We start from the raw sequence: 115343 nt of genomic DNA, 5'->3' as shown, positions 1-115343 counted from the left end.
TATGTAAAAAATCCTGTTTTGTGGGACATTCAGCAACCTAATTTGTACAAAGCAGTTACAAAAATATATGAAAACGGAACGCTGAAAGACACCGAAACAACCACTTTTGGTATCCGAAAAATCGAAATCAAACCCAATGACGGATTGTATCTTAACGGAAGAAAAATCAAGTTTCAAGGCGTGTGTATGCACCACGATTTGGGAGCAATTGGGACTGCGGTCAATGAGGCGGCTATCCGTCGTCAGATACGAATTATGCAAGATATGGGCGTGAACGCCATTCGTACCGCTCATAATATGCCAGCTCCTGAATATGTGCGTATTGCAGATGAAATGGGAATGATGTTGGCTTTGGAAAGTTTTGACGAATGGGCAATTCCGAAGGTAGAAAATGGCTACAATCGTTATTTTAAAGATTGGGCAGAAAAGGATTTAACCAATTTGGTACGTCATTTTCGTAACAACCCGAGTGTGGTGATGTGGTTCATCGGTAACGAAGTAGAAGAACAAAGCGTGGAGGAAGGTGCCAAAGTAGCACGTTGGTTGCAGGATATTATCCACAAGCACGATGGAACGCGACCTGTTTCCAACGGAATGGACAGACCCGACCACGTTTTCAAAAACAATATGGCGGCAACTATGCAGGTGGCAGGTTTCAACTATCGTCCGTTCCGTTATCAAGAAGCCTACAAATTGTTGCCTCAACAGATTATTTTGGGAAGTGAAACCGCTTCAACTATCAGTTCAAGAGGCGTTTACAAATTCCCTATAGAAAGAAAATCAATGCCAAAATATGAAGACCAACAAACCTCTTCCTATGATGTAGAGCATTGCAGTTGGTCAAATCTTCCAGAAGATGATTGGATTCAGCACGAAGACTTGCCTTACACCATCGGCGAATTCATTTGGACAGGCTTTGATTATTTGGGCGAACCGACTCCGTATTATGTAGAATGGCCAGCTCACAGCTCATACTTTGGTGCGGTGGATTTGGCAGGACTTCCTAAAGATAGATTTTACCTTTACAGAAGCCATTGGAACAAAGAAGCCGAAACGCTACACGTTCTACCACATTGGAATTGGAAAGGGCGTGAAGGACAGGTAACTCCAATTTTTGTTTATACAAATTATCCTTCGGCAGAGGTTTTCATCAATGGAAAAAGTCAAGGAAAACGTAGCAAAGATTTGAATATTCCGCTTGACGGAAGTTACACCAAAGAAGCGCAGCAATCGTTTGAGCGTCAGAAACGTTATCGCCTAATGTGGCTCGACACCAAATACGAGGCAGGTGAAGTTAAAGTGATTGCTTATGACAAAAACGGAAAAGCCGTAGCTGAAAAAATTGTAAAAACCGCAGGAAAACCACATTCACTTCGCCTTACTGCTGACAGAAATGTAATTACTGCCGACGGAAAAGACCTTTCGTTCATTACCATAGAAGCGGTGGACAAAGACGGAAATCTATGTCCTAATGTAAATGATTTGGTTACTTTTAAATTGAGTGGAGCGGGAACATATCGTGCGGCATCCAATGGCGATGCCACCTCAACCGACCAATTCCATTTGCCAAAAATGCATCTTTTCAACGGAAAATTGGTAGCCATCGTACAATCAAGCGAAAAAGCAGGGGAAATCACTTTCGAAGCCAAAAGTAAAGGACTGAAAAGTAGTGTGATTAAAGTAAAAACAAAATGATATAAGTGATAAAAGCTAAAAAACACGTATTACTTGTTTAAATAATATATGTTCTTGTTTGTTTTAGTTAATATATATGTATTTAAAATTTTAATAGTTATTTTTATGAGAAGAACAATCTTTATTTTTTTATTGTTAATTGGGGTCATTTCTTGTGGTAAGAATGACAATAATGCAGATACATCTAATCCTCTTATTGGTATTTGGCAATTAGAGGAGGAAATAGAACAAGGTAAAGTAGTAGGAAAATTACAGCCTTGCTTCTATTTGAGAACTCTTACTTGCAGCGAAAACACGGTAACCCGACGTAGTTATTCAAGTAGTTGTGAGTTAAATACAGTAGTTTTTAACTATAAGTTTAAGAACAATACCATAGAGGTAGTTAATGAAAAAGGAGAAACTATTAAGGCAATGAATTTTATCCTTGAGGGTAACAAACTCACTTTTAACAATACTGTAAAGGGAGAAGATGGTAGTGATGTAATTCTTATCTCTGTGTATCGAAAAGTAGATAAGCTTCCTATTCCCTAAGTTAAAAGATATAACTTAGGGAAGATTCCTGAAAATTAAGTATTAGATAACTAAATAGAAATAAAGCTTTATTTGCTTAGCTTTAACCCTATTTTAACAACTTCAACCTTAAATAAAATTAGAGTGCTGAATCATTTATTTTAACAGCATTTTAAAGTTTTTTAAATTTAAAATTTATAAATTTGCCCAATAACTAAAATTAATATTCAATGACTAAAAAATTATTTTTGGCTGCAGCTGTTTGTTCAGCTATTGTATTGACAGGTTGTAAAAACAACAACACTAAGAAAGATAATTCAACAACTGAAGTTGAAAAAGTTGTAGAAAAAGGCGTTTCAGGAGAGTATAAAGTAGATACTGATAATGCTGTGGTAGAATGGGTGGGTTCAAAACCTGCAGGAAAACACAACGGAACAGTTAAAGTAAAAGAAGGTAAGGTTACTGTAAAAGATGGTGTAGTTACCTCAGGTGAGTTCGTGTTGGATATGAACACCATTACAGTACTTGACTTAACTTCAGAAGATGGAAAAGAAAATTTAGAAGACCACTTGAAAGGAACAGGAAAAGAAGATGCAGAAGATCACTTTTTCAACGTAAAACAATTCCCTACAGCTACTTTCGTTTTGAAATCATTTGACGGAACTAACGTTCACGGTGATTTGACTGTAAAAGGAAAAACCAAAACCATTGCCTTCCCTGCTTCAGTAAGTGTTTCTGAAAATGAGTTCTCTTTGGTTTCTGAGCCTTTCAAAATCAATCGTACAGACTTTGGAGTAAATTATGCTTCAAAATCTATCTTTGATAACTTAAAGGACAAATTCATTGATGATGAGATTGAACTTACCGTAAAAGCTAAAGCTACTAAATAAGGCAAAAGTTTCTATACTTAAAACACATTTGGTTTTTAGAGTTACTATGAAAAAACCGACTTCGTAAAAAAAGAAGTCGGTTTTTTTTATGGATAAGTCCTAAAAAAGCCAACTTCTTAAATAAAAAATAAAAATTTTACTCCTATATGAATGCCACGTTACTACTATGGGTTTTTGATAAATTTAAAGGGCAATGTGGTAAAAAATGGTGCTTTTTTAATTGATAGAAAATGCTTAAATTTGGTATAATAGACAAAAATTAAGCTGTTTTTTAGACGATCGTTTCTAATGGACATTTTTTAGGCTCTAATTTTTTACCAAATTTTGATTTGAATTTAAATAGCATTTTCTTTGTCTCATCTTTATAAACAGAAACAGGCTCTGCTGGAGAGCAACCTGTCAGGCCTACAATCTGAGGCGAAGTCCGAAGATGGAAATACTTCCTGCCTTTTAATGAAAAAAGGCTCAAAAAAAGGAGGATTTTGATTAAAATTATCCCGAAAAAGGGAGAAAAAACGATAAAAAAGAACATAATTTCGAATTTTCACAAACACATTTTCTAAAAAAATCATCCGAATATGAGAAAAAATAGAGGGTGAATGGTTCTTGCAAAAGTCTCTTTTAGCTTCCGTTTATGTGATTTTTTAAGGGTTTAGTCACCCTGATTGGTTCACAAAACGTAAAGAGAAGGGTATCCTATCCAAAGTCGCATTTCTGGGTACAAATTTCATCTCCGATAAAATTCACCCAAATTAGACAAACTATAAAATCATTCTATAAAATGGATTTTTATGCCCTTAGTATTTATTAAACATCAACTTAAAATTTAGTGTGCCTGAGCTAACCGCTAAATTCTCCATTTGGAAAACAAAATAAAACCACTTATATTTGTAGCTTAACAACTAAATGTTTTCTTATGTTTAAATTTGAAAAATCAGGGAATCCGGTACTAAAAGAAGAAACTTTTAGAAAATCGGCACTAATCAATGAAGGAGTAATGACCTTTAAAGGGGCTTTGAACAAAACCGCTTTGCTACTTTTGCTTACTATTGCTGCTGCCTACTTTACTTGGACACGTTCGCTAGATGTACTAACGGCTGAAACAATGAAATTGTATGTCATTGGAGGGGCTATCGGAGGTTTTATAGTATCGTTAATCATTATTTTCAGAAATAAAACTGCGCCATATTTAGCTCCCGCTTATGCCATTTTGGAAGGCTTTTTCTTGGGTGGAATTTCTGCAATGTTCGAAATGCAATACCCTGGGATTGCTTTTCAAGCCATTGCTGCTACCTTTAGCGTTTTCTTAGCGTTATTGCTCGTTTATCGTACTGGAATTATAAAAGTTACCCAAAAATTCCGTATGATTGTTGTTGGAGCAACCGCTGGAATTGCATTATTTTACTTATTAGGATTTGTACTTTCGTTTTTTTCAGTACAAATGCCTTTAATTCACGATAGTTCTATTTTTGGTATAGGATTTAGCGTTGTGGTAGTAATTATAGCCTCACTTAATTTGGTGCTTGACTTTGATTTTATCGAAAAAGCCTCAAATGGTGGAGCACCCAAATATATGGAATGGTATGCTGGTTTTTCATTGATGATAACCTTAGTTTGGTTGTATATTGAAATATTACGATTACTTTCTAAATTAAGAGACTAAATGATAAATTGGTCAAAAAATTAAAGTAGCATAAACTATTGGTTTAGTTTATGCTACTTTTTTATCTTAATCTTACTGCAGCTTTCCAGATTTTTGTCAAAGTAGAAAATCTCTGTTACTTTAGTGTTGAATTACTTACCTTTGTCTTGTTTAAAATACTGAAACTTAGTGCAACTCTATTATGCAACCTTCTGAAAATCCGTCTTTAAGAAAAATTATCCATATCGATATGGATGCTTTTTTTGCTTCGGTGGAGCAGTTGGACTTTCCCCATTTGAAAGGAAAACCCATAGCCGTTGGAGGCGGAAAGGAACGAGGCGTAATTGCAGCAGCAAGTTACGAAGCCCGAAAATTTGGAGTGAGAAGTGCAATGAGCGGAGTTATAGCAAAAAAACGATGCCCTGAACTGATTTTTATGCCTCCGCGTTTCGAACGATACCGTCAAATTTCCCAACAGATTCGAGAAATCTTTTATCAATATACCGATTTGGTAGAACCGCTTTCACTTGATGAAGCCTATTTAGATGTAACACATAACAAGAAAAATTGTCCTTCGGCTACCCTTATCGCTACTGAAATCCGTCAAAAGATATATGAAAAAACAGGATTAACGGCTTCGGCAGGAATTTCAATAAATAAATTTGTCGCTAAAATAGCTAGTGATTTTAACAAACCTAACGGACAAAAAACGGTTTCCTTCGATGAAGTTCAAGATTTCTTAGACGTTTTAGACGTGAAACGATTTTACGGCATTGGTAAAGTTACTACTGAAAAAATGTATTTAAAAGGAATTTTTACAGGTAAAGATTTACGCAATAAGTCATTATCTTTCTTAGAAGAACACTTTGGCAATCACGCAATTTACTATTATCAACTCGCACGAGGTATTCACCTAAGTGAGGTAAAACCCTTACGATTGCCTAAATCGGTCGGCGCCGAACGCACTTTTTCAAAAAACATTACTAGTGAAGTTTTTATGGAAAAAGATTTGTACGCCATCGCTCAAGAATTGCACGAACGTATGGCAAAAAAAGGGGTGTTAGGGAAAACAATCACCCTTAAAATTAAATACAGTGATTTTTCCGTGCAAACACGTAGCAAAACTTTTCCTTATCAAATCGCTCAAAAAGTGGAAATCTTTCACCTTTCAAAGGAATTATTATATCAGCAACCTTTGGAAAATTCGGTACGTTTGCTAGGTATTTCTATCTCTAACTTGAACAATAAATCCACAGAAAAAACAAAAAATAAGCAAAAATACATTCAGCTAGAAATAGAATTTCCGAAATGGTAATCCCATTATCAAACAAAAAAAGGCAGTAAAAATATTCTCTATTCTTACTGCTTTTTTTATAGTTTAGCAACATTTATAACAAATCTGTCGTTATGAGAACAATCTGTCGAAGAAGTTTTTACGTTTTTCGTTCATCGCTTCGTTTACGTGATAGATGTCGTCAGAAACAACCTCTGAAGAACTACTCATTGAAGCATCGGCTTTGAAGGTCATATCTTCATTACTTTCAGCCATTATACTGATAACAAAGTCAATGTAATCTTTTTTTTGCATTGTTAAGTAGTTTTTGAAAAATCGGCTACTTAAATCCATTCCTCCTACTTTTTCGAGTTTCAAAAGGGTTTCGTACAAAGGCGCTACGTAGTTGGTAATTACCTTTTCAGGCACAGCTTTTCTTCTTCCTAAATAATGGGTAATGTTGCCCATAGCATCTTTACGCATTTCAAAATCAGTGATTACCCAATAATATTCCCCGCTTTTTGAAAGGTTTTTAACCACACCCGCAAAATTGTTTCCTTGCTTGATATTGTCCCAAAGCATTTTAAAAACAATTTTAGGCATATCTGGATGACGAATTATGTTGTGAGGCTGCCCGATAAGCTCATTGGAGGAGTATCCAGAAACCGTACAAAAAGCTTCATTTACGTTAGTTATAGTCCCGAAACGGTCAGTTTCACTGATCAAAGTTTTTGATTTATCCCAACTAACTTCTCTATCAATAGGTGTTGGTTTGGCTATTGATGCTTGCGGTTGTTTAAATTCTTCAAACATAACTATTCCTTTATTTTTATATCCGAAACAAAAGTAAGAAAATAATTTCTACAAATACCTACTATTTATTCACAAAGTTTTTTAATTTGTGTATCTTTTATAAAATTATTAACTTTTTATTCGTAAGATGAGTTTATTATTGGCATTCCCAAGTGAAATTTTCAATTTTTGAATCTCGCTCAGGGCGAAATTCATAATGCCACCACTCGGAATAAATGGAGCGGAAATTGTGTTTATCCATCACCTCTTTGAGTAATTTTCGGTTTTTTATCACTTGCGAAGGAAGATTCTGATAATTATGATGCGCCTCCTTACCGAAATAATCAAACACAGTTCCCATATCAAGTTCGTTGCCATTGCTATCCACCAAAGTGATATCTACAGCCGCTCCCCGATTATGTTTTGAACCCTTTGCTGGATTAGCCACATAATGCGTTCCTGGTAGGATACTCCACATTTTTTGCTGTACCGAGAGCGGACGGTAACAATCAAAAATCTTGATGCGATATCCTAATTTTTTGAACGATTCATTAGCCGCTACCAAAGCCTTTGCTGTTTCTTTCCGCAAGAAACACTCCGCACAGTCGTAAACAGCTTGTTTTAAAAAATTATCGGTGGTGGCGTATTTCAAATCCAATATAAAATCATCAGAAAGTGCTTGTATATTCACGAAATCATCGTGATAAACCTCAATTTGTTTTGATTTTTTTTCATAAGAAACAAACTCTACTAAGGTATCCGTTTTACTTTCAATTGTAGCGGTAGAGAATTGCTCTTTTGCCTTATTTCTACAGCAAATAATAAAAAAAAGCAAGATTACTATGCTATTTTTAAACCAAAAATTCCGATTTTTTCCTTGCCTAAACCCCATTTGAACGCATTTTATAATTCACAAATGTAACGAAAATATGCCTTAATAGCGAATTGTGTGTAATTGTAAATCAACTCATAAAAAGTTTTTATCTTTGTCTTAGTTTACAGAAGATTTTTTTCGGATGAAAATAAATAAAAATTCGTGGCAGGTTAAATTTCTATTTTGGAGGGCACGATACCTTACCAATAGGCAATTTATTCTTATACTTTGTGCTTTGATTGGTTTTTTATCGGGTATTTTGGCAGTTTTGATGAAAAAGTTCACATTACTGATTCAAAGTTTGCTCCAAAATGGTTTGGTAATGCACTATCACAGAGCCTTCTATTTTGTTTTTCCTACTATTGGTTTTTTTATTGTTTATCTAATCATTAAATATGTGATTCGGCATCGGGTGGAGTCTGGTATTCCTTACACGCTGTACGCCATTTCCAAACTTAAAGGACTGATGCCTACCTATCAAATGTATGCCAGTTTACTTACCGCACCCATTACCGTTGGCTTCGGAGGGTCTGTAGGGCTTGAAGGACCTATGGTAGCATCAGGCTCAAGCATCAGTTCCAATTTAGGTAAACTCTTTCACGTAAATCAGTCAGAGCGAATGTTACTAATCGCTTGTGCTTGTGCAGGAACTATGGCAGCAATGTTTAAAGCTCCTGTAGCAGCCATTGTTTTTGCTATTGAAGTTTTTAGCTTGGATTTAACTCTAATGTCACTCATTCCGCTGATTTCCTCTTCTTTACTGGCAGTACTGACATCTTATTTTTTCTTTGGCAATGAGTTCCTTTTGCCTTTCTACACTCACGAAGATTATAAATTCGCAGATACGCCTTATTACATCGGATTAGGCATTTTATCAGGAATCGTTTCTATTTATTTCAGTATTGCCTATGAGAGAATTATCCAGTTTTATGAAAGTATCGATTCCTTATTAAAGCGACTATTTTTTGGCGGATTGATGATAGGAATCATCGTCTTTTTCATTCCGCCCTTATATGGAGAAGGTTTTGAATTGATGAATAACTTAATTAAAGGACAGCCCGAATTATCATTAAACAACAATGTTTTTGGATGGGATTTGAGTAATCAATGGCAGATTATTGCACTAATGGGCGGTTTAGTGCTTTTTAAAGTCATTGCCACGGCAACCACTGTGGGTGCAGGAGGAGTCGGAGGGGTTTTCGCTCCCGCTCTTTTTATGGGAAGTATGATGGGGCATTTTTTTGGAAGATTGGTCAATAAAATGGCTTTTTGGGGACAAACTGTACCTTTATCCAGTTTTACATTAGTAGGAATGGCAGGGCTTATGGCAGGAGTGTTACACGCTCCGCTTACTGCAATTTTCTTAATTGCTGAACTTACAGGCGGACATACATTATTCGTGCCCTTGATGATGACTGCAGCCATCTCTTTTTCCATATCAAAATATTATTTGAAACACTCTTTTTACTCAAAATCATTAGCTTTAAAAGGCGAACTCATTACTCACAATAAAGACCAAGCTATTCTTACACTGATGGATATCGAATCAGTTATTGAGAAAAACTTCATCCAACTAACGCCTCAAATGAATTTGGGAGAGGTTGTTTACCAAGGTATTGTAAAATCCAATCGGAATATTTTTCCGGTAGTACACCCTGAAACCCAGCATTTGGAAGGCGTGATTTCAATTGACGATATTCGTTCCATTATGTTTGAACACGCACTTTACAACGAGGTTACCGTGGCAGAAATGATGAAAAAATCAGTGGAAGTAATTCGGTTAGAAACCGATAAAATGGCAGATATTATGCGTAAATTTCAAGATACCGGAGCGTGGAATCTGCCAGTGGTTCGAGAAGGTGTTTACATAGGATTTATCTCAAAATCAAGGCTTTTAAGTACATATCGCCGAAAATTGATTTATTTTTCAAATTCGTAGGATTTTTGGTCGTTATATTGGTAAAATTTTACCTCAACATCAAAAAAACAGAGGATTGCCTTTGAAAAATCATCAGACAACCCTCTCTACTATGAAAAACAAAAAATTATACTATCTACAACTTGCTTTCAAATATTCACGATTCATACGTGCGATATTTTCCAAAGAAATACCTTTTGGACATTCTACCTCACAAGCTCCAGTGTTGGTACAGTTTCCGAAACCTTCCAAATCCATTTGGTGTACCATATTCATCACTCGGTCAGCAGCTTCTACACGTCCTTGTGGAAGCAATGCAAATTGCGACACTTTTGCCGCCACAAACAACATCGCAGATGAGTTTTTACACGTTGCCACACAAGCTCCACAACCGATACAAGAAGCAGCATCCATTGAGCGGTCAGCATCGTATTTCGGAATTGGAATCGCATTGGCATCTTGTGTGTTTCCAGAAGTATTTACCGAAATATATCCTCCTGCTTGTTGGATACGCTCGAAAGCGGTTCTGTCCACAATCAAGTCTTTAATTACTGGGAAAGCAGTTGCTCTCCAAGGCTCAATAGTGATAGTGTCGCCGTCGTTGAACATACGCATATGTAACTGACACGTCGTAATTCCTCGGTCAGGTCCGTGAGCTTCCCCATTGATGAAAAGCGAACACATACCACAAATTCCCTCACGACAATCGTGGTCAAACGCCACAGGTTCTTCACCTTTGGCTACCAAACTTTCATTAAGTACGTCCATCATTTCCAAAAACGACATATGTTCGGAAATATCGGTTACTTTATATTCTACCATACGACCCTTATCGTTGGCGTTCTTCTGTCTCCAAATTTTTAATGTTAAATTCATTGTGCTTAGGATTTAGGGAGATTAGGAAGTAAGAATGATTAGATATATAGAATTTTCAGTTTTTTGGGTCGCTTTGGATATTATCTCTGGATTTCATTTTGAAAATCATCGAACCTATCATTTTTCCTATTTCAGAAATGAGTTCTTCTATATGACTGTCCGATGAAAAACCCAATCCTTTTGCTATATATATTTGAGTTTCCAATTCAAAAAGAGAGCCTTGTGCTATTCTTAAAAAGTTTAAGCAACTTCTCAAAGAGGCTCGTCCCCAACCTTCTGCTATATTGGATGGTATCGACACTGCACTTCGGCGAATTTGGCTCGTTAACCCAAATTTTTCCTCCTCAGGAAATAAGCGAGTTACTTCATATACTTTCTTGACTAAATCCATTGATTTTTGCCAAACGACTAATTCTTTATATGACGTAACTTTATTTAACATTGTTAAAAACCTACTTCCTTTAATTCTTCTAATCTTTCTATTTTTCTATTCCTTCTTTCTCCTATTTATAACTACGTTGTACTAATTTAATATCTTTAAACTCCAATTGTTCTTTATGTACGATTTCTTCACTCGGATTGTACGTACATTTGATTTCGTTTGGATTTCCTGTGTACTGCCAAGCAGCTACATATGCATAGTTTTCGTCATCACGAAGTGCTTCTCCATCAGGAGTTTGATACTCTTCACGGAAATGTCCTCCACACGATTCGTTTCTTTCCAAAGCATCTTTAGCAAACAACTCACCAAGCTCCAAGAAATCGGCTACACGTCCCGCTTTTTCAAGTTCTACGTTCATTTCGTACATTTCTCCTGGAACTTTTACATTTTTCCAGAAATCTTCACGAATTTCACGAATTTCCTGAATAGCCTCTTTCAATCCTTGTGCATTACGTGCCATTCCTACCTTATCCCACATTACTTTTCCGAGTTTTTTGTGGAAATAATCTACTGAATGTGTACCTTTATTGTTGATAAAGAATTTCAATCGCTCAGTTACTACTCTTTCGGCTTCTTCAAATTCAGGCAAATCAGTTGAAATTTTTCCTGTGCGAATATCCGCCGCCAAGTAATCTCCAATAGTATAAGGAAGAACAAAATATCCATCTGCCAGACCTTGCATCAAAGCGGAAGCCCCCAAGCGGTTTGCTCCGTGGTCAGAGAAGTTCGCCTCACCGATACAGTAACAACCTGGAATTGTAGTCATTAAGTTGTAATCTACCCAAATTCCGCCCATTGTGTAGTGCGTTGCAGGGTAAATCATCATTGGAGTTTTATACGGATTTTCATCAACGATTTTTTCGTACATTTGGAAAAGGTTTCCATATTTAGCCTCAACAATTTTCTCTCCTCGTTTGATGATTTCTTCTTTGGAAGGATTTTCAATTCCGTGGATTTTACATTGCTCTCTTCCATAACGCTCAATAGCGGAAGAGAAATCCAAGTACACAGCCTCGCCTGTTGCATTTACGCCATAACCAGCGTCACAACGCTCTTTGGCAGCACGTGAAGCAATATCACGCGGTGCTAAGTTTCCATAAGCAGGATAACGTCTTTCCAAGTAGTAATCGCGGTCTTCCTCAGCAATTTCAGTTGGTTTTTTACGTCCTTCACGAATAGCATACACATCGTCCATTTTCTTCGGAACCCAAATACGTCCGTCGTTACGAAGTGATTCAGACATCAATGTCAATTTTGATTGATAATCTCCTGAACGCGGAATACAAGTCGGGTGAATTTGCGTAAAACAAGGATTTGCGAAAAATGCTCCTCGCTTGTGTGTTTTCCAAGCTGCCGTTCCGTTACAGCCCATCGCATTGGTAGAAAGGAAATATACGTTTCCGTAACCTCCTGTTGCAATTACCACAGCGTGAGCCGAATGACGCTCTATTTTTCCTGTTATCAAATCACGAGCGATAATCCCACGAGCTTTTCCGTCAACAATAACGATATCCAACATTTCGTGACGATTGTACATATCAATCTTTCCACGGGCGATTTGTCGATTCATTGCTGAATAGCAACCCAACAACAATTGTTGCCCTGTTTGACCTTTTGCGTAGAATGTACGAGAAACTTGCGTACCTCCAAACGAGCGGTTGTCTAACAATCCGCCGTAATCACGAGCCAATGGAACTCCTTGAGCCACACATTGATCAATAATATTTGCAGAAACTTCCGCCAAACGATACACATTTGCCTCTCTGGCACGGAAATCACCTCCTTTTACTGTATCGTAGAAAAGTCGGTAGTCAGAATCTCCATCACCCATATAGTTTTTAGCGGCGTTGATACCTCCTTGTGCTGCAATGGAGTGAGCTCGACGTGGTGAATCTTGATAAGCAAAAGCCTTCACGTTATAACCTAATTCTGCCAAAGTTGCCGCAGCCGAACCTCCCGCAAGTCCTGTTCCCACTACGATAACATCAATGTTACGTTTGTTAGCAGGATTTACAAGATTGATATGATTTTTATGTTTTGTCCACTTCTCTGCAATAGGACCTTCTGGAATTTTAGAATCTAATTTCTTCATAGTTATTTCCCTAATAAATGATTAAAATAATGGAACAAAGCAACGAAAACGAATCCGCCACAAATCACAAATGAATAAATACACCCTACTGTACTGATGAATTTTTTGCGTTTGTCATCTTTCCAGCCCATTGATTGGAATGACGACTGAAAGCCGTGAATTAAGTGGAGGAAAAGGAATACGAAACCAGCACAATACGCAATTACTCGCCAAGTTTCTGACATTTTTTCAACCAAATCGGCATAATAGCGGTACTCTCCGTTAATCATTCCGCTCATATCTCCTTCTACATACTTCACGGTCATTTCGTGAACCCAGAAATCTACCAAGTGAATTCCTAAGAAGATGAGGATGAACATTCCACTGTAAATCATATTACGTGACATCCAAGTGGAATTTGCCGCTCCGTTGTAACGGGCATAAGCGTTAGCTCCACGGGCTTTGCGGTTTTGCATTTCCAAAACAAAACCCATCACGAAGTGGAAAATAACTCCCAACATCAGAATGGGTTGCATTAAGCCTTGAACCAGTGGATTTGTTCCCATAAAATGTGATAACTCGTTGAATAAATCAGCGCTGAAAACCGACGTAAAATTCACAGCCAAGTGTATCACCAAAAAGACAATCAGGAAAAGTGCCGATAACGCCATCGCCACCTTTCGAGCAATAGATGTTTTAAATAATCTTGCCATATATTCTATTTTAAAAATGTATTAAAAAAATCGTAACAAATTTACGAGGTTTCAGCGGTTAAAACAACCTTAACCGACCAAAATATCCTTATTTATAATTAGTATAAAAAAGAATGGTTTTATGACAATATTAAGAAAATCGAGTGTTTTTGTGTGATTATTTTAATAACCAATGTATAAAGAAACCAAACCTTAGCTCACTTAATCCACCTCATCAGAAATATATTTGGTTCAACTTGGTAGTTTATATGTTATTTAACTGATTCAAAGATACACAAAATTACTTTGAATGAAAATCCTTTCAACGTGACTACGTGTATGAATTATAGAAAAAATTTTCCTAATACCACTGAAGGTAATTTCTATTCGTTTACGCATCTGTGTTTTCTTTTCGCTATATCCTTATTATCAACACGTTTGTTATTATTTTTGCGTTGTGTTCTTAGGCTGAATGTGTCATAGGATAAAATTTGTCTTAATTTTCTGTTTTGATAAAATTGTGCGTATTTTGTATTAAAAAAACTGTTGAAAAATTTTATATCAATTCAATATTTTGAATCTTATTTGTTTATAATCAATTTTTTACATATAACAAAATAAAGTCATCAAATTCATAAATAACTGACAATCAAAATTATTCATAATAACACCAAAAATCAAACCTTTTTAAAGATTTCAGGCTTCTTGAAGATAAGTAATCTAGGAAAACGAAGAAGAGCTATAAAGCTGATTCCAAAACAAAAAAAGCTGTCTAAACTTAGACAGCTTTTCTTATCAGTGGTACCTCCAGGAATCGAACCAGGGACACAAGGATTTTCAGTCCTTTGCTCTACCAACTGAGCTAAGGTACCAATTGGGTTTCAAATTCGGTTGCAAATATATGTTGTATTTTTGATATACGCAAATAAAACGATTAAAAAATTTTTATGTACATTTGCATCTTGTTTGCAAAGCATTCTATTTGAAATAAATGTGCGCTAAAAAAAATAAACATACTTTAATTATTGACCAAGGCAATACGGCTATAAAAATAGCTGTTTTTAGTGCCGATATTCAAATTTTTTATCAAAAACTCCTTAACGAGTCTTTTGAAGACGTCGTATTGGAACTATTGAAACAATACAATATTGAATATTGTGTGATTGCTTCGGTGGTTGAAAATGCGCAAAAACGATTCGATTTTGTCTGTAAAAAAATCTCAAAAACCATTTTTGTTAGTAATCGTACCCCAATGCCTTTTAGGAACGATTATGCTACGCCACTTACTCTAGGGGTTGATCGTTTGGCGCTTGTTGCTGCCGCAGTTACACGTTACCCTAATACCAACGTATTGGTTATTGATGCAGGTACTTGTATTACTTTTGATTTGGTTACTGAACAAAAAGTGTATTTAGGAGGTGCTATTGCTCCTGGCATCGGTATGCGTCTTGAAGCATTACATCATTTTACATCAAAATTGCCTTTGATTGCAGAACAAGATTTTGACCCCACACATTTTGTGGGCAATACAACACAAGGTTGTATTTTATCGGGCGTTTATCATAATGTAATTTGTGAAATAGAAGGGGTAATTGCCCAATATAAGGCACAATTTAAAAATTTAACAGTTGTTTTGACGGGTGGAAACCATCTTTATTTGGCTAAAAACATAAAAAGCCGCATATTTGCCAATCCGTTTTTCTTGTTTGAAGGATTATATGCAATTTTGCAACATCAAAACAAGCTATAACACATTTTTTAACGTATGAATAAAAAGTCTTTTATCACTATTTTAATCCTGTTTGTGAGCTTAATGTCGTTTGGGCAAAGAACCACCAACTCGCCTTATTCGTACTACGGCATCGGTGAATTGAATTTTGCAGGGAATGCCGAAGAACGATTTATGGGGCGCTTGGGGGTACACGCCGATAGTATCCGACTCAATATGCAAAATCCGGCATCATTAGCAAAACTGCAATACACTGCTTTTACTGCTGGTTTTTCATTAAAAAGCAATCAAATCACCTCTAAATCAGGTACAGAAAAAACACAATCATCAGCAGTTGATTATGTAGCTTTAGGATTTCCAATCTATAAAAACTTGGGGCTTTCGTTTGGTTTATTACCCTATTCTTCCGTAGGATATAAATTTTCATCGCTCTCAACAGGGAACAGTCCTAAAAAGTACAATCGTTTTGAGGGGTCAGGAGGCGTAAATCAGCTATTTACTTCGCTGGGATATACTCTTTATAAAGGACTTAGTGTGGGAGCTTCAGCAAAAATTTTCTTTGGAAATACCCAAATGACAACCTACGAATTGAAAGAAAATGTAGAGCTTTTTACCTCTGAAAATAATCAATCTACTCTACGTGGTGCCGCTCTGAGTTTAGGACTTTATTATGAAAAACCAGTTACTAAACACTTAGAAGTCAACGCAAGTTTGGTTTACACACCTCAAACAAAACTCAATTCAAACAATACCCGAAGCATCATTACTGGGAATTTTGCATCGAACGGTTCGGTAGTTATTCGTGATAATATTAACATTGATTTGAATGCTTTAAACTTAAGCTCTACTAAAATTACGTTGCCTTCACAACTTGAATTGGGCTTAGGCTTGGGGCAGAAACGCAAGTGGTTTGCAGGTATGGAATACACCCACATTAGTTCAGAAAAATTTTCAAATCCACTTATCACCTCAAGTAAAGTAACCTATGAAAACGGATATCAAGTAGCCATTGGCGGATTTTTTATTCCACAATACAATTCGTTTTCAAGTTATTGGAAACGAGTAGTTTATCGTGCGGGTGTACATTACGAAAAAACAGGAATTTTGTTAAATAACGAATCCATTACTGATTTTGGCATATCTTTTGGAGCTAGCCTACCCGTAAAAGGATTTTCAAATGCTACCATAGGGTTTGAAACCGGAAAAAGAGGAACGCTCAGCCAAAATCTGGTCAAAGAAAATTATTTTAATTTACGCATCGGATTTACCTTAAATGACAAGTGGTTCCAAAAAACGAAGTATCAATAATAACCAAAAAACAAAGAAAATGAAAGGAAAAAATTTAATCGTAGCTTTGGCTGTTGGTCTTTTTGGTGTAGTAAGCACCAAAGCTCAAAACGTTGAATGTAATCAAAATCTATCTATATTCAGCGAATACGCCAAGGTGCAAAATTATGATGAGGCGTACGAGCCTTGGAAAGCCGTTTACAAAAATTGTCCGCAATTGCATTATGCTACTTTTGCTTATGGGGAGCGTATTCTCAAGCATAAAATTAGTAAGGCAACGGCTGCAGAAAAAGCAAAATACGTAAAAGATTTGGAGCAATTGTATGATGATTATAACAAGTATTTTCCTCAAAGGTTATCGGTAACCGAAATGCGTATCCGTAAAGCACTTCTGATGTTTGATGAAAAAGCAGGAACTTCTGAAGATATTTACGCTTTACTTGATCAGGCTTTTAAAGAAGATAAAGCCAATTTCAAAAATGAAAAAGCATTGTACTTGTATTTTTCCGAATTGGTAAACTTACACGGAAAAAATGTGAAATCATTACAAAATGTTTTCGATACATACGATGATGTTTCTGAAAAAATTCAAGACGAGAAAAACGATTTGTCTCTAACCATAAACCAGTATATTGATAAAGAGGATGCTGGAACTTTAAACGACAAAGAGAAGAAGGCTCTTGAAAATGCACGTAAACGTATGGATAATTACGAAAAAATTAGTGAAAGTGTTGATGGTAAATTAGGGCAACTTGCTGACTGTCCGAATCTTATTCCGCTTTACACAAAAGGATTTGACGAAAACAAATCTAACGAAGAATGGCTTAGAAGAGCGGCGGGTAAGATGACTGATAAAGACTGTACTAGCGACCCATTATACGTAAAAATCGTAACAGCGCTTCATAACTTATCGCCTTCAGCTTCTTCGGCTTACTATTTAGGAGTTTTGACCGACAAAGGTGGAAATCCTTCAAAAGCGATACAGTACTATAACGAAGCTGTTTCTTTGGAAACGGATAACTTTAAAAAAGCTAAAATCTTAACCAAAATCGCTCAAAAAAGTAGCAAAGCTACTGCAGTGAGTTATGCTCAGAAAGCGTTGAATTACAACCCATCAAACTCTGATGCGTACCGAATTATAGCACAAGCCTACGCTAATAGTGCTAACGAATGCGGAAGTACTCCTTTTGAAAAAAGAGCTATTTATTGGTTAGCTGCCAACGTTGCAAGAAAAGGTGGTTTAGGAAGTTTGGCTACTTATTACGAAGGATTAGCGCCTTCAAAAGTAGACATTTTTGAGTCAGGAATGGCAGGTAAAACCATTACTTTCAAATGTTGGGTAGGGCAATCAGTAAAAGTTCCTTCATTGTAAGCAAATGGCAGACAAAAAATCAGCATATATTTTAAAAGGCATTGCCGTACTTTTGGGTATGGCAATGCTTTTTTCGTGTACTAACGATTTTAAAAACATTCAAAAACAAAGCATTACCCATAAATTTCCGCAGGGGCAAACCTATGATTTTCGTTTGGTTTATACCGATTCGGCAAGAATGGTGGCGGTTTTGACCAGTGCGCTAAACGATGATTTTTCTAATCAAAAATTTCCGTATTACGAATTCCCTAAGGGTGTTAAAGTTGATTTTTTTGATGAAAACGACAAAAAAAACACTATTGAGGCTAATTATGGTATCGTTTACACCAAATCACAAATGGTAGAATTGCGTGATAGTGTAGTGCTTACCACTTCCGATGGTAAAAAATTAAAAACATCACAACTTTTTTGGGATCAAAAGCTGGATTGGATATTTACAGAAAAAAGTTTTACCTTTACCGACTCGGTAAAAGGTACCTTAACCCGAGGTGTTGGTATGGATTTCGACAAGAAATTTAGCACCGTTCGGGCACATCGCACCACTGGAGTTTTGGCAATCCCAGAGCAGGAAAACAATGCTAATGAACCACAAACAACACAATAAAACATAAGTAATAATGAAAACATTAAAATTTTTTGAATACGCCTATCTTGGGGTATTTGTACTCTCTGTTATTGAGGTGGTTCGCTATTGGAATCACCCTGATAAGCAACGTTTCTATATTTTTTTAATTTTTGCTGTGGTATCATTAGGAATGTTCTTCTTCCGAAGGTATTACCGCAAACGCTTTGAAAAACGCAATCCGAATAAATAACAGAACCTATGGTTTCTTTTATAATTATTTTTGTTTCCTTGTTGCTTTCTGCCTTTTTTTCTGGTTTTGAAATTGCTTATATTTCATCGAACAAGGTACACGTTGAAATTGAAAAGAAACAAAGTGGAGTTTTAGCACGAGTACTTCGTAAAATCACCAAAAAACCCTCAAAGCTCATTGCTACAATGTTGGTGGGCAACAACATATCTTTAGTAGTATATGGTTTTGAAATGGGGCGTGTGATGACGCAATTCCTTCCTGATTTTTATCAAAACGTTTTTTGGCACACGCTTATCTCTACGCTTATCATTTTGGCTACAGCCGAATTTTTACCGAAAGTTATTTTTCAGATTTATGCCAATCAATTATTAAAAGCATTGGCCATTCCGGCCTATGTATTTTATCTTATTTTTTCGCCTATTTCCAACTTTGTAATTTGGATTTCTGATTTTGTTTTGAAAGTGTTTTTCAAAACAAAAGGCGACCACGTTCCCCTGTCGTTTACCAAATTGGAATTGGTGGATTATATCTCCGAGCAGATGGAACACGTACAACAAAAAGAGGAAGTAGATGCCGAAGTGCAAATCTTCCAAAATGCGTTAAGTTTTTCAGAAGTTAAAGCCCGTGATGTAATGATTCCGAGAACGGAAATCGTTGCCGTAGATATCAACATCAAAAACGAAGAGTTGATTAAAACCTTTGTGTCTTCTGGATACTCTAAAATATTGATTTACAAAGATAATATCGACGAAATTGTGGGTTATGTACATTCTTTTGATATGTTCAAAAAGCCCAAAGATTTGCAGAGTGTACTCATTCCTGTAATTTTCATTCCTGGAACGGTACTTATTAACGAGGTAATGCGTATTTTAACGCATAAACGCAAAAGTATGGCTGTAGTGTTAGATGAATATGGAGGTACAGCAGGTATTTTAACTTTGGAAGATATTGTTGAGGAGCTTTTTGGAGATATTGAAGACGAGCACGATGTGGTTTCACTTTTGGAAGAGCAAATTTCAGTCAATGAATATTTGTTTTCTGCTCGATTGGAAGTTGACTATCTCAATGAAACTTACAAACTTGACTTGCCCGAAAGCGAGGATTATGAAACCTTAGGCGGACTCATTGTAAGTTGTTATGAAGATATTCCTCAGAAAGGCGAACGTGTAAGTCTTCCCCCTTTTGAATTTTTAATTGAAGAAAGCTCTGAGGCTAAAATACAAACTGTTCGGCTATTTGTGACTAGGTCAAACACATGAAAAGTTTTGGATAATATTTTTTAAGCAATCTGTATTGTAGGCAGCTTTGAGTCTTCGTTTCTTTAAGCTTAATTTATCTTTTTGATTTTTAATCATTTGTAAAGCTAATTTCCGCAGAGCAGACAGGTTTTCAGCTGAAAACCTGTCTGCTCTGGCTCGGCACTAATCCTCCCGAAATGTTACATCCAAATGCCATGCAATTTATTCTCAATTCCCCAATGCCCACGAACTAATTCATTGAAATAATCTGCAGATAAGCCCTCTTCACTGCTGATATAATATCTCGTTTCTCTCTGCTGACAACCCATCGCATCAATGCTAACTACCGCATTTTCAATATCTAAACTATTGATGATTTCAGGAATAGCCGTTATTTCATTGGATTTATCTGCTACTTTTTTATGTCTGATACAAAGTTCGTTTTCGCTCACCCAAGCATTCACAATGTAAAGCCCTGTATTTCCACGACCTCTAGGATTTACACCTTTAATTTTCTTTCCATCGATACAAATTTGTTTTTCGCCAAGCGTGTCCAAAATGGCTTTACCACAATCCATTAAGCATTTGTTTAAAACATAGTATCCAGTGAACTAAAAACTCGATTAAAGGTATCGTGTGAGGGTACTCCGTTGGGAAGCTTACAATATTCACGCACAAAATCAGAGTGATTTTCAGCAAATAATACCATATCTTCGTAGTCTTCGCCGTTGCTCAAATAGGTGAAAAGCCCAATGAGAAGTATGTCAGAAAGAAGATGATTGTATTTGTTCACCATACGAAAATCCTCAATGTCAGAAAAATAACTCACTAAATCCATAAAAACAAAAATATTAAATTTCGTGCGTTTGATCTAAACTTCTTTTTAAATAAAGATATAATTCATTGAATTTTTGTAATTTCGCAACCTTACAGAATCTTTTAAAGGGATTAAAGAAGTATTAAATAACTGATTTTATTTCAATTTTCACGTTACTTATGAAATTCACAGAGCACAAAAACTTAGATTTATCAGTCATTGCCAAAGAGATACTTACATATTGGCAAGAAAATAATATTTTTGAAAAAAGTATTGAAACGCGTGAGGGCAAAGAGCCGTTTGTATTTTTTGAAGGTCCGCCTTCGGCAAATGGGCTTCCGGGCATTCATCACGTGATGGCACGTACGATTAAGGATATTTTCTGCCGTTATAAAACTCAAAAAGGATTTCAAGTAAAACGAAAAGCAGGTTGGGACACGCACGGACTTCCTGTGGAGCTTGGCGTGGAAAAAGAATTGGGCATCACCAAAGAAGACATCGGAAAGAAAATTTCCGTGGAAGATTACAATAAGGCTTGTAAAGAAGCCGTAATGCGTTACACTAACATTTGGAACGACCTTACCGAAAAAATGGGTTATTGGGTAGATATGGAAAATCCGTATATTACCTACAAATCCAAATATATGGAGTCGGTTTGGTGGCTTCTGAAACAGATTTACAACAAAGGATTGCTGTACAAAGGCTACACGATTCAGCCGTATTCGCCAAAGGCAGGAACAGGACTTTCTTCTCACGAACTCAACCAACCAGGTACGTATCGTGACGTTTCGGATACTACGATTGTGGCTCAATTCCGTGTAAAAAATTTCTCATATCAACTAATAAATCAATTCAAAGATTTAGGTGAGAATGTATTCATATTGGCTTGGACAACAACCCCTTGGACGCTTCCGTCAAACACGGCTTTGGCAGTGGGTAAAAATATTGATTATGTGCTGGTTAAAACTTTTAATCAATACACTTACGAGCCGATTTATGTAATTTTGGCAAAAGATTTAGTGTCAAAACTATTTGGAAGTAAATTTGCCGAAGGTGAAAATTCTGAAATATTTGACCGAATCGAGCAAAAATACAACGAAATTCCTAATAGAGACGATGCTTTGGATATTATCAATGTCGCAATTGTGCAAACCAGCGAGATGAAACACGCCAAAATTCCGTATCAAATCCTTGCCGAATTCAAAGGTTCAGATTTAGAATGGACTACTTATGAGCAACTCATTCCGTGGTTTAGTCCTGCGGAAAATGCCGACCAAGCCTTCCGAGTAATTACGGGAGATTTCGTAACTACGGAAGACGGAACAGGAATTGTACACATCGCTCCGACTTTTGGTGCTGATGACGCTCGCGTTGCCAAAGAAAACGGGATTCCGCCAATGCTCATCAAAGATGAAAACGATAATCTTGTTCCGCTTGTGGATTTGCAGGGCAGATTTGTAAAAGGCGAAAATGTTCCTGAATTATTTAGCGGAAAATACATTAAAAACGAATATTACGACCAAGATGCACCAGAAAAATCGTGGGACGTAGAGTTAGCAATTCTCTTAAAAACTGAAAATAAAGCTTTTAAGGTAGAAAAGTACGTCCACTCGTATCCGCACTGTTGGCGAACTGACAAACCCGTTTTGTACTATCCGCTCGATTCTTGGTTCATCAAAATTACGGACGTGAAAGACCGCCTTTTCGACCTAAATAAAGAAATCAATTGGAAACCCAAAGCCACAGGTGAAGGGCGTTTTGGAAATTGGTTACAAAACGCCAACGATTGGAATTTGTCGCGTTCGCGTTATTGGGGAATTCCGCTTCCGATTTGGCGAACTGAAGACAAAAAAGAAGAAATTATTATTGGTTCTGTGGAAGAGTTAAAGGCTGAAATTCAGAAGTCTATCGCTGCAGGATTGATGAAAGAAGATATTTTTGCTGATTTTCAGCTAGGAAATATGTCTGACGAGAATTACGAAAAAATCGACCTACATAAAAACGTAGTAGATAAAATCATTTTGGTTTCAGCATCGGGCAAACCGATGAAACGCGAAAGTGATTTGATTGACGTTTGGTTTGATTCGGGAGCGATGCCTTACGCACAATGGCACTATCCGTTCGAAAACAAAGAAATGGTTGAAAATACTTGGAAAACAGCCGATTTCATCGCCGAAGGAGTTGACCAAACACGTGGTTGGTTTTACACGCTTCACGCGATTGCAGGATTGGTTTTTGATGGAATTTCATACAAAAATGTAGTTTCCAACGGATTAGTTTTGGATAAAAACGGACAAAAAATGTCCAAACGTTTGGGCAATGCCATCGACCCGTTCACCACTTTGGAAGAATACGGAGCCGATGCCACACGTTGGTATATGATTTCCAATGCCAATCCGTGGGATAACTTAAAGTTTGATTTAGAGGGCGTTGCCGAGGTGCGTCGTAAGTTTTTCGGAACGCTTTACAACACCTATTCATTCTTTGCTTTATATGCTAATATTGACGGATTTACATACAAAGAAGAGGAAATTCCGTTAGAAAAACGCCCTGAAATCGACCGCTGGATTTTGTCGGAACTTCATACCCTTATCCAAAAGGTTGATGAGGCTTTTGCCGACTATGAGCCTACTCGTGCCACGCGTTTAATTTCGGATTTTGTACAAGAGAATTTAAGTAACTGGTATGTGCGTTTGTGCCGCAGACGTTTCTGGAAAGGTGAATATGAGGAAGATAAGATTTCGGCTTATCAGACTTTGTACACTTGTCTTCTGAATGTGGCAAAACTAATGGCTCCGGTAGCTCCGTTTTACGCAGAGGTATTGTACAGAGATTTGGTGTCAGGAACCCAAAAAGAAACGGCAGAAAGTGTACATTTGACTATTTTCCCAACGACAGATAAATCGTTTATTGACAAGTCATTGGAGAGTAAAATGGAGAAAGCTCAAAATATTTCATCTTTGGTGCTTTCACTTCGTAAAAAAGAGATGATAAAGGTGCGTCAGCCGTTGCAAAAAATTATGATTCCTGTATCAAACGAAGCTGAAAAAAGGGAAATTGAAGCCGTTGCCGATTTGATAAAATCAGAGGTAAACGTTAAAGAAATTGAACTTTTGGAAGATGCTTCGGGTATTTTAGTGAAGCAAATCAAACCGAATTTCAAGACTTTGGGACCTCGTTTCGGGAAAGATATGAAATTGGTAGTTGCTCAAATACAGAATTTTACGCAAGAAGATATTCACAATATCGAAAAAAATCGTGAAATTATTATAAAATTAGAAGAAAAAGATGTAACTTTAAGCATTGAAGATGTAGAAATCACCACGCAAGACATCGAGGGATGGCTTGTGGCAAGTTCAGGGAATTTGTTGGTAGCCTTGGATATTCATATCACTGACGAGTTGAGAAAAGAAGGAATCGCTCGTGAGCTGGTAAATCGTATTCAAAATATCCGAAAAGATAGCGGTTTTGATGTTACGGATAAAATCAATATCTGTATTCAAAAACAAAAAGCCGTTGAAGAGGCTGTTTCGGACAATTTGGAGTACATCAAAAGCGAAACCCTTACTAGTGAACTTACGTTTGCTGAAAATGTTTCAGGCGAACCCATCGAATTTGATGATATTGTAACGAAAATTTCCGTGGAGAAAGTGTGATAATCAGATTAGGGGAAATTGTATTTTTAGATGTAAACGGAAAAATTGTCAAAGTATTAAAAGAGTGATGTCTTGTAATTTCCCCTAATTGAAGTTTTATTTTATCAGTAAAAATAGATTATATGATGAAAAACAGAAATTTAAGCATTTTTGTAGGATCTATTCTTTTTGTGGTATCTGTACTTGTGGGGCTTTTTGTAGGAAGCCAAATTTGGGAGTAATACCATACAAAATTACACCACTTGTAGTAGGACGCAATTTAGGAAAATAAGAGAAACAACACGGTTATTATGAAAAATCATCTGAAATTTGCGATGACTTTGTTGGTCGGTTAGTTAGTTCTTCCAGTATTGCGAAATAATTACACGCTGACCAATTTTGCCTTAGGTTGGCTTCCTTTTCTGTGGATACTTTACAAAAATGAGACGTTTGTTCATCTTATTGACAAAGGCAACGGAAAGCCTACGATAAAAGAAGAACCTTTTGTAGTGTATTTTTTAGTGGGAATACTTATATTTTTCATCGTTTCTGCGTTTTTTCCGATAGTTTTAGATATTTTTCCTCCGCAGTGGCGATATATCCTTGGGCTGTTGCCTATTATAGGTATTTTCGTGTTGGGGATTTATCATTCGGTAAAGAAAAAATATTATTTGGCACTATCCACGTTCATTATTTTTCTATTGATTTTAAGTTTGCATATAGGTTACTTCCATCGATAGTAGCCAACACTTGTAAGCGTTCAAATTCATCAATAAATACAACAGTTTTTTAAAAAGGATAAGCAATAAAATATTAAAATTAACTTAAAAATATTGCTTTTTCAAAAAGAAAATTCTACCTTTGAGAGGTAAAAGAAGGTTTTACAGCAGTAAACATCTTTTTTGAAGCAGTAAGATTGTTTTTTACTGATAGGTTGTTGAAAGGAATAGATGTAAGATTTAATTTTACTGATTACTAATTTAATTTTACTGCAGTAAAACTAAATTTTTCATCAATAAAAAATAGTTTTATTGAAAAAATAAAATTTGTATTGAAATAAAGTATAAAAAGTGTTCTTTGCTTAGGTTATTAAGCTTACGAAAAATGAGTATATGGGGAAGTACTTAGTAGTCACAAGACTTCTGTTTTGCTCAACCTGACAAAAATACGTTCTTTTTAATATATTATACTTTTAAAATCAGCTCTTAAATAGATTATTAACATTTAAAACAACATTACTATGCCAGCACTAACGTATTCCAAACAGATTATCAGTGTTAAACTGATGGTTGATGGGCTTCGTAATCATTTGGGCGAAGTTACCAAGATTGATAAGGATTTCATTGATAAATTGGAAGCTCTTCGCACGGAGGTAGAAACCCTTAACAGTGAGCAAGAAAAGTTAAAAGCCGACTTAAAAGCCAAAACTAAGGCGTTGGACGATAAAATGAAAGCACTTACCGAAAGTCATTCGTTTGCTCGAACTCGTGTTAAGGTGGATATCCCGCGTGAGAATTGGAAAGAGTTTGGTATTTCGGCAAGTCGCTGAATATCCGTTAGGAGATAGTTATTTTGAGGTCAAAAAAAGAATTATGAAAATAGTAAAACTGATTGTAATCGCTTGTTTTTTGGGGATAACATCTGGTTATGCACAAACATTTGTTTCAGAAAGCGAAATTAAGGCACAGAAATTCGGTACGGAAACCCTTTATAAGTCCTACAGAACCGATGAACCTCTTGAGGGTGATTATAAAGTGGCTCTGGGGGCAGGGAGTTACTATGAGGTGCGTTTCAATAAAGGTCGGATGCACGGAAAATACAAGCGTTTTTCACCCCAAGGCGATTTGCTCGAAGAGCGTACCTATGTTAATGGAGAACTTGATGGGAAAAAAACGTTATATTTCGAGTTTGCAAAGAACACGGTTCATAAAGTGAGCTACTACAAGAAAGGAAAACCCGATGGTAAGTGGCAAGAATATGACACCAGAGGAACTTTAATTCAGGAAGATAATTTTTCTGATGGGCAACTTCACGGACAACACAAAAAATTTGATTCGCAAGGAGATTTGCGTCTTTTGGAAAGCTACAAAAATGGCGCTCCTCACGGAAAATGGTGGGGCAAGGTACGTTCAAATCGAGGGGATTACGAATATACCAATTTCTATAAAGAAGGTGAACCCACTGGAAAATGGACAGAAGTAAATGAAAATGGAACGCTCAAAAAAGAAGTAGAATATAGCAATAAAGATACTTACGTTAAGCGGGAGTATTATAGAAACGGCAAGTTACATAGAGAAGTACGTGTCAAAAACGGAAAATACAACGGAATAAGTAAGGAATTTAGTGATACGGGGGTAATTTCGGAGGAAAACGATTATAAAGATGACGAAATAATTTCCAAAAAAACGTATCACGACAATGGTCGCCCTAACCAAACGTGGCATTTGGTTAAGGACCAGCTTCACGGAAAGTATTTGTCGTTCAATTCCGATGGAGAAAAGCAGGTAGAAGGTAATTACACGTACGGACTTCGTGATGGCGTTTGGAAATATTACCATCAGGATAAAGACAATCTTTTACAACGAGAAGTTACCTACGTTGGCGGTAATAAAGAAGGCGTTTTTAAGTCGTATTACCGTAGTGGGAAAGTTGCCTCAGAGGGGTTTTACAAGAATGACCAAATGGACGGTCTGTGGAAGTATTACACCGAAGGAGGAAAGCTCAAAAAAGAGGAGGTTTACGATCAGCGAAACCTTGTAAAATCAACAGAGTATTAAACGAATAGTAAAAAGACAACAAATTCAATAATTTTTTAAATTATGGAGGCAGAAAATATCAGAGTTCGATATTCCGACAAAGAACTTGAGGAATTTAGAGTGCTTATTGAAGAAAAAATTCAAAAAGCTCAGGCAGATTTAGAGCTTTTGAAAAGCTCATATATGAATACGGGAACTAATGGCACAGACGATACCTCTCCTACCTTTAAAGCTTTTGAAGAGGGCTCGAAAACAATGAGCAAGGAATCGAATACAGCATTGGCAATCCGTCAGGAAAAATTCATTCGTGACTTGAAAAATGCTTTAATTCGTATCGAAAACAAAACCTATGGCGTATGCCGAGTTACTGGTAAGCTCATTGATAAAAGGAGACTGATGTTGGTGCCACACGCTACGCTAAGTATCGAAGCCAAAAATATGCAGCGGTAGCATTTGCATTTAAAAAATACGTATTTAAAAAATCAGTAAACGATTTTCCTCAGAGAATCGTATATTGATTTTTTGCTTTATTATCATTTGAAAATGAAAGCCAGTGAATTTTTGAAAGAAAACGGTTTTTCTCAAGATACTATTGAAAAAATCCTGCAATGTGGAAAAGTAATCTTGCTAAAAAAAGGCGAATTTTTCTTACGTGAAAACCAAGTTAGCCATAATATAGGATTTGTTTTGAATGGTTTGCTCTACAGCTATTATACTGATCGAGAAGCAGTCAAACGCATTTATCGGTTTTATTACCAACCAAGATACCATTTGATGCTTGATTACGAAAGCTTTCTGGAAAACACCCCTTCTTCCTTAAATATAGAAGTGTTGGAAGATGCTGAAGTTTTTTTATTGGAACGTGCCGTTTTTGATGAAATATGCCTTGAAGTTCCAGAGTTTGCCAGACTTTATCAGCAAGAAATTTCTCAAATGTTGGTTCGCACTTTAAGAATTATTCGTGTTTTTCAATCGGGAAGTACTCACGAAAGATTGCGGTTGCTTAAACAAACCTGTCCGGAGCTTTTTCTGAAAGTTCCGTATTCGTATTTAGCTTCTTATTTAGGGATTCATCGTAATACATTTACCGAACTCTTAAAGAAAGTATAAAGGTTTTTTAAAGAAATACATTTGCACAGTTTTGTGCATCGAAGTTGTGCTAAAAATGACTTACTTTGCAGTTAATTTTAATTCTGATTTGATATTAAGGATATGAAACGATTCTTTTTCATAAGTTTATCCCTTATTGCTGTTGGTGTTCAAGCTCAAAGTCTTTCTTTTTCAGAAGCTTTGGACAATATGTACAACGGCAATCAAAAGCGTAAGGGAATGGAAAAACAAAGCCAAGCCGCTGATTTTGGTGCAAAAGCTTTTCAAGGGCTGTATTTTCCGCAGATTAGTCTCAATGCAAGTTACGTTCATATGAGTGACCATTTGTATTTGGACTTTAATGAATACCGCAACCGTTTTGGGACACATTTCCAGCAAAGTCCACTTTTAAAACTGCCTGGTTTCAAAGAATTTCTGATGCCTTATTTTCAACAAGATTGGAAATATCAGTTTCAAAATCAGAATATTGGTAAATTTTCGTTGGATGTTAAATGGCCTATTTTTACTGGAGGAAAAATACGCGCTGCAGTTGCTGCGGGTAAAATTCAATCCGAAATTGCTCGAATAGAATCTCAAAAAACTGAAAGTAAACTTATTTCGGAATTGGCGGAACGTTATTTCCAAACGCAATTAGCTAATGCTGCCTTTCAGGTACGAAAACAAGCGTTGCAAACCGCTGAAAATCATTTGTACAACGCTCAAAAACTTGAAGCAAATGGTATGTTAGCCCCTGTTGAAGCAATGCAAGCACAAACTGCCGTTGCCGATGCTCAACGCGAAGTGATGGCAGCGGAAAAAGACATACAATTAGCAAAGACGGCTTTGTATGGCGTTATGGGAAATACAGAAGATGATTTTACCGAGCTTTCCACACCGCTCTTTGAGGTAACTCCGCTTGAATCTTTGGTGTATTATCAGAAGGCAGCTAAGGAGAATTTTCCTGAAATTGTACAAGCAAAGCTCAAAAAGGCGTTGGCACAACAAAACTTGAAAGTACAAAAGTCCAACTATCTACCCGATGTGGCTTTAATGGGGAAAAAATATTTGTGGAAAGAAAATTTACCCATAACTGAACCCGATAATTGGGTAGTAGGGGTTGGTCTGCAATGGGATATTTTTAAAGGATTACAAAATAAGCATCATACCCAACAGGCGAAAGCTTTGAGCGAAAGTGTCGATTTACTTACCGCTCAAGCCGAGAAAGATATTCAAACTTTGGTCAAAAAGTACTACACCGAAATTGAAAAACAACGCGAACAATTACAAAGTTTGGAGAAAAGCCTTGAGTTTGCTCAAGAGTTAATACGGGTTAGAAACAAAGCCTTTACCGAAGGATTTGGCACTTCTACCGATGTAGCTGATGCTAATTTATATCGGGCGGCGATTCAAATAAAACGCTATCAGGCTCTGTTTGAAATGGATAAAACTTTGGCACAATTATTAGAAATTTGTGGACTGAGCCATAAGTTTGTGCAATATATTCCTTAAAAGCACACTCAATGTTACAATAAAAACGATAATGCAACAAAAAATCTATAAAAAATGAGACAAAATATATTAAGTATTGTTATTGCCTTCTTGGTTTTTGGAACTGTAATTGGTTTATCTATTTGGTTTTTTGCAAGTTCCGAGCCTGATTATTTACAAGGACAAGTGGAAGCTCGGCAAATTAACGTTGCACCAAAAGTTCCTGGTAGGGTAAAAACTATTTACAAAAAGGAAGGGGAATATGTAAAGGCAGGAGAATTGCTATTGGAGTTGGAAAGCACTGAATTAGATGCCAAATTGGCTCAGGCACAAGCTGCAAAATCAGCGGCTTTAGCACAATCCAATAAAGCACAAAGAGGAGCGCGTTCCGAACAAATTCAAGGAGCGTATAACCTTTGGCAACAAGCTAAAGTTGCGGCCGAATTGGCAGAAAAAACCTATCAAAGAGTTAGTAATTTGTACCAAGACAAAGTGCTTCCAGCGCAGAAAAAAGATGAGGCTTATACTCAAATGATTGCTTTGCAAAAACAAGAACAAGCCGCACTATCGCAATATGAAATGGCTAAAAATGGAGCTCGTAGTGAAGATAAAGAAGCTGCTTCGGCATTGGTGGCTCAAGCTCAAGGGGTAATTACCGAAGTGGAAGCCTATAAAGAAGGTGCTAAGGTTTTTGCTCCTGCTGATGCTGAAATACAAAGCATTATTCCTAATGAAGGAGAGATTGTTAATGCTGGATATCCGGTAATGAACCTCATTGATACTAATGACCAATGGGTGGTTTTCAATATCCGTGAAGACAAGATGAAGCAGTACAAAATAGGCAACAAATTCAAAGGAATTGTTCCTGCTTTAGGCAATCAGCAAATCGAAATGGAGGTAAAACATATTGCTGTACAGGCTGATTTTGCCACGTGGACTGCCACCAAAGCAAAGGGCGATTTTGACCGAAAAACGTTTGCTATTAAAGCATATCCTACAGCAAAAATAGCTGATTTACGTCCTGGAATGAGTGTTTTAATAGTGGAATAATCCTTTTTTAAAACGTTGAAGAACTATTTTTCAAGTGGTTTTTTGAATTTAGGTCATCTAATGAAGAGTTTGGCAAAATGATTTTGCTTAAAAATGATTAAGGTATTAGTTTTATAAAAAACCAGAAGTGATTCAAAAAGTATGATACAGAAAGATAAGTGATTTTTGTCAGGCTCAGCGAAGTCGAAGCCTCATAAATTAAGGCTTCGACTTCGCTGAGCCTGACACGGACGATAATCATCATACTTTTTATAACACAATCAAAAAATGAAATCGAATTTTCTATCTGTTTTCAAATACGAACTCAAAGGCTTATTGCTGTCGCCTAAACGCTTATTTTATGTTTTGGTGTTTCCGTTGATGCTTTTTGGTTTTTTGAGTGCTTTGTTTCATCAGGGGGTGCCACGTGATTTGCCTATGGCTTTGCTTGATGAAGATCAAAGTCAGCTTTCGGCACAACTTATTCGTGCTTTGGATGCTACTCCTTCTATGAAAATGTCTGTTAATGTGACTGATGAGCATCAAGCCCAAAAACTAATACAACAACAGAAAGTATATGGTTTTGTGCGTATTCCGAAAGAATTTCAGAGCAAAATTTTGCAAGGAAAGGGGCAAGAAGTCATTTGTTATACTAATAATCAGTTTATATTGACAGCTGGACTTATACAGAAAGATTTTCAAGTAGTTATAGGAATGTTTTCGGCAGGAATTTCGGTAAAACAAAAAACACAGAAAGGTGTACAGGTGCAAAAAGCACTTTCAGAGGCGCAACCTGTGCGCGTGGACGAACACGCTTTGTTTAATCCGTTTTCAAACAATGCTTTCTATCTGCTTACGGCTCTTTTTCCGATGATGTTGCAAATGATTGTTATTATGATTACAATGTACGTTTTAGGAGTAGATTTCAAATACAATCAAGGAAAAAGATGGTTACACCGTGCTGGAGGAAACCATAAGGTAGCGTTACTGGGAAAAGTACTTCCTTACACTTTGGTATTGTTTTTCGTGGCTTGGTGTATGAATTTTTTACTTTTTAAATGGATAGGCACTCCGTTACAGGTAAGTATGTTGAGTGTTATGATAATCAGTTTTTTACTAGTACTGGTTTATCAAGTAATCGGTTTTTTACTCATCAGTTTCATTCCTGATTTTCGTGGAGCCTTAACTATTGGTAGCGGATTTACAGCTATTGCTTTTTCATTTGCTGCTTATACTTTCCCTATTGAAGGATTGCCCACCAGTATGCAACTTTTAGCGGATATTTTTCCGTTCACACACTTTACCGAATATTTTGTTAACCGAGCAGTTAAAGGAATTCCTTTTATATTCACTTGGAAACCTTTATTAGTACTGACAGGATATTTATTATTGCTTGTAATGGCATATCCACGATTTGTAAAACGCATTGAAAAGGGAGGTTATGAGAAGAATTAAAAGTAGAATTTATATTGATTCGCAAGCATATATGAAATCGTTGCTTTGGGAATGGAAATATATTTTTAGAGATAAAGCGGTACTGTTTTCATTTTTAGGAGTTTCACTTATTGTTCCTTTTTTATACACCTTTGTGTATTCGCACGAAACTTTGGAAAAATTGCCTATCGGAGTGGTAGATAATGACAATTCGGGAAATAGTAGGCAGTTACTGCGAATGATGGACGGTAGTAGCCAAGTAACTATATTTCAATCTTATCCTGATTTAATAGAGGCTCGTCAATCTTTTGACAGACAAGAAATTCGAGGAGTTGTGGTCATTCCTGATAATTTCTCTCAATTATTGCAAAGAGGGGAGCAACCTTTTATATCTGTTTATGCAGATGCTTCTTATTTACTGTATTACAAACAAATACTTACTGCGGTAAAAACCTCAGCAGCTTATTTGAATGCAGGCATACAGATTAAAAAAGAATCGGCACAAGGTAAGTTGCCCACACAAGCGCGTAATGATAGTGTTGCTGTTTCTGCAAAAACAGTAAGTTTGTATAATCCTTCTTCGGGTTATGCTACTTTTTTAATTCCTGTGGTTTTAGTTATTATTTTTCAGACTTGTATTTTAACCTCAATAGGAATTTTGGGTGGAACAATGCGTGAAGGGAAAAAACTGCGTAAGCTATATCCACATTCTGATAATTTTTTAGGAACTTTACCTATAGTGATGGGAAAAGCAACCACATATTTGGTTTTGGGTTTAGCCATTTTATTAGTGATGCTTGGCGTGGTAATGCCAGTATTTAATATTCCGATGCGTAATAATTTACTTACGGTAGTGGTATTTATGATTCCATTTTTACTTTCGCTAGTGTATTTGGGTATATTTTTGCTTAATTTTTTCAAGCACCGCGAAGATGCTATTATGCTGATTATGTACACTTCCATTCCGGCTTTACTCATCACTGGAATATCTTGGCCTACCACTTCTATACCCAATTGGATACAGGTAATAAGCTATTTAGTACCCTCAACAATAGGGGCAAAAGGCTTTGTGTCGCTTACTCAAATGGGAGCATCAGCTCAAACCATTCAATTTTATTGGGTAGGAATGTGGCTGGTTTGTTTATTCTATTTGTTACTAGCGGTACTCTCAATGAAACGAATGTATCTGCGCGAAAAATAAAGAAACGTTTTGTGTTTAATCCAACTCTTCATTGAGTCGTGTAAATACTTTCCGTGCGTTTTTATTCAGATATAAAATCTCATAAACGGCATCTAAAATAGGGGTTCTACTTTTTCGTGCGTGATTTTGGTTGATTTTGTATGCACTTTTAACCGCATAGTACCCCTCGGCAACCATATTCATTTCCATAAAGGCGCTTTTTACCGTATAACCCTTACCAATCATATTACCAAACATTCGGTTTCTGCTGAATGTGGAATACCCCGTAACTAACAAATCGCCCAAATAGGCCGAATTATTGATGTTACGTTTGATTTTATGAATACGTTTAATGTAACGGCGCATTTCACGAATGGCATTACTCATTAGTACACTTTGGTAGTTATCGCCATAACCCAATCCGTGTGCGATTCCTGCGGCTATGGCATAGATATTTTTGAGCATTGCTCCGTATTCTGTACCGATAACATCATCAGAGATTTTAGTTTTTATAAAATTTGTAGTAAGTGCTTGGGCAAAAATTTTTGCTTTTTCGGGGTCAGCACAAGCAATGGTCAAGTACGAAAGCCGTTCTAAGGCAACTTCTTCGGCGTGGCAGGGACCTGCAATTACGCCAATATTTTCAAAAGGCACTTGGTGTTTTTTGTGAAAATGTTCTCCTACGATAAGTTCTGTCTGTGGAACAATACCTTTAATTGCCGAAAATATGACCTTATTGTGTAAAGGAAGGTTGAGTTTTTCTAGTTCAGAAAATAAAAAAGCAGAAGGAATAACAAATACCAAATAATCACCATAGGCAACTGCTTCGTTAATATCGGTGGTTAGACGTATTTTTTTTACATCAAACTCAACTCCGCTGAGGTAATTGGGATTATGCTTGTACTCTTTAAGATGCTGTACAGCTGCTTCATTACGCATATACCAACAAATTTCGGTATGGTTTTCCGATAGCACCTTTGCCAGAGCCGTTGCCCAACTTCCGCCTCCGATGACTGAAAATTTTATCTTTTTTTCCATTATTACCTAATTTGACCCACGAAGATAAGAAACAACCACAATAAACAAAAACGATTTGGAAGATATTATTCAAATTCTTTCCAAATCGTTTTAGAATCAAGGGTTAATGATAAAGCGAATTTCTATCGTACCCGTTTTTGAAACTCGTGTTGAAATTCGTCAAAGAGCATTATTAAATTCATACTTGATTGAATCAAATCTTTGGTTTCCAAAAGAATACTAAAATATAGTTTTGTATTCTTAGGACTGGTTTCCGTGGTACGGATACGGTCAATTTGTTTTTGAATCATATCGTTAACCTCTTTTTTAAGAGCTTTTGCCTCTTCCAAGAGCTTGTTCAAACTTGAAAAGTTTCCTTTATCAAAGGCGTTTTTGGTGCCATCAAAGAGCTCTTTTAGTTTGTCAGAGAGTCCTTTTAAATCTCTTAACTGATTGAATTTTAAGTTTTTATGGTTATTATTTACGTGTTCAAAACTACTTGCTGATATAAAGCAGATGTTTTGAATGATGTCGTGTAAATAATCCAACGTTAGGATATAAAACTTACTGGAAACCACCGAAGTATCATCTAATGATTTGATGAAGTAATAAATATTTCCTTTCAAATCATCAATTTCTTTTTCTAGTTTTTTGGCATTTTTCTTATTCTTGGTGAGTTTTCCTAGATTTTGAGTTCCTAAATTATTGATTACCTTTATGTAAAGATCACTTACACGAGAAACCGTTTCGGAAATGTATTCTGAACTTTCTTTTATAATACCATTGATAGTCACTAAATCGCTACGTTCAAAACGTCTTTTTTGGCTCTTCTCCTTTTCCTTATTTTTAAAAGCGGCAGCACTTTTCAGTAGTAAAAATCCAACTAAAAGTACCATACCAATAAGCCCAATGACATCACCAAAATACAAAATTCCTGCAACCAAAAAGGCAGAGGTAAATGCAGCACCAGCTGTTAAAAACCATCCACCGACAACGTTAAAAACTCCAGCTACACGATACACGGCACTCTCACGCCCCCAAGCTCTGTCCGCTAACGAAGTACCCATTGCCACCATAAAAGTTACGTAAGTGGTTGATAAAGGAAGTTTTAATGAAGTACCTAAAGCAATTAAGCTACTGGCAATCACTAAGTTGACCGAAGCACGTACCAAATCAAAAGCTGGAGCGGTACCATTTTTATCTTTTTGTTCTTCGGGTTTTACAAAACGAGCGTCAATTTTTTCGGATACACTTTTTGGAATTACCGCATTGGTAACTGTTGCTACGAAAACGGATATACGCACCACAAATCGGGAGAGAATGTTAGAAGAGAAACGTTCTTGTCCCTCACTTTGGCGTGAAAGATTTACCCCCGTTTCAATCACATTACGCGCTTTTTTGGAAAACCAAAGCGTTAAAACCATAATGGTTCCAGCAATGATTAACAGAATAGTGGGGGTTTGTGCCTTTCCAGCCAGAGCTGACATATTGAACTCGTGGGGTTCTAATCCTGAGGCTTGCCACATCTCGAACGATTGCCAAGCTGCAATAGGCACACCGATGAAGTTGACCAAATCATTACCTGCAAAAGCCATCGCCAAACCGAAAGTTCCTACAATAATTACAATCTTAAAAATATTGATACGCAGGTGAATGAGTACCTGTGAGAGTATGGTAAAAAACACAAGGCATACCGCTAGTAGCAAGTTGATGTTATCTTGCAGGTTATCAATCATTTCCTTAGAAATAAAGGAAACACTTTTTAATCCTTTAAAGACAATAAAATAAGTAAGGGCTGTCAGTGATAGTCCGCCGAAAATTCCTCCTGTAAATTTGATGTTTTTTTCGTATCGGAAGGAAAAAATCAGTCGTGCTAAATATTGTACAATCGTACCGACTGTGAAAGCTATGAGTACTGAAATAAAAATACTGAAAATAATTTCACGCGCTTTGGTAGTGTTTATGTATTGGAATACAGCACTTAAACTTTCTTGGTCGGTATAAACTTTTATTATTCCCACACAAAAGGCCGCCCCGAGCAATTCAAAAACGATAGAAACGGTGGTAGAGGTAGGTAACCCCAGAGAGTTAAACAAATCCAACAAAAGCACATCGGCAAGCATAACGGTCATAAAAATAACCATTATTTCATCAAAATAAAATTCTTTGGGGTTGAATATTCCGCTTCGTGCTACTTCCATCATACCGCTTGAAAAAACGGCACCAATGGCAACTCCTAAACTGGCAACTATCATTATAGTGCGTAAACTCACTGCCCGAGAGCCCACTGCCGAATTCAAAAAATTCACCGCATCGTTACTTACCCCGACAACCAAATCCAGAATTGCCAATGAGAAAAGCACGAAAAGCATAAAAATATAAACTTGTTCCATCAAAAAATAATTTTTATTAAAGCAAAAATCGTCCAATTTTTCGTACAGAATGTTACGAAATTGTTATTAAAGTTTAAAATGTATGCATTTTATTCAAAGTTGCGTGATTTTGGGTTATAAATATTCCTCAAAATTACGATGTTCTTTTTTGAGTAGTTCCTCTTTGGGTAAAGATTTGAAATAATTGTAGGTGCGTAGCATACCCTCTCGGCGACTTATACGAGGTTCCCAACCGAGAATTTCACGAGCTTTGGTAATATCGGGTTGTCGTTGAAGTGGGTCATTTTCGGGTAGTGGAAAATAAGTGATTTTGCGTTGGACCCCAGTGATTTCTAAAATTTCCTGAGCGAATTGATTGATGGAAATTTCTTCTGGATTACCAATGTTTATGGGGTACACGTAGTTGCTCATCAGCAATCGGAAAATACCTTCAATTTGGTCACTTACGTAACAAAAAGATCGGGTTTGCTCGCCATTGCCAAAAATGGTAAGGTCTTCACCTCGAAGTACTTGCCCGATAAAAGCGGGTATTACTCGTCCGTCATTGAGTCGCATACGCTCTCCGTAAGTATTGAAAATCCGCGCGATACGTGTTTCCAATCCGTAAGAGCGGTGATATGCCATAGTGATGGATTCCATAAAGCGTTTGGCTTCGTCGTACACTCCACGAGGTCCTATAGTGCTTACATTTCCGTAGTATTCCTCCGATTGCGGATGTACCAAGGGGTCACCATATACCTCAGAGGTAGAAGCAATTAGAATGCGCGCTTTTTTATTTTTTGCCAATTCTAACAGGTTATAAGTGCCAATAGACCCTACTTTTAAGGTGTGAATGGGAATTTTCAAATAATCAATAGGACTGGCAGGAGAGGCAAAATGAAGGATATAATCCAAATTACCAGGTACGTGTACGAATTTGGTTACATCATAATGCTGGAATTCAAAGTTGGCATTAGGTAAAAGATGTTCTATATTTTTGATATCCCCAGTGATTAAATTATCCATAGCGATAACATAGTATCCTTCAGCCAGACAGCGCTCACACAGATGCGAGCCTAAAAAACCAGCGCCTCCCGTAATCAATATCTTTTTCATTCCTTTATTTTTTCGTAAGAGCCAAAGGTACGGAAAACAAATTATTTTAAAACGAACTGGATATGTTTTTTATAATAAAGCTAGTGGTTGTTTTTAAATTTATCTCAAAAAAGTAAGAAAAAAATGCCCAAAATTTCGTACTTTTGCGCCTTGATAGTATCTATTTTATGTTTTTTGTAATAAATCAGTAAAAGTTAGTTAAACAATGAAATACAAATCTATTACTACGCTCTTTTTTTTATGTTTTCAGCTACTTTTTTCTCAAGAAAACATCAACACACAACTAAAAGTCAATGATATAGTAAGTCTTTTTTCTGCCAATTCGTCGCAGTGGGCTATTCCTGTTTCATCTTCCGAAAAAGTCAATTTGCAATGGCACGAACGCAAAACTTCATTCACCGAGAAGGAAGGTATCCGCACTTTTGTAGGATATGAAGGAGACTTGTTTGTGGCAACTTTGTCCATTTCAAAAGGTGGAGATAATGTATCAGGAGATTTCACTTGGAAAGAACATCAATGGAAAATAGCAACCACCAATGATGGATATATCTCTATTTTCAAAGAACATTCTGAAGGGGAATGCGGAGGTTGCCGTAACGGACATTGTGGTACGCATAATGATGATAAATCCCACCGAAATCCCTCAACTGCCAGACCAGAAAAAATTATTCGTAAAATCCCTACAGACAATGTGCTACGTGTATTTCGTTTAGCCGTATTGGTGGACAAATACTATTATGATAGATATTATAGAAACAAGGATGCTGTAAAAAGTTTTTGGAGCAGGTTAGAAACTAAACTCAATGAACACTATACAAGAGAAATTGGTATTAAATTTCAAATAGTTGATAGAGATGAATTGATTATTAGTGATGACAAAAAGGCTGTTTTTGATGGAAAACGTTCAGCTACTATTATAGATGGGGCTTCTGCTAAAATAGATGAACTTATTGGTAATTACAGTTATGATGCTGGAATTGTAATTGCAAGAAATAGTGATACTAGTATAGGTGGGTTAGCCTCCGCAGGTTCCATCAGGTCATCCAAATCAAAAGCTCGGGCAATGGCTAATAACGATATGCATATCATTACTCACGAACTCGGACATTTGTTTGGTTCAGTACATACTTTTTCAACGGGTGGGAGTTCGTCGTATCTAACTGAACCTGGTAAAGGTCAGTCTATTATGAGCTACGGGTATCCTGTTGACTTTTTTTCGTTGCCAAGCATCTATTACATTCGTAAAAAAATATTGGAAATTCAACATAAAGTTGCTGAAATACAAACGACTAATCAAGCTCCTATCATTAACACTTCAAAACTTAAAGAAGAATATACACTTCCAAAAGAAACTTTTTTCCAGTTTACAGTTGATGCAACAGACCCTGATAATGACCCCCTTTTGTATGCGTTTCATCAAGCAGATATAAATCTATCGAATGCTGAATTTGAATCTGAAAAATCTACCCATAACAATACAAAAGCATTTTATAATCATTGGCAAATAGGAAATTTTGTTAAAAAACAATATAACTTTAATTCTGGAAAAATATATACTTTTTGGTTAGGAGTGAATGACACTAAAAATACTCCTGATGAAAGAAGTAGCCACCCTACACGTTATGATATGTACGAAACAAAAGTCAAATTTGTAGAAGGGAAGCCTTTTAAAATAATGAATTTTCAGAATAAAAAGTACAAAATGGGTGAAAAAGTAACTCTTACTTGGGACGTAGACCCAAATCTTTTTCAAAATACCAAAGTGCGTATTTTACTCTCTGATGATTTTGGACAAACATTCAATCATATCTTAGTTCCTGAAACAGAAAATGACGGAAGTTGCGAAATTGTAATGCCTAATATCCCTATAGCAAGAAAAGTATATTATGAATCAGGAGGAATTCCAATATTCTATTCTGGTTTAGGACTTATTAAAATTGAAGTACTTGACCATATTGCTTTTGCTTTGACAGATAATAATGTTACTAACGGAAAAGGCGGTTTTGAGATAGAAGCCTCCGAGATAACCTTTACTAAAACGCCTACAAAATATCTTAAAGTATCTGATGAAAATAATATTCCCAATGAACCAATAGAAGCTGTATCAACTTGTACAGCTAATGGTAGTTCACCATTGACACTTAAAAAAGAGGAAGTAAAAAATGAAAATTTTATTACCAGAACTTGGATAGCTACGGATAATTGTGGTAATACGTCAAGTTTTGTTCAACATATTGAAATTGAAAGGGCTACCACGCCACCTCCACCACCAGCTGATTTGGTGTTTACAAAAACTCCTACGGCTTTTCTTTCGGTTTCTTGTGATGCTATTCCAGATGCGGATAATTCGCAGTTTGAAACCAGCGGTTGTAACTCGGTAATTATAACACACCAAGATACCCGAAAAGGAGACAACTGCAATTACACAATAGAGAGAGTTTACACCGCAACAGGTTGTAGCCAAAGTCTTATTTTTACGCAAACTATTTCTGTAAGAGATGATAAAGCTCCTACATTTAATGAATCTTTACCTGCAGATGTTTCTGTGGAAGAAAACAATATTCCAACACAAGAAACGTTAACTGCTACGGATAATTGTTCTGTTAATATTGAAGTTATCAAATCAAAAGAAGAAAGACAGGAAGGAGAAAATAAAGTAATCATTTATAAATGGGAGGCTTCCGATGAATGTGGAAATAAAGTTTTTCACGAACAGAAAGTTACCATTAAAAAATCTTCAAAACCTACACCTCCTACAGGTGGACTGCAACCACCTACAGGGACAGAGCCGACCCAAGAAATGATTGTTTACAATGGGGTTTCTACTGAGTCAGGTTCGGAGAATTACTTGAAAATTGAGCCTATCGAAAATTACAAAAATCTTCAAATTGAGATTTTTAACGAATTAGGTCAGAAAGTATATGAATCGAAAAACTACCAAAAAAATGGAGAAGTTTTCCGAGGATATGCTAATGTGAAAGGAGTTTTCCGAAAAGGCAAACGTCTTCCTACAGGGACATATTTCTATGTACTCGAATATAAAGATATTACAGGAAAATCAAACACAAAACAAGGCTATTTGTTTGTAAGATAATTGTTAAAATTCCCTTTGTAAAACTTTTACAAAGGGAGTTTTAGTTTTCAAAGAAAATTGAAAAATCTCATTCTAAAAAATATTATTTGATGAAACACTATATCTATCTCATTTTCAGTTTTATCAGTTTTGGTCAAGTGGTTTTTGCACAAGAAATGATTAAAACTTCAACAAAAGCCATTGATGTAATTCGTTTATTTTCAGCAGGAAATAAGATTGAATGGGCAGTGCCTATATCTAAAAATGAGAAAATTTTATTACAGTGGGAAGAACGACATACTTCATTTACTCAAAGTGAGGGCATTCGTTCGTTTGTGGGGTATCACGATAAAAATTTAGTAGCGGTTATTTCCATTTTGGATGGCACCATTTCGGGAAATATTCGTTGGAAAGAAAAAGAAATCGTTTTAAAAACGTCGGAAGATGGTTTTCTAATCTTGTACACCGAAAGTTCCAATCACAAATGCGGTACGTGTGCCAACGGACATTGTCACACCAATGAACCTTCCACCAAACGTCCCGTGCTTCTGTCAGATTCCGATACTTCAACACCTTCTATTCCAAATACTAACGTGCTTAGAGTCTATCGATTAGCGATGGCAATCAGTTATGAATATTTTTCGGATACAAGTATCATTGGTTTCAGTAGCAAGGTGGAAGAAGTTAAAAAATTTTGGGCAACCAAAGAAATGGAACTCAATGAGGTGTATACGCGTGATTTAGGCATCCGATTTGAAGTTGTAAAGGAAGAAAAACTAATTTCGACCCAAAGAGATGAAATTTCTGGCAGAAATGCAGATTATATCATTAACAATGCCACAAAAATAATAAATTCAAAAATAGGCGAAAAAAACTATGATTTAGGAATATACATAGCCAAAGTTACAGAAGTAGCGGGACTTGCGTATTTAGAAAACGCCTACAAAACCGAAAAGGCTGCGGCGGTGGCTTTGGTCTCTCGTCCCGTTATTATGCACGAAATAGGACATTTGTTTGGGGCAAGACATACTTTCTCCATTACTTCTCCTTCCAGACCTCAAATTGACCCTGCCAGTGATAAAACGGAAATGTCGACAGGACAATCCATAATGTCGTATGGATATCCTCGTGACTTTTTTTCGCTACGAAGCATACAAATGATTCGAGAAAAGTTAGTTAACGTACCTTATTTTTCGGACGCTAATCGAACTCAAAAAGTAGGTAATAATCCGTCAGTGACTAATTTTCCTTACGGAAAATATATTCAAAATCAACCTCCTACCATTAACAAAACGAAAATAAAAACAAGTTATAAAATTCCGAAAGAGACTTTTTTTCAGTTTTATATTCCTGCTCAAGACCCTGAAAATAAGCCTTTGTTATATGCCGCTCATCAAACGGATATTCGTCCAGAACGTCAAGCCTCAAATGCTCGTTTTTTAACACGAAAAGCCACTAGTAGTAACCCTGTTACATTTCAGACAGAATACAGTGAAAAATCTCGTAATGAGATGGCTAATACCAGACCTAATGCCGTAGGTACGTTTACCTTTTGGTTGGGAGTGAGTGATGCTCAACCTCAGCAAACCAGCGATTATATCAGCCAGTATGATATGGCTCAAACCCAAGTAATTATTGAAGAGGGAACGCCTTTTAAAATTACGTCTTCAATGAAAAACAATTATAAAGGAGGGGAAGATGTACAGCTTAATTGGAGTGTAGATAGTAAAATTTTTGATAAAAAAACTAGTAAAGTTCGAATTTTGCTTTCGGACGATTTTGGAAAAACGTTTAAATATACCTTAGTTGCTTCTACGGAAAATGATGGAAATCATACCGTAAAACTACCAAATATATCGGTAAATACCATTGCTTTTGGAGGACAAAAACCAGATGTATCAGCAGGAGTTATAAAAATAGAAGAAATTGATGGAATTGCCTATGCACTTACCACTTTCGACCCTAAAGTAGGAGGTTTTACAATTACTCGTGACCCTTCTTTACCTGAAATACTTACATTTACAAAAACTCCTGAGGCTTCAATCTCAGTTTCTTGTGAGGCTATTCCGAATGCGGATGATTCGCAATTTGAAACAAGTAGTTGTGATTTGGTAAATATCACTCATACCGATACAAAAATAAATGGAAGCTGTGCTAACACATATACTATCAAACGTGTCTATACAGCAAAGGGTTGTGACCAATCCGTTAATTTTGAGCAGACTATTTTTGTAAGAGATGATAAAGCACCTGCATTCAAAGAACCTTTGCCCACCGATATTTCTGTCAAAGAAAACAATATTCCAACACAAGTTGATTTAACCGCAACGGATAATTGCTCTGAAAATATTCAAGTTGTTAAAAGCCAAGAAGAAAGGCAAGAAAACGGAAACAAAGTAATCATCTATAAATGGGAGGTTTCCGATGAATGCGGAAATAAAGTTGCTCACGAACAGAAAGTTACTGTTATTCCGTCAGAAATCAATTTTGTGGGCGAATTACCGAAGAATTTGACAATTTCTTGCGAAAAAGAAATTCCGTCAGTTCCTATACTGCAAGTATCGGGTAATTGCAATCCGAAAGCGGTTTATAACGGAGAAACAAAATCAAACGAAAAATGCAAAAATGATTATGTACTAACACGCTCTTGGACAGCGACTAACGATTGCGGAAAATCCATTACGCATACTCAAATCATTACGATAAAAGATGAGGTAAAACCTACATTTTCAGGAACTTTACCAACTGATATTTCTGTGGAAGAAAATAAAATTCCAACACAAGTTGACTTAACGGCTACGGGTAATTGTTCTGAAGATATTCAAGTGACCAAGAGTCAAGAAGAAAGGCAAGAAAACGGGAACAAAGTAATCATTTACAAATGGGAAGCTTCCGATGAATGTGGAAATAAAGTTACTCACGAACAGAAAGTTACCATTAAAAAGTCTTCAAAACCTACACCTCCTATGGGTGGAGTACAACCACCTACAGGAATAGAACCAACGAAAGAAATGATTGTTTACAATGGTGTTTCTACTGAGTCAGGCTCTGAAAATTACTTGAAATTTGAACCTATCGAAAATTATAAAAATCTTCAAATTGAAATTTTTAACGAATTAGGTCAGAAAGTATATGAATCGAAAAACTATCAAAAAAATGGCGAAGTTTTCCGAGGATATGCCAACGTAAAAGGAGTTTTCCGAAAAGGCAAACGTCTTCCCACAGGAACCTATTTCTATGTGCTCAAATATCAAGACATTACAGGAAAATCAAATACAAAACAAGGCTATTTGTTTGTAAGATAACTACTAAAATTCCCTTTGTAAAACTTTTACAAAGAGAGTTTTGCTTTTTTCAAAGAAAATTGAAAAATCTCATTCTAAAAAAATATTGTTCGATGAAATACTATATATATCTCATTTTTAGTTTTATCAGTTTTGGGCAAGTGGCTTTTGCACAAGAAACGATTAAAACTTCAACAAAATCCATTGATGTAATTCGCTTATTTTCAGCAGGAAATAAGATAGAATGGGCAGTGCCTATATCTGAAAATGAGAAAATTTTATTGCAGTGGGAAGAACGTAACACTTCGTTTACTGAAAAGGAAGGTATCCGTACTTTTGTGGGCTACAACAATGACGAGTTCGTTGCTACACTTTCGATTTCAAAAGATCAAAAAATATTAGGTAATTTTGAATGGAAGCAAACTCAATGGGATATCAAAACCTCTGATGATGGCTATATTATCCTTTTCAGCGAAGAAAAGGGCGAAAAATGTGGACTATGTTCAGACGGAAATTGCCACGTACACCACCCAAAAACCCCGCAACAAACACCTTTTTCCCGACCAGCAACCGAAAAAAATACATATCACATACATTCCGATGAAATTTTACGTGTATATCGATTGGCAGTATTAGTGGATTGGTACTATTACAGCAGCGAAGGAAGTATAGAGGCAGTTAAAAAATATTGGAGTTCGCTAGAAGCTACACTCAATGAAATTTATATGAGAGATATAGGAATAAAGTTTGAAATTGTAAATGACGAAAAACTCATTTTTAACACAAGTGATAAACAGACTTTTGATAATAAAACCTCTCGCTATATTATTAATAATTCGACTCTTAAAATCAATCAGCTTATAGGTGCAGACAATTACGATGTGGGTATTGTTATTGCCAAATCCAGAAGTAAAAACAACGGATTAGCAGTACTTGGAGGTGCTTTTGACGCATCAAAAAAAGCAGCGGCTGTGGCTATCAAAAGTTATGCGACTATCGGTCACGAACTTGGGCATATGTTTGGTTCGTTACACACTTTTACAACAGGAGGAGATTCAACCATCAAAACTGAACCAGAGAACGGGACTTCTATAATGAGTTATGGCTCTCCTCGTGATTTCTTTTCTTTGCCGAGTATTTATTTCATTCGAAGAAGAATTTTGGGAGATGGAGCTTATTATCAAGACCGAGCCAGAACCATACTCAAAAAAGAATGGCTCAAAGGAGAAAATCCTGTTTTCGGGATAGACACTAAAAATCAAGCTCCTATAATAGATGTTTCAAAACTTGAATCAGAATATAGGCTTCCAAAGGAAACGTTTTTTCAATTCACCATTAATGCTACTGACCCTGATAATGACCCTCTTCTGTACGCCATTCATCAAGCAGATATAAAAAATGACGAAACATCTTCTGTTGCTGAATTTGTAACCGAGAAATCTTCATCTGTAAACACAAAAGCATACTATACGCATTGGGTGACAGAAAACGGATTTCTTAGAAAACAATATGATTTAAAAGTGGGAAAAGAATATACTTTTTGGTTAGGGGTAAATGATACTAAAAACACCCTTAACGAAAGAAGTAACCACGCTACTCGATACGATATGCACGAAGCTAAAGTGAAATTTGTAGAAGGAAAACCTTTCAAAATTACTAAGTTTGAAGGGAAAAAATACAAAATGGGTGAAAAGGTAACCCTTACTTGGGACGTAGACCAAACTCTTTTTCAAAATACCAAAGTACGTATATTACTCTCTGATGATTTTGGGAAAACCTTTAAGCATATCTTAGTGCCAGAAACAGAAAATGATGGAAGTTGCGAAATCGTAATGCCTAATATTGCCATAGGAAGAAAAGTTTATTATACAGACCAAAACGGAAGACCTATATTTCATTCAGGCTTAGGACTTATCAAGGTTGAAGTTCTTGACCATATCGCTTTTGCTTTGACGGATAATGATATAACAACAGGTGAGGGAGGTTTTGAGATTGAAAAATCGGTAATTACTTTAAATAATCTTCCTGAAAAATATGTTGTTGTAAATCAAGAATCTGAAATTCCTCTGAAAGCGAATGTAACAGCCACTTCTACTTGTGGTTCGAACCCTGTAACAATTGTCAATAAAGAAGAAAAAAACGGAAACATCACAACCCGAATTTGGACAGCCACAGATAATTGTAACAATCAAACAAGTTTTGTTCAATATATTGAAGTAAAACCTTTGCCAGAATCTGTACAGCCTTTACAATTTGTTGGAACACTTCCGAAAGATTTTATAACTTATTGTCATAATGCTTATACAGAAAATGAAGCTCCTCAGTTGCAGGTTATTGGCGGAAAATCTCCAAAAGTGTATCTCACGGAAAACAAACAATTGTTTGGTGACCAAAAGGGGTTTCAAATTAAAAGAGTTTGGATTGCCGTAGATGAGGTAGCCAAAACCATTTCTCACACGCAATATATAGTCGTTCGAGATATTGAAAAACCTAAACTATCAACTTATCCGCAAGATATGGTGGTTAAAAGTAGGAGTGAAGTACCACAAAGAGCAGAATTGACAGCAACCGATTGTGGCAATAAAATTGAAGTAAAATCTTCCACAGATAACAGAACCAATGGTCAAGGAAAAGAAGTGGTTATTTATAGTTGGTTGGCTACCGATTCGTACGGAAATGAAGAATACCACGAACAAACCATAACAATAGACCCTGATGCAACGCCACCTCCTCCTATTGATTTGAAATTCATTACAACACCACCTGCAAGTATTTCAGCTACTTGCAATGCTGTTCTGAGTGCTGATTATTCGCAGTTTGCAACTGATGGCTGTCCTTTTGTAAATATCACTCATACTGATACAAAAATAAACGGAAGTTGTGCTAATACGTATACTATCAAACGTCTTTATACAGCAACAGGTTGCGATCAATCCGTTAGTTTTGAACAAATTATTTCTGTAACAGATGATAAAGCTCCTACATTTTCAGGAACTTTACCAACTGATATTTCTGTGGAAGAAAATAAAGTTCCAATACAAGTTGATTTAACCGCAATGGACAATTGCTCTACTGTTCAAGTGACCAAGAGCCAAGAAGAAAAGGAAGAAAACGGGAACAAAGTAATCATTTATAAATGGGAAGCCTCTGATGAATGTGGAAATAAAGTTATTCACGAACAGAAAGTTACCATTAAAAAATCTTCAAAACCTACACCTCCTACGGGTGGAGTACAACAACCTACAGAAACGGAGCCGACTAAAGAAATGATTGTTTACAATGGAGTTTCTACCGAGTCAGGTTCGGAGAATTACTTGAAGTTTGAACCTATCGAGAATTATAAAAATCTTCAAATTGAGATTTTTAACGAATTAGGTCAGAAAGTATATGAATCGAAAAACTACCAAAAAAATGGTGAAGTTTTCCGAGGATATGCCAACGTGAAAGGCGTTTTCCGAAAAGGCAAACGTCTTCCCACAGGAACGTATTTCTATATACTCAAATATCAAAATATTACAGGAAAATCAAACACAAAACAAGGCTATTTGTTTGTAAGATAGCGTTTTAAGATTTTTAAACTTCAATTTGGTGAGATTGCTTTTTTAGGCACTCTCATCTTATTTTATGATGATAAGAGAATAGTTTTTGTTCTGAAAATATTAAAAACATTATCTTTGCTAAAATTTTTGACAGATGAAAAAACAGATAATCACATTGTTTTCCGCCTTAATTTTACTTTCTGCGTGTAAACAAAACAAACAACCTGAAGTAATTACTGTTAATAATTCCGTAGATGCTCCAAAAACAACAGTCGTTTCGGAAAATATAATCACTAAGGTTTTTACCATTGAAGGAATGAGTTGTGCAATGGGGTGTGCTGCCTCGATAGAGAAAAAGTTGAATCGATCTGAAGGAGTACAAAAAGCTGAGGTAGATTTTGAAAGTCAGAAAGCTACAGTTTCATATAATGCCTCTCAGCTTGATGAGACTCGAATAAAACAGCTTATTGAATCGGTAGGTGACGGCAAATCATATAAGGTAGTTACCAGCGAATAAAGGTTTAAAAATAGGAAATATATTATGGGTAAATTATTGATAGTCGGCTCTTTAGCTTTTGATTCCATTGAAACACCTTTCGGAAAAACCGAAAAAACGATGGGTGGAGCAGCCAATTACATCAGCATTGCGGCTTCACAATTTACTACCGAATCGGCGGTGGTTTCGGTGGTGGGGAACGATTATCCGAAAGACTTTTTAGACACACTTGAATCTCGAAATATTAACATTTCTGGCGTTGAGGTAAAGCCCAATGGGAAGACTTTTTTTTGGAGCGGAAAATATCATAACGATATGAACACCCGTGATACTACGGAAACTCAACTTAATGTATTGCTCGATTTTAAGCCGATTGTCCCTGAAGATTTTCAACAGCCCGATATATTGATGCTGGGAAATTTACATCCTTCCGTACAGCTTGAGGTGTTAAGCCAAATGACACAAACCCCAAAGTTGGTGGTACTCGACACGATGGATTATTGGATGAACCACACTTGGGATTTACTTATGCAAGTGATTAAAAGAGTGAATATCGTAACTATAAACGACCAAGAAGCACGGCAACTTTCCAAAGAGTATTCCTTAGTAAAGGCGGCTCAAAAAATTATGCAAATGGGGGTAGATTATGTGGTAATCAAAAAAGGCGAACACGGAGCGCTACTTTTTCATAACGAATCCGTATTTTTTGCTCCAGCATTGCCTTTAGAAGAAGTGTTTGACCCCACTGGAGCAGGAGATACTTTTGCTGGAGGATTGGTAGGCTACTTGGCAAAAACGGAAGATTATTCGTTTGAAAACATCAAAAATGCTGTGATTTATGGAGCGAATTTGGCTTCATTTTGTGTAGAAAAATTTGGTACCGAACGGATGCTTTCTTTAACCAAAAGCGAAATATGTAATCGCTTATTGCAATTTAAAGCCCTTACCCAATTCGAAATTGAAATTACCTAAAAACGGTTTTTGGGGGTTAGATGGGTTACTAAAATCAATTTTTGGACTTAATCCACCCATAGTGTAGTTGTTAAAATTCATTTTTTTTAATATTCCGTAGCTATTTGACTTTTATAATTTGTGAGAAAGTATTACTTTCGCCCTTTGAATAATAAAAATTAACAATACGAGATGGCTATTCTTGAAAAAATTAGAAATCGTACGGTATTTCTTATCGTAATTATTGGGCTTGCCCTTTTTGCTTTCGTAATCTCTGACGTTATAAGCTCACGAGGAGGAGGTATGAATCATCCTACCGAAATCGGAAAAGTTAATGGAAAAGAGATTTCCACGGAGAGCTTCCGTTTTCAAGTAGAAAACCTATTACGAAGTGTGGGCGGAAATGCGACCACTATGCAGGCAGTAAACCGAGTTTGGGACGAAAACGTACGTAACATCGTTTTAAATCAGCAATTTGAGAAATTAGGATTAAGTGTTGAAAAAGACCAAATCTTATCGGTACTTTCTAAAAATCAAGCAATTGCTCAAAATCCAGAATTTCAAAACGAATTTGGAGTTTTTGATGCTTCAAAATTTGTTAATTATATCGCTATGCTAAAATCAAGCAATCCTGCCTTGTATGAGCAATGGAGAATGCAAGAGGAAGGCATTGTTGAAATGGCTAAACAACAAACCTATTTCAATTTAATTCGTTCTGGACTTGGAGTAACACAAGCTGAAGCCGAAATGGCATATCATCAAGAAAATGATAAGGCTGATATTAAGTATGTTACTTTGCAATATAGTAGCATTGCCGATAGTACCATAAACGTATCGGACAAAGATATTAAAGCCTACATCAAGAAACACGAAAAGGAATTTGAACGCGAGGCATATCGAAATATTCAGTATGTGGTGGTTAATGAGATGGCTTCCGAGCAAGACAAACAAGCCATAAAAGACGAGTTGGTCGCTTTGTTACAACCTAGCATAGTTTATAATAGCCAAACCAAAAGTAACGACACCATTTCCGGATTCGCTAAAACCAATCGCATAGCAGATTTTGTAGCTAAAAATTCGCAATTACCTTACGATTCTCTTTTTGTAGGAAAATCGCAATTACCTGTGGCTTTTGCTGATACTTTGTTTGCTTTGCCTAAAGGAGCTATTTACGGACCTTATGAAGACGCGGGGTATTATAAAATATCTCGTATGATAGATAAACAAGCTAATGGTTCAGTAGAGGCAAGTCATATTTTGATTGCTTATCAAGGAAGTCAAGCCGCTAATCCTAATACGTCCTTAACTAAGGAACAAGCTAAAGCTAAAGCCGAAGAGCTTTTGGCTAAGGCCAAAGTAAAGGATGCCGATTTTGCTGCATTGGCAAGAGAGAATTCTGATGACCCAAGCGCTTCAATTCGAGGTGGAGATTTAGGCTTCTTCCAAAGAGGAATGATGGTAAAACCTTTTGAAGATTTTGCCTTTTCAAATCCTATAGGATATATGGGAGTGGTTGAAACAGACTTTGGTTTTCACGTGATTAAAATTACAAACAAAGCTGAGGCTGTAAAATTGGCAACGATAGCTCAAAAAATAGAGGCTTCCGATGCTACAACTAACGAATTATTTACCAAAGTAACTCGTTTTGAGATGGACGCTAATGAAGATGTTAAAAACTTCGGAGCAGTGGCTTCTAAATCAGAATTAAGCGTTTTACGTGCGGATAATTTGAACGCTAATGACGAATACATTATCGGGTTGGGCAATAATCGTCAAATTGTTCAATGGGCTTTCACCAAAGACACTAAAGTTGGAGAAATCAAACGTTTTCAAACTCCTACCGGATATGTGGTGGCTCAGTTAACTAAAAAAGCTGAAAAAGGGATAAGTACAACCGAAGAGGCTGCTCCTTTTGTAAAACCAATTTTAATCCGCCAGAAAAAAGCCGAACTATTAGCTGAAAAAATGAAAGGCGCTTCTTTGGAAGAAATTGCCTCTGCTAATAAAACACAAGTACAATCAGCAAATGCCCTAACGATGAATAACCCCATTATCATAGGGGTAGGGCGAGAGCCTAAAGTGGTAGGAACGGCATTTGGTCTTAAATCGGGGCAAGTATCAAAACCTATTGAGGGAGAGAATGGCGTGTATGTAGTTGAAGTTTCTTCCACTCAACCTGCAACAGCACTTTCCGAATACAAAGCTTTTGCGCAAAGTATTGAGAATTTAAGAACTGGACGTGCATCTCAAGAAGTGTATAATGCGCTACTTAAGGCATCAGACATAGAAGATAACCGAAGTAGCATCTATTAAAATAGAATTTTACAGGAATCATAAATTAGCCCAAAAAACCTTTTAGTTTTTTGGGCTAATTTTTATATTTTTAATTTGAAGTTGCTTTTAAAAACTTCAAATTTAAGGTATGTATTTTCCTGATTTTTTGCTATTTTTACACTCTCAATGCTAATATGCGTATTTTATTATGAATTTAATTAGGCTGTATGTTAAAGGAATTACACGTAGTCCGTTGCAAAAAAAGGCTTATGTACTGATTTTGCAGGAATCGGAGTCCGACATTAATTTACCGATTGTTATTGCAGAATCGGAGGCGCAATCGATAGCCTATGAACTCGAAAAGAAAAATATTCCCTTGCGCCCCTCCACTCACGATTTGTTCAAAACCTTTGCTGATACTTTCCAAATAAATATCCTTAAAGTAGTCATTAACAAGCTTAATGATGGTGTTTTCCACTCCAATTTATATTGTGATTATCAAGGTACAGAGTATGTTTTTAATTCGCGTACCAGCGATGCGGTGGCTTTGGCACTTCGCTTTGAGGCGCCCATTTACACTTTTCCAGATATTTTAGAGAAAGCAGGTATTTATATTTCCTTACAGCAAGAGGCTCGTATTCAGAAGAACACAAGCGAAGAGCAGTCTTTCAAAAGCCAATTTCAACGTCATTCGTTATCGGAGTTAAAACAAATGCTTGACGAATGTGTTGAAAATGAAGACTATGAAATGGCAGCACAAATTCGTGACGAAATTTCCAAAAGAAGTGAATAACCTCTCCAAATTCAATAACATTATGAGTATTAAACTAAAACTAACTGGTTTCTTTCTACTTTTTACCGCTTTGGTCTTTTCTCAACAATTGGAAAAAACTTGGAAATCTTTTCAACCCGACACCCTTTTGTTAGAAATCAAAGCTAATCGATTTTGTCTTGAGAATAACAGTGATGAATTGTTTAAAAAGTTAGAAGGAAAATACGAGGTCAGAAATGATTTTTTATTGTTGTTTCCCGAAAATGAAGGTTTTAATGGAATAGGCGATTTTCGTATCATACAAGTCACCGATTCTACTTTGGTTCTTTCCAAAAGAGGGAAGTTGTATCACTTTAAAACAGAAAAAACAAACGTACCCTTGGCGGTCGAAGATTCTGCTAAAATCATTCCCAATCAAGGATTTTCAGTAACTTCTCTTTGGCGAGGAGCTTTAGGTATGTTTGTACTGCTTTGTATCGCTTATCTTTTTAGTAATAATCGCCGAAAAATCAATTGGAAAACCGTCATTATAGGGCTTTCCGTGCAATTGCTTCTTGCTATAGGAGTACTTAAAGTGCCTCAGGTTCAGTATGTTTTTGAGCAAGTGGGAAGTGTATTTGTTTTGATTTTGGATTTTACTAAGGCAGGAAGCGAATTTTTGTTAGGTGGATTGATGGACTCCGACTCATACGGATTTATTTTCGTTTTCCAAGTTTTGCCTACCATTGTTTTCTTTTCCGCATTAACTTCTGTTTTATTCTACTTAGGGGTTATTCAAGTGATTGTAAGAGGTTTGGCTTGGGTACTTACTAAAATTTTAGGCATTTCGGGGGCAGAAAGTCTTTCGGTGGCTGGAAATATATTTTTAGGACAGACTGAAGCACCCCTAATGATTAAAGCCTATTTGGAAAAAATGACACGCTCCGAAATCTTATTAGTGATGATTGGAGGAATGGCAACGGTTGCTGGAGGGGTATTGGCAGCTTACATTGGCTTTTTGGGAGGAAATGATGAGGCACTTCGTTTGGTTTTTGCCAAACACTTATTAGCCGCTTCAGTAATGGCTGCTCCAGGAGCTATTGTGGTTTCAAAAATGCTGTATCCGCAGGAACAAGCCATTTCTACTGAGTCAAAAGTATCTTCGGATAATGTAGGAGCTAATATTCTGGATGCCATTGCTAACGGAACTACCGAAGGACTTAAATTGGCTGCCAATGTAGCGGCGATGCTTTTGGTTTTTGTGGCTTTTATTGCTATGATTAACTATTTTTTGGGATGGCTTGGTGATATTATTCCTGCTACCAATGGTATGGCAAGTTGGTTTGTTTCTGATGTGAGTCATCTTCAAGTAAAAACTTTTAACCAATGGATCGCTGCCGTTACGCCTTATGATAAATTTTCGTTGGAAACCATACTAGGACTCATTTTCTCGCCCTTAATGTGGATTATAGGTGTTGCCCAGCAAGATATGATGCTGATGGGGCAATTGTTAGGTATAAAATTGGCAGCTTCGGAGTTTGTTGGGTATATCCAATTAGCTGAACTTAAAAACGTAGCAAGTGGGGTGCATTTTACGTATGAAAAATCAGTGATTATGGCTACGTATATGCTTTGTGGTTTTGCTAATTTTGCTTCCATAGGTATTCAAATTGGCGGAATTGGCTCTTTGGCTCCGGGTCAGCGAAAAAATCTTTCGCAATTCGGTATGAAAGCCGTTTTGGGCGGTTCGTTAGCTTCATTGCTTTCAGCCACCATCGCTGGAATGATTATTGGATAAAAATTAGATTGAAAGATTTAAAAATTAAAAGATTAAAAAACAAAAAGCCTAAAAGGGATTTCTTAACAAACCCTAAAATCCTTTAAATCAATAACTACGAACCATTTTTTTAAACAGCTATGAAAGTATATTTAGATTTACTACAACATATTTTAGATAAAGGTTACCAGAAAGAAGACCGAACAGGCACAGGAACTATCAGTACCTTTGGCTATCAAATGCGTTTTGACCTTTCGGAAGGTTTCCCTTTGGTAACCACTAAAAAGGTGCATTTAAAGTCAATCATTCACGAACTTTTGTGGTTTTTGAAAGGAGATACCAATATTGATTATCTGACCCAAAACGGAGTGCGTATCTGGAACGAATGGGCAGATGAAAAAGGAGATTTGGGACCAATTTATGGACATCAATGGCGAAATTGGAACAATGAAGGCATTGACCAGATTAAGCAAACCATTCAAACGCTTAAAAAAAATCCTGAAAGCCGAAGAATGCTCGTTTCAGCTTGGAATCCGTCAGTTTTACCCGATTCTTCTTGCTCTTTTGCTGAAAATGTAGCTGAAGGAAAAGCCGCTTTGCCTCCTTGTCACGCTTTTTTCCAGTTTTATGTGGCCGATGGTAAGCTTTCTTGTCAATTATATCAGCGCAGTGCTGATGTTTTTTTGGGTGTGCCTTTTAATATTGCCTCTTATGCCTTGTTAACGATGATGATAGCTCAAGTTTGTGGTTATCAATACGGTGATTTTGTACATACTTTTGGCGATGTACATATTTATACCAATCACTTAGAACAGGTGCAATTACAACTCTCGCGTACGCCTCGTGCATTACCCATTATGAAAATCAATCCTCAGGTGAAAGATATTTTTGATTTTACTTTTGATGATTTTACTTTGGAAGGATACGACCCTTATCCCGCTATAAAAGGGCAAGTTTCCGTTTAAACAAACAAAAGCTGGATATGGAAGGAATTGTTTACAAATCAACAGGAAGTTGGTACACCATAAAAGATAGGAAACAAGGCGTTTTTTATCAATGTCGTATCAAAGGGAAGTTTCGTATTCGTGGTATTAGAAATACCAATCCGGTAGCTGTGGGTGATGTTGTTGATTTTGAGTTGGAAGACTCGGGCAATGGAGTGATAACCGAAATCCACCCGCGAAGTAACTATATCATTCGAAAATCTGTAAATCTTTCCAAACAAACCCATATTATTGCTGCTAATATTGACTATGCTTTTTTGATTGTTACCCTAAACAATCCGCCTACTTTTACCACTTTTATTGACCGTTTTTTGGTAACGGCTCAAGCCTATGATATTCCCGTAGTGTTGCTTTTCAATAAAATAGACACCTATAACCAAGAAGAGCTTGATGAAATTCGTTATTTGGCAGGGCTATATCGTTCCATAGGATATCAGTGTATAGGTATTTCGGCAACTGAAAATAAAAATATTGATAAAGTAAAGGCATTGATGCATAATAAAACATCAATGATTTCAGGGCATTCAGGGGTAGGAAAATCAACACTAATCAATGCTATTGCACCACAGCTAAATTTGAAAACCGCAACAATTTCTCAACAACACCAGCAGGGGCAACATACTACTACTTTTGCAGAGATGTTTGATCTTGATTTTGGAGCAAGAATTATTGATACTCCTGGTATTAAAGGTTTTGGGGTGGTAGATATGGAAAAAGAGGAAATTGGTGATTATTTCCCTGAATTTTTCGCTCTAAAACACGAGTGTAAATACAATAATTGCTTACATATTGATGAGCCGCAATGTGCTATAAAACAAGCTTTGGAAGAAGATAAAATTGCGTGGAGTCGTTACAAAAGCTATTTGCAAATTCTTCAAGGTGAAGACGATAACTACCGAACTGATATTTATGGACAATAGTTGGACGCACTGAAAAAATAAAAACAGCACGAAAATTACTTTTCGTGCTGTTTTTGTGTTATAACTATGGAATATTATTCTTCCTTAGGTTTCATTTTGAAAGTTTCCATAAACTTGGTGGTATAGTTTCCTGACAGGTAGTCGGGGTCATCCATCAATTGTAAATGGAAAGGAATGGTGGTTTTTACTCCCTCTACCACAAACTCGTCCAAAGCACGTTTCATTTTAGCGATAGCTTCTTCGCGTGTTTGTGCTGTTGTGATGAGCTTGGCAATCATTGAATCGTAGTTCGGAGGAATGGTATATCCGCTGTAAACGTGTGTATCCAAGCGTACTCCGTGTCCTCCAGGGGCGTGTAATGTAGTAATTTTGCCAGGGGAAGGACGAAAATCGTTGTAAGGATCTTCGGCATTGATACGGCATTCGATGGAGTGTAGTTTAGGCAGATAATTTTTCCCCGAAATTGGCACTCCAGCAGCTACCAAAATTTGCTCACGAATAAGGTCATAATCAATAACTTGCTCAGTGATTGGGTGCTCTACCTGAATACGGGTATTCATCTCCATAAAGTAGAAATTACGATGTTTATCCACCAAAAACTCTACAGTTCCTGCGCCTTCGTATTTGATAAATTCTGCGGCTTTTACTGCGGCAGCCCCCATTTTTTGGCGTAACTCATCAGTCATAAAAGGTGAAGGTGTCTCTTCAGTTAGTTTTTGATGACGACGTTGTACCGAGCAATCTCTTTCAGAAAGGTGACAAGCTTTTCCATATTGATCTCCAACTACTTGAATTTCAATATGTCGAGGTTCTTCAATGAGTTTTTCCATATACATACCATCGTTTCCGAAAGCAGCACCAGCTTCTTGTTGAGCACTTTCAAAGGCCTTTTGTAGGTCTTCTTCTTTCCAAACGGCACGCATTCCTTTTCCTCCACCTCCAGCAGTAGCTTTAAGCATTACAGGGTAACCCATTTCTTTGGCTACTTTTTTGGCGTGTTCTACAGATTCTAAAAGTCCGTCCGAACCTGGAACAGTAGGTACTCCGGCAGCTTTCATTGTGGCTTTTGCCGTAGCTTTATCTCCCATTTTTTCAATCATTTCAGGAGAAGCCCCAATGAATTTGATGCCGTGTTCCGCACAAATTTTAGAGAATTTCGCATTTTCTGCTAAAAATCCGTATCCAGGGTGAATGGCATCGGCGTTGGTAATTTCAGCAGCAGCAATGATATTCGGAATTTTTAGATAAGAATCTTTACTAGGTGGTGGACCGATACAAACGGCTTCATCAGCAAAACGAACGTGTAAGCTATCTGCATCAGCGGTGGAGTACACCGCAACCGATTTGATGCCCATTTCCCGACAAGTACGGATAATTCGCAAGGCGATTTCTCCGCGGTTAGCTATGAGTATTTTTTTAAACATAATGCTAATATGTAATTAAAGGCACAATCTTCTAAAAAGAGGTGCATATAGATTTTACAATCAAAGTTTTACACTAAGAAGGATCTACCAAGAAAAGAGGTTGATCAAACTCTACGGGCGATGAATCATCTACCAAAATTTTCACGATTTTACCCGATACTTCCGACTCGATTTCGTTGAAGAGTTTCATTGCTTCAACAATACAAAGCACATCGCCCTTTGCAATGGTTGAACCAACTTCAACAAACAGAGGTTTGTCTGGCGCTGGTCTTCTGTAAAAAGTACCAATCATTGGTGATTTGATGGTAACATATTTTGAATCATCAGTATTACCTTGATTTGTACTTTGAGTTTCAGGGGCAGTTGTTGGGAGTTGAACAGGCTGTTGAACAGGAATTTGAGCCATAGGCTGAGCTATAGGCAATTGCTGTACATATACTTGTTCTTTATTTCCTTCCTCTGAATTGGTTTTTATGGTGATTTTGATATCCTCCATTTCAAGTTTTACTTCGCTTGCTCCTGATTTGGCAACGAATTTAATTAGGTTTTGAATGTCTTTTAAATCCATAAATTGCGTGTTTTTAGATTTTCGTTAATATAAAGAAATCGGTTAGTAAGCCCATTTTAAATAGATGGCACCCCAAGTAAATCCTCCTCCAAAGGCGGCTAAAATGATGTTATCTCCTTTTTTGAGTTGTTTTTCGTAATCTACTAACGCCAACGGTATGGTAGCCGAAGTGGTGTTCCCGTATTTTTGGATGTTGATCATCACTTTGTCTTCTGAGAGACCCATCCGATGCCCTGTGGCATCAATAATGCGTTTGTTGGCTTGGTGAGGTACTAGCCATTGTACCTCTTCTTTGGTTAGATGGTTTTGTTTCATTATGTCGGCAGCTACATCAGCCATTCCTGAAACAGCGTATTTAAAAACGGTTTTTCCGTCTTGGAAAACGTATTGTTTACCTTGTTTTAGTAGTTCTTCAGTCATTGGTAGGACAGAGCCTCCAGCTTGTACGTATAAGTGATTACGCCCAATGCCGTCGCTTTTCAAAATTTCGTCTTGCACCCCTAATCCTTCGTAGTTAGGCTCAAATAGCGCAGCACCCCCCCCATCTCCAAAAAGAATACAAGTAGCTCTATCGGTATAATCAACAATGGAAGACATTTTGTCGGCACCTACTAATAACACCTTTTTATAACGTCCCGATTCAATGTATTTTGCAGCGACTGAAACTCCGTATAAAAAGCTAGAACAAGCCGCTTGTAGGTCAAAAGCAAAAGCATTGGTAGCTCCGATTTGTGAGGCTACATAAGGTCCAGTGAGGGCAACGGGCATATCGGGGGTGGCTGTTGCAAAAATCAAAAGATCAATTTCTTTGGGGTCTAATCCTTTTTTTTCGATTAAATTTTGTGCAGCCTTAATTCCCAAAAAAGAAGAGCCCTTACCTTCTTCTTTCAAAATACGTCTTTCTTTGATGCCTGTACGCGTTACAATCCACTCATCGTTGGTTTCGACCATTTCTTCTAGCATTGCGTTTGTAAGCACAAAATCAGGGACGTATCCTCCAATTGCTGTAATAGCGGCAGTTATTTTCGTCATCTTTATATGATTATGTCAAAGTCAATATTTGTAAACAAATATCTGCAAATATACGTAATAAATGTGCAAAAATAACAAATTCAAGTTTTTTTTTAGGTCAAACGCATGAAAAATTTTGGATAATATCTTTTAAGTAATCTGTATTGTAGGCAGCTTTGAGTCTTCGTTTCTTTAATCTTAATTTATCTTTTTGATTTTTAATCATTTGTAAGGCTAATTTTCGCAGAGCAGATAGGTTTTCAGCCGAAAATCCTGTTCTGGCTCGGCACGAATCCTCCCGAAATGTTACATCCAAATGCCAATGCAGTTTATTCTCAATTCCCCAATGCCCACGAACTAATTCATTGAAATAATCCGCCGATAAGCCCTCTTCACTGCTGATATAATATCTCGTTTCTTTCTGAATATCAGCACCTAAACGCCTTTCAGATTCAATTTGAATCAGGGTTTTCAACCCCGCCCAAACCGATAAATTTTCGTCAAGCAACACATCTTTCGCCTGTAAAATACGGCATTTACGAGTTTCAAATCGAGACGAAGAATACTCCCATTCTTCTGAAAAACAATCACTTGACCTAGCTTTAAATCTGCAGACTACATCCTCAAATAATTCTGATTGATTCGATTTTAAGGACAGTAAATAATGCCCTTTTTTCGCCATAATTAAAGATGCTATTTCTTTCTGACAGCCCATCGCATCAATGCTAACTACCGCATTTTCAATATCTAAACTATTGATGATTTCAGGAATAGCCGTTATTTCATTGGATTTATCTGCTACTTTTTTCTGTCCGATGCAAAGTTCGTTTTCGCTCACCCAAGCATTTACAATGTAAAGCCCTGTATTTCCACGACTTCTAGGATTTACACCTTTAATTTTCTTTCCATCAATACAGATTTGTTTTTCGCCAAGTGTGTCCAAAATGGCTTTACCACAATCCATTAAGCATTTGTTTAAAACGCTAGTATCCAGTGAACTAAAAACTCGATTAAAGGTATCGTGGGAGGGTACTCCGTTGGGAAGCTTACAATATTCACGCACAAAATCAGGGTGATTTTCAGCAAATAATACCATATCTTCGTAGTCTTCGCCGTTGCTCAAATAGGTGAAAATCCCAATGAGAAGTATGTCAGAAAGAAGATGATTGCATTTGTTCACCATACGAAAATCCTCAATGTCAGAAAAATAACTCACTAAATCCATAAAAACAAAAATATTAAATTTCGTGCGTTTGACCTAGTTTTTTTTTACGTGTGGCATATTCACTCGAGTGTTTTTTTAGGAATAACTTTTTTCTAGGAGATATTTTGTTTTATAAAACATTCAATATCAACACACTTATTGTTTCAATAAAAAAAAACTAAAAATCAGATGATTATAGCAATTGTCTGATTTTTTAAAAAAACATTTGATTTATAGAGTATAACTAATTTATATTTGTCCTAACAAAAGAAAAGAAGTGTTTTTTTTAGATATTTAATTTATAATATAAACTAATTTAAAAACAACAAATACAATGAACAGAAATTTTAAAAACATCGTTTTTGCTGTGGTTTGCTCGTTTCTTGCAATGAATACACAAGCTCAAAATTCAAAAACCACTGAAATTCAAGCAGTAGAAAATTCATTTGCCCTTGACGGAATTCAACAGAAAATTGAAAAATCTTTGGGTGAAGCCTTTGCTACCAAAAACGGACTTCCGTTAGAAAAATTGGAAAAACAACTTTCTGAAAATAAGGGAAATAACCAATGGAATTTGTATTGGAAATCTTATTTGCATCTCTATCAAACCATTTTCTATTCGAAAACAGATAACAAAGAAAAAGCGAGTGAGTACAACCGAAAAAGTATTGATATTCTGCAAGATAAGAAAAATAAAAACGCCGAAGATTATGCTTTATTAGCCAACAATTTGAGTTTGTCGTTTGTTTTTATGAAAAATCAGATGGAAGCGATGCAAATTGATGCCGAAATTCGTGAAAATCTACAAAAAGGCTTTCGTTTGCAAAAGGAAAATCCGCGTTTGCATTATGCGGAGGGCAATTATGATACGCATATTCTCAAACAATATGGCGGAGGTAAAAAGGCAGAAACTTCGCTTTTGAAAGCTATTTCACTCCCTGAACCGAACCAAAATTCCGAACATTTACCTACTTGGGGAAAGAAGGAAGCTTATCAAAGCCTTTTAAAATGGTATTCTTATGATAATCAAAAAGAAAAAGCGAATGAGTTAGAGAGGAAATTTCACGAAAAGTTTTCTGAAAAATCAAAATAAAAAAGGGCAATTTTATTTTGCCCTTTTAAATAACTATTTCTTTAACAATTTGTTATAAGCAGTATAGGCTTGGTAGAGAAAGAAAAATCCTCCCACTGCCAAAAGTGAGGTAACGCCCCAAACACCCGCCATATCATATACCGCAGCAAAAAGACGATTCATCGGACGCGAACCTCCTTCTTGTTCCCACTGTGTCAGGTTATTATGCGTTATGTAAGCATAAACCAAAAATGCTACTCCTATGAGAATCAACACTAAAACTCCCAATTTAGGATTTTTTTTGAGTAAACCTCCGTACTCATTCGTTTCTTTTTCACTCATAAAATGATAATTAAAATTAGCTAACAAAGGTCGAAAAAAATAAGAAATATGACAAGTTATTTCCTTTAATCTTTTTAAAATTTTAATAATGAAAACACTATTTTTATTACTTAATTTACTTGTTTTCAGTTTTGTACAAGCTTAACAAGACAGTCTCCAAATCAACCAATTAGAAGAAGTAGTTATCGTGAAAAAAGACCCGATTTCTGAAAAATTTGCGGTGAAGAAACTCAATTCATTAGATATTTATTTCAATCCTGCTGCCAATGCCGACCCGCTCAAAGCCATTACCACACTTCCTGCTTCCACTAATACAGATGAGAGTGCTAACCCTTCGCTTAGAGGCGGAAGTCCCGATAGGTCAAGGGTTTATCTCAACGGTTCTCCTGTGTTAAATCCCGTGCGTTTCAGTCGGAATGATGGCTTGGGAAATTTTTCACTTTTCAATACTGAACTCATTGATAAACAATATGTTTATTCGAGTAATCCACCTTTGAATTTCGGTAATTCAAGTGCGGGGTTAGTGGAAATAGAAACCAACACGCAGAAAATCAGCGAGTTTACGCAAGTTTCTTTGGCTCTTTCCAATATTGGACTGATGCGAAATCAGAAACTCGGTAAAAACAATTTTACGCAAATTTACGCCAATTATCAGTTTAGCGATGCTATTATCGGGTTGAACAGAAAAAGTTTAGACCAACTGCAACATTTTTCCACTTTCGATTTGGGAGCAAACACACATCTAAAAATCAATAAAAACCTGTCTTTCAACACATTTAATTATTTTATTGATGAAAAATATTCGGTTTTGAATCGTTCTTTGAATTTTTTAGGCGATGTTGAAGCCTTCAAAAAACGCTTTTTTTCAGTGAATAATTTGGATTATTTTACGCAGAAAACTAAAATTCGTTGGGCTTCGATGGTGGATTTTTCCGATTCGGAATTCAAATTCGGAAATATTGATTCCAAAGTGAAAAATATTCAGATTTTCAATGGTTTGGGCTTTAAAACTCAGTTTTCGAGAGCATTTAGTATGCAATATGGTGTAGATGCTTCGGTATTTCGCTATCATTACAATGAAATTTTACCGCAATTTTATTTCAGTTTAAAGCCTGAAAGTCCGACATTTACCAATGAAAAAACAACTGATTTTTTTTATGTAGAACCTTATGTGTATGCCAATTATTCACCTAATAATCAGTGGAATTTTTCATCGGCTTTGCGGAAAAATATTTTTCTTCACAAAAACACCGAAAGTTTTACAAGTTACCAATTTTCAGCTAATTACACGCCAAATAACGAGCATCGGTTGATTTTCAGTGCAGGAAAATACCACAGCTATACTACACCAAATTATATTATTCGCAATTTCAATACGCTGAGCAGTCATCAAATTGCTTTGGATTATTCTTTTGAAAATGAGAAATTTAACATTTCTACATCAGTATATTTCAAAGCAGATAAAGGCGATATTGTAACCAATCATTACGAACAATTTGATAAAACACAAACCTTTGGAAGTGAGGCTTCTGTGGATTTTAAATTGAATCATCAATTTTCTTTTTCAATATCGAATACTTTTATAAATCAGAAGTATATTATTGGAAATCAAAAATATAATACACCTTTAAACTTAAAATACTTTATCAAATCACAATTAACATACAAAAATCCGAAGTGGTTTACGGCTTCATTGGTTTTCAGTACGCGTCCGAGTAATCGTTTTACTCCTGTGCAGTCGGCAGTTTTTAATCCACAAGCCAATGATTTTCAACCTATTTTCGGCGATTGGTATTCCGCTGAAATGCCTCATTATAAACGCTTGGATTTTTCAGCAAACCGACTTTTCTTCATTGGAAAAACAGCAGTTATTGCTTTTATTTCTGTCAATAATCTGTTGAATTTCAACAATTCTGCTTCGGTGTATTACAATTCGGATTACACAAATTTACATTACAACCACCTCCAAAAACGGATTTTCTATTTTGGAACGATGGTGCGGTTTTGATTTATAAAATAAATTAAATTATATTTGTAACCTATTTAAAATTCAATAAAAAATGGAACAATTACAACCTAATGATAGCCTAAAAATCATTCAAGAGGTTATCAATCAACGCAAACAAAAGTACGAACAAAACGGATTTTTCTTTATCTTTTGGGGCGTACTCATTATGTTAGCAGGAACTATACATTTCCTGATGTATCAATTTGATTTTCATTTCAATAAATCGGGACTCGTGTGGCTTATTTTGATGCCTTTGGGATTTATTTTTACCTTTATTGCCAAAATGCGAGAAGGCATAAAAGCCGAAAAACAAGGCAAAAGCATCGACTGGATGGGCTGGCTTTGGTTCGTGGCGGGAATAGGTGCAATGGTGGGCGGATTTACACAATCTTCCAAGTGGATTATTGTACTGATATACCTACCTTTTGCAATGGCTTCCCTGGCAACGGCATTACAGCTGAAAAACCAACTTTGGATAAGTACTTCGCTGGTTTCCTTTGCGTTGGTTTACAGTACTTTGTTTATCAATTACGGATATTACAGCATTTTGATGACCGTAGTTTTGGCAGCCTTGTTGTTTTTAATTCCAGGAATTCAGTTGCATTCGGATTATAAAAAACGAATCTTTTCGTAAGGAACGGATATTTTTAACACATTGATTATAATGAAATTACAAGCGGACGAGATGTGTCTCGTCCCTACGGTGAATAAAAAACAAAAACAATGAAAAATATATTTCTATGTTCCTCTTTTAGTGAGGTAGCTTCTATTTTCGAAACATTTGCAGGAGTCGAAAATAAAGGAAAAATAATCACTTTTATCGCTACGGCAAGTTTAGTGGAAGAGGTTACCTTTTATGTAGATACTGCAAAAAAGACCTTTGAAAAAATGGGATTTATCATTGATGAGTTGGAAATTTCCACCGCAAAATATTCTGAAATTAAAGAAAAAATTCAGCAAAACGATTTCATTTATATTTCGGGAGGGAATACATTTTTTCTTCTTCAAGAGTTGAAAAAATCGGGTGCAGATACCATCATTATCGAGGAAATTAAGAAAGGAAAAACTTATATAGGAGAATCGGCGGGTTCTATGGTGCTTTCATCTAATATTGAATATGTTACCCTAATGGACGATGTAGCAAAAGCCCCCGAATTACAATCTTTTGTAGGCTTAGATGTTATTGATTTTTACCCCGTACCTCATTACACCAATTTTCCATTTGTAGAAGTAGTAGAAACCATGATTTCAGAATTTGGAAAAAAAATAGATTTGTGTCCGATAACCAATTCACAAGCAATTATCATTCACGAAGAAAACAAAGAAATAAAAACCGTATAAATCAAGTGATGTTTAAAAATTTAAATCCTCTTTTGCATTCGCAGTTACGATTGGCAATCATGTCACTTTTGGTTTCGGAAGAAAAAGCAGATTTCAATCGGATAAAAGAAGTTACCCAAGCTACTTCGGGAAACATCAGTGTACAGATAGCTAAACTCGAAAAAGCGGGATATATCACTGTAACCAAATCATTTAAAGATAATTATCCAAATACGGAACTCGCTCTTACTTCCCAAGGCTTAGAAGCCTTTGAGGAATATGTAGAGGCGTTGAAAGGGTATTTAAATAGATAAATGATTAACAAATGAAAAATGTATGAGGAAAAGCCATACATTTTACAATCAAGAAAATCAGCTTCACTTTCTAGCTGGTTTTCTTTCTTTTATTGGACATATCTTCTTGTTTTTCAGCAATTTCCGAAGGCTGTTTGGCATAATCCACCTCCCTTTCCTCTATGATGACACGAACAGAATAACTGCTTGGCTCTATGGGAGTTCCGTACATTTCCGAATAATTTTTGGTAAAAACTGCTCCGAAATAAAGTATGATTGCCGAGTAATAAACCCATACCAACAAAACCAAAACAGAACCTGCCGCTCCATAAACATCTAATTTAGCGGTATTTACTAAATAATTCCCAATTACAAATTTACCCAGCATAAACAAAATAGAAGTAAATCCTGCCCCAATGAGCGTATCCTTCCATTTTAACTTCCCGTCAGGTAAGGTCTTGAAAATGAAGCTAAATATAATCGTAACTATCGAAAAAACAATTGCAATATTAAAAATCTGGGCAAGATAAACTGAATTCTCCGAAAACATTCGTGATAATTGTTTGAACAAAATATCAATGAATGTGTTTATTAACAAACTGACTAACAGCACAAAACCCAAAGCTCCAATCATCGCAAAGGAAAGCAATCGGTTGATGATAATACGTAAAATTCCCTTTTGAGGTTTAGCTTTCAGTTCCCAAATATAGTTTATAGAACTCTGAATTTCAGCAAATACCGCCGAAGCTGTGAAAATAAGTGTAGCGATGCTTATCCATTGGGCTATCCTTCCCGAATCGTCAATTTGTATGTTGTCGATAACGGATTGAATTTGTAAAGCCGATTTTTCTCCGACTAAATCAGCAAGTTGATGGAAAAATTCGGACGAAACTTGATTGGCATCGTAAAACAATCCCACCGATGAGATGATTAAAATTGCCAATGAAGGCAATGCGAAAATCGTGGAGTAGGACAAAGATGCACTTAGTTTCAGGCAATTATCCTCCAAAAACTCCAGTGATGTTAGTTTGAAAAGTTTGAATATTTTATGGTTTGTAATTTTTTTAATCATACTGATTTTCCCTATATTTTCTGTTTTAATTAATATTCAACGAATTATATTCTGGCGGACAAAGATAGGAATTCCAAAAGGATTATGCTTCATTCTATTTTTAAAACACTTGATAAATAGTTAATTTCGCATCTTTACTTGAACAATGTACATCATAAAGAAAGAATGCGTTTAACAAAAAAATTTATAACTTTGTGGAGAAATCCACATTTTGAAAAGAAATATGTTTACTGGAATTGTTGAAGATTTGGGCGAAATTGTTAAAATCGAAAAAGAGAAATCGAATTTACATCTATTTATTAAAAGTAATTTTACCAATGAGTTGAAAATTGATCAAAGTGTAGCCCACAATGGCGTATGCTTAACCGTGGTATCTATTGACAATGAGGTGTATAAAGTTACTGCTATTGATGAAACTTTACGTAAAACCGATCTCAGTACTTTATCTGTTGGCAACCAAGTTAATTTAGAGCGAAGTATGCTGATGAATGCTCGGCTTGATGGGCATATCGTTCAAGGACACGTTGACCAAACCGCCATTTGCTCCGAAATTAAGGACGAAAATGGCAGTACCCGATTTACTTTCGTTTACGACCCAACGCAAGGCAACGTAACCATCGAAAAAGGATCAATTACGGTCAATGGCGTGAGTTTGACCGTTGTGGACTCGCAAACCAATAGTTTCAGTGTTGCCATTATTCCGTACACCTTACAACATACTAATTTTAAAAACCTCAAAAAAGGTGATGTTGTAAATTTAGAATTTGACGTTATCGGAAAATATGTTGCGAAATTATATCAATCTTCCATAAAATAATCATTTAAAAATATCATAAAATGAATACACCCGAAAAATTAGCTGCTTTACGCAAAGCGATGAAACAACAAAAGGTAGATGCTTTTATCGTTTTTGGGTCAGACCCCCATATGAGCGAATATATGCCCACACAATGGCAAGAACGCCGTTGGATTTCAGGGTTTACCGGATCGGCAGGTTGGGTAGTAATCACCCAAGAAAAAGCAGGGCTTTGGACTGATTCTCGATACTTTGTTCAAGCCCCCATTGAACTAAAAAACTCTGGAATTGAACTCTTTAAAGATAGCGTCGAAGGCACCCCTGACTATATGGAATGGATAGGCACACAACTCCCTAAAAATGCCACAGTAGCTGTTAATGCCTTAGCCACATCGCACTTAAATTGGGAAAAATTAAAAAAATCATTGGCTGTTAAAGATATCCATTTGACTGACAGACCTTTACTTGATGATGTTTGGCAAAATCGTCCTGATGAGGGGGATCACTCCATATTTGTACATCCTGAAAAATGGGCTGGTCAATCGGTAAGTGAAAAAATAAATAATATTCGTCTGAAAATGAAAGTTTTAAATACCAATTTTCATTTGATAACTGCCTTAGACGAGGTAGCTTGGACGTTGAATCTAAGAGGAAGTGATGTGGCCTACAATCCTGTTTTCTTAGGTTACATTGCACTTTCTGAAAACCAAACTTTTTTATTTGCCAAAACAGAAAAAATAACGGAAGAGGTAGCTAGTCATTTAAAAAAATCAAATGTTGAGTGGTTGCCCTATTCCGATTTTTTTAACTTCTTATCCAAAATTAAAGGGAAAAGAGTATTACTTTCCTCAAATAGTAATCAGGCTATTTTCAAAAGTTTAGAAGCTGAAAACATTTGTATTGAAGCTGCCTCACCAGCCAGTTTGATGAAAGCCGTAAAAAATGAAACTGAATTGGAGGGCTTCCGAAAAGTAATGGTTCGTGATGGAGTAGCTATGGTAAAATTTTTGTATTGGCTTACCCATCAGGTAGGAAAAGAAACAATGACGGAATATAGTGTAGGTCAGCGTTTACGTGCATTTCGTAGCGAAGGCGAACATTTTGTAGGTGAAAGTTTTGGAAGTATTGTGGGCTATGAGGGCAATGGAGCTATTGTACATTACTCTGCTCCAGAAACAGCAAGTAAAGAAATTTTCGCCAGAGGAAGTATTTTGGTGGACTCGGGAGGACAATATTTGGAAGGTACTACCGACATTACCCGAACCATTCCTTTAGGAGAGGTATCTCAAGAGTTTATTGATGATAGCACACTCACGCTCAAAGGAATGATTCAACTTTCAATGGTAAAATTCCCAAGAGGAACGCGCGGAGTACAACTCGATGCCTTTGCTCGAATGCCACTTTGGAAAAATGCAAAAGACTATGGTCACGGTACTGGTCACGGAGTGGGTAGCTTTATGAATGTTCACGAAGGGCCTCAAAATATCCGAAAAGACCTTAACCCTCAAGAATTACTACCAGGAATGGTTTGTTCTAACGAGCCTGGTTTTTATGTAGAAAGCCAGTATGGTATTCGCCACGAAAATTTGGTAGCTGTTGTTCCATATGAAAAAACACCTTATGGCACGTTCTATCAGTTTGAAACCCTAACCTTGTGTCCTTTTATGCCTCAAGGAATCAATTCGGATTTACTCACTATTGAAGAAAAACAATGGTTAAATGATTATCATCAAATTTGTAAAGAGAAATTGGAGGGGCATCTGCAAGGTGATGTAAAACAATGGTTTCTGCAAATTGTAAAACCAATTAAGTAAAAAACAAGCCAACAAATCTTTGTATATTAAAATATTTTGTTACATTTGAAATCTGTTTGAAAATTATTAGAAGCATTATGAATATACCATCAGAATTAAAGTACACGAATGACCACGAGTGGGTACGCATCGAGGGAGATGTTGCCGTGGTAGGAATTACCGATTTTGCTCAAAGAGAATTGGGGGATATCGTTTATGTTGAAGTTGAAACCGAAGGGGAAACTCTTGACAAAGAGGAAGTTTTCGGAACTGTTGAGGCTGTTAAAACCGTTTCTGACTTGTTCTTACCTTTGAGCGGAGAAATTATTGAATTTAACGCTTCTTTGGAAGAAAACCCAGAGCAAGTAAATACTGACCCTTACGGAGATGGTTGGATGATTAAAGTTAAAATCGCTGACCCTTCACAGGTAGAAACTTTACTTTCTGCCCAAGCCTATAAAGAACTCATTGGAGCTTAAAAGTTACAAATACAGCATTTTGTGGAGTTTATGGCTGATTATGGTTACCTTTCCCAGCCTAAAAACTCCAAGTAAAGAAACCGTTTCGAGCTTCATACCACACTTGGATAAGATAGCTCATTTTACGTTTTATTTTGTATTTACCCTGCTTCTTGTTTTGGCTTTAAAGAGAGAATTATTGTTTTTTAACAAAACTTTATCTATCTACACTTTTGCCGGAATTGTAGCATTTGTTTGGGGATTGAGTATGGAAATACTGCAAAAGACAATAACAGATACAAGAAGCGCAGATATTTTTGACGTATTGTTTAATACTTTTGGCATAGTTGTTGCTTTGGTATTTATAACAAGGTTAACCTCAAAATGCAAAAAAGTATTTTAACAATGTTTGCAAAAATTATAACAATAACCCTTTAAAAAAATCAAGTTATGAAACCGAAAAAGAACCCTCACGCCGACTTGACCAAAAATAGTGGATTGTTCTTTGCTCTCGGTCTTGCTTTGGTTTCTGGGCTCACTTGGGGAGCTATCGAAATGAAATCAAAGGACGACGATAAGAAATTCAACCACGTGATGGATGTCGACAAGAATTTGGATGAAGAATTGGACGCCATAGTAATGCCAAATACGCCGCCACCGCCACCGCCACCGCCGCCACAACAAGCACCTCCAGTAATTGAAATTGTGGAAGATAATAAAGAAATCAAAGAGGAAAATAATTTTAATACGGAAACCAATAAAGAGGAGAAAATCGTTGAAGTTGAACATATTGAAACCGTAGAAGAAGAGATTCCTGTTGATGTTCCTTTTACTTTGATTGAAGACAAACCGATGTTTGAGGCTTGTAAAGGTGTACCTAAAGACAAACAATTTGATTGCTTTAAACAAAACTTAGACAATCACGTTAAGAAAAACTTCCGATACCCCGAAATGGCACAAGAAATGGGTATCCAAGGTAGAGTAAATGTACAATTCCGTATCAATACTGATGGTACCATCACCATTTTAGTAGTTCGCGGACCAGATAAAAGTTTGGAAGCTGAAGCACGAAGAATCATCGAAAAATTACCTAAACTTATCCCTGGAAAACAACGTAATAAGCCAACACCTGTAACGTTCGCTTATCCAATTACATTTAGATTAGCAAATTAATAAAATTCTAGAGAAAAATAGACTGCCTCCAAAAAGCAATTGCTTTTTGGAGGCAGTTTTTATTAAACTCAATCTCATTTTGTTATAATAAAACAACAAAAATGTTATAAATAATTATTTTTTTGTATTTTTGTAACAAGTAAGTAAAACTTAAAGCAAATATCTTATGAGAACAGTTTCTTCAGCGGTAGAAAGCTACATAAAATCAAAACCTTTTTTACAAACAGCGCTTTCGCAGGGTATTATTAACCTCACTTCATTGGCTAGAATTATACGAAAGGAAATAGAAGGTGATGTTGGCAAAGAGGTTCGCAATGGGGCTATTGTTATGGCGCTCAAACGTCTTTCGGTAGATATGGAATTTCGGGCAACTCACAGAATTATTAAAATATTGAAAGATATTGGGGAGATTACGGTTCGCTCTAACCTAACGGACTATACTTTTTCTGTTTCTGAAAATCTGTTACTTTGTCAATCTGAATTGTTACGTAATATACAGGATACTAAAGATATTTTTTATACCTCTTCACGGGGAGTAAACGAGACCAGTATTGTGGTGAGTAACTCTATTGACCCTTTGATGGAAGAAATTTTCGCCAAAGAAAAATGTATTAGTAAGTTCACTGGCTTAGGTTCGATTAGTGTGAAACTTCCTAATGAAAACGTATCAACTCCAGGTATCTATTATTTTATCTTTCAGCGTATTGCTTGGGAGGGTATTAGTATCAATGAAGTGATTTCAACCGCTAATGAATTTACCATAATTGTGCCCGAACATCAAATTGATATTGCTTTTAAGGTGATAAAGGATTTGAAACAATTATAGCGGTTTTTAATCGTTAGAAAAAGTGAATTAAGCATTTGGATATAGAAAAATCGAGCCGTTTTTAATAAAAACGGCTCAATTTTAACTTTTGTCTTTTTTAGTAGCTAAAGAATGATGGATCATTTTTTATTTCAAAAGAGAAATAATTTGTGTAGCTAATTCTTCTCCTATTCGGTTTTGCGACTCAGAGGTAGATGCCCCAATGTGTGGTGTGAGTGATACTTTGGGGTGCATTAGCGTACGAATGGCAGGAGTAGGTTCATTTTCATAAACATCTAAGCCTGCGAAGCTTACTTTTTCGTTATCAAGTGCTTCTAATAGTGCTGCTTCGTTAATAACACCACCTCGGGCTATATTGATAATACCTACACCGTCTTTCATTATTTCAAAATCGACCTCATCAATAATATATTCCTGCTGAAAAGGCACGTGTAGGGTAATAAAATCGGAAGTTTCAAGAACGGTTTGTTTATCTGTAGTTTCGATGAGAAAATCGAGTTTTCTACCATCAAAAAAAGGAATTTCTATGGTAGTTTGTTGTACTGCGGGGTCGTGAGCTATGACGCGCATTCCCAATCCAATAGCCATACGTGCTACACTTTGACCGATTCTCCCTAAACCAATGATTCCTAAGGTTTTACCTCGCAATTCACTTCCTTGACTATACGATTTTTTCAAAATTTCAAAATCGGCATCTCCTTGTAAAGGCATATTTCGGTTGGCATCGTGCAAGAAACGAATGCCCGAAAGTAAATGTGCAAATACCAATTCAGCTACAGAATTAGCTGCAGAATATGGTGTATTGATAACGTGAATTCCTTTTTTCAAAGCGTAATCTACATCAATGTTATCCATACCAACTCCGCCTCTACCAATAAGTTTTAAAGACGGACAGGCATCAATTAAATCTCTTCGAGCTGTAGTTGCCGAACGTACCAAAAGAACACCGATTTTTTGCTCATTGATAAAATTAGCCAATTGATTTTGAGCAACCTTTGTAGTAATTACTTCAAAACCATTATCTGTTAATAATTGTTTGCCTTTCTCGGAGATTCCGTCATTTGCCAATATCTTCATACTCTATTCTTAACTCTGTGTATTATAAATTTGTTTTAAGCTTTTCTTTCAAATTCTTGCATCACTTCTACCAAAACTTTAACGCTTTCTATAGGCATAGCGTTATAAATGGAAGCTCGGTATCCGCCAATACTTCGATGCCCTTTAATTCCGCTGATGTTGGCTTGTTTACAAAGGTCATCAAAAAGTGAAGTCATATTTTCATCGGTTAGGTTAAACACCACATTCATCCAAGAACGATCTTCCTTTTGTGCATATCCTTTGATGAGAGGATTACGATCAACTTCGGTATAGAGCAATGTTTTTTTAGCCTGATTTTTGGTTTCCATTCCTTGTAAGCCTCCTTGTTCTTTAATCCATTGTAAGGTAAGTAAATTCACATACACAGCAAAAGTAGCAGGAGTGTTGAACATACTTCCGTTTTTGATTTGGTTCTGATAATCAAGTATAGAAGGGATATGCCTGTGAACCTTACCTAAAATGTCTTTTTTAACAATAACTATAGCAACTCCCGAAGCTCCTAAATTTTTTTGAGCTCCTGCGTATATTAGGCTAAATTTTGAATAATCAAATGTTCTAGAAAAAATATCCGAACTCATATCGGCAACTAAAGGCACTTGCGTGTCAGGAATAGTCTGATATTGTGTTCCATAAATGGTATTATTGGTGGTAATGTGTAGATAATCAGCATCCTCAGGGACTGAGAAAGTTTTAGGAATATAACGATACCCATCCGCTTTTGAAGACGCTACAACAACTACCTCGCCAAAAGCTTGAGCTTCTTTTATGGCTTTATCTGACCAAGTCCCCGTATTGATATAAGCTGCCTTTTTGTTGAGCAAATTATAGGCTACGGATAAAAATTGGGTACTTGCTCCGCCGTGAAGTAATAAAACTTCATAATCGTGGTTTAACCCTGCAAGTTCCAATGTTAAGGCACGAGCCTGTTCAATAACAGATAAAAACGCCGCACTTCGATGTGATATTTCCAAAATGGAAAGTCCCATACCATTAAAATCCAATACAGCACTGGCTGTTTTTTTAAAAACTTCCTGCGGTAAAATGGAAGGACCTGCACTAAAATTATGTTTTTTCATATTGAATGGGTTAAATTTCCAATCAATTTACTGTTTATAAGATGATTAGGTTTTGTCATTTTTAAAACTTAAACCCTTGAACAAAAACACAAAAATGATGATTATTTTCAATAAAATGAAGAAAAAAATTATGTTTTTTTGGACAGATTTGTTAAAAATAAAACAGTATCTACTCCATCAGCATACTCCCAAAGTTGAGGCTGTTGCGTTTTACCAAAAGGCACTTCTTCATCATAAAATCCTTGTGAAACTACACATTGTATTTTCTCGTTATCAGTTTTTAAGTGGTTTCGTAATGATTCATAATCAGAGTAATATTCATAAAAAAGTGTTGCAATGGGAGAACCATAATTAGAGTCTTCTTTTAAAATCAAAAAACCGTTCTCTTTCAACTTAAATAAGCTCATCAAATATACGGCTTTATTATAGTCATAATTATTAGCATATTTTTCAATATGTATGATATCTTGATACGGGAAAATAGCGTTAAAAAATAAATCAAAATTATAATTATCAGGCACATATATTTTAGATACACTTCGGCAGCCCAATCCGAAATACTGAAAGATATCCTTGCCAAGGGCGTGTAGCTGCTCAGGAGTTTCTTTCCCGCTGAGTACGGCTACCGAATTACGATTTTTACGGATAATATGTGGTTTTTTACCAAAATAATACTCGAAATAACGTGCGGTATTATTGCTACCCGTGGCAATTACAGCATCGAAATGATTAATTCGCTCATTGGTAAATTCAAAAAAGGATTCCCATTTTGGATTTATTTGTGTCAGATATTTTGCTAGAAAAGGTAATAGCACCTTATCGTCCGACGATAATTTAACCACAGCACGATGCCCTGATATTAGTACCGATAAAAAATCGTGAAAACCAACCAAAGGAATGTTCCCCGCCATAATAATAGCGATATTTTTTGCTGAAACTGCCTCAAAATGATAGGGTTCTAGCCATTTTTCTATATTTTTGGCTTGTAGGGCTTCTGACCAACATTGACAAGCGTATTGTAAATTATCAGCTGTAAACCAACCGTTTTGCTGCTCAGCAGTTTTTAGCACCTCTTTAAAATGTTCAAAATCAATGTTTATATTAGGTAAACTTTTATCTATTTGAAACGGTAATGTAGCAAATTGTTTGAGGAATTTTCCTAAAATAATGAAGCTCTCTTTTCTTTCTTGTAACAACATATTTGTGTATGTAGTAAAATTGGAATATTTTTGCCACAAATATACACAAAAAAGATACTGATAAAGAAGTAAGATAGTTTTCCATATTTTATAGAAGGAAGTTTTTTGCTGAAAATCAAACGGATAATTTCTTTTTTGAATCAAATGTAAAAAAGTGTGTAAATTATGGCGATAATTATAACAGAAGAATGTATTAATTGTGGGGCTTGTGAGCCCGAATGTCCCAATAATGCCATCTATGAGGGGGCTGATGATTGGCGTTATAGTGATGGCACCGCTTTAAGCGGGAGTATTGTACTACCCAATGGAAAACAAATAAATGCCGAAGATGTACAAGAACCGATTAGCGACGAATATTACTTTATTGTCCCTGATAAATGTACCGAATGCCACGGATTTCATCAAGAACCCCAATGTGCTGCGGTTTGTCCGGTAGATTGCTGTGTTCCTGACGATAATTTTAAGGAAACGAGCCAGCAATTGGAAGAGAAAAAGAAATTTTTACATAACGAATAGTTTAGAATTCATCTGAAGATACCTAAACCTAAAAAGCACTTCGGTGCTTTTTTTATTTTATAAAAATCATTAGATTTATCGAAATAACAAAATATTAACATAAAAATATGATTTTTTATTATTTTTCGGAATGATTGTTGTTTTTAAGTAGTCGTATAACATTAAAAATTAAATAATATGAAAAATGTATTGAAAATTGTAGGAGTTTTTTGTTTAGCTTTTGTTGCTTTTGCGTGCAGTAAAAATGATGATCCAGCAGATAACGACCTATTTGTAGGAACATACAAAGGTAAAATCGGCTTTACCTCAGAAGGAGAAAACAAAGGTACAGACAATGGAAGTATTACTGTGGCAAAATTTGAAGAAAACTATAATTTTGTATTTTCAGATGGTATTGAAGACCTTACAGGGGTTAAATTCAAAAAAGAAGGAGACAATACTTTGGTAAACGTTGACTTTCAAGATGGGATACAATATATCAAAATAACAAAAAATTCTTTGAATATGTTGTATATGAAAGACGGAAAAACTTGGACAGCAAATGCCAAAAGATAATTCGTAGCAAATTTAAAACATTGTAAAAGAGAGATGGATTTTTCCATCTCTTTTTTTATGGTGTGAAAAATAATAGTATCATAAGATTTTGAAAATTAAATCATTTGAATTGTAATTCAGACCATCATTTTATTTTTGAGTATTAAAGTTGAATTTTTCCGATAAAAACAATACATTTACCCAAAAATAAAAACATTATGATACTTGAAATGAAGGTTCCCTCACCGGGAGAGTCTATAACCGAAGTTGAAATTGCTCGTTGGTTAGTTAAAACGGGGGATTACGTGGAAAAAAACCAAACCATTGCTGAGGTAGATTCTGATAAAGCTACCCTTGAACTTCCTGCTGAAGCCAGTGGTGTGATAACATTACAAGCCGAAGAAGGCGATGCTGTTGCTGTGGGGCAGGTGGTTTGCTTGATTGATACTTCAGCTGAAAAAACAACCACAGCAGCTCCTACAAAAGAACAACCAAAAGTTGAAACCCCTAAACCAGATGTCGTAAAAACAGCTCCAGCACAGGCAGAACCCCAACCTACTTATGCCTCTAATACGCCGAGCCCCGCGGCTAAAAAAATCCTTGCAGAAAAAAATATTTCAAATCAAGAAGTTAAAGGTACTGGAAAAGCAGGGCGCATCACGAAAGCCGATGCATTAACAGCATCAAAACCTGCTATGGGAACGCCTTCAGGTGGAAATCGTGCAGAAACACGCACCAAAATGTCTATGCTTCGCCGAAAAGTAGCCGAACGTTTGGTCAGCGCTAAAAATGAAACAGCTATGCTTACCACTTTCAATGAAGTGGATATGAGTGCCATTTTTCAGCTTAGAAATCAGTATAAAGACGCCTTTAAGGACAAACACAACGTTGGCTTGGGCTTTATGTCATTCTTTACCTTAGCCGTAGTTCGTGCACTTAAGCTTTTCCCAGATGTTAATTCAATGATTGACGGTCAAGATAAAGTTACGTATAATTTTTACGACATTTCTATTGCGGTTTCGGGACCTAAAGGGCTTATGGTACCCGTGATACGAAATGCTGAAAATTTATTATTCCGAGGGGTTGAGGCTGAAGTAAAACGCTTAGCATTACGCGCTCGTGATGGGCAAATTACCGTTGATGAAATGACAGGAGGGACTTTTACCATTACCAATGGAGGAGTTTTTGGGTCAATGCTTTCCACGCCTATCATTAATCCACCACAATCTGGGATTTTAGGAATGCACAACATTGTTGAGCGTCCAGTGGTTAAAAACGGACAGATAGTTGTCGCTCCAGTGATGTATGTAGCGCTATCTTATGATCATCGCATCATTGACGGACGAGAATCCGTAGGATTTTTGGTAGCCGTTAAAGAGGCTTTGGAAAATCCAGTAGAATTATTGATGAACGGCGATGTAAAATCGGCTTTGGAATTGTAATTTCAGTTGTAAAAAGATTTATAAAAAAGCTATTTCTCTTTTTGGAAATAGCTTTTTTTGTTTTCGTTTTTGAGTGCTTTTCTATAATTATCTATTTTGTCAACTAATGCTGGAATATTTTTAAAGAAAAAGATGTTATTCAAAAATTTGAATAACATCTTTTCAATCTAAAACTATTTATTATGAAAAAATTACTCGTAAATAGCCTGAATTCCTGGTAGTACTCTACCTTCAAGGCTTTCAAGCATCGCTCCACCTCCTGTTGAAACGTAGCTTACTTTGTTTTCAAAGCCAAATTGTTTTACGGCCGCCACAGAATCACCTCCACCTACAAGTGAAAACGCTCCGTTTTTGGTAGCTTCGGCAATGAAATTACCCACTTCAATGGTTCCTTTGGCAAACGTAGGCATTTCAAACACGCCCACAGGTCCGTTCCACAAAATGGTTTTTGATTTTAAGATAACTTCTTTGAAGTTTGCCAAACTTTTTGGTCCAGCATCAAGTCCTTGCCATCCGTCAGAAATGTTAGTAACGTCAACTACTTGTGTTTTAGCTTCGTTATTGAAATCGTCAGCAGCAACTACATCTACTGGCAAATGTACCTCAACGCCTTTACTTTTAGCCTTAGCTAAGATATCCAACGCCAATTGTAACTTATCGTCCTCACAGATAGAATCTCCAATTTTTCCGCCTTGTGCTTTCACAAAAGTATACGCCATTCCTCCACCGATGATTAAGTGGTTTACTTTATCCAAAATATTTTCGATGATGGTAATTTTTGAAGAAACTTTAGAACCTCCTAAGATAGCCGTTACTGGTTTTTCGCCAGATTTCATCACTTTGTCGATGCTTTCAATCTCTTTGGCAAGTAAATATCCGAAACATTTGTTATTTGGGAAGAATTTTGCCACGATAGTTGTAGAGGCGTGTGCCCGATGTGCCGTTCCGAATGCATCGTTCACGTAAATATCACCCAATTTTGCCAATTTCGCTGAAAAATCTTCATTTCCTTTTTCTTCTTCAGCATAAAAACGTAAATTTTCTAACAGAATTACGCTTCCACTTGGGGCTTGTGCTACGGCTTTTTCTACGCTTTCGCCCACACAATCATCAACGAAAATAACAGGTTTTCCTAACTCTTTTGAAACCTCATCAACGATATGTTTAAGCGAATATTTCTGATTTTTTTCTCCTTTTGGGCGACCTAAATGGCTCATCAATACCACGCTACCGCCATCGTTTAGTATTTTTTCAATCGTTGGTTTGGCAGCTTCAATACGTGTATTGTCGGTTACTTTGAAGTTTTCATCTAAAGGCACGTTGAAATCCACACGGATAAGTGCCTTTTTGTCTTTGAAATTAAAATTGTCAATGGTTTTCATATATACTGAATGAATTAAAATTGTCTGAACGCAAAGTCCAAATTTACAAATAAAACTTTTTGTAGGAAAGTTTTTCACTGCTTATTTTCAAAACATAAGTTGTGTCCATTACAAAGGATAACGAAATTTTGTAACGTGTTTTTCAAGTCAATAGCGTAACAATATATATCATTAGTGAATTTAATCACGGTAATATTAAAGTCATATTGATTATTTGCTTTAGATGAATTTATTTAACAGTTTGGTTTTATTCGCAATCGGCTAAAATCATACAAAATTTATTTTTAGGACGTTATAAAATTTGGTAAGATTTTTGATGTTGAAAGTAAATTATTTTAAGAAATAACCCTATGAAAAAGAAAATCATACTTAGCAGTTGTCTTATATTGTTAGGCATTCCCCTTTTAAGGGCGCAATTGACAATGTCACAACGCATAGAGTATTCTGAATTGGCTTCCCCTAAAGATAAAAAGCTGTTTTTCATTGATTACTGGGCAACTTGGTGCGCTCCGTGCATTACGGTGGCTTCATATTTAACCACTTTACAAGAGCAATTCCGTGATGATTTGTATGTAATTTCATTAACTCAAGAAAGCCCCGATGTGGTAAAGCCTTTCTTACAAAAACACCACTCCAAATTGGCTGTAAGTATTGATTATGAAGGAGAAAATTTTAAGAAGCACAAGGTAAGAGCACTGCCTTACGGAGTTTTACTCAATGCCCAAGGCGAAGTGCTATGGAAAGGAAATCCTGCTAATATTACCGCTAATATGATTCGTGGATTTTTATCTAAAAATGCGCGAACTGTTCCAATTTACGATTTTTTAAAATATTCATCATACACAACAGATAATGAAGTAGATATCGTTTTGGAAGGGGACTATAAGCTTATCGAGACCAACCTACGCAAGTCTTCGTTTTCCGTAATTGAACGAAATAAAAACATTACCTTGATAAGAGGCAATCTGTCGCAAATTTTTGCGTATTTGCTCAAAATCAATCAAAAGCAAATTTTCATTGAAAACGATGATATTACGTACGAACTTTTAATAAAAAATAATTTGAATTCCCTTGAAAATGAAAAAGCTATATTTCATCTATTATTGAAAGATTTAAAAATGAATATGTTTGAAAAAAGTACATCAGGAAGGGTTTTTGTAGTTGATTTACCTGAAAACACCTCAAAATATTGGGACAACAACCAAATCGGTTGGGGAGAGCAAAATTCGAAGTTCTTGATTGATGATACCCAATTTTCAGCTGATGATATTTCGGTATTTGATTTTATTTATAAACTTTCAGAGCTCTCAGAGGTGCCTATTGTGTTGAAAAACAGCAGAAAAAGTTCAGAACAGTTGTTTGATTGGGAAGTTCATTACAAGTTTTTTGATCTAATGAAATCTAACCTAAATGATTTTGGAATCACCGTGGAAGAACGCACCGAAAACTATCCTATATACATTATTGAGCGAATATAAATAAACTGCCTGAAAAAGTTAAAAATCACTTTTTCAGGCAGTTACTAAATAACAATTCGTCTTCTTAAGACATCATCAACCATAGGTGACCCAATTTTAAGGGGCTGTTCTGTTTCCTTACTCCGATATAATGTCTGTATCTACTTGAAAATAGGCACTTCATTTGGCGAATATAATTCACAAATTAATGCCTTTTTTAAATATTATTTTTTAGGAGTTTCACCCAGTTCAAAGCGAATGTGTTTTGCTTTTTTTAGCTGATCGTGAGTTATAAAGTATGAATTGTAAGGCTTTTTATCAATGAATATTTGTCTGATAAAAATATTTTTATCAGAGGCGTTCGATTCAATGGTTAAAGTTTCATTCGGATAATATTTTTTATCCAATTTCAGTACGATTTTATTAAACTTGGGTGCAGTAAAGGTATATATGGGCTGTGCAGGAACCACAGGGTAAAATCCCATCATTCCATAGACCATCCAAGCGGACATTACCCCTGTGTCGTCATTTCCAGGAAGCCCGTCGGGGGTGTTTTTAAAATAGGTTTTAAGCAAATCATCCATACGTTTTTGGGTTTTCCATTCGCTTCCCTTAATGTAATTGTACAAAAACGGATAAGCAATATCGGGTTCATTTGCCATATCGTATTGATTTTGATCAAAAATGTAATCTAATTGTTTTTCAAAGGCTTTTGCCCCTCCCATCATTTGTATCATTCCTTTTATATCGTGCGTAACCATATAAACATATTGCCAAGCATTTCCTTCGATATAGCCTACGTTTTTCTCAAAATTGGCTCCGCTTTCGGGGTTAAAGGGCGCGTACCATTGCCCATTGGCGTGGCGCGGACGTAACAATCGGGTTTGTTTATCAAACAACTTACGATATGATAGCGATTGTTTGTTGAATCGTTCAAAATCTTTCTTTTTCCCAAGTTTTTTTGCCAATTGAGCGATAGCGTAATCAGCGATATTATATTCCTGTGTAGTAGAAACTGGTCCCGAAACTCCTCCATCAACACTCAGATAGCCTAACTTCCAGTATTCTTCAACACCAGGACGTATGGGGTTATTCTTTATCGTGTTTGCTCCTTTAAGCATTGCTTCGTAGGCTTTTTCAACATCAAACTGGGTTAGTCCTTTCAAATAGGTATCTGCCAAAACCACCGAGGCAGGGTCGCCTACCATTGTGAAAGTCTCGGTAGAGTTCAGCTCCCATTTCGGAAGCCAACCGCTTTCTTGATAAATATCAAGCATTGATTTGACCATATTTAATTGTTCCTGCGGATAGAAAAGGGAAAGTAATTGATGATAATTTCGGTAAGTATCCCAAAGCGAGAATACAGTGTAACGCGTATTTTTTGTATTTCCGATTTTGTTGGTAGTAGCCTCAGGATAATCACCATTTATATCGTTTAAAATATTTGGGTGAATAAGTGCGTGATAAAGTCCTGTATAAAGTATGGTTTTTTGGTCAGCTGTACCTCCTTGAACATCAGCTACCGACAGCACTTCATTCCAAGCCTTTTGAGTTTGCTGATAAACTGTTTCAAAAGAGGCATTCCCAATTTCTTTTTCCAAATTCTCACGAGCGTTTTCGATACTTACATACGAAACACCTACTTTAAGTTCCACCATTTCGGGTTTTTCGAACTTATATCGAAAATAGGTTCCGATACTATCGCCCACCACTTCTCTGGCGAATCCTTCCTTTAAACGAATTTGGTCGTTATAGGTCATCCATTGGCTTTCAACGCCGTCATATTTGTAAGGTTTTTGCCAAACACCATAACTGGTAGCTGGTTTTGAAAATTTGGCTACAAAATAAACAGGATATGCCAACTCAGGGCTATTGTAACAAAACGAGCCTACCATCCGCATCCCTTCAATTTCGGTATCGGAAACGATTTTTACCATCGCACCTTGTTCATTAGTAAGCCCTAACCCTAGGTTTATCAAAACATTAGCCTCTCCTTTTGGGAAATGATATCGACTAATTCCGGCTCGGGTGGAGGCAGTCATTTCTGCTTTCACGTTGTATTTATCCAATTCAACACTATAAATTCCAGCAGAAGCTTTTTCATTTCTATAGGTAGTTCCGTATTTCAAGTGGTTGGTTTCCAACGCTCCTGTGGTAGGCATCGCGATGATGACCCCTAGCTCAGGACAACCCACACCACTCATATTCACGTGTGTAAATCCAGTAAGAAATTTATTTTCATTCACATACGGATTAGAGAGCCAACGGCTATCTTTCTCTAAAGGATTTTCAATACCTTTAGTATCAAAGGACACATTGAAAGGAGAAATACTCAACATACCGCGTGGCGCTATAGCTCCTGGGTGAGTTGCTCCGAAATTTGACGTCCCGATAAACGGATTGACATATTCTGTAGGATTTTGAGCGTAAATACTGATGCTCAACAACGAAAAGAGAAAGACTTTTAATTTCATTATTCAATAAATTTTAAGCGTAAAGATAATCATTTTTTAGCAAAAGCTGTAGCTTAAAAAGCGATTAACTTTACAACTATTCTAAAAAACCTTAAAATCAAAAAGCCAAATCGTTATATAACGATTTGGCTTTTTTGGTTATCTTAAAGGTAAAAGACTATGCTAAAAATAAAAACTTAGCTTAAAGCTTCAGCCCCCCCTACGATTTCCAGAATTTCACCAGTAATGGCTGCTTGACGAGCTTTGTTGTAGGTCAATTTAAGTTGGCTACGAAGTTCGTTCGCATTGTCGGTTGCCTTGTGCATAGCTGTCATTCGAGCACCGTGTTCTGAGGCTACCGAATCGCGTAAAGCTTTAAAAAACTGTATTTTTAAAGATCTGGGTATGAGCTCCTCAACAATCTGTTCCTTTGATGGTTCAAAGATGTAATCCGTAGCAGATTCTTTAGCTTCAACTGTTTGAATAGGTAAGAAAGTTTCTTCCATTACAATTTGAGTTGCTGCATTTTTGAAGCTATTGTAAACCAGTACAATTTTATCAAACTGACCGCTGGTGTATAGCTCCATCAGTTCTGAAGCTAACTCGGAAGCTCCTGCAAAATTCAGATTATCAAAGATTTGTGTTTCGTGTCTGAAAACTTTATCCGTTTTCTTTAAAACATCATTTCCCTTTTTACCTATGGTATAAAACTTGACATTCAAATTTTTATATTTCTGAGTCTCAAGTTCTAATGCTTTTTTGGAAATATTGGAATTAAAAGCACCACACAAACCTCTATTTGAAGTAATTGGAACAATTAAAACATTAGCAACCCCCTCAGGACGTTCATTGTACACATTATCACTTCCTAAAGCGGAACTCAATTGCTCCAACAATTGTTTTAGTTTATAAGCATAGGGTTTCATCGCCAAAATAGCATCTTGGGCTTTTTTGAGTTTTGCTGCTGATACCATTTTCATCGCCCCCGTAATCTGCATCGTGGAACTTACCGATGAAATCCTGCTTCGTATTTCTTTTAAATTTGCCATTTTTTAATAATGCAAAATTTGTTTTCTAAATTTATTTTGAAAATCGCTCTGCAACTTCTTTAGCTACTTTCTCCAAAGTTCCGGTGATTTTATCATTGAATTGACCCGCTTTCAATTCATCTAAAACATCACGATGTTGCAAGTTCAAGAAATCCAAATATTCTTTTTCAAATTCTTTCACTTTATTTACAGGCACTTGACGCAACAAGTTTTTAGAACCTACATAGATAATCGCAATTTGATTTTCAACCGTGTACGGGTCATTTTGGGATTGTTTTAGAATTTCTACGTTACGTTTTCCTTTTTCGATAACGTTCATTGTAGCTGCGTCCAAATCCGAACCGAACTTAGCAAATGCTTCTAACTCACGGTATTGAGCTTGGTCAAGTTTCAATGTTCCCGCAACTTTTTTCATTGATTTAATCTGAGCCGAACCTCCTACACGCGATACCGAGATACCTACGTTAATCGCTGGACGTACCCCAGAGTTAAACAAATCAGACTCCAAGAAAATCTGTCCGTCAGTAATTGAAATTACGTTCGTTGGGATATATGCAGAAACGTCACCTGCCTGAGTTTCAATGATTGGCAAAGCAGTAAGCGACCCTCCTCCTTTTACCAAATGTTTAATACTCTCTGGCAAGTCATTCATTCCTTGTGCAATTTTATCATCAGCAATTACCTTTGCAGCTCTTTCCAACAAACGAGAATGCAAGTAGAAAACGTCCCCAGGGTAAGCCTCACGTCCTGGTGGTCTTCTAAGCAACAATGACACCTCACGGTATGCTACCGCTTGTTTTGACAAATCATCATAAATAATCAAAGCTGGACGACCTGTATCACGGAAATACTCCCCAATAGCCGCTCCTGCAAAGGGGGCATACACCTGCATCGGTGCCGGATCAGAAGCATTTGCAGCTACAATCGTGGTATAAGCCAACGCTCCGTGGTCTTCCAATGTTTTGGTAATAGCAGCTACTGTTGAAGCTTTTTGTCCGATGGCTACATATATACAATATACAGGTTTTCCTGCATCGTAAAATTCTTTTTGATTCAAAATGGTATCGATACAAACCGTAGTTTTCCCTGTTTGGCGGTCACCAATAACCAACTCACGCTGTCCTCTTCCGATAGGAATCATCGCATCTACCGATTTGATACCTGTTTGCAATGGCTCATTTACTGGCTGACGGAAGATAACCCCAGGTGCTTTACGCTCCAAAGGCATTTCGTACAATTGCCCTGTGATTGGTCCTTTTCCATCTATTGGATTTCCAAGTGTGTCCACTACACGACCTACAATGCCATCACCTACCTTAATAGAAGCGATAAGCCCAGTTCTTTTCACTGTATCGCCTTCTTTAATATCTGTTGAAGGACCTAATAAAGTAATACCAACGTTGTCCTCCTCAAGGTTCAACACGATGCCTTGCAAACCATTGTCGAACTGTACTAACTCTCCGTATTGAGCATTTGATAAGCCAAAAATACGAGCAATACCATCACCCACTTGTAAGACAGTACCTACCTCTTCCAAAGAAGCGGCTACATCAAAATTACCCAATTGTTCTTTTAAAATTGCTGAAATTTCAGCTGCTTTTATTTCTGCCATTTTTATTCTATATATTTATGTCGGTAGTCGACTGCTAATTATGTTCTACACTTTCTAATTCAATTACATTTGAACGTATAGATTTTCTTTAAAATTACGTTCAATTGCGGAAAATTTACTCGCTACGCTGGCATTGTATTGCAAATCTCCCACACGTAAAATAAAACCACCGATGATTTTGGGTTCTACTTTATTTTCAAGAGTTATGTTAGCGTTTCCTGTAAGCTCATATACTTTGGCAAGTACTTGTTTTTTAAGTTCCTCATTAAGAGGTATTGCCGTAGTTACATAAGCAGTTTTGTTATTTCTATATTCGTTATATTGCGTGATAAATTTTTGAGCCACTATATCCAATATGGGTAACCTTTTGTTTTGTTCCAACAATTTAAATAAACTTTGTGTTGGAGCAGAAACATCAGTAAATACTTTATGCAATACATTTTTCTTTACTGAAACTTTTACAATGGGGGAAATAAGCAATCTGCTTAAATCTTTATGTTGCTCAATAGTCTGATGAATCAGTTTCATATCTTCCATCACCTTTTCAAGCATATTTTGCTCTAAAGCGTGGTCAAGCAGTGCTTTTGCGTATCTGTTGGCGGCTCTAAATCCTTCGTACATAATGTAATGATTTTTAGTTTAGAGTGGCTTCTTTTAGGTACTCATTGATAAGAGCAGCTTGTTTTTTGTCGTCGGACAATTCTTGTTGCATTACTTTTTGAGCAATTTCAATAGAAAGAGCAGCTACTTTACCTTTCAAATCGGCAACAGCAGCTTTTTTCTCTGCCTCAATAACTTGTTTTGCTTGGACGATTAGTTTTTCGCCTTCTCTTTGAGCTTCATTTTTTGCTTCGGCTACTATTTTATCTTTTAACTCCTTAGCCTCTTTAAGCATTTGGTCGCGTTCGGCACGAGCTTCAGCTGCCAATCGTTCGTTATCAGCTTTCAAATTTGCCATTTGTTTACGAGCATTTTCTGCTGCATCTAAAGCCTTATTGATAGAGTCTTCACGTTGCTTAACAGCCGATAAAATCGGTTTCCAAGCATATTTTGTTAATAAAAAGAGGAGTATGACAAAAACCAATGTGTTCCAAAACAGAGAACTCTCAAAACTTACAAGATTCATACGTTTGCTTTAAAAAATATATTATTTGATAATTAAACTCTTTTATTTAAAATCACCTTATAACCAACCGTTATAAGGTGATTTTTTAATTATTTTGCGATTAACGCAACTACCACAGCAAAAAGGGCAGCACCCTCGATAAGAGCGGCAGCGATAATCATCGCAGTTTGAATTTTTGAAGCAATTTCGGGCTGACGAGCCATAGCTTCCATAGCGGCTGAACCGATTTTCCCGATTCCGATTCCGGCTGCCATAGCGGCGATTCCGGCTCCAATTCCTGCTAAAATCATAATAAAAAAATTAAATAGTTAATAAAAAATTAAATTCAAAATTTTAAATCATTTTCAGAAGCATTTCTATCAGTATGCTTTCCAAATACATTTTAATGATGTTCTTCCTCCACAGCTTGCCCTATAAATAAAGCAGAAAGTAGTGTAAATACATAGGCTTGTAGCAAAGCTACCAAAAGTTCCAAACAGCTAATAAACAAAGTAAAAGGAATAGATACTAACGAAGCCCAAGCTGTTCCAAATATGAAAATGAGTGAAATCAAACTTAAAATAATGATGTGTCCTGCAGTAATATTGGCAAACAAACGCACCATTAAGGCAAAAGGTTTGGTGAACATTCCCAAAATCTCAACAGGAATCATAATAGGTAATAACCAAACAGGTACCCCAGGTGTAGCGAAAATGTGCTTCCAATAATTTTTATTACTGCTAAATAATGTTATTAAAAACGTTACCACGGCCAAAAAGCCTGTGAAAAGAATATCATTGGTTAGTGTTCCAGCAAACGGAAAGAAAGGAATTAAGCCAAAGAGGTTTCCTATCCAAATCAGGAAAAATACGGTCAATAAGTACGGCATATACTTGGCGTATTTTTTCTCTCCGATATTAGGAACCGCTATCTCATCGCGTACAAAAAGCACTATGGGTTCAAAAAAACCAGCAATTCCTTTAGGAGCTCTTTGGTTTTTGGCGTATGATTTTGCCATAGGAATGAAAATCAGAAGCATCAAAACCGAAATCAGAATTAACGAAAACACGTTTTTAGTTATCGAAAAATTCAAAGGACGAGCGTTAACTACCTTATGCTCGGCATCATAAGTGATTCCGTTTTGCTCATTTGCGTAATAAATGGTTTCGTGATAGCGGACAAATTTCATACCCTTGCGCTCCACAGCCACCTTCCCATCATTATCGTGATGGAACTCGCTGGACATAAAAGTAACCAAGCCGTTTTCCGTCCAAAGGATTATAGGAAGTGCAAAAGAAACGGAAGACTCCCCCGAACCATACACGTGAAACTCGTGAGAATCACTAATATGGTGCATAATCATTTCGGTAACATCAATTTCCTCTTTGGGCGATTTTTCATTTTCAGTAGAAAATCCTTTAAAAGGTAATAAAAAAACTGCAATCAGTGCAATTTGCTTGATTATGTTCTTTGAAATCATTGTGTTTTATAAAAAGTATAAAATATGTTTTTTATTTAGTTTGGGCAAATGTACATTTTCAAACCGATTTTTGGAAATTTTTTTGTTTCTTTTTTAAATTCAAATATGTTAAAATGAAAAAAATGTTCTTTTACAATACGATTTTAACAGCAGAAAAAATCAAGATTTATGGGATAAACGCATTAGTTTTATGGTAAAAACGGCTTCAATTATCATATACACTATATAGGGAATGAGCAAAAACAAAACCTCTACAATAGGGGTTTTTTCTGCTACTCTTGAAAGCGGAATTACAAAAGCAATTACAGCAAACATCCGTATTAAAGAAGTTGCTAGAAAAGCGAAAGCTGTATATTTAGCTGAAATGAGGTTTGTTAGGTATATTGGAAACATAACCCCTAGCGAAAGCCCTAAATGAAACAGAGCTACTTTTTCTGGTGTAACGTGTAAATTCAGGTTGTAATATTCCACCAAAAAACGCTCAGCAAAGAACACCAAAGCCGAGAGTAACACCACGTACACCGAAAATCTTAAAAATAAAACATTCATTAAGACTCGTCGGATATATTTTTAACTTGTTTGATTACAGAAAAAAGCGCAACAAAAACTCCAAACAACGAAAGCACTACCGTAAATAACGGATACAAATTTGGGTATTTACCATCAATCCAATCTCCGGCAAATACGCAAAGTGTGATGATTATTGCCATTTGCAGACCTGCATTGGAGAGTTTAATCCACTTATTTATTGACTTTTTCGGTAACGGGTCTTGCATTAGGTTCTTTAACAGTTGTTTTTGTATCTGAATTTTTAGCTTCTTTCATTGTACAGCTCACGTTGAAAACGGCGCCAGGTTCTATGGCTAATTTCTGCACGAAAACTTCACCTTCAATCACTGCTGATGATTTTAAAGTCAGTACATTGTTTACCCGAAGATGTCCTTCTACTCGCCCCTCTATATCTGCGTTTTCACAGACTACATTCCCTTTAATGACACCCGTTCTGCCCACAACCAATTTGCCTGATGTTTGAATATCACCCTCCAATTCCCCATCAATACGAAAATCAGATTTTGAACTGACCTCTCCTTTAAATTTGGTTTCGACAACAATCCGATTGCTGGAACTTAACGTATTTTCTGACATAACTTTTTTATTTTCCTTAAACATATACAATATGATTTAAAAACGATGATATGAGGCTCAAAGGTATTTATTTTAATTTATTTTTCCTATAAATTTCTGTTTTTTAACTTTAAGGCATTTGTGACTGTATAAAGGTCAGATATTTTTCTTTACTTTTCTGAATCTGAACTTGTTGGTAATTTTCTGAAGCAATTGGGAAATTATTTTGCTGTAATTGATATTGTTTTACAAAATCATCTAAATCTTTTAGTACAGCGAGTGCTGTTTGCTGATTTTGCATTCCGTGTACTACTAACCAAGTTTCTTTGCTATCATAAACATCTTGTGAAACAAAAAGCTTTTCGGATATGTTTTCTATCTTTTCCGAAAGCTGCGATTTCGCTTTAGTTAAATCTTCGTGTGAAATACCATAAAAAATCAATTTCCAAGTTTTGGTTTTTTCGTGGGGCAGAAATTCCTCATTGGCTGTGGTGAGTTGCTCCAAATGAGCTTTTGCTATTTTGCTTTCCTCAGTGTCTGGAAAATCAATGGAAATGGTTTCCAGCGCCTCTTTATACGAAGCTATCCCTTTTAAACGCCCTTGCACTTGTGCTGACAACAAAGCCAATTGAGGCGCTACAGTTGTTTCCTTAAATCCGATTTGCTGGTTTTTCAGTTGATTATATGCCTCTATTACATTTCCGTTTTCAAATTCAGTAGTTACTGCAGTCAAAAACTGACGCGCCTGTTGATTTTTAGCCTCTTGAGAGGTTTCTCCGCCCTTTAAAAGATGAGCATAATCGGAATTCGGATATTGTGAAAGAAGTTGGTCTTCATATATTTTAGCTTTTTCTGGAGTAAATTCGATGTGATTTTTATACAATTGGTAGAGGGTAGCGGGTTTTAGGTCTTCCTCCACATTCTCCGAAAGCACACGTTCCAATCGGTTTATTGCCAATTGGTTATCGTTGAATTTAGACTTGTATGAGACGCCGAGTTGGTAAAGTGCTTGGTTTCTTTCTTGCTCTAAAGTCACAATTTCTGATGGATTTTTAGGTAATTGCGCTATGAAAAAGTCTGGTGTTAGGTGCTCGTTTTCTGATTTTTTTTCTTGTTCGAAAGTCCCTTTTTCATCATTATGCACTTTACCTGCTACCGATAACCACCTCCAATTGTCTTGTAATTTACGATTTCCCCAAAACTGCTGAAACTGCTGTTTCCCATAAGAAACCGTCATCGGATTGTAAAAATAAAATTTGTCTCCTTTTTGTTCCACAGTAGATAAAATCAAACCATTACCCGACTGAAAGTTTTCTTCTTTACGCTCATTTTCTGCTTCTTTTTGCAAAGAGGTGATGTGTTTTTCAAAAAAATGACGTTGCTCATTTTGTGACATTTTTACTAAACTCAAAACGCTATCATTTTGTTTTACTAAAAACTCAAGTTCGGTGATTTTTGCAAGATTCTCCCTTTTTCGCTCCAAAAACAAGCGCTTGAAGGTATGCTCGGGTACATAAACCAACGTACTATCAAAATGATGATACGCTGCTACATAATCTTTGGAGTCAAAATAAATTTCGGCTAAACGTTCGTGCGCTTGGGCTTTAAGGGAGTTATTTTGTTGGTTATTTTTGAGGGATTTTCTGTAAAAATCAGCAGCTGAAACCTTGTTGCCGTCTTTTTGGAGCAATTCAGCGTGTTGATAATACAACACATCCAAATAATTTTTATGTTCGTAACGCTTTTCCAATTTAGACAAATACTTCAAAAAGGCTTGTTTTTCTTCGAAAGTAAATGTTTTGTTACGTGCCCAACCCGCTTGTGCTTCTACCCACAATCGGCGCGGAATTTTCCAATTTAACTGAACCACTTTTTCGTAAGCAGTGGTAGCCAAATCTTTATCGCGTTTTTTTTCATACAATTGAGCAGCTATAAAATAATATCTTCCACGCAGTGATTTATTTTTAGTGAATTTACCTGCTTGGTAGAGTGCATTGGCTGCCGCATCGTATTGCTCCTGATTGATATAAGCCTGTCCTAAAGTAGCATATGCTTCCGCCTTGTCTTGTCGTTTTAATTTTGCTTCGGAAAGTATTTTTTGCAGATTAGTGATGGCTATTTTATCTTTTCCGAGTCGAAGATTGGTTTTTTGCGCCCAAATGTTAGCTTCATTATGATGCTCGGTTTTTCCGTAGTTGGTAAGCAGGTGATTAAACGCCTCTAAAGCAGGAAAAAAACGTTCATTGTAATATCGGGCTTTTCCTAAGAGCATATAAGCATCATCTATTTTGTAATTGCGTTGCTCTCCTTTAAAAACCATAGAGTGCTTTTGAATAGCTTTTATGGCTTTTTCTTCAGCGCGTTCAAAATGCTCATTACCTATACCATCGAGTTGTATTTTACCACTCATTTTTATGGGTTCCACAGGTAAAATTTCGTCGAATTGGTCTTGATACTGTTCATCTAATGCTTTTTTACCGATTTCAAAGGCTTCTTCTCCATTGAATAGTACATTATATTTGGTTACTATGGGCTGCATCTGCCTGTTATAGTAGGTATTAGCATTGGGTGTACAACCGACAAAAAATGCCAATAAAGGTAAAATAAAATAAACTTTGTACGATGTATGTTGTTTCATTACCCGATTTTCTTAACTGAAAAACAATTTTTTAAAATGAAATATGTTGGCAAGGTAATGTTTTTTTTCAAGATAATATATTAAAAAAATGAAAAAAGCGATAAATCAACCGATTTACCGCCTTTTTTTCAATATGCGTAATTAAATTTAAGCCTGAGCTTCAGGTGCCCACGAAGAGCATAACATCTCTGAAGAAGCCTTTTGAGGATGAGCACATTTCGAAGTATTGAAACGAGCACAAGTTCCGCAACTAACGGCCTCTTTTGCAGCAACAACCATATCAAAGCTATCACAAGTGTATTTTGCTTCTACTTTGGTTTCGTGCACTTTACAAACATTATTTTCTTTCAAATTTTGGCAGTTGATACAGCCACTTACTAAACGGATTGCCATAACAAAATATTTTTAAATGGTTATTTTTCTATTATTACGAGGCAAAGGTAAGTCAAGATATATTTAGAAACAATTTAAACAACTGAAAATAAAGTATTTATATTTAGATTGATTTTTAAAAAGAGTTTTTAAAGCAATAGGGGCAATGTTTTACAACTTTTGTTTTTCACTGCGTATTCCTTCATTGAAAAAGGGAATATAGGATCAAAAAACTAAACTAAATTCAGAGATAACAAAGAAAATATTTAATAATTTTGCCCACAAATTTAACTAAACGTGGGAAGTAAAAATAAACTCAAAAGATTTAAGGAAAATGAAACTTTTCCTAATGTTATTCAGCCCGATAGAGACTCACTTATAGGTGAAAAGTTTGCATACAAAGGGCAATGGAATACCTCTTTCTTCAAAAACGATAATCCTATTGTTTTGGAATTGGGCTGTGGCAAAGGCGAGTATTCAGTAGGATTAGCGAAAAAACATCCAAATAAAAATTTCATAGGTATTGATATTAAAGGAGCTCGTTTTTGGCGAGGTGCTAAAACGGCTTGCGAGGAAAATATCAGCAATGTTGCTTTTTTACGTACACAAATTGAACTTATTGCTCATTGTTTTGCGCCAGAGGAGGTTAGTGAAATTTGGATTACCTTTCCTGACCCTCAAATCAAATACAAACGCACCAAACATCGGCTAACTAATACCGATTTTTTACAGCGTTACAAGCAAATTTTAAAGCCTGAAGGCTTTATTCACTTAAAAACCGATAGTGAATTTATGCACGGATATACCTTAGGATTATTGCACGGCTTGGGGCACGAAGTTATTTATGCCAATCATAATATTTACAATAGCAGTGGTATTCCTGAGGAAGTTACTGAAATTCAGACTTTTTACGAACAATTTTATTTAGAACAGAATAAACCCATTACCTATATACGTTTTCGGATAAAGTAGAAAAAATTAAGCCTTAATATGTTTCTTATCAACAAATTAAGGCTTTTGATTTGTGCGGGTGAAGGGACTCGAACCCCCACGCCGTGAAGCACCAGATCCTAAGTCTGGCGTGTCTACCAATTTCACCACACCCGCGGTAAACAGCGTTACGGGTGCAAATATAGACAAGTTTTTTGAAATAAAAATCTTTTTTGAAAAAAATCTTTCAAAAGGCAAAAGTAACGATGCGTCGCTTATGAAAGAATCACTCGTATTTTTGTATATTTGCACAAAACATTCAATTGATTATGAATATACTTATTTTAGGTTCGGGGGGTAGAGAACACGCCTTTGCTTTAAAAATCAGCCAAAGTTCATTATGCAGTCGTCTTTTTGTGGCGCCTGGCAATGGTGGAACTTCGCAAATAGCAGAAAATATAAACATAGTTCCTACTAATTTTCAATCGGTAAAAAAAATCGTCTTAGAGAAAAACATTACTATGGTTATTGTAGGTCCAGAAGACCCATTGGTACACGGAATCTATGATTTTTTTCAAGAAGATACGGATTTAAGCCACGTTCAAGTGGTAGGTCCTTCCCAAAAAGGAGCAACTTTGGAAGGAAGTAAGGAGTTTGCCAAAGAATTTATGAAGCGACATCAAATTCCAACAGCAAAATACGAGAGTTTTACGGCTGAAACCCTACAAAAAGGTTATGAATTTTTAGAAACTTTATCTCCACCCTACGTATTAAAAGCAGACGGATTGGCTGCTGGGAAAGGCGTTCTCATCGTACAACAGCTAGAAGAAGCTAAAGCTGAACTTAAAAATATGTTGATGAATCAAAAGTTTGGCGCTGCTGGTAAAAAGGTAGTGATTGAGCAGTTTTTAAGTGGAATAGAACTGAGTTGCTTTGTACTTACCGATGGAACAAACTACAAAATTCTTCCCACGGCAAAAGACTATAAACGTATCGGTGAGGCGGATACAGGACTTAATACAGGCGGTATGGGAGCTGTTTCTCCCGTGCCATTTGCTGATGCTTCTTTGATGCAAAAGATTGAAAATCGAATAGTAAAACCCACCATATTAGGGCTTCAGAAAGAAAAAATAATCTATCAAGGATTTATTTTCATCGGGCTAATAAAGGTTAATGACGACCCTTATGTGATAGAATATAACGTTCGTATGGGCGACCCTGAAACTGAAGTGGTTTTACCTCGCATCAAAAGTGATTTAATCCCAATTTTTAAATCTCTAAAAGACAATACGTTGCATCAAACTAATTTAGAAGTTATTCCTGAAAGTGCCACTACGGTAATGATGGTTTCTGGTGGATATCCTGAGGATTATGAGAAAGGAAAAATCATTTCTGGAATTGAAAATGTCAAAGATAGCATCGTTTTTCACGCAGGAACCACTCTAAAGAATAATAATTTAGAGACCTCTGGCGGACGTGTTTTAGCAGTAACTTCTTTTGGTCAAAATTTTAAAGAAGCCCTTCAAAAGTCATACGAAAGTATCGCAAAAATTCATTTCGATAAAATGTATTTCAGAAAAGACATCGGTTTTGATTTGTAATTCGCAAAAATCATTTCTATGAAATTAAAGGAAAAAAATAGAGCTCAAGAATCCACTAACGCCATAGAGCGGTTGTATATTACAATGCGGCATTTATTCACGCGAGGATTTTACAAGCCGATGGGCATTTCAGGAGAGGCACTGCGTGAGTCCTTGCTGTTACTTCGCCCCGAAATTTACGGAAGTATTGCCGAAAACAAAACTGAACTGAATGGGCTAGTGTACGTGTTAGAACGTCTGCCAGAAGGTATAGAACAATGTAGATACATCAATTTAATTTCCGATGAAGGATACCGAAAGTCACATTTCAAACCCATAGTACCACCTAAACGCCGTAGAAATTGCTATCGTATTGATGAACAGCAAATGAGTGTAGAAATTACACGAGGGCGCTCTGATATTTATGACATCTTGACGCATTTGACCTTTCTTTTTATTGAATCGCATAAAATTGCTCGAAATTTCATTTTGGAAGAAGGAAAGACTTCTCGCGATTGGGAAAAAATTGTACAAGCGGTGGCTAAAAAAGAGCTTACACAAGCTGAAAGAGAAGCTGCTTTTATTCACGTAGGCAATATTTTAGGGCGTACTTTTGAAGAGGTACTGTACACTCATAAGGCATTGGCTACCAAAACTCATCCTGATCGGTTTATACATATTGTTTATTGGCTTGGAAAATTGGCTTATGATGAATTGATAGCTGATCAGAAAAGAGTGATTACTTTTAGTCCTGTGCTACGTGAAAGGCTTGGGCATCACATTTACGGAGAAATTTGGGCGAATATTATCAAGAAAACCCTGAAAAAGTACGCATTACTGGACCGCCCTTTGCATATCATTAGTGCAAATATGCACAGCGTGATGAATAGTTTATTTGCACATCAAGCCCTTTCGGATATCGTTGAAAACAAATCACGCATTGAAATTTTTCAAATGCTTAGCAAACCCGAAAACGATACGCTTCGAGCTAAGGTAAAAGATTTTGCTCACGAAAACGGAATGATTTCAATAACAGATACTTCAGGAACCAATATAGATGTTCAAATTTTTGATACTGAAAAAATTGATTTTTCGCAAACCCCATATGATTTTTCACAAAAAGGGCAACAAAAACCTGTTTTGTTTGTGATGGATTATGCTTTTGGAGAGCAAGCCTATGAAACTATTGACGAACTGTTAAAGCCTTTCCGAGAGCATAAAAAAACACATTTTTTGAATGTGCATTCCATTTCAATTATGGGTAAAGCAGGTATTTTGGAGGGTAAAAAAGGTGATTTGATGATTCCTTCGGCACATATTTTTGAAGGTACAGCAGATAATTATCCTTTTAAAAATGAACTTTCTAAATCCGATTTTGATAATCAAGGGTTGCAAGTTTTTGAAGGAACTATGGTTACAGTTTTGGGGACTTCTTTACAGAACAAAGATATTCTAAAGTTTTTTCACGAATCCACTTGGAATGTTATTGGGCTTGAAATGGAAGGAGTGCATTACCAAAAAGCCATTCAGTCGGCATCGAAAATACGTAATAGTATCCGCGAAGATGTTAAAGTACGCTACGCTTATTATGCTTCGGACAATCCTTTGGAAACAGGAAGTACCCTTGCCTCAGGTGGATTAGGTACAACCGGAGTTAAGCCTACTTATCTTATTACCAATAAAATACTAGAGCAGATTTTAGGAAAAACAAACTCATAGAAAAGATTTGATAGTTGTGTTGTAAAAGCTAGTATCATATTTTTTACAACGCAACTTTACTTTTTTAGAAAAGGTTACAGATGTCCCAAAATATCTGCTAAATATATCAGTAATAGCGATAAAATGAAAGAAAATATGGGGGCAATCATCCACATTGTAAAGAATTTTTTTACTTGTGTTTTTCTAAAAATGTTCTTTCGCCCCATTTTTGCTACACCAATTCCTAGAATGGCAGCCACATTGACTTGAACTAACGAAGAGGGTACTCCTTTTAGTAATGATGCCAAAAGTAGCAAACTACCCGAAATGAAAGCAATGATAACGGCTTCGAATTTACCAAATAAGACAATCTCTTTACCGGTGTTTTTCACGATTTTATGTCCAAAGAGTGAACTTCCGATGCCAAAGCAAGGTGCAACAATCAAAGTGGAAAGAATCATAATGAGTAAAAAGTCCGATTCAGACTGCATTTTCAGCTCATTGATGGTCATTGAGGCTATTGGACCAGCAGCGTTTGCCACATTATTTGAACCAATAGCAAAGGACACGTAAAGTGACATCAGTAGTAAGACCGTATTCCAAATGGGCTTCATATTTTCATTTTGTGCCCTTAAAAGGGTTAATCCGCGCCGCCTCATCGGTTTATATATGTATTTTCCACAGAGGTAGGCAGCAAAAAAGGAAATGATGGGTAAAAACACCCACATCGGGATAATCTCTAATAGCAATTTTCGGCTGTCCAGAACGTGATAGTACAAAGCAGGAGCCGTTACTGCCAATACCGCAACTTGACTGGTGGATTGTGGAATTCCTGCAATGTTAGCAAAAAGCATAGTAACGGCTATAGAAAAAAGAATGATGCAAACCACTGTAAAGGACATATACGAGGGGTCAAGGATACCTTTTCCCATTGTGGTTGCTGTTTCCTTTCCTGCAATGATAGCCCCCAAGAAAACCACTACACCAAAAACGCCAGGAATTAAACTTCTGCGAATAACATTAGCACCATAACTTGCTGAAAATGCTGGAGCTGTTCCGCTTCCGCCCATAGTAATGGCTAATGCCATCGCTAAAATGTAAGGAATTAGCAATTGATTAAAAATGGGTGACATATCTTTTCTTTAATGCACAAAAATAGTAAAAATAAATAAAACACCTATCGGTGTTTTATTGCAAATTGGTTCACCAAAGCCAGTACTACAAAAGTGATAAAGGAAGGGAGTAACCACTCTAAGCTGTGTTCACTTAAAGGAATGCTATTTTTGAAACGAAACAGACCACCAAAGTTCAGTTGTAGATTTTCAAGTACCGAAATGAGCGAAATTAGTCCTGTAACAATTAAAACTCCTAAATAAGGGAATTTAGCTTTTACCAGTTTGCCAAAAATGAGTATGTACACTATTAGAGCCAAGGTGATTGGATAGATAAATAGCAGAATGTTTACCGCATAGCTAATAATTTGATCAACACTGTTCACCGAAAGCAATAAGGAAATAATGGTACAACCTATAACTCCCCAACGATAGGGTATTTTTCCTCGTGAAACTCGCTCAAAGAAGTCACCCATTGCCGAGGTTAAGGCAATTGCCGTAGTCAGACAAGCAAAGGCTATGGCTACCGAAATGACATAGGTACCATTGCTACCCAAAATTGATTTTGAAATATGTAGCAGCAAATCGGTGCGCGAAACGTTTTGTGAAGTCTCATATGTTGTAGTTGCTCCTAAATAAATTAGTCCGCCGTAGATAAAAACAAGAGCTAAAGTAGAAATAACTCCTGCTGCAATAGTAATTTGTGAACGCTCTTTGACCGAAACATACCCATAGCTCATCACTGCCGAAATAATGATACCAGCGAAGGTTACAGCAGCTAAAACGTCTAAGGTTTGGTATCCTTCTGTAAACCCTAAAACAAAGGCTTTTGAGAAATCCAGAGGGCTTGTTGATATAGGGGTTGGCTGATTGACAATTCCCATAAGAACCAATACCGCTAAAGAAACAAGTAGGAAAGGTGTTAGAAATTTCCCAATAATATCTACAATTTTGGTTTTAGAAATAGACAAGACCAGTACAATTCCGAAAAAAATAAAAGCAAAAATAATGTTGCTTAGACTTGGAAATAGTGGCGAGATGCCTACTTCAAAAGTGGTAGCTCCCGTTCGGGGAATGGCAACTAAAGGTCCGATACAGAGTATGATTAAAAAAGCAATTACCGAAATCACTTGCGGATGCACTCGTTTGCCTAAATCTACAAACGAAGTACCTGTACGAATAACCATCAGTAATCCTAAAAATGGAGCTAAAATGGCGGTAACAAAAAAGCCTAACAGAGCAGCAAACCATTGCGACCCCGAAGTCAAACCAATATACGGCGGAAGAATAAGGTTTCCTGCACCAAAAAACATAGCAAATAGGGCAAAACCGATAGTAGTTGTGTTGATGATTCTGCGTTTTGGTGAGTTCATAAATGCAAAAGGTTACAAAATTAGTCTATCAAAAATTATAGAAAAGATGAAAATAAAGAGCAAAGCAAAGTAAAAAAAATATGAAAAGCAAGATTTTTATTTAAGTTGATAGAAAATAAGCACCAGAATTGAGAATATTTCATTGATAGTTGGGGTGAAGTTTAATTTACCGTAATTTGTAGCTATCATTTGCAAGGCGATGACAAAGTTCTTCTTTTCTGATGATAGTTTTTTCGGTATTTTATTTCTTTTTAAGTGAAGTAAATAGTATATTTGTGGATTGATATTTATGGGCAGATTTTTGATGTGCCGTTTCTTTTTAAAAAGTAAAATATACAAGCATAAATAAAGGCTAATTTAATGAAAAACATTCAGAAAAAAGACGTTTTGGAGGCATTACGCAAGATAACCACCCCTGGCGAAGGTAAAAATATGGTGGATGGTGGTGCTATTCAAAATATAGTGGTTTTTGGTGATGAGGTGGTAGTTGATGTAGTGATTGACAATCCCAGCTTACAGGCAAAAAAACGTACAGAGGTAGAAATTATCCGTGCTATTCACGCCGAAGTGTACGAAAAAGCCAAAGTGGTGGTCAATGTGAAGGTAATTGCCCCTGAAAAACCTGAAATAAAAGGAAAACCGATACCAGGTATCAAGAATATCATTGCTGTAGCTTCAGGTAAGGGTGGAGTTGGCAAATCTACCATTACATCGAATTTGGCGGTTGCCCTTGCTAAAATGGGATTTCAAGTTGGGCTTTTAGATGCCGACATCTATGGTCCTTCCGCGCCTATTATGTTCGATGTGGAGCAAGAAAAACCCCTATCGGTTACCATTGATGGCGTATCGAAGATGAAGCCTATTGAAAACTATGGTGTTAAGCTCTTATCCATAGGATTTTTTACCAACCCCAATCAAGCGGTGATATGGCGCGGACCTATGGCAGCCAAAGCACTTAATCAGATGGTATTTGATGCACATTGGGGCGAGTTAGATTTTTTGTTGATTGATTTACCTCCTGGAACTGGTGATATTCACTTAAGTATTATGCAAGCCTTACCCGTTACTGGGGCTGTGGTGGTGAGTACACCTCAAAATGTTGCCTTGGCTGATGCCCGAAAAGGAGTAGCAATGTTCCGTCAAGAGGCTATCAATGTGCCTGTGCTGGGTATTGTAGAAAATATGGCATATTTTACCCCTGAAGAACTTCCGCAAAACAAATATTATATCTTTGGTAAAGAGGGGGCAAAAAATTTATCGGCAGATTTAGACATACCTTTCTTGGGCGAAATTCCGTTGGTGCAAAGCATTCGCGAGGCAGGTGACGTGGGGCGTCCGGCGGCCTTACAAAGTGGCACTCCGCAGGAAAAAGCCTTTACAGAACTTGCCAAAAATGTAGTTTCACAGGTAGTGAAACGCAATGAGAGTCTTCCGCCTTCCGAAGCAATTAAAATTACTACAATGGCAGGTTGTAAGTAGTCTTTGGTGTACAGAATTATTATAAAAAATCCTGAAAAAGATTTTATTTTTAAAAGATTATAAAAAATTTGACGCAAAAAAGAAATCAAAATATAACTATGGAAAATAAAAATATTACAGAGCGAGTTCATCAAGCCTTGGAAGAAATCCGACCGTACTTGCAAAATGATGGTGGCGATATCTCATTAGTTGCCATTGAAGAGGAAGGAAAAACAGTTAAAGTGCGCTTGGAAGGAAACTGTTTGAGTTGCTCTATCAATCAAATGACCTTGCGTAGTGGCGTAGAAATGACAATTAAGAAATACGCTCCAGAGGTACAATCAGTAATAAACGTACAATAAATTAGCTAATTTTATTATTAGTAGGCTTTAAAAGGCGGAATATTGAGCTTATATAAAATAAATTTTATTCAAAAGGTGATTTATTTTTGCTCTTTTAGTTTTGTTTGATATAATAATGAAGATTGATTAGTATTTTATTTATTCAAAAAAGTCAAAAGGAACTTTATTTTTGGTAAAATAAAATCAATTAAGACTAAAAGGAGGTTTAGTTGTGTTTAATGAATTTAGAACAACCTTGTTGGGCGACCAATTGGGTATTTTGATAAAAATATTACTTTAAAAAAAAGTTGAAGTAATGGTGTTGTTTATGTTTTTCCTTTAAAAGGAAATCAAAGTTTATTTTTATAATATAAATAATGTTCAAAAACTAAATTTACAACTGAAATGAGAATGAAAAAATTAACAGCGCTTGATATAACTAAGTTATATAATGCAGAGTTTGCCCAGCTGATAGCTCGTTTTTTGGAAGATTTTTCAAAAAGCGACTTGGAAGCTAACACAGATGAAGATTTAAAGGAGCTAATGGAGTCGTTAAAAACACAATTGCCAGACTTTAATGCTGCTTCTGACCAAGTTCGTGCCAGTGGTGAGTCAGCTAAAATTGTACAGGCTGATTCCGAGCGCGATGCTACCCTTCGTGCACTTAAAGACGCCTTAAAAGCCTACAAAAATACTAAAGTACATTCTGAAAAAGAAGCCTACACAGCACTGGATTTGCTACTTTCAGAGTATAAAGGTGTAGAAACAAACAGCTATGAAGTGCAAACCAATCGTTTGGCAAATTTGGTTGAACGTTTGCAGAGCGAGGCTTATAAAAAACACGTTAATGAATTAGCTATTGCCAAGTTTGTAGAACGTTTGCATCAAGCCAATACCCATTTTGATGAATTATTTGCCAATCGCTCTTTCTTGCTTTCACAACGTAAGAAATACAATGCCAATGAGCTAAGAAAAGCTTTGGTTTTTGATTATCGTAAAATTTGTAATTATGTAGAGGCTGTGGCTAATGTTCGTAAAGATAATTTTTATACTGAAATGTTAGCTATTATAAACAACTCACGCAAATACTTTGCTGATACGGTACTTTCACGCCGAACTAAGAAAAAAGAAGCAAAAAAGGAAAGCCCGAAAGAGGAATAGAACTTTTAAAATCAATAATATGAAAATTAATTTGCATTATTGATGTCTTTTTTAGTGGTGTAGCTATAAATAGACTTTTATGCTGATTTTTTTTGAAAGATAAGTCTAATTAGCAAAAAGCATTTATATAAAAATGATATCACAAGGAATGTAAAGTAAGCATAAATAAAAACTTTTAAATAAGGAAATATAGTATTGATAATGAAACAAACTGATATTATTATCATAGGGGCAGGACCAACGGGGCTTTTTGCCGTTTTTGAAGCCGGACTGCTCAAGCTCAAATGCCATTTGATTGATGCTTTGCCTCAACCAGGTGGGCAATTGGCTGAACTTTATCCTAAAAAGCCAATATTTGATATCCCAGGCTATCCCAGCGTAGGTGCTGGGGAACTTATTGATAACCTAATGGAGCAAATCAAACAGTTTCAGCCTGAATTTACACTCTCTGAAACCGCCGAAAAAATTGATAAGCTTGAAGACGGAACTTTTATTGTTACTACTAATAAAGGAACGCAAATCAAAGGGAAAGCCGTTGCCATAGCAGGAGGATTAGGAACATTTGAACCCCGAAAACCCGAAATACCCAATTTGGAAGCCTATGAGGAAAAAGGAGTAGAGTACTTTGTGAAAAATCCGGAGCAATTTCGAGGTAAAAATATCGTCATTGCAGGGGGAGGCGACTCAGCTTTGGACTGGTCGATATTCTTAGCAAATGTAGCTGCTTCAGTAACATTGGTGCATCGCCGTAATGAATTCCGTGGAGCATTAGATTCTGTAGAAAAGGTGCAAAAGCTAAAGAATGAGGGTAAAATAAATCTCCTTACTCCTGCCGAAGTAGTTGAGGTAATCGGAAATGGAAAGGTAGAAGCGGTAATTATTGAAAAAGAGGGGGAAAGGCAAACCTTACCAACCGATTATTTTATTCCGCTCTTTGGGTTGGTGCCTAAATTAGGTCCTATCGCCAATTGGGGGCTCGAAATCGAAAAGAATGCAATAAAAGTAAATAATGCTTTGGATTATCAAACCAACATTGAGGGAATTTATGCCATAGGTGACGTAAATATCTACCCAGGAAAGCTCAAACTCATTTTGTGTGGTTTCCACGAGGCTACCCTAATGTGCCAAAGTGTTTATAATCGCCTCAATCCGAATAAGAAATATGTGCTAAAATATACGACTGTTTCAGGAGTGGAAGGATTTGATGGCTCTAAAAAAGAAGCCGAAAAAGCAGTAGTAAAAGTCATAGAATAATCAGATAGAATGAAGACAAAAAATTGCCCAATAAGGGCAATTTTTTCGTACAATCAGTAATAAGGAAAACAAATAAAATAATGTTGCAAAATTCATCAACTATTGATGCTCGTTATGAGCATTTTATTAGTAAAGTAGTGCAGACTCAAATCATTTATACCCTTGAAGATAAGCAAGGCGTAGCCATTTGTGGTTCGAATGATTTCGAATTAGATGGTGAGCCTGTACCTGTATTACTTTTTTGGTCAGATAAAGTACTGGCTAATGCGTGTAAGGTAGAAGAATGGGCTTCTTATGATGTAAAGGAAATCCCATTAAATGAGTTTATAGAGAATTGGTGCTTAGGGATGTATGACGATGAGGTGGTTTCGGGTATTGAATTCGATGCAAACCTTTTCGGAAGAGAAGAATCACCCTTGCAACTTCTGGAGGACTTAATCGCAGAGATAAAAAGCACCAAAGCAACTATTTCCTTCAAGCAATTCAAATCTGTTGCCGATATGGAAAGTTATTTAAGCGAAATAGGAGACACTTTGAATTAGCAGTAAAAAAAGAGAACGTATAATGAGCGATGTAACGATAAAAATAACAGACAGAGATGGCATACAGCACACCATACAAGCTCCTACCGATATGGGAATGAGTCTTATGGAGGTGGTTCGTGCCTATGAATTGGCAGAAGAAGGCACTGTGGGAGTTTGTGGAGGTATGGCAATGTGTGCCTCGTGTCAGTGCTATGTAGATGATGATTTTCCGCTCCCAGAGAAGTCAGATGAGGAAGAAGCAATGCTCTTTGAGGCGTATCACGTTCAAGAAAATAGCCGTTTGGGTTGTCAAATTCCCATTACCCCCGATTTGGAGGGACTATCTGTAACATTAGCTCCGTATCCGTAAGCAAAGGACTATTTTTTCAGTACAATACATCTTTAATGGGGTTGTTTATTAAAATATTTATAGATTTTAAAAGTCTATTGAAGTGGTATCAGTTCTAATAACATCATCAAAAAAGAAATGGAAAGCAACACTTCCAATGTGGAGATTGTCAGACCTGACAAGTTGCTCCTAAGCAGAGTTTGCTTTCTCTTACAATCAACACACAAAATTTAGGGATTTTCTATCAATTAAAAAAGTACCATTTTTTTCCACTTTGCCCTAAATCATCCTAATACAAAAAAATAGAGGATAAACGGTTCTTGAAAAGGTCTCAAAATACAAAAATTATTTTTTTCATAATTATTGACTTTTGTAATATTTTGTCAGTCTATACCTATAGAAGTATATTAAAAAAACAAGGGCAAGTTTTTGCCCTTAGCTAAATCACTATTTCTCTTCTACCTTCGTCCAAGTATCTTTCAGTCCAACGGTTTTATTGAAAACCAATTTTTCGGGGGTTGAATCAGGGTCGAGACTGAAATAGCCCAATCGTTGGAATTGGAAGCCCTCGCCCACTTTGGCATCTTTCAAACTCGGTTCCACGTAAGCGGTCGTCACTTTAAGTGAATCGGGATTTACGTATTCCAAAAAGTCCTTTTCTTGACGGTCAGGCTCGGCAACGGTGAACAAACGGTCGTAAATACGTGCCTCCGCCTCCAATGCGTGAGGAACTGATACCCAATGCAATGTACCTTTCACTTTGCGTTTACTCGCCTCCGTACCGCTTCCACTACGGCTATCGGGGTCATATGTACAATGAATTTCGGTAATATTTCCGTTTTCATCCTTCACAACACTTTCTCCCTTAATAATATACGCATTTTTTAAGCGAACTTCCCCACCTAATTTCAACCGGAAAAATTTGTTGTTGGCTTCTTCTCTAAAATCTTCCTTTTCGATATAAATTTCTCTCGAAAAAGGCACTTTTCGGAATGTCAAAACCTCTTCTTCGGGATTATTTTCAGCATCTAACCATTCTTCTTTTCCTTCGGGATAATTGGTAATCACCAGTTTAACAGGGTCAAGCACCGCCATTACGCGATTTGCTTTTTTGTTCAAATCCTCGCGAATGCAAAACTCTAATAATGAAACATCTATCAAATTTTCGCGTTTGGCAATTCCGATGGTGTCAGCAAATTTTCGGATAGACTCGGGCGTGTAACCTCTTCTGCGTAAGCCTGATATGGTGGGCATACGCGGGTCGTCCCAACCCGAAACGTGTTTTTCGTTGACCAATTGCAACAATTTTCGTTTGCTCACAACGGTATGCGATAGGTTTCGACGAGCAAACTCACGTTGTTTGGGGCGGACTTTATCTTTGTCAATAATTTGGTCTAAAAACCAGTCGTACAATTCGCGGTGTGGCAAAAACTCAAGCGTACAAATGGAGTGCGAAATTTGCTCCAAATAATCGCTTTCGCCGTGAGCCCAGTCGTACATAGGATATATACACCACTGATTTCCAGTACGATGATGACTTGAATGCATAATTCGGTAGATGATCGGGTCACGCATCAACATATTAGGCGATGCCATATCGATTTTGGCACGAAGCACATATTTTCCGTTTTCAAATTCGCCGTTTTTCATTCGCTCGAAAAGTTGTAAATTTTCCTCAACGGAAGTATTTCTATACGGACTTTCAGTACCGGCTTGGGTAGGAGTTCCTTTTTGTTTGGCGATTTCCTCGGAAGTTTGCCCATCTACATAGGCTTTTCCTTGTTTGATGAGCTGCACCGCCCAATCGTATAATTCTTGGAAGTAATCAGAAGCGTAACACTCTCTGTCCCACTCAAATCCGAGCCACTCCACATCGCGTTTGATGGCATCAACGTATTCTTGCTCTTCTTTAGACGGATTGGTATCGTCAAACCGCAGATTTACAGGCGATTGATAACGCAACCCCAATCCGAAGTTCAAACATATTGAACTAGCGTGACCAATGTGCAAATAGCCATTAGGCTCTGGTGGGAAACGAAAACGCAACTTGCTAGAAGAAAATCCATTTGCTAAATCTTCTTCAATAATATTTTCAATAAAATTATTTGATTTTTGTTCTTTTAATTCCTCTAACATAAAATTTGAATTTGAAGCCACAAAGTTAACCTTTTTTGAAAATTAAATGTAAACTCAGTACAAGGTTTTTTCTTTTTCAAATGTTATCTTGCTGAATAACTGAGAGAACGAATCCGCTCACGAGCCACTCTTTCTATTTTTGAAACATTTTCTGCGGAAATGACTTCAACCTTATAGGGAACGAAAACTTCTGTTTTGTCTTTCCTTTCATACTTACCTATTTTTAATGTAAATCGAATGTAGCTTTTGTGTATATCCACTTTTATTTCATCGGTAAAAAGTTCCCACATATAGATTTTCACATCTCCTTTTTTGTAATGAATAAGCCTTGTGGGAGTGCCTACAAAATAGCCTCCTTCGCTGAAAATCATAAAAATAGCTGACATAAAAACCCACATACCTGCAAGCGAAAATAAACTTCCTATAACCAACACGGGTAATCTACCCTCTGAAAGAAGTGCTATAATATTGGTTTCTTCCCCGTATTCTCCTCGAAGAAAGGCAAATAAATTCATTTCGATATCTAAAACAAAAACACCTACCACACTAAAAATCAACCCCATAACAAATGATAAAATCACATTGTTCCAAGTGGCACTTCGTCGGGAAAAACTAAAAAATTCTACATTTTCACCATTAATTACATAATTCAGTGACTGAGGTATTGTTCTTTTCATTGTTAAAATGCAAATTTGTTACTATCTTTATTTTCAGTAATTCGCTGACGAGAAATCCGTTCTATTTCTAAAATATTATCTGCTGAAAATAAATTAATCACATCACAAATCATATACATATTACCTTCTACTTCTACTTTTAGATTGCTATGCAGAAAAAAAGTAATATAACGCTTAGAAGAGTTCATATCAATATTCCCTGTAAAATCACCCCACGGATATATTTGGGTAGAGCCTTTTTTGTAATGAATTAAACGTGTGGGCGTTCCGACAAAGTGACCTCCATTTTGAAAGAAAGAAACCACTCCCCAAATCGTTATTCCTATACCAATAAGTACAAAGATACCACTGACCATTATCATAAAGGCATTCATCGTGTTATAAAAAGAATCTCCTCCAGCCCCAATTTTTTTCTCGAAATCGAATCCTCCAATTCCTAAAACCATTATTGTCAAAAGTATTCCAAAAAATATAAAGAAAATAGAGGCTAATCTAGGCACTTTTCGTTCAGCAAATACATAAAAATCAATAGTTTCGTCTCCAATAGTGGATCGCAATTCATTTAAAATAGTTTGTTTCATATTCTGCTTTCAGTTGGTACAAAACCTATTTTGAACGTAACTCTATTGTAACTATGCCTTCTTAACGTATTGAGTAACAATAACGATTTGTTGTCCATCTACTTTGCCTTCGATATAGTTAGCGTTTTCGTGGTCTAATGAAATTTTTCGAACTACGGTGCCTTGTTTGGCAACCATACTACTACCTTTAACTTTTAAATCTTTAATTAATACTACGTTATCTCCAGCTTGAAGTACAGCACCATTACAATCACGATGAATGATTTTTTCGCTTTCGTCTAAATGGTCGTTTGATGCTTTGGCAAAAGCCAGTTCTTCGTCATCCAAATACAACATATTGAGCAGGTCAAGCGACCAACCTTCATTTTTTAACCGATTGAGCATTCGCCACGCCATTATTTTCACTGCCCGATGCTCACTCCACATACTTTCATTGAGGCAACGCCAGTGGTTAGGATCGGTAGTTTCGGGATTTTCAATTTGCGAAATACACGTAGAACAAGCCAAAAGGCTACCATCAACCCCACCAGTACCCGTAGGTGGAACTTCGTAAATGGCTAAATTTTCAGTTGATGTACAAAATTCGCATTGATTTTGGCTTCGGTTTTTCAATTCTTCAAGTAAACTCATTTCTATAATTTTTTTAATGATTTTGTAGGCAAAAATAAAACTAAATCACAAAATTAAAAGATGTTTATGTACACTAAAATAACGTGAGTTCTTACAATATGGGACCTGTTGTTTTAAGAAAGAGGTAAATACATTGTAATTTATTCAATTAAAATAGATTTAACTTTGATTTTTTATATAAAAATGAGCTTATTTACAATCATTCCCATCAGTTTGTTTTGGAAAGCTATATCAAAGGGCAATATATACATTCTACATTTTTCAGTTATTTCTAATGAAAAAGTGTATTTATCCGAATAATATGAAGCTGAATGTTTTTGTTCTTTGTTTGGTCAATTGAGTAGCATAATTGTTTAAGCTGTTATTTTATAATGTATTGCTATAAAATATATTAGGCGAATTTTGTTCATGTTTTTATAATTTAAAAATCCGCCGACTGGCGGATTTTATTATCTTATTTTTTACATTACAAAAATGCAGTAACTTCCTTTCTTAATTGTTAGAGTATTCGCTTTTTTTGATAACAAATGGACATCTTTTTGAAACTCTATTAACATAATCTCTCCCGTATCCTTTTTAAGGTGAGAAATTTTTAGCTCTTTTATACAGGTATCACATGAACCATCAATTGTTGAAAGCATATAGTCCTCCCCTTCAAAATTGTAGGAAATTTTATTAGATAGATAATAGTAATCATAGCTAAAAAAAGACCTTTTATCCATCTGAACGGAGTACTTTTTAAAACTACAATCATACACCTGTTCACTATCAGGTACTACTGTAAATTTACCATCAGGTGAATTTACTTTTTTTGTAATATTTTTTCCCTTAAAACTAATAAAAAATAAACCATTCGCACTTGCTTGGTGAGACATATACTCACAACAATCCTTAAACACAGAATTAGATTCACTACATAAGATTGGCTCCGTTTGATTTTCGTACGATTTGGTTTGGGAAAGAACGCTAAAAGAATGCAATGATGCACTCATCACAAAAAATAACAAATATAATTTCATAATTTCACAGTTTAGTTTTCTATTCTTAATTAGTCAATAAGACCATGCCCATCAGATAACGCATTTTGAATTCCTTGCATAGTTCCAAAGATTTCCATTTCTTTTTCAAGTTCTGCTAAAGCTAACTTAACTTGTTTTCTGTTTACCTTCGTACTATTTTCAAATACACTAACAAAATTAAAAATATCTATTTTAAAAGCAAAAAAGAAATCAAAATTATTTTCTTTACTTTTGCTCAAATTTAACTTAATATATATTTAAAATCTTTTCTATTGACGGCTTAAGGATACGCATTTTTGATTTTCACTAATTTAAGAAATTTCGTTAAACCGCTAATTGTTGCTTAAATATTCCAAATTTTGGTTATATCTTTGGGCAATAAGTTTTTTAAAATGCTATATACGTATGAAAAATAGAATGTTTTTTTGGGTTGCTTTATTTTGGGTGATTTGTGTTTGGGGGCAGGTTAAAACGCCCGATGTGAGCCCCAAATCGGTGGTAAATCAAACCATTGGACTTACGGAGGTAGAGGTAGTTTATTCACGTCCGTCCATAAAAGGGAGAATGATTTTTGGTGATTTGGTACCTTTCGATAAAATTTGGAGAACTGGAGCCAATGCGGCTACTACCATTGAGTTTTCAACCGATGTTACCTTTGGAGGGATTCCAGTTAAGGAAGGAAAATATGCACTATATTCCGTTCCAGGAAAGAAGCTATGGAAAGTACTTTTGTATGCCGATCATCAAATTTGGGGTGATCCAGGTAATAACTACGACCCCAAAAAAGTGGTCGCCGAAGTTACAGTAACTCCTCAAACGATAAGCCCCAAGGTAGAAACGTTTCGTATTGGTTTTGATGAACTTAAACCCAATGAAGGCTTTTTAAGCATCACTTGGGAACAAACTTTAGTGCAAGTGCTTGTTGGGGTTAATTCACATCAAGTTGTTTTGGAAAGTATCAAAAAAACAATGGCAGGACCTACGGCTTCTGACTATCATAGGGCTGCAGCCTATTATTTTGAACAAAATATGGATTTGGATAAAGCTATAGAATGGGTAAATAAAGCCGCTGAGCTGAACCCTAAAGCCTATTGGGTACTTAAATTGAAATCGGAAATACAAGCCGCTAAAAACAATTTTACAGATGCCTTAAAAACAGCCAACCAAGCCCTTGAAGCAGCTCAAAAGGCAGGAAATCAAGGATACGTTAAAATGATTGAACAAAATATAGCGCTTTGGAAGAAAAAACAGTAATACAAAATGACTACAATTTTTGACGCTTCCTTTTTTAAAGATCACAGTCAACAAATCATAGCGACTGTGTTGGTAATCATTGCTTTTTTAGTCGTGCGCTTAATTACCAACTCCCTTATCTATAAATTCGGTAAAAAGTCCGACTTTTCTCAAGCGAGGATAAATTTGGTAATCAAGTATATGAATATGTTTATTACCTTGTTTGCCTGCGTTTTACTCATTACGGTTTGGGGAGTAGAAGGAGAGCGGGCATTGCTAGTAATTTCATCAATATTTACCGTTATTGGGGTGGCAATGTTCGCTCAATGGTCTATTTTAAGCAATATTACAGCAGGAATTATTTTGTTCTTTTCATTTCCCTTCAAGATAGGAAATCGCATTCAGATTATGGATAAAGAATACCCCATTGAGGCAGAAATTGTGGATATAAAATCTTTTTATACCTTACTCAAAACTAAGGATGAAGAGCTGATATGTTATCCGAATAACTTATTGCTTCAAAAAGGAATTGTTATTATGGGTAACGCCAATCTATCAACCGATTGATTTGTTAAATCCGTATTTTTTTATTATATTTGTTCCCATAACTAAAAAATAAAAATACTATGTCATTTGAATTACCCAAATTACCTTATCCTTACGATGCATTAGAGCCACACATTGATGCTCGTACTATGGAGATTCATCACACCAAGCACCATAATGCTTACACTACTAACTTGAATGCGGCTGTTAAAGATACTGCATTGCAAGATAAATCTATTGAAGAAATTCTTCAAAATCTAGATATGAAAAATAGTGCCGTTCGTAATAACGGAGGAGGATATTATAATCATAACCTATTTTGGGAAGTTATTTCACCCAACGGAGGTGGAAAACCTTCAGGAGCTTTGGAAACAGCTATCAATGAAACTTTTGGTAGTTTTGAAGAATTCAAGAAGGCTTTTTCAGCGGCAGCTGCCACTCGTTTTGGCTCGGGTTGGGCTTGGCTTTGCGTACATAAAGGCGGAAAACTTGAAATTTGTTCGACAGCCAATCAAGACAATCCGTTGATGCCTGAAATGGGTTGCTCGGGTACTCCAATTTTGGGGTTAGATGTTTGGGAACACGCCTATTACCTGAACTATCAAAATCGTCGTCCTGATTATATTGAAGCCTTTTTTAATATTATCAATTGGGAAAACGTAGCACAACGTTACCAGAAAAACAAATAGAGAAATAAGTTGGTTTCATAACTCCGCCCGAAAATCAAGGTGATTTTCGGGCGGAATTTTTATTCTATTTTCAGACAAAAGGAAATAATTCTAAAATTACTTGACAAACGCCCCTTTGAAAGCGTATATTTGCACCCCTTTAATAATGGCTGATTTTTATTACATTCGGTGGTATTAAAGTTTATTTTTAACACACATTTTTCAAGTATGAAACTATCCAATTTTAATTTCGATTTGCCTAAGGAGTTATTGGCAGAATATCCCAGCGAAAACCGAGACGAAGCCCGTTTGATGGTAATACATCGTAAAACAGGAGAAATAGAACACAAACTTTTCAAAGATTTGATTGATTATTTTGATGATGGTGATGTTTTCGTGTTAAATAACACCAAGGTTTTCCCTGCAAGATTGTACGGAAATAAAGAAAAAACCAAAGCTAAAATTGAGGTTTTTCTACTTCGAGAGCTCAATGCCGAACAACGCCTATGGGATGTTTTGGTCGATCCAGCAAGGAAAATCAGAATCGGAAATAAATTGTACTTCGGTAAAGACGAAAGTTTAGTTGCCGAGGTTATCGACAATACCACTTCTCGAGGCAGAACCTTACGCTTTTTATATGATGGTTCGTATGAAGAATTTCGCAATAAACTTACTGAGCTAGGGCAAACCCCTCTACCTAAATACATCTCACGTGCCGTAGAGCCCGAAGACGAAGAGCGTTATCAAACCATTTATGCCAAGCACGAAGGAGCGGTAGCTGCTCCAACGGCAGGGCTTCATTTTTCAAAACACTTAATGAAACGCCTTGAAATAAAAGGAATTGACTTCGCCGAAGTTACCCTACACGTAGGTTTGGGTACTTTTAACCCAGTAGAGGTTGAAGATTTATCAAAACACAAAATGGATAGTGAGGAAGTTTTAATTCCAGAAAGTGCTACAAAAATTATTAACAAAGCAAAAGTAGGCAGAAAACGGGTGTGTGCTGTAGGAACAACGGTAATGCGAGCTTTGGAAAGTTCCGTTTCTTCTGAAAAAACGGTAAATCCTTTTGTGGGGTGGACAAATAAATTTATTTTTCCTCCTTATGATTTCAGCGTTGCTGATGCTATGGTAACTAATTTTCACACACCAAAATCCACACTTTTAATGATGGTTTCAGCCTTTGCAGGGCACGACTTGATAATGAAAGCCTACAAAGAAGCCGTAAAAGAGAAATACAAATTCTACTCCTACGGTGATGCAATGCTTATTTTATAAAAATCATCATATTCATAAAAAATCTACTGATTATCAGTGGATTTTTTATGAATTCTATGTAGTAATACTGAACCATTTTTGAATTTTTACACCTACCTACCACTTTCTCACTTTCGCTCACACCTTTCGAAAGAGGAATCGGTATAACAAATCATTTTGGGTTAACTATATGCAAGAAAGATAGCTTCAAAATCTTTGAGGGTGACTTTATAACTTCTTTGTAATTGAAATAGATGTTTTAAATTTGTTTTTTGTATCTTTGTCGCAAATAAACTTGGAATAATTATGTTTTCTACAATATTTTTAGGCGTTGTAAGTCCTTGGCAAATAGCACTTATCGTGATTTTGATTCTTCTTTTATTTGGAGGAAAAAAAATTCCGGAATTGATGCGCGGTTTAGGCAGTGGCATTAAAGAATTTAAAGATGCTACTAAAGAGGAAGATAAAACAAACCCTTCTGAAAAGAAGGATAATCAATAAAATAGGTCTTCATTGATAGATAGTTCCGAAAAAGATTTCTTTTCTCGGCGTATTTTGCGGTGGTATGAGCGTGAAAAGCGTAATTTGCCTTGGCGAGAAACCCGAGACCCTTACAAAATTTGGCTTTCAGAAATTATCTTACAACAAACTCGTGTTGTACAAGGATTGCCTTATTATGAGAATTTTTTGCTTCATTTTCCTACAGTTTTTGACTTAGCTTACGCTTCAGAGGATCAGGTTTTCAAACTATGGCAAGGGCTTGGGTATTATTCTCGAGCGAAAAATTTGCATCAAACCGCCCAAAAAATAGCCTTTGAAAATCAAGGTGTCTTCCCAAAAACGCACGCTGAATTATTGAAGCTAAAAGGTATTGGCGACTATACGGCAAGTGCCATTGCCTCGGTGTGTTACGGTCAGCCTAGTGCGGCGGTAGATGGTAACGTTTACCGCGTACTTTCACGTGTTTTCGGTATTGATACTCCTATTGATACTTCCGAAGGAGTAAGTATATTTAAAAAATTGGCATCGCAGCTCATTGATGTTAAAAATCCAGGGGCTTACAATCAGGCAATTATGGATTTTGGAGCGATGCAGTGCAAACCCAAATCTCCCGATTGTGAAAATTGCATATTTTCTGATAAATGTTGGGCAAAAGCTAACGGACAAGTTTCGCAACTTCCTGTAAAGAAAGGGAAAGCCAAGGTGCGTAAGCGTTTTTTTAATTATTTTATCCTTCAAGACCCTCAAAAAAGAACTTTGTTACAAAAGCGAACCGAAAAGGATATTTGGCAGGGTTTGTATGAATTCCCGATGATAGAGTCCGAAAATGCTATCAGTTTGATGTACGATTATTTGAAAAAATATCCGTACTCGTACTCTGAAATGACTTTATGGAATGAAAAACCTATTGTGCATAAATTATCGCACCAGCATATTCACGCCTTTTTCTGGATAGTCAACGTTTCGCAATCGCTTGAAGAAGGGATTTATCTGTCGGATTTACAGCACTTCCCGGTATCTATTTTAACGGCAAATTTCATAAAAGAATTTGGTTTTTAATATTTTTTATATACCTTTGGAAAAACATAAATATTTTGATTATGAACGGAACATTAAACAAAGTGATGCTGATTGGGCGTTTGGGAGATGATATAAAAATCTCTTATTTTGATAACGGAAACTGCATCGGGCGTTTTCCGTTGGCTACAGATGATTCGTATGTAAACAAAAGTACGGGCGAAAAGGTAACCACCACCGAGTGGCATAATATTGTGGTTCGTAACAAAGTAGCTGAAATCTTTGAAAAATACGTATCTAAAGGCGATAAAATATATGTTGAAGGAAGATTAAAAACCCGCCAGTGGCAAGGTGAAAATAATGTAACTAATTATACTACAGAGGTTCACGTGACTGAATTTACTTTTTTATCAAGTAAAAAAGAGGTAAATACCAAGCCTACCACAGGCAATCAAAACACGGCAAAACCTCAAGAAAATTCAGACTTACCTTTTTAATGATGTTTAACTAAAAAGATTGATTTTGGATTCAGATCCCCCCAGTTTATTTCTAACGTTATCAACCATTGACACTACGCTGATTGTTCAATTCGTAGCTTTTTTGGCACTTTTGCTTTGTTCGGCACTAATATCGGGTGCTGAGGTGGCGTTGTTTTCTTTTTCTTCCACAGAGGTTAATGCTGCTAGAGAAGACGGAACCCCCACCGGAAAGATTATTGCTAACTTGCTTGATTCTCCTAAAAAATTATTAGCTACTATACTTATAGCTAATAACTTAATAAATATTTCCATCGTTTTACTATTTGTTGATTTAGGGGATTTTCTCTTTGGAAAAGTAGATTATCAGCTCTTTGGCATCATTAGTCTAAAAACAATAATAGATGTTGGCCTTGTCACTTTTTTAATCCTCCTTTTTGGTGAAATTTTACCTAAAATTTATGCCAACAGAAATAATCGTTTTTTTGCCAATAAGGTTGCTTATCCGCTGTATGTATTGGATATTTTGTTTTCGCCATTGAGTTTGCCTATGCGTAACTTCACCGTTTGGATACATAAAAAATTAGGACGAAAAACCTCTAATATTTCCGTAGGGCAACTTTCTCAGGCATTGGAACTTGCCTCTGATGATGATACCACCCGCGAGGAGAAAAAAATCCTGGAAAGCATTGTTTCTTTTGGTAATACGGTAACCACTGAGGTGATGACCCCACGTATTGATATTTTCGCCTTAAATGAAAATTTACCTTTTTCAGAGGTCTTGGAAAGTATCATCACAATGGGGT

General features: G+C 36.3%; 103 protein-coding genes, 2 tRNA genes and 1 pseudogene (2 of these 106 running past the window's edge). 64 read left to right on the top strand and 42 right to left on the bottom strand.

Features of this window, described 5'->3' with window-relative positions:
* The 5 genes from CGC47_RS08255 to dinB form a co-directional block, all read left to right on the top strand.
* On the top strand, positions 1 to 1695 hold the 3' portion of the coding sequence (locus tag CGC47_RS08255) for a DUF4982 domain-containing protein (protein ID WP_042000701.1). It extends 783 nt beyond the left edge of the window; 1695 of the gene's 2478 nt are visible here — the last part of the coding sequence; the start codon falls outside the window, past its left edge; the stop codon is at positions 1693 to 1695.
* A 105-nt stretch (positions 1696 to 1800) separates the two neighbouring features.
* Positions 1801 to 2226 (top strand): lipocalin-like domain-containing protein, encoded by a 426-nt coding sequence (locus CGC47_RS08250; RefSeq protein WP_157799874.1) that lies wholly within the window; start codon positions 1801 to 1803, stop codon positions 2224 to 2226.
* 209 nt (positions 2227 to 2435) lie between these two features.
* Positions 2436 to 3095 carry a YceI family protein gene (locus CGC47_RS08245; RefSeq protein WP_095900224.1) on the top strand — a complete coding sequence of 220 codons (660 nt, stop codon included), beginning with the start codon at positions 2436 to 2438 and terminating at the stop codon, positions 3093 to 3095.
* 916 nt (positions 3096 to 4011) lie between these two features.
* Positions 4012 to 4758 carry a Bax inhibitor-1/YccA family protein gene (locus CGC47_RS08240; protein ID WP_013996360.1) on the top strand — a complete coding sequence of 249 codons (747 nt, stop codon included), beginning with the start codon at positions 4012 to 4014 and terminating at the stop codon, positions 4756 to 4758.
* A 181-nt stretch (positions 4759 to 4939) separates the two neighbouring features.
* Positions 4940 to 6052, top strand: a complete 1113-nt coding sequence (gene dinB / locus CGC47_RS08235) for a DNA polymerase IV (RefSeq protein ID WP_041999085.1) — start codon at positions 4940 to 4942, stop codon at positions 6050 to 6052.
* Positions 6053 to 6142: 90 nt separating this feature from the next.
* On the opposite strand, the gene CGC47_RS08230 is transcribed toward dinB, so the two are convergent.
* Together CGC47_RS08230 and ddpX are read right to left on the bottom strand one after the other, a co-directional pair.
* A complete protein-coding gene (locus CGC47_RS08230; protein ID WP_041999082.1) occupies positions 6143 to 6823 on the bottom strand; it encodes a PAS domain-containing protein in 681 nt (226 codons plus the stop codon).
* Positions 6824 to 6959: 136 nt separating this feature from the next.
* Positions 6960 to 7694 carry a D-alanyl-D-alanine dipeptidase gene (ddpX, locus tag CGC47_RS08225; protein WP_231552228.1) on the bottom strand — a complete coding sequence of 245 codons (735 nt, stop codon included), beginning with the start codon at positions 7692 to 7694 and terminating at the stop codon, positions 6960 to 6962.
* 124 nt (positions 7695 to 7818) lie between these two features.
* Here ddpX and CGC47_RS08220 point away from each other — a divergent pair, with 124 nt between their 5' ends.
* Entirely contained in the window at positions 7819 to 9615 is a 1797-nt protein-coding gene (locus CGC47_RS08220; protein ID WP_095900223.1) for a chloride channel protein, read from the top strand.
* Between the two features lie 111 nt (positions 9616 to 9726).
* Here the strand turns inward: CGC47_RS08220 and CGC47_RS08215 are convergent, their stop codons facing one another.
* From CGC47_RS08215 to CGC47_RS08195, 5 genes are all read right to left on the bottom strand, one after another.
* Positions 9727 to 10470: a succinate dehydrogenase/fumarate reductase iron-sulfur subunit gene (locus CGC47_RS08215; protein ID WP_018279740.1), complete on the bottom strand. Its 744-nt coding sequence runs from the start codon at positions 10468 to 10470 to the stop codon at positions 9727 to 9729.
* 55 nt (positions 10471 to 10525) lie between these two features.
* Complete coding sequence (locus CGC47_RS08210) at positions 10526 to 10912, bottom strand: four helix bundle protein (RefSeq protein ID WP_041999079.1); 387 nt, start codon at positions 10910 to 10912, stop codon at positions 10526 to 10528.
* A 61-nt stretch (positions 10913 to 10973) separates the two neighbouring features.
* The gene (locus tag CGC47_RS08205; RefSeq protein ID WP_041999076.1) at positions 10974 to 13004 is read right to left on the bottom strand and encodes a fumarate reductase/succinate dehydrogenase flavoprotein subunit; all 2031 of its coding nucleotides are present in this window, start codon (positions 13002 to 13004) and stop codon (positions 10974 to 10976) included.
* A 2-nt stretch (positions 13005 to 13006) separates the two neighbouring features.
* Positions 13007 to 13696 carry a succinate dehydrogenase cytochrome b subunit gene (locus tag CGC47_RS08200; protein WP_013996369.1) on the bottom strand — a complete coding sequence of 230 codons (690 nt, stop codon included), beginning with the start codon at positions 13694 to 13696 and terminating at the stop codon, positions 13007 to 13009.
* A 778-nt stretch (positions 13697 to 14474) separates the two neighbouring features.
* Positions 14475 to 14547 (bottom strand) — tRNA-Phe (locus tag CGC47_RS08195).
* A 119-nt stretch (positions 14548 to 14666) separates the two neighbouring features.
* Between CGC47_RS08195 and CGC47_RS08190 the strand changes: the two genes are divergently transcribed.
* Genes CGC47_RS08190 through CGC47_RS08165 form a run of 6 tightly spaced genes read left to right on the top strand, consistent with a single transcriptional unit; the run spans position 14667 to position 20137 of the window.
* The gene (locus tag CGC47_RS08190) at positions 14667 to 15425 is read left to right on the top strand and encodes a type III pantothenate kinase (protein WP_041999072.1); all 759 of its coding nucleotides are present in this window, start codon (positions 14667 to 14669) and stop codon (positions 15423 to 15425) included.
* A gap of 15 nt (positions 15426 to 15440) precedes the next feature.
* A complete protein-coding gene (locus CGC47_RS08185) occupies positions 15441 to 16712 on the top strand; it encodes a membrane protein (RefSeq protein WP_041999069.1) in 1272 nt (423 codons plus the stop codon).
* Positions 16713 to 16731: 19 nt separating this feature from the next.
* Complete coding sequence (locus CGC47_RS08180; protein ID WP_232779654.1) at positions 16732 to 18063, top strand: hypothetical protein; 1332 nt, start codon at positions 16732 to 16734, stop codon at positions 18061 to 18063.
* A gap of 4 nt (positions 18064 to 18067) precedes the next feature.
* On the top strand, positions 18068 to 18667 hold the full coding sequence (gene lptC / locus CGC47_RS08175) for an LPS export ABC transporter periplasmic protein LptC (protein WP_041999066.1): 600 nt from the start codon (positions 18068 to 18070) through the stop codon (positions 18665 to 18667).
* Positions 18668 to 18680: 13 nt separating this feature from the next.
* Positions 18681 to 18878, top strand: a complete 198-nt coding sequence (locus CGC47_RS08170; RefSeq protein ID WP_082025277.1) for an NfeD family protein — start codon at positions 18681 to 18683, stop codon at positions 18876 to 18878.
* A gap of 8 nt (positions 18879 to 18886) precedes the next feature.
* Entirely contained in the window at positions 18887 to 20137 is a 1251-nt protein-coding gene (locus tag CGC47_RS08165; protein WP_172458715.1) for a hemolysin family protein, read from the top strand.
* On the opposite strand, the pseudogene CGC47_RS10995 reads toward CGC47_RS08165, so the two are convergent.
* Positions 20126 to 20954, bottom strand: a pseudogene (locus CGC47_RS10995) (ISAs1 family transposase). The gene CGC47_RS08165 and the pseudogene CGC47_RS10995 overlap by 12 nt on opposite strands.
* 158 nt (positions 20955 to 21112) lie before the next feature.
* On the opposite strand from CGC47_RS10995, the gene ileS reads away from it, so the two are divergent.
* The 10 genes from ileS (at position 21113) to CGC47_RS08110 (ending at position 33565) form a co-directional block, all read left to right on the top strand.
* A complete protein-coding gene (gene ileS, locus CGC47_RS08155) occupies positions 21113 to 24589 on the top strand; it encodes an isoleucine--tRNA ligase (RefSeq protein WP_042000086.1) in 3477 nt (1158 codons plus the stop codon).
* Between the two features lie 350 nt (positions 24590 to 24939).
* On the top strand, positions 24940 to 25308 hold the full coding sequence (locus CGC47_RS08150) for a hypothetical protein (RefSeq protein WP_042000084.1): 369 nt from the start codon (positions 24940 to 24942) through the stop codon (positions 25306 to 25308).
* 500 nt (positions 25309 to 25808) lie between these two features.
* On the top strand, positions 25809 to 26117 hold the full coding sequence (locus CGC47_RS08145; protein ID WP_013996356.1) for a hypothetical protein: 309 nt from the start codon (positions 25809 to 25811) through the stop codon (positions 26115 to 26117).
* A 43-nt stretch (positions 26118 to 26160) separates the two neighbouring features.
* Positions 26161 to 27345, top strand: coding sequence for a toxin-antitoxin system YwqK family antitoxin (locus tag CGC47_RS08140; RefSeq protein WP_095900221.1), 1185 nt, complete (start codon positions 26161 to 26163; stop codon positions 27343 to 27345).
* Between the two features lie 42 nt (positions 27346 to 27387).
* Positions 27388 to 27774 (top strand): TraR/DksA family transcriptional regulator, encoded by a 387-nt coding sequence (locus tag CGC47_RS08135; protein WP_013996354.1) that lies wholly within the window; start codon positions 27388 to 27390, stop codon positions 27772 to 27774.
* A 93-nt stretch (positions 27775 to 27867) separates the two neighbouring features.
* A complete protein-coding gene (locus CGC47_RS08130; RefSeq protein WP_013996353.1) occupies positions 27868 to 28434 on the top strand; it encodes a Crp/Fnr family transcriptional regulator in 567 nt (188 codons plus the stop codon).
* Between the two features lie 102 nt (positions 28435 to 28536).
* Positions 28537 to 29922 carry a TolC family protein gene (locus CGC47_RS08125; RefSeq protein ID WP_042000075.1) on the top strand — a complete coding sequence of 462 codons (1386 nt, stop codon included), beginning with the start codon at positions 28537 to 28539 and terminating at the stop codon, positions 29920 to 29922.
* Between the two features lie 54 nt (positions 29923 to 29976).
* On the top strand, positions 29977 to 30951 hold the full coding sequence (locus CGC47_RS08120; RefSeq protein ID WP_042000072.1) for an HlyD family secretion protein: 975 nt from the start codon (positions 29977 to 29979) through the stop codon (positions 30949 to 30951).
* A 267-nt stretch (positions 30952 to 31218) separates the two neighbouring features.
* Positions 31219 to 32385 carry an ABC transporter permease gene (locus CGC47_RS08115; RefSeq protein ID WP_095900220.1) on the top strand — a complete coding sequence of 389 codons (1167 nt, stop codon included), beginning with the start codon at positions 31219 to 31221 and terminating at the stop codon, positions 32383 to 32385.
* On the top strand, positions 32372 to 33565 hold the full coding sequence (locus CGC47_RS08110; RefSeq protein ID WP_041987991.1) for an ABC transporter permease: 1194 nt from the start codon (positions 32372 to 32374) through the stop codon (positions 33563 to 33565). Before CGC47_RS08115 ends, CGC47_RS08110 begins: the two co-directional genes overlap by 14 nt.
* A 15-nt stretch (positions 33566 to 33580) precedes the next feature.
* On the opposite strand, the gene CGC47_RS08105 is transcribed toward CGC47_RS08110, so the two are convergent.
* From CGC47_RS08105 to CGC47_RS08095, 3 genes are all read right to left on the bottom strand, one after another.
* On the bottom strand, positions 33581 to 34582 hold the full coding sequence (locus tag CGC47_RS08105) for an NAD(P)H-dependent glycerol-3-phosphate dehydrogenase (protein WP_042000069.1): 1002 nt from the start codon (positions 34580 to 34582) through the stop codon (positions 33581 to 33583).
* Positions 34583 to 34704: 122 nt separating this feature from the next.
* Positions 34705 to 36954, bottom strand: coding sequence for an inorganic phosphate transporter (locus tag CGC47_RS08100; protein ID WP_044730031.1), 2250 nt, complete (start codon positions 36952 to 36954; stop codon positions 34705 to 34707).
* 114 nt (positions 36955 to 37068) lie between these two features.
* Complete coding sequence (locus CGC47_RS08095) at positions 37069 to 38049, bottom strand: UDP-glucuronic acid decarboxylase family protein (RefSeq protein WP_013996346.1); 981 nt, start codon at positions 38047 to 38049, stop codon at positions 37069 to 37071.
* A 205-nt stretch (positions 38050 to 38254) separates the two neighbouring features.
* On the opposite strand from CGC47_RS08095, the gene CGC47_RS08090 reads away from it, so the two are divergent.
* The 10 genes from CGC47_RS08090 to rsgA all read left to right on the top strand — a co-directional run bounded on the left by CGC47_RS08090 (position 38255) and on the right by rsgA (position 56118).
* Complete coding sequence (locus CGC47_RS08090; RefSeq protein ID WP_095900219.1) at positions 38255 to 41143, top strand: reprolysin-like metallopeptidase; 2889 nt, start codon at positions 38255 to 38257, stop codon at positions 41141 to 41143.
* 89 nt (positions 41144 to 41232) lie between these two features.
* Positions 41233 to 44427, top strand: coding sequence for a reprolysin-like metallopeptidase (locus tag CGC47_RS08085; RefSeq protein ID WP_095900218.1), 3195 nt, complete (start codon positions 41233 to 41235; stop codon positions 44425 to 44427).
* A 92-nt stretch (positions 44428 to 44519) separates the two neighbouring features.
* Positions 44520 to 47966, top strand: a complete 3447-nt coding sequence (locus tag CGC47_RS08080; RefSeq protein ID WP_095900217.1) for a reprolysin-like metallopeptidase — start codon at positions 44520 to 44522, stop codon at positions 47964 to 47966.
* A 133-nt stretch (positions 47967 to 48099) separates the two neighbouring features.
* Positions 48100 to 48462 (top strand): heavy-metal-associated domain-containing protein, encoded by a 363-nt coding sequence (locus CGC47_RS08075; protein WP_052456119.1) that lies wholly within the window; start codon positions 48100 to 48102, stop codon positions 48460 to 48462.
* A gap of 24 nt (positions 48463 to 48486) precedes the next feature.
* A complete protein-coding gene (locus CGC47_RS08070; RefSeq protein WP_042000063.1) occupies positions 48487 to 49413 on the top strand; it encodes a PfkB family carbohydrate kinase in 927 nt (308 codons plus the stop codon).
* Positions 49414 to 49584: 171 nt separating this feature from the next.
* A complete protein-coding gene (locus CGC47_RS08065; protein ID WP_042000060.1) occupies positions 49585 to 51705 on the top strand; it encodes a peptidylprolyl isomerase in 2121 nt (706 codons plus the stop codon).
* Positions 51706 to 51874: 169 nt separating this feature from the next.
* Positions 51875 to 52459: a bifunctional nuclease family protein gene (locus CGC47_RS08060; RefSeq protein WP_042000057.1), complete on the top strand. Its 585-nt coding sequence runs from the start codon at positions 51875 to 51877 to the stop codon at positions 52457 to 52459.
* 22 nt (positions 52460 to 52481) lie between these two features.
* Entirely contained in the window at positions 52482 to 54215 is a 1734-nt protein-coding gene (locus CGC47_RS08055) for a NupC/NupG family nucleoside CNT transporter (protein WP_042000094.1), read from the top strand.
* A 119-nt stretch (positions 54216 to 54334) separates the two neighbouring features.
* Positions 54335 to 55159 (top strand): thymidylate synthase, encoded by an 825-nt coding sequence (locus CGC47_RS08050; protein ID WP_042000055.1) that lies wholly within the window; start codon positions 54335 to 54337, stop codon positions 55157 to 55159.
* 17 nt (positions 55160 to 55176) lie between these two features.
* A complete protein-coding gene (gene rsgA, locus CGC47_RS08045; protein ID WP_042000052.1) occupies positions 55177 to 56118 on the top strand; it encodes a ribosome small subunit-dependent GTPase A in 942 nt (313 codons plus the stop codon).
* 74 nt (positions 56119 to 56192) lie between these two features.
* Here rsgA and accC read toward each other — a convergent pair whose 3' ends face one another.
* From accC to CGC47_RS08025, 4 genes are all read right to left on the bottom strand, one after another.
* Positions 56193 to 57542, bottom strand: coding sequence for an acetyl-CoA carboxylase biotin carboxylase subunit (gene accC / locus CGC47_RS08040; RefSeq protein ID WP_013996335.1), 1350 nt, complete (start codon positions 57540 to 57542; stop codon positions 56193 to 56195).
* A gap of 73 nt (positions 57543 to 57615) precedes the next feature.
* Positions 57616 to 58110, bottom strand: coding sequence for an acetyl-CoA carboxylase biotin carboxyl carrier protein (gene accB, locus CGC47_RS08035; RefSeq protein ID WP_042000050.1), 495 nt, complete (start codon positions 58108 to 58110; stop codon positions 57616 to 57618).
* Positions 58111 to 58152: 42 nt separating this feature from the next.
* A complete protein-coding gene (locus CGC47_RS08030) occupies positions 58153 to 59142 on the bottom strand; it encodes a beta-ketoacyl-ACP synthase III (RefSeq protein WP_095900216.1) in 990 nt (329 codons plus the stop codon).
* Between the two features lie 97 nt (positions 59143 to 59239).
* On the bottom strand, positions 59240 to 60346 hold the full coding sequence (locus CGC47_RS08025) for an ISAs1 family transposase (protein WP_095900215.1): 1107 nt from the start codon (positions 60344 to 60346) through the stop codon (positions 59240 to 59242).
* Positions 60347 to 60659: 313 nt separating this feature from the next.
* Here CGC47_RS08025 and CGC47_RS08020 point away from each other — a divergent pair, with 313 nt between their 5' ends.
* Entirely contained in the window at positions 60660 to 61418 is a 759-nt protein-coding gene (locus CGC47_RS08020; RefSeq protein ID WP_041999059.1) for a hypothetical protein, read from the top strand.
* A gap of 33 nt (positions 61419 to 61451) precedes the next feature.
* On the opposite strand, the gene CGC47_RS08015 is transcribed toward CGC47_RS08020, so the two are convergent.
* Entirely contained in the window at positions 61452 to 61739 is a 288-nt protein-coding gene (locus CGC47_RS08015) for a hypothetical protein (RefSeq protein WP_095900214.1), read from the bottom strand.
* A 187-nt stretch (positions 61740 to 61926) separates the two neighbouring features.
* Between CGC47_RS08015 and CGC47_RS08010 the strand changes: the two genes are divergently transcribed.
* From CGC47_RS08010 to CGC47_RS07995, 4 genes are all read left to right on the top strand, one after another.
* Entirely contained in the window at positions 61927 to 63747 is a 1821-nt protein-coding gene (locus CGC47_RS08010) for a TonB-dependent receptor plug domain-containing protein (protein ID WP_232779652.1), read from the top strand.
* Positions 63748 to 63799: 52 nt separating this feature from the next.
* A complete protein-coding gene (locus tag CGC47_RS08005) occupies positions 63800 to 64381 on the top strand; it encodes a hypothetical protein (RefSeq protein ID WP_042001022.1) in 582 nt (193 codons plus the stop codon).
* An 89-nt stretch (positions 64382 to 64470) separates the two neighbouring features.
* A complete protein-coding gene (locus CGC47_RS08000) occupies positions 64471 to 65088 on the top strand; it encodes a Type 1 glutamine amidotransferase-like domain-containing protein (RefSeq protein ID WP_095900213.1) in 618 nt (205 codons plus the stop codon).
* A gap of 8 nt (positions 65089 to 65096) precedes the next feature.
* Positions 65097 to 65381: a winged helix-turn-helix domain-containing protein gene (locus CGC47_RS07995; protein ID WP_042001112.1), complete on the top strand. Its 285-nt coding sequence runs from the start codon at positions 65097 to 65099 to the stop codon at positions 65379 to 65381.
* Positions 65382 to 65451: 70 nt separating this feature from the next.
* Here CGC47_RS07995 and CGC47_RS07990 read toward each other — a convergent pair whose 3' ends face one another.
* Positions 65452 to 66432 carry a YihY/virulence factor BrkB family protein gene (locus CGC47_RS07990; RefSeq protein ID WP_111938326.1) on the bottom strand — a complete coding sequence of 327 codons (981 nt, stop codon included), beginning with the start codon at positions 66430 to 66432 and terminating at the stop codon, positions 65452 to 65454.
* A gap of 223 nt (positions 66433 to 66655) precedes the next feature.
* Here CGC47_RS07990 and CGC47_RS07985 point away from each other — a divergent pair, with 223 nt between their 5' ends.
* From CGC47_RS07985 to CGC47_RS07960, 6 genes are all read left to right on the top strand, one after another.
* Positions 66656 to 67249 carry a riboflavin synthase gene (locus tag CGC47_RS07985; RefSeq protein ID WP_042001024.1) on the top strand — a complete coding sequence of 198 codons (594 nt, stop codon included), beginning with the start codon at positions 66656 to 66658 and terminating at the stop codon, positions 67247 to 67249.
* A gap of 20 nt (positions 67250 to 67269) precedes the next feature.
* A complete protein-coding gene (locus tag CGC47_RS07980; protein ID WP_042001025.1) occupies positions 67270 to 69042 on the top strand; it encodes an aminopeptidase P family protein in 1773 nt (590 codons plus the stop codon).
* Between the two features lie 77 nt (positions 69043 to 69119).
* Positions 69120 to 69500, top strand: coding sequence for a glycine cleavage system protein GcvH (gene gcvH / locus CGC47_RS07975; protein WP_042001027.1), 381 nt, complete (start codon positions 69120 to 69122; stop codon positions 69498 to 69500).
* A gap of 40 nt (positions 69501 to 69540) precedes the next feature.
* Positions 69541 to 69882 (top strand): VanZ family protein, encoded by a 342-nt coding sequence (locus CGC47_RS07970; protein WP_042001029.1) that lies wholly within the window; start codon positions 69541 to 69543, stop codon positions 69880 to 69882.
* A gap of 47 nt (positions 69883 to 69929) precedes the next feature.
* Positions 69930 to 70652: an energy transducer TonB gene (locus CGC47_RS07965; RefSeq protein ID WP_042001030.1), complete on the top strand. Its 723-nt coding sequence runs from the start codon at positions 69930 to 69932 to the stop codon at positions 70650 to 70652.
* Positions 70653 to 70818: 166 nt separating this feature from the next.
* Positions 70819 to 71478 carry an aspartate kinase 2 gene (locus CGC47_RS07960; protein ID WP_013996317.1) on the top strand — a complete coding sequence of 220 codons (660 nt, stop codon included), beginning with the start codon at positions 70819 to 70821 and terminating at the stop codon, positions 71476 to 71478.
* A 126-nt stretch (positions 71479 to 71604) separates the two neighbouring features.
* Here the strand turns inward: CGC47_RS07960 and CGC47_RS07955 are convergent, their stop codons facing one another.
* The 3 genes from CGC47_RS07955 to CGC47_RS07945 all read right to left on the bottom strand — a co-directional run bounded on the left by CGC47_RS07955 (position 71605) and on the right by CGC47_RS07945 (position 74851).
* Positions 71605 to 72555, bottom strand: a complete 951-nt coding sequence (locus CGC47_RS07955) for a D-2-hydroxyacid dehydrogenase (protein ID WP_042001032.1) — start codon at positions 72553 to 72555, stop codon at positions 71605 to 71607.
* A gap of 35 nt (positions 72556 to 72590) precedes the next feature.
* Positions 72591 to 73652: a 3-phosphoserine/phosphohydroxythreonine transaminase gene (serC, locus tag CGC47_RS07950; RefSeq protein ID WP_042001034.1), complete on the bottom strand. Its 1062-nt coding sequence runs from the start codon at positions 73650 to 73652 to the stop codon at positions 72591 to 72593.
* Positions 73653 to 73780: 128 nt separating this feature from the next.
* Positions 73781 to 74851, bottom strand: coding sequence for an acyl-CoA reductase (locus CGC47_RS07945; protein WP_169922918.1), 1071 nt, complete (start codon positions 74849 to 74851; stop codon positions 73781 to 73783).
* Between the two features lie 165 nt (positions 74852 to 75016).
* Between CGC47_RS07945 and CGC47_RS07940 the strand changes: the two genes are divergently transcribed.
* From CGC47_RS07940 to odhB, 3 genes are all read left to right on the top strand, one after another.
* Positions 75017 to 75367: a 4Fe-4S dicluster domain-containing protein gene (locus CGC47_RS07940; protein ID WP_013996313.1), complete on the top strand. Its 351-nt coding sequence runs from the start codon at positions 75017 to 75019 to the stop codon at positions 75365 to 75367.
* Positions 75368 to 75544: 177 nt separating this feature from the next.
* Positions 75545 to 75922 (top strand): hypothetical protein, encoded by a 378-nt coding sequence (locus CGC47_RS07935; protein ID WP_042001035.1) that lies wholly within the window; start codon positions 75545 to 75547, stop codon positions 75920 to 75922.
* 200 nt (positions 75923 to 76122) lie between these two features.
* Positions 76123 to 77343 (top strand): 2-oxoglutarate dehydrogenase complex dihydrolipoyllysine-residue succinyltransferase, encoded by a 1221-nt coding sequence (gene odhB, locus CGC47_RS07930; RefSeq protein WP_172458726.1) that lies wholly within the window; start codon positions 76123 to 76125, stop codon positions 77341 to 77343.
* Positions 77344 to 77534: 191 nt separating this feature from the next.
* Here odhB and CGC47_RS07925 read toward each other — a convergent pair whose 3' ends face one another.
* On the bottom strand, positions 77535 to 78725 hold the full coding sequence (locus tag CGC47_RS07925) for a phosphoglycerate kinase (RefSeq protein WP_095900392.1): 1191 nt from the start codon (positions 78723 to 78725) through the stop codon (positions 77535 to 77537).
* Positions 78726 to 79075: 350 nt separating this feature from the next.
* On the opposite strand from CGC47_RS07925, the gene CGC47_RS07920 reads away from it, so the two are divergent.
* A complete protein-coding gene (locus CGC47_RS07920; RefSeq protein WP_044729479.1) occupies positions 79076 to 80203 on the top strand; it encodes a TlpA family protein disulfide reductase in 1128 nt (375 codons plus the stop codon).
* A 203-nt stretch (positions 80204 to 80406) separates the two neighbouring features.
* Here CGC47_RS07920 and CGC47_RS07915 read toward each other — a convergent pair whose 3' ends face one another.
* From CGC47_RS07915 to CGC47_RS07860, 12 genes are all read right to left on the bottom strand, one after another.
* Positions 80407 to 82656, bottom strand: a complete 2250-nt coding sequence (locus CGC47_RS07915; protein ID WP_095900211.1) for a GH92 family glycosyl hydrolase — start codon at positions 82654 to 82656, stop codon at positions 80407 to 80409.
* Between the two features lie 176 nt (positions 82657 to 82832).
* On the bottom strand, positions 82833 to 83684 hold the full coding sequence (gene atpG / locus CGC47_RS07910) for an ATP synthase F1 subunit gamma (RefSeq protein WP_042001039.1): 852 nt from the start codon (positions 83682 to 83684) through the stop codon (positions 82833 to 82835).
* A 31-nt stretch (positions 83685 to 83715) separates the two neighbouring features.
* A complete protein-coding gene (gene atpA / locus CGC47_RS07905) occupies positions 83716 to 85296 on the bottom strand; it encodes a F0F1 ATP synthase subunit alpha (RefSeq protein WP_042001041.1) in 1581 nt (526 codons plus the stop codon).
* Between the two features lie 63 nt (positions 85297 to 85359).
* Positions 85360 to 85917, bottom strand: coding sequence for an ATP synthase F1 subunit delta (gene atpH, locus CGC47_RS07900; protein ID WP_042001043.1), 558 nt, complete (start codon positions 85915 to 85917; stop codon positions 85360 to 85362).
* Between the two features lie 13 nt (positions 85918 to 85930).
* Complete coding sequence (locus CGC47_RS07895; RefSeq protein ID WP_013996303.1) at positions 85931 to 86422, bottom strand: F0F1 ATP synthase subunit B; 492 nt, start codon at positions 86420 to 86422, stop codon at positions 85931 to 85933.
* A gap of 89 nt (positions 86423 to 86511) precedes the next feature.
* Positions 86512 to 86712: an ATP synthase F0 subunit C gene (gene atpE / locus CGC47_RS07890; protein WP_013996302.1), complete on the bottom strand. Its 201-nt coding sequence runs from the start codon at positions 86710 to 86712 to the stop codon at positions 86512 to 86514.
* Between the two features lie 92 nt (positions 86713 to 86804).
* The gene (gene atpB / locus CGC47_RS07885) at positions 86805 to 87881 is read right to left on the bottom strand and encodes a F0F1 ATP synthase subunit A (protein WP_013996301.1); all 1077 of its coding nucleotides are present in this window, start codon (positions 87879 to 87881) and stop codon (positions 86805 to 86807) included.
* Between the two features lie 159 nt (positions 87882 to 88040).
* The gene (locus tag CGC47_RS07880; protein WP_095900210.1) at positions 88041 to 88430 is read right to left on the bottom strand and encodes a hypothetical protein; all 390 of its coding nucleotides are present in this window, start codon (positions 88428 to 88430) and stop codon (positions 88041 to 88043) included.
* On the bottom strand, positions 88430 to 88657 hold the full coding sequence (locus CGC47_RS07875) for an AtpZ/AtpI family protein (RefSeq protein WP_013996298.1): 228 nt from the start codon (positions 88655 to 88657) through the stop codon (positions 88430 to 88432). Before CGC47_RS07875 ends, CGC47_RS07880 begins: the two co-directional genes overlap by 1 nt.
* Complete coding sequence (locus CGC47_RS07870) at positions 88623 to 89051, bottom strand: bactofilin family protein (RefSeq protein ID WP_041987646.1); 429 nt, start codon at positions 89049 to 89051, stop codon at positions 88623 to 88625. The genes CGC47_RS07875 and CGC47_RS07870 overlap by 35 nt, the downstream gene beginning before the upstream one ends.
* An 85-nt stretch (positions 89052 to 89136) precedes the next feature.
* Complete coding sequence (gene porW / locus CGC47_RS07865; protein WP_095900209.1) at positions 89137 to 91644, bottom strand: type IX secretion system periplasmic lipoprotein PorW/SprE; 2508 nt, start codon at positions 91642 to 91644, stop codon at positions 89137 to 89139.
* A 147-nt stretch (positions 91645 to 91791) separates the two neighbouring features.
* Positions 91792 to 92037: a hypothetical protein gene (locus tag CGC47_RS07860; protein ID WP_013996295.1), complete on the bottom strand. Its 246-nt coding sequence runs from the start codon at positions 92035 to 92037 to the stop codon at positions 91792 to 91794.
* A 276-nt stretch (positions 92038 to 92313) separates the two neighbouring features.
* Here CGC47_RS07860 and trmB point away from each other — a divergent pair, with 276 nt between their 5' ends.
* Positions 92314 to 92988 carry a tRNA (guanosine(46)-N7)-methyltransferase TrmB gene (gene trmB / locus CGC47_RS07855; protein WP_042001047.1) on the top strand — a complete coding sequence of 225 codons (675 nt, stop codon included), beginning with the start codon at positions 92314 to 92316 and terminating at the stop codon, positions 92986 to 92988.
* A gap of 53 nt (positions 92989 to 93041) precedes the next feature.
* On the opposite strand, the gene CGC47_RS07850 is transcribed toward trmB, so the two are convergent.
* Positions 93042 to 93123 (bottom strand) — tRNA-Leu (locus CGC47_RS07850).
* A 152-nt stretch (positions 93124 to 93275) separates the two neighbouring features.
* Here CGC47_RS07850 and purD point away from each other — a divergent pair.
* Together purD and CGC47_RS07840 are read left to right on the top strand one after the other, a co-directional pair.
* A complete protein-coding gene (gene purD, locus CGC47_RS07845) occupies positions 93276 to 94547 on the top strand; it encodes a phosphoribosylamine--glycine ligase (RefSeq protein ID WP_042001049.1) in 1272 nt (423 codons plus the stop codon).
* Between the two features lie 18 nt (positions 94548 to 94565).
* Positions 94566 to 96245 (top strand): DUF6909 family protein, encoded by a 1680-nt coding sequence (locus CGC47_RS07840; RefSeq protein WP_013996292.1) that lies wholly within the window; start codon positions 94566 to 94568, stop codon positions 96243 to 96245.
* A 74-nt stretch (positions 96246 to 96319) separates the two neighbouring features.
* Here CGC47_RS07840 and CGC47_RS07835 read toward each other — a convergent pair whose 3' ends face one another.
* Both CGC47_RS07835 and brnQ read right to left on the bottom strand, forming a co-directional pair.
* On the bottom strand, positions 96320 to 97357 hold the full coding sequence (locus tag CGC47_RS07835) for an inorganic phosphate transporter (RefSeq protein ID WP_042001051.1): 1038 nt from the start codon (positions 97355 to 97357) through the stop codon (positions 96320 to 96322).
* A 44-nt stretch (positions 97358 to 97401) separates the two neighbouring features.
* Positions 97402 to 98709 (bottom strand): branched-chain amino acid transport system II carrier protein, encoded by a 1308-nt coding sequence (brnQ, locus tag CGC47_RS07830; RefSeq protein WP_013996290.1) that lies wholly within the window; start codon positions 98707 to 98709, stop codon positions 97402 to 97404.
* Positions 98710 to 99069: 360 nt separating this feature from the next.
* On the opposite strand from brnQ, the gene CGC47_RS07825 reads away from it, so the two are divergent.
* The 6 genes from CGC47_RS07825 to CGC47_RS07800 all read left to right on the top strand — a co-directional run bounded on the left by CGC47_RS07825 (position 99070) and on the right by CGC47_RS07800 (position 103817).
* Positions 99070 to 100188, top strand: coding sequence for an Mrp/NBP35 family ATP-binding protein (locus tag CGC47_RS07825; RefSeq protein WP_041987661.1), 1119 nt, complete (start codon positions 99070 to 99072; stop codon positions 100186 to 100188).
* A gap of 98 nt (positions 100189 to 100286) precedes the next feature.
* Entirely contained in the window at positions 100287 to 100529 is a 243-nt protein-coding gene (locus tag CGC47_RS07820; protein WP_042001119.1) for a NifU family protein, read from the top strand.
* Between the two features lie 390 nt (positions 100530 to 100919).
* A complete protein-coding gene (locus tag CGC47_RS07815; protein ID WP_052456148.1) occupies positions 100920 to 101669 on the top strand; it encodes a DUF6261 family protein in 750 nt (249 codons plus the stop codon).
* Positions 101670 to 101870: 201 nt separating this feature from the next.
* Entirely contained in the window at positions 101871 to 102923 is a 1053-nt protein-coding gene (locus CGC47_RS07810; protein ID WP_095900208.1) for an NAD(P)/FAD-dependent oxidoreductase, read from the top strand.
* A gap of 80 nt (positions 102924 to 103003) precedes the next feature.
* Positions 103004 to 103465, top strand: coding sequence for a DUF2750 domain-containing protein (locus tag CGC47_RS07805; protein ID WP_042001055.1), 462 nt, complete (start codon positions 103004 to 103006; stop codon positions 103463 to 103465).
* A 22-nt stretch (positions 103466 to 103487) separates the two neighbouring features.
* Entirely contained in the window at positions 103488 to 103817 is a 330-nt protein-coding gene (locus CGC47_RS07800) for a 2Fe-2S iron-sulfur cluster-binding family protein (RefSeq protein WP_041987672.1), read from the top strand.
* Positions 103818 to 104243: 426 nt separating this feature from the next.
* Here CGC47_RS07800 and CGC47_RS07795 read toward each other — a convergent pair whose 3' ends face one another.
* From CGC47_RS07795 to CGC47_RS07770, 6 genes are all read right to left on the bottom strand, one after another.
* On the bottom strand, positions 104244 to 105932 hold the full coding sequence (locus tag CGC47_RS07795) for a glutamine--tRNA ligase/YqeY domain fusion protein (protein ID WP_095900207.1): 1689 nt from the start codon (positions 105930 to 105932) through the stop codon (positions 104244 to 104246).
* Positions 105933 to 106015: 83 nt separating this feature from the next.
* Positions 106016 to 106609, bottom strand: coding sequence for a hypothetical protein (locus CGC47_RS07790; RefSeq protein ID WP_042001057.1), 594 nt, complete (start codon positions 106607 to 106609; stop codon positions 106016 to 106018).
* A gap of 2 nt (positions 106610 to 106611) precedes the next feature.
* A complete protein-coding gene (locus CGC47_RS07785) occupies positions 106612 to 107190 on the bottom strand; it encodes a hypothetical protein (RefSeq protein ID WP_042001059.1) in 579 nt (192 codons plus the stop codon).
* A gap of 51 nt (positions 107191 to 107241) precedes the next feature.
* Positions 107242 to 107820, bottom strand: coding sequence for a PhnA domain-containing protein (locus tag CGC47_RS07780; protein WP_041985639.1), 579 nt, complete (start codon positions 107818 to 107820; stop codon positions 107242 to 107244).
* 461 nt (positions 107821 to 108281) lie between these two features.
* On the bottom strand, positions 108282 to 108839 hold the full coding sequence (locus CGC47_RS07775) for a hypothetical protein (protein WP_095900206.1): 558 nt from the start codon (positions 108837 to 108839) through the stop codon (positions 108282 to 108284).
* Positions 108840 to 108868: 29 nt separating this feature from the next.
* The gene (locus tag CGC47_RS07770) at positions 108869 to 109078 is read right to left on the bottom strand and encodes a hypothetical protein (protein ID WP_041988252.1); all 210 of its coding nucleotides are present in this window, start codon (positions 109076 to 109078) and stop codon (positions 108869 to 108871) included.
* A 166-nt stretch (positions 109079 to 109244) separates the two neighbouring features.
* On the opposite strand from CGC47_RS07770, the gene CGC47_RS07765 reads away from it, so the two are divergent.
* The 8 genes from CGC47_RS07765 to gldE form a co-directional block, all read left to right on the top strand.
* A complete protein-coding gene (locus CGC47_RS07765; protein ID WP_095900205.1) occupies positions 109245 to 110093 on the top strand; it encodes a DUF2911 domain-containing protein in 849 nt (282 codons plus the stop codon).
* Between the two features lie 6 nt (positions 110094 to 110099).
* The gene (locus CGC47_RS07760; RefSeq protein WP_095900204.1) at positions 110100 to 110639 is read left to right on the top strand and encodes a mechanosensitive ion channel domain-containing protein; all 540 of its coding nucleotides are present in this window, start codon (positions 110100 to 110102) and stop codon (positions 110637 to 110639) included.
* A gap of 59 nt (positions 110640 to 110698) precedes the next feature.
* Positions 110699 to 111307, top strand: a complete 609-nt coding sequence (locus tag CGC47_RS07755) for a superoxide dismutase (RefSeq protein ID WP_042001066.1) — start codon at positions 110699 to 110701, stop codon at positions 111305 to 111307.
* 207 nt (positions 111308 to 111514) lie between these two features.
* A complete protein-coding gene (queA, locus tag CGC47_RS07750) occupies positions 111515 to 112564 on the top strand; it encodes a tRNA preQ1(34) S-adenosylmethionine ribosyltransferase-isomerase QueA (RefSeq protein ID WP_013996247.1) in 1050 nt (349 codons plus the stop codon).
* Between the two features lie 285 nt (positions 112565 to 112849).
* A complete protein-coding gene (tatA, locus tag CGC47_RS07745) occupies positions 112850 to 113044 on the top strand; it encodes a twin-arginine translocase TatA/TatE family subunit (protein WP_013996246.1) in 195 nt (64 codons plus the stop codon).
* A 12-nt stretch (positions 113045 to 113056) separates the two neighbouring features.
* Positions 113057 to 114103: an A/G-specific adenine glycosylase gene (gene mutY / locus CGC47_RS07740; protein ID WP_095900203.1), complete on the top strand. Its 1047-nt coding sequence runs from the start codon at positions 113057 to 113059 to the stop codon at positions 114101 to 114103.
* A 41-nt stretch (positions 114104 to 114144) separates the two neighbouring features.
* The gene (locus CGC47_RS07735; RefSeq protein WP_042001068.1) at positions 114145 to 114558 is read left to right on the top strand and encodes a single-stranded DNA-binding protein; all 414 of its coding nucleotides are present in this window, start codon (positions 114145 to 114147) and stop codon (positions 114556 to 114558) included.
* Between the two features lie 25 nt (positions 114559 to 114583).
* On the top strand, positions 114584 to 115343 hold the 5' portion of the coding sequence (gldE, locus tag CGC47_RS07730) for a gliding motility-associated protein GldE (protein ID WP_042001122.1). It continues 572 nt past the right edge of the window; only the first 760 of its 1332 coding nucleotides appear in the window; the start codon lies at positions 114584 to 114586; its stop codon lies off the right edge, out of view.

The organism is Capnocytophaga canimorsus (assembly GCF_002302565.1).
In the GTDB taxonomy this organism is placed as follows: Bacteria; Bacteroidota; Bacteroidia; order Flavobacteriales; family Flavobacteriaceae; genus Capnocytophaga; species Capnocytophaga canimorsus.
Note: the sequence above shows the minus strand (reverse complement) of the source record. Positions and strands in the feature narration are given on the sequence as shown.

Excerpts from the sequence above, each read along its gene's own strand:
- CGC47_RS08250 (WP_157799874.1), top strand. The coding sequence starts at position 1,801 with ATGAGAAGAACAATCTTTATTTTTTTATTGTTAATTGGGGTCATTTCT.
- CGC47_RS08245 (WP_095900224.1), top strand. The coding sequence starts at position 2,436 with ATGACTAAAAAATTATTTTTGGCTGCAGCTGTTTGTTCAGCTATTGTA.
- CGC47_RS08240 (WP_013996360.1), top strand. The coding sequence starts at position 4,012 with ATGTTTAAATTTGAAAAATCAGGGAATCCGGTACTAAAAGAAGAAACT.
- dinB (WP_041999085.1), top strand. The coding sequence starts at position 4,940 with ATGCAACCTTCTGAAAATCCGTCTTTAAGAAAAATTATCCATATCGAT.
- CGC47_RS08230 (WP_041999082.1), bottom strand. The coding sequence starts at position 6,823 with ATGTTTGAAGAATTTAAACAACCGCAAGCATCAATAGCCAAACCAACA.
- ddpX (WP_231552228.1), bottom strand. The coding sequence starts at position 7,694 with ATGGGGTTTAGGCAAGGAAAAAATCGGAATTTTTGGTTTAAAAATAGC.
- CGC47_RS08220 (WP_095900223.1), top strand. The coding sequence starts at position 7,819 with ATGAAAATAAATAAAAATTCGTGGCAGGTTAAATTTCTATTTTGGAGG.
- CGC47_RS08215 (WP_018279740.1), bottom strand. The coding sequence starts at position 10,470 with ATGAATTTAACATTAAAAATTTGGAGACAGAAGAACGCCAACGATAAG.
- CGC47_RS08210 (WP_041999079.1), bottom strand. The coding sequence starts at position 10,912 with ATGTTAAATAAAGTTACGTCATATAAAGAATTAGTCGTTTGGCAAAAA.
- CGC47_RS08205 (WP_041999076.1), bottom strand. The coding sequence starts at position 13,004 with ATGAAGAAATTAGATTCTAAAATTCCAGAAGGTCCTATTGCAGAGAAG.
- CGC47_RS08200 (WP_013996369.1), bottom strand. The coding sequence starts at position 13,696 with ATGGCAAGATTATTTAAAACATCTATTGCTCGAAAGGTGGCGATGGCG.
- CGC47_RS08190 (WP_041999072.1), top strand. The coding sequence starts at position 14,667 with ATGTGCGCTAAAAAAAATAAACATACTTTAATTATTGACCAAGGCAAT.
- CGC47_RS08185 (WP_041999069.1), top strand. The coding sequence starts at position 15,441 with ATGAATAAAAAGTCTTTTATCACTATTTTAATCCTGTTTGTGAGCTTA.
- CGC47_RS08180 (WP_232779654.1), top strand. The coding sequence starts at position 16,732 with ATGAAAGGAAAAAATTTAATCGTAGCTTTGGCTGTTGGTCTTTTTGGT.
- lptC (WP_041999066.1), top strand. The coding sequence starts at position 18,068 with ATGGCAGACAAAAAATCAGCATATATTTTAAAAGGCATTGCCGTACTT.
- CGC47_RS08170 (WP_082025277.1), top strand. The coding sequence starts at position 18,681 with ATGAAAACATTAAAATTTTTTGAATACGCCTATCTTGGGGTATTTGTA.
- CGC47_RS08165 (WP_172458715.1), top strand. The coding sequence starts at position 18,887 with ATGGTTTCTTTTATAATTATTTTTGTTTCCTTGTTGCTTTCTGCCTTT.
- ileS (WP_042000086.1), top strand. The coding sequence starts at position 21,113 with ATGAAATTCACAGAGCACAAAAACTTAGATTTATCAGTCATTGCCAAA.
- CGC47_RS08145 (WP_013996356.1), top strand. The coding sequence starts at position 25,809 with ATGCCAGCACTAACGTATTCCAAACAGATTATCAGTGTTAAACTGATG.
- CGC47_RS08140 (WP_095900221.1), top strand. The coding sequence starts at position 26,161 with ATGAAAATAGTAAAACTGATTGTAATCGCTTGTTTTTTGGGGATAACA.
- CGC47_RS08135 (WP_013996354.1), top strand. The coding sequence starts at position 27,388 with ATGGAGGCAGAAAATATCAGAGTTCGATATTCCGACAAAGAACTTGAG.
- CGC47_RS08130 (WP_013996353.1), top strand. The coding sequence starts at position 27,868 with ATGAAAGCCAGTGAATTTTTGAAAGAAAACGGTTTTTCTCAAGATACT.
- CGC47_RS08125 (WP_042000075.1), top strand. The coding sequence starts at position 28,537 with ATGAAACGATTCTTTTTCATAAGTTTATCCCTTATTGCTGTTGGTGTT.
- CGC47_RS08120 (WP_042000072.1), top strand. The coding sequence starts at position 29,977 with ATGAGACAAAATATATTAAGTATTGTTATTGCCTTCTTGGTTTTTGGA.
- CGC47_RS08115 (WP_095900220.1), top strand. The coding sequence starts at position 31,219 with ATGAAATCGAATTTTCTATCTGTTTTCAAATACGAACTCAAAGGCTTA.
- CGC47_RS08110 (WP_041987991.1), top strand. The coding sequence starts at position 32,372 with ATGAGAAGAATTAAAAGTAGAATTTATATTGATTCGCAAGCATATATG.
- CGC47_RS08105 (WP_042000069.1), bottom strand. The coding sequence starts at position 34,582 with ATGGAAAAAAAGATAAAATTTTCAGTCATCGGAGGCGGAAGTTGGGCA.
- CGC47_RS08100 (WP_044730031.1), bottom strand. The coding sequence starts at position 36,954 with ATGGAACAAGTTTATATTTTTATGCTTTTCGTGCTTTTCTCATTGGCA.
- CGC47_RS08095 (WP_013996346.1), bottom strand. The coding sequence starts at position 38,049 with ATGAAAAAGATATTGATTACGGGAGGCGCTGGTTTTTTAGGCTCGCAT.
- CGC47_RS08090 (WP_095900219.1), top strand. The coding sequence starts at position 38,255 with ATGAAATACAAATCTATTACTACGCTCTTTTTTTTATGTTTTCAGCTA.
- CGC47_RS08085 (WP_095900218.1), top strand. The coding sequence starts at position 41,233 with ATGAAACACTATATCTATCTCATTTTCAGTTTTATCAGTTTTGGTCAA.
- CGC47_RS08080 (WP_095900217.1), top strand. The coding sequence starts at position 44,520 with ATGAAATACTATATATATCTCATTTTTAGTTTTATCAGTTTTGGGCAA.
- CGC47_RS08075 (WP_052456119.1), top strand. The coding sequence starts at position 48,100 with ATGAAAAAACAGATAATCACATTGTTTTCCGCCTTAATTTTACTTTCT.
- CGC47_RS08070 (WP_042000063.1), top strand. The coding sequence starts at position 48,487 with ATGGGTAAATTATTGATAGTCGGCTCTTTAGCTTTTGATTCCATTGAA.
- CGC47_RS08065 (WP_042000060.1), top strand. The coding sequence starts at position 49,585 with ATGGCTATTCTTGAAAAAATTAGAAATCGTACGGTATTTCTTATCGTA.
- CGC47_RS08060 (WP_042000057.1), top strand. The coding sequence starts at position 51,875 with ATGAATTTAATTAGGCTGTATGTTAAAGGAATTACACGTAGTCCGTTG.
- CGC47_RS08055 (WP_042000094.1), top strand. The coding sequence starts at position 52,482 with ATGAGTATTAAACTAAAACTAACTGGTTTCTTTCTACTTTTTACCGCT.
- CGC47_RS08050 (WP_042000055.1), top strand. The coding sequence starts at position 54,335 with ATGAAAGTATATTTAGATTTACTACAACATATTTTAGATAAAGGTTAC.
- rsgA (WP_042000052.1), top strand. The coding sequence starts at position 55,177 with ATGGAAGGAATTGTTTACAAATCAACAGGAAGTTGGTACACCATAAAA.
- accC (WP_013996335.1), bottom strand. The coding sequence starts at position 57,542 with ATGTTTAAAAAAATACTCATAGCTAACCGCGGAGAAATCGCCTTGCGA.
- accB (WP_042000050.1), bottom strand. The coding sequence starts at position 58,110 with ATGGATTTAAAAGACATTCAAAACCTAATTAAATTCGTTGCCAAATCA.
- CGC47_RS08030 (WP_095900216.1), bottom strand. The coding sequence starts at position 59,142 with ATGACGAAAATAACTGCCGCTATTACAGCAATTGGAGGATACGTCCCT.
- CGC47_RS08025 (WP_095900215.1), bottom strand. The coding sequence starts at position 60,346 with ATGGATTTAGTGAGTTATTTTTCTGACATTGAGGATTTTCGTATGGTG.
- CGC47_RS08020 (WP_041999059.1), top strand. The coding sequence starts at position 60,660 with ATGAACAGAAATTTTAAAAACATCGTTTTTGCTGTGGTTTGCTCGTTT.
- CGC47_RS08015 (WP_095900214.1), bottom strand. The coding sequence starts at position 61,739 with ATGAGTGAAAAAGAAACGAATGAGTACGGAGGTTTACTCAAAAAAAAT.
- CGC47_RS08005 (WP_042001022.1), top strand. The coding sequence starts at position 63,800 with ATGGAACAATTACAACCTAATGATAGCCTAAAAATCATTCAAGAGGTT.
- CGC47_RS08000 (WP_095900213.1), top strand. The coding sequence starts at position 64,471 with ATGAAAAATATATTTCTATGTTCCTCTTTTAGTGAGGTAGCTTCTATT.
- CGC47_RS07995 (WP_042001112.1), top strand. The coding sequence starts at position 65,097 with ATGTTTAAAAATTTAAATCCTCTTTTGCATTCGCAGTTACGATTGGCA.
- CGC47_RS07990 (WP_111938326.1), bottom strand. The coding sequence starts at position 66,432 with ATGATTAAAAAAATTACAAACCATAAAATATTCAAACTTTTCAAACTA.
- CGC47_RS07985 (WP_042001024.1), top strand. The coding sequence starts at position 66,656 with ATGTTTACTGGAATTGTTGAAGATTTGGGCGAAATTGTTAAAATCGAA.
- CGC47_RS07980 (WP_042001025.1), top strand. The coding sequence starts at position 67,270 with ATGAATACACCCGAAAAATTAGCTGCTTTACGCAAAGCGATGAAACAA.
- gcvH (WP_042001027.1), top strand. The coding sequence starts at position 69,120 with ATGAATATACCATCAGAATTAAAGTACACGAATGACCACGAGTGGGTA.
- CGC47_RS07970 (WP_042001029.1), top strand. The coding sequence starts at position 69,541 with ATGGTTACCTTTCCCAGCCTAAAAACTCCAAGTAAAGAAACCGTTTCG.
- CGC47_RS07965 (WP_042001030.1), top strand. The coding sequence starts at position 69,930 with ATGAAACCGAAAAAGAACCCTCACGCCGACTTGACCAAAAATAGTGGA.
- CGC47_RS07960 (WP_013996317.1), top strand. The coding sequence starts at position 70,819 with ATGAGAACAGTTTCTTCAGCGGTAGAAAGCTACATAAAATCAAAACCT.
- CGC47_RS07955 (WP_042001032.1), bottom strand. The coding sequence starts at position 72,555 with ATGAAGATATTGGCAAATGACGGAATCTCCGAGAAAGGCAAACAATTA.
- serC (WP_042001034.1), bottom strand. The coding sequence starts at position 73,652 with ATGAAAAAACATAATTTTAGTGCAGGTCCTTCCATTTTACCGCAGGAA.
- CGC47_RS07945 (WP_169922918.1), bottom strand. The coding sequence starts at position 74,851 with ATGTTGTTACAAGAAAGAAAAGAGAGCTTCATTATTTTAGGAAAATTC.
- CGC47_RS07940 (WP_013996313.1), top strand. The coding sequence starts at position 75,017 with ATGGCGATAATTATAACAGAAGAATGTATTAATTGTGGGGCTTGTGAG.
- CGC47_RS07935 (WP_042001035.1), top strand. The coding sequence starts at position 75,545 with ATGAAAAATGTATTGAAAATTGTAGGAGTTTTTTGTTTAGCTTTTGTT.
- CGC47_RS07925 (WP_095900392.1), bottom strand. The coding sequence starts at position 78,725 with ATGAAAACCATTGACAATTTTAATTTCAAAGACAAAAAGGCACTTATC.
- CGC47_RS07920 (WP_044729479.1), top strand. The coding sequence starts at position 79,076 with ATGAAAAAGAAAATCATACTTAGCAGTTGTCTTATATTGTTAGGCATT.
- CGC47_RS07915 (WP_095900211.1), bottom strand. The coding sequence starts at position 82,656 with ATGAAATTAAAAGTCTTTCTCTTTTCGTTGTTGAGCATCAGTATTTAC.
- atpG (WP_042001039.1), bottom strand. The coding sequence starts at position 83,684 with ATGGCAAATTTAAAAGAAATACGAAGCAGGATTTCATCGGTAAGTTCC.
- atpA (WP_042001041.1), bottom strand. The coding sequence starts at position 85,296 with ATGGCAGAAATAAAAGCAGCTGAAATTTCAGCAATTTTAAAAGAACAA.
- atpH (WP_042001043.1), bottom strand. The coding sequence starts at position 85,917 with ATGTACGAAGGATTTAGAGCCGCCAACAGATACGCAAAAGCACTGCTT.
- CGC47_RS07895 (WP_013996303.1), bottom strand. The coding sequence starts at position 86,422 with ATGAATCTTGTAAGTTTTGAGAGTTCTCTGTTTTGGAACACATTGGTT.
- atpE (WP_013996302.1), bottom strand. The coding sequence starts at position 86,712 with ATGATTTTAGCAGGAATTGGAGCCGGAATCGCCGCTATGGCAGCCGGA.
- atpB (WP_013996301.1), bottom strand. The coding sequence starts at position 87,881 with ATGATTTCAAAGAACATAATCAAGCAAATTGCACTGATTGCAGTTTTT.
- CGC47_RS07880 (WP_095900210.1), bottom strand. The coding sequence starts at position 88,430 with ATGAATGTTTTATTTTTAAGATTTTCGGTGTACGTGGTGTTACTCTCG.
- CGC47_RS07875 (WP_013996298.1), bottom strand. The coding sequence starts at position 88,657 with ATGCAAGACCCGTTACCGAAAAAGTCAATAAATAAGTGGATTAAACTC.
- CGC47_RS07870 (WP_041987646.1), bottom strand. The coding sequence starts at position 89,051 with ATGTTTAAGGAAAATAAAAAAGTTATGTCAGAAAATACGTTAAGTTCC.
- porW (WP_095900209.1), bottom strand. The coding sequence starts at position 91,644 with ATGAAACAACATACATCGTACAAAGTTTATTTTATTTTACCTTTATTG.
- CGC47_RS07860 (WP_013996295.1), bottom strand. The coding sequence starts at position 92,037 with ATGGCAATCCGTTTAGTAAGTGGCTGTATCAACTGCCAAAATTTGAAA.
- purD (WP_042001049.1), top strand. The coding sequence starts at position 93,276 with ATGAATATACTTATTTTAGGTTCGGGGGGTAGAGAACACGCCTTTGCT.
- CGC47_RS07840 (WP_013996292.1), top strand. The coding sequence starts at position 94,566 with ATGAAATTAAAGGAAAAAAATAGAGCTCAAGAATCCACTAACGCCATA.
- CGC47_RS07835 (WP_042001051.1), bottom strand. The coding sequence starts at position 97,357 with ATGTCACCCATTTTTAATCAATTGCTAATTCCTTACATTTTAGCGATG.
- brnQ (WP_013996290.1), bottom strand. The coding sequence starts at position 98,709 with ATGAACTCACCAAAACGCAGAATCATCAACACAACTACTATCGGTTTT.
- CGC47_RS07825 (WP_041987661.1), top strand. The coding sequence starts at position 99,070 with ATGAAAAACATTCAGAAAAAAGACGTTTTGGAGGCATTACGCAAGATA.
- CGC47_RS07820 (WP_042001119.1), top strand. The coding sequence starts at position 100,287 with ATGGAAAATAAAAATATTACAGAGCGAGTTCATCAAGCCTTGGAAGAA.
- CGC47_RS07815 (WP_052456148.1), top strand. The coding sequence starts at position 100,920 with ATGAAAAAATTAACAGCGCTTGATATAACTAAGTTATATAATGCAGAG.
- CGC47_RS07810 (WP_095900208.1), top strand. The coding sequence starts at position 101,871 with ATGAAACAAACTGATATTATTATCATAGGGGCAGGACCAACGGGGCTT.
- CGC47_RS07805 (WP_042001055.1), top strand. The coding sequence starts at position 103,004 with ATGTTGCAAAATTCATCAACTATTGATGCTCGTTATGAGCATTTTATT.
- CGC47_RS07800 (WP_041987672.1), top strand. The coding sequence starts at position 103,488 with ATGAGCGATGTAACGATAAAAATAACAGACAGAGATGGCATACAGCAC.
- CGC47_RS07795 (WP_095900207.1), bottom strand. The coding sequence starts at position 105,932 with ATGTTAGAGGAATTAAAAGAACAAAAATCAAATAATTTTATTGAAAAT.
- CGC47_RS07790 (WP_042001057.1), bottom strand. The coding sequence starts at position 106,609 with ATGAAAAGAACAATACCTCAGTCACTGAATTATGTAATTAATGGTGAA.
- CGC47_RS07785 (WP_042001059.1), bottom strand. The coding sequence starts at position 107,190 with ATGAAACAAACTATTTTAAATGAATTGCGATCCACTATTGGAGACGAA.
- CGC47_RS07780 (WP_041985639.1), bottom strand. The coding sequence starts at position 107,820 with ATGAGTTTACTTGAAGAATTGAAAAACCGAAGCCAAAATCAATGCGAA.
- CGC47_RS07775 (WP_095900206.1), bottom strand. The coding sequence starts at position 108,839 with ATGAAATTATATTTGTTATTTTTTGTGATGAGTGCATCATTGCATTCT.
- CGC47_RS07765 (WP_095900205.1), top strand. The coding sequence starts at position 109,245 with ATGAAAAATAGAATGTTTTTTTGGGTTGCTTTATTTTGGGTGATTTGT.
- CGC47_RS07760 (WP_095900204.1), top strand. The coding sequence starts at position 110,100 with ATGACTACAATTTTTGACGCTTCCTTTTTTAAAGATCACAGTCAACAA.
- CGC47_RS07755 (WP_042001066.1), top strand. The coding sequence starts at position 110,699 with ATGTCATTTGAATTACCCAAATTACCTTATCCTTACGATGCATTAGAG.
- queA (WP_013996247.1), top strand. The coding sequence starts at position 111,515 with ATGAAACTATCCAATTTTAATTTCGATTTGCCTAAGGAGTTATTGGCA.
- tatA (WP_013996246.1), top strand. The coding sequence starts at position 112,850 with ATGTTTTCTACAATATTTTTAGGCGTTGTAAGTCCTTGGCAAATAGCA.
- CGC47_RS07735 (WP_042001068.1), top strand. The coding sequence starts at position 114,145 with ATGAACGGAACATTAAACAAAGTGATGCTGATTGGGCGTTTGGGAGAT.